Origin of the sequence: Pseudomonas cichorii (genome assembly GCF_019719005.1) — a bacterium.
In the GTDB taxonomy this organism is placed as follows: domain Bacteria; phylum Pseudomonadota; class Gammaproteobacteria; order Pseudomonadales; family Pseudomonadaceae; genus Aquipseudomonas; species Aquipseudomonas cichorii_E.
In genome coordinates this window covers 1-111,487 of record NZ_JAIGPJ010000012.1, presented here as the reverse complement: position 1 = coordinate 111,487, position 111,487 = coordinate 1, and the positions used below count along the sequence as shown (strand labels likewise).

The 111,487-nt window shown below is 57.4% G+C and carries 114 protein-coding genes, 1 tRNA gene, 1 pseudogene and 1 riboswitch (1 of these 117 cut by a window edge); of the genes and pseudogenes, 51 read left to right on the top strand and 65 right to left on the bottom strand.

Going from position 1 to position 111,487, the window contains the following annotated elements:
- From rfbB to K5D32_RS11910, 10 genes are all read right to left on the bottom strand, one after another.
- Positions 1–523 carry the beginning of a dTDP-glucose 4,6-dehydratase gene (gene rfbB / locus K5D32_RS11955; protein WP_221600418.1) on the bottom strand. 554 nt of this gene lie to the left of the window's left edge, so only the first 523 of its 1,077 coding nucleotides appear in the window; its start codon is at positions 521–523; the stop codon falls past the left edge of the window.
- Between the two features lie 99 nt (positions 524–622).
- On the bottom strand, positions 623–934 hold the full coding sequence (locus tag K5D32_RS11950) for a hypothetical protein (RefSeq protein WP_221600416.1): 312 nt from the start codon (positions 932–934) through the stop codon (positions 623–625).
- A 455-nt stretch (positions 935–1,389) separates the two neighbouring features.
- Positions 1,390–2,490, bottom strand: a complete 1,101-nt coding sequence (gene ychF, locus K5D32_RS11945) for a redox-regulated ATPase YchF (RefSeq protein ID WP_221578018.1) — start codon at positions 2,488–2,490, stop codon at positions 1,390–1,392.
- Positions 2,491–2,511: 21 nt separating this feature from the next.
- A complete protein-coding gene (pth, locus tag K5D32_RS11940; RefSeq protein ID WP_025258595.1) occupies positions 2,512–3,096 on the bottom strand; it encodes an aminoacyl-tRNA hydrolase in 585 nt (194 codons plus the stop codon).
- A gap of 164 nt (positions 3,097–3,260) precedes the next feature.
- Positions 3,261–3,866, bottom strand: coding sequence for a 50S ribosomal protein L25/general stress protein Ctc (locus K5D32_RS11935; RefSeq protein ID WP_025258596.1), 606 nt, complete (start codon positions 3,864–3,866; stop codon positions 3,261–3,263).
- 137 nt (positions 3,867–4,003) lie between these two features.
- Positions 4,004–4,945, bottom strand: coding sequence for a ribose-phosphate pyrophosphokinase (locus K5D32_RS11930; protein ID WP_025258597.1), 942 nt, complete (start codon positions 4,943–4,945; stop codon positions 4,004–4,006).
- 46 nt (positions 4,946–4,991) lie between these two features.
- Positions 4,992–5,066, bottom strand: a tRNA-Gln gene (locus K5D32_RS11925).
- Positions 5,067–5,106: 40 nt separating this feature from the next.
- A complete protein-coding gene (ispE, locus tag K5D32_RS11920) occupies positions 5,107–5,955 on the bottom strand; it encodes a 4-(cytidine 5'-diphospho)-2-C-methyl-D-erythritol kinase (RefSeq protein WP_221600414.1) in 849 nt (282 codons plus the stop codon).
- Positions 5,956–5,957: 2 nt separating this feature from the next.
- The gene (lolB, locus tag K5D32_RS11915) at positions 5,958–6,575 is read right to left on the bottom strand and encodes a lipoprotein insertase outer membrane protein LolB (protein WP_221600412.1); all 618 of its coding nucleotides are present in this window, start codon (positions 6,573–6,575) and stop codon (positions 5,958–5,960) included.
- Between the two features lie 4 nt (positions 6,576–6,579).
- Positions 6,580–8,307, bottom strand: a complete 1,728-nt coding sequence (locus K5D32_RS11910) for a tetratricopeptide repeat protein (RefSeq protein ID WP_221594266.1) — start codon at positions 8,305–8,307, stop codon at positions 6,580–6,582.
- 226 nt (positions 8,308–8,533) lie between these two features.
- Between K5D32_RS11910 and hemA the strand changes: the two genes are divergently transcribed.
- From hemA to K5D32_RS11880, 6 genes are all read left to right on the top strand, one after another.
- On the top strand, positions 8,534–9,811 hold the full coding sequence (gene hemA, locus K5D32_RS11905) for a glutamyl-tRNA reductase (protein WP_025258601.1): 1,278 nt from the start codon (positions 8,534–8,536) through the stop codon (positions 9,809–9,811).
- Positions 9,808–10,890: a peptide chain release factor 1 gene (prfA, locus tag K5D32_RS11900; RefSeq protein WP_025258602.1), complete on the top strand. Its 1,083-nt coding sequence runs from the start codon at positions 9,808–9,810 to the stop codon at positions 10,888–10,890. The genes hemA and prfA overlap by 4 nt, the downstream gene beginning before the upstream one ends.
- Positions 10,891–11,727: a peptide chain release factor N(5)-glutamine methyltransferase gene (prmC, locus tag K5D32_RS11895; protein WP_221594265.1), complete on the top strand. Its 837-nt coding sequence runs from the start codon at positions 10,891–10,893 to the stop codon at positions 11,725–11,727.
- Positions 11,721–12,473: a molybdopterin-synthase adenylyltransferase MoeB gene (locus K5D32_RS11890; RefSeq protein WP_221600410.1), complete on the top strand. Its 753-nt coding sequence runs from the start codon at positions 11,721–11,723 to the stop codon at positions 12,471–12,473. Before prmC ends, K5D32_RS11890 begins: the two co-directional genes overlap by 7 nt.
- Positions 12,470–13,285, top strand: coding sequence for a glutamate racemase (gene murI, locus K5D32_RS11885; protein WP_221600408.1), 816 nt, complete (start codon positions 12,470–12,472; stop codon positions 13,283–13,285). The genes K5D32_RS11890 and murI overlap by 4 nt, the downstream gene beginning before the upstream one ends.
- A gap of 116 nt (positions 13,286–13,401) precedes the next feature.
- Positions 13,402–13,920: an acyloxyacyl hydrolase gene (locus K5D32_RS11880; protein ID WP_221578012.1), complete on the top strand. Its 519-nt coding sequence runs from the start codon at positions 13,402–13,404 to the stop codon at positions 13,918–13,920.
- A 111-nt stretch (positions 13,921–14,031) separates the two neighbouring features.
- Here the strand turns inward: K5D32_RS11880 and K5D32_RS11875 are convergent, their stop codons facing one another.
- The 12 genes from K5D32_RS11875 to K5D32_RS11820 all read right to left on the bottom strand — a co-directional run bounded on the left by K5D32_RS11875 (position 14,032) and on the right by K5D32_RS11820 (position 24,012).
- The gene (locus tag K5D32_RS11875) at positions 14,032–14,346 is read right to left on the bottom strand and encodes a YkgJ family cysteine cluster protein (protein ID WP_374107932.1); all 315 of its coding nucleotides are present in this window, start codon (positions 14,344–14,346) and stop codon (positions 14,032–14,034) included.
- Positions 14,343–14,858, bottom strand: a complete 516-nt coding sequence (locus K5D32_RS11870) for a DUF2878 domain-containing protein (RefSeq protein WP_221600406.1) — start codon at positions 14,856–14,858, stop codon at positions 14,343–14,345. The genes K5D32_RS11875 and K5D32_RS11870 overlap by 4 nt, the downstream gene beginning before the upstream one ends.
- The gene (locus tag K5D32_RS11865) at positions 14,851–16,122 is read right to left on the bottom strand and encodes a cyclopropane-fatty-acyl-phospholipid synthase family protein (protein ID WP_221600404.1); all 1,272 of its coding nucleotides are present in this window, start codon (positions 16,120–16,122) and stop codon (positions 14,851–14,853) included. Before K5D32_RS11865 ends, K5D32_RS11870 begins: the two co-directional genes overlap by 8 nt.
- Entirely contained in the window at positions 16,103–16,909 is an 807-nt protein-coding gene (locus tag K5D32_RS11860) for a DUF1365 domain-containing protein (protein WP_221578009.1), read from the bottom strand. The genes K5D32_RS11865 and K5D32_RS11860 overlap by 20 nt, the downstream gene beginning before the upstream one ends.
- A complete protein-coding gene (locus tag K5D32_RS11855; RefSeq protein ID WP_221600402.1) occupies positions 16,906–18,153 on the bottom strand; it encodes an NAD(P)/FAD-dependent oxidoreductase in 1,248 nt (415 codons plus the stop codon). Before K5D32_RS11855 ends, K5D32_RS11860 begins: the two co-directional genes overlap by 4 nt.
- Positions 18,150–18,938, bottom strand: a complete 789-nt coding sequence (locus K5D32_RS11850; protein WP_221578007.1) for an SDR family oxidoreductase — start codon at positions 18,936–18,938, stop codon at positions 18,150–18,152. The genes K5D32_RS11855 and K5D32_RS11850 overlap by 4 nt, the downstream gene beginning before the upstream one ends.
- Entirely contained in the window at positions 18,935–19,357 is a 423-nt protein-coding gene (locus K5D32_RS11845; protein WP_221578006.1) for a nuclear transport factor 2 family protein, read from the bottom strand. Before K5D32_RS11845 ends, K5D32_RS11850 begins: the two co-directional genes overlap by 4 nt.
- Complete coding sequence (gene phrB, locus K5D32_RS11840) at positions 19,350–20,798, bottom strand: deoxyribodipyrimidine photo-lyase (RefSeq protein WP_221600400.1); 1,449 nt, start codon at positions 20,796–20,798, stop codon at positions 19,350–19,352. The genes K5D32_RS11845 and phrB overlap by 8 nt, the downstream gene beginning before the upstream one ends.
- A gap of 9 nt (positions 20,799–20,807) precedes the next feature.
- Entirely contained in the window at positions 20,808–21,716 is a 909-nt protein-coding gene (locus K5D32_RS11835) for a MerR family transcriptional regulator (RefSeq protein WP_221578004.1), read from the bottom strand.
- A gap of 3 nt (positions 21,717–21,719) precedes the next feature.
- The gene (locus K5D32_RS11830; protein WP_221578003.1) at positions 21,720–22,682 is read right to left on the bottom strand and encodes a DUF523 and DUF1722 domain-containing protein; all 963 of its coding nucleotides are present in this window, start codon (positions 22,680–22,682) and stop codon (positions 21,720–21,722) included.
- Positions 22,683–22,813: 131 nt separating this feature from the next.
- Entirely contained in the window at positions 22,814–23,029 is a 216-nt protein-coding gene (locus tag K5D32_RS11825) for a TIGR02450 family Trp-rich protein (protein ID WP_095067185.1), read from the bottom strand.
- The gene (locus K5D32_RS11820) at positions 23,026–24,012 is read right to left on the bottom strand and encodes an NAD(P)/FAD-dependent oxidoreductase (RefSeq protein WP_221578002.1); all 987 of its coding nucleotides are present in this window, start codon (positions 24,010–24,012) and stop codon (positions 23,026–23,028) included. The genes K5D32_RS11825 and K5D32_RS11820 overlap by 4 nt, the downstream gene beginning before the upstream one ends.
- Before the next feature lie 303 nt (positions 24,013–24,315).
- Here K5D32_RS11820 and K5D32_RS11815 point away from each other — a divergent pair, with 303 nt between their 5' ends.
- Both K5D32_RS11815 and hemH read left to right on the top strand, forming a co-directional pair.
- Positions 24,316–25,218, top strand: coding sequence for a TIGR01777 family oxidoreductase (locus K5D32_RS11815; protein WP_221600398.1), 903 nt, complete (start codon positions 24,316–24,318; stop codon positions 25,216–25,218).
- Positions 25,219–25,240: 22 nt separating this feature from the next.
- Positions 25,241–26,266 carry a ferrochelatase gene (hemH, locus tag K5D32_RS11810; protein ID WP_221578000.1) on the top strand — a complete coding sequence of 342 codons (1,026 nt, stop codon included), beginning with the start codon at positions 25,241–25,243 and terminating at the stop codon, positions 26,264–26,266.
- A gap of 51 nt (positions 26,267–26,317) precedes the next feature.
- Here the strand turns inward: hemH and K5D32_RS11805 are convergent, their stop codons facing one another.
- Positions 26,318–27,583: a uracil-xanthine permease family protein gene (locus K5D32_RS11805; protein ID WP_198726726.1), complete on the bottom strand. Its 1,266-nt coding sequence runs from the start codon at positions 27,581–27,583 to the stop codon at positions 26,318–26,320.
- Between the two features lie 4 nt (positions 27,584–27,587).
- Entirely contained in the window at positions 27,588–28,226 is a 639-nt protein-coding gene (upp, locus tag K5D32_RS11800) for a uracil phosphoribosyltransferase (RefSeq protein ID WP_122316360.1), read from the bottom strand.
- Positions 28,227–28,434: 208 nt separating this feature from the next.
- Here upp and K5D32_RS11795 point away from each other — a divergent pair, with 208 nt between their 5' ends.
- The 3 genes from K5D32_RS11795 to K5D32_RS11785 all read left to right on the top strand — a co-directional run bounded on the left by K5D32_RS11795 (position 28,435) and on the right by K5D32_RS11785 (position 29,923).
- The gene (locus tag K5D32_RS11795; protein ID WP_122321117.1) at positions 28,435–28,992 is read left to right on the top strand and encodes a hypoxanthine-guanine phosphoribosyltransferase; all 558 of its coding nucleotides are present in this window, start codon (positions 28,435–28,437) and stop codon (positions 28,990–28,992) included.
- Positions 28,993–29,077: 85 nt separating this feature from the next.
- Positions 29,078–29,569, top strand: coding sequence for a hypothetical protein (locus K5D32_RS11790; RefSeq protein ID WP_221594256.1), 492 nt, complete (start codon positions 29,078–29,080; stop codon positions 29,567–29,569).
- Between the two features lie 66 nt (positions 29,570–29,635).
- Positions 29,636–29,923, top strand: a complete 288-nt coding sequence (locus K5D32_RS11785; protein WP_025258625.1) for a PA4642 family protein — start codon at positions 29,636–29,638, stop codon at positions 29,921–29,923.
- 69 nt (positions 29,924–29,992) lie between these two features.
- On the opposite strand, the gene K5D32_RS11780 is transcribed toward K5D32_RS11785, so the two are convergent.
- Both K5D32_RS11780 and K5D32_RS11775 read right to left on the bottom strand, forming a co-directional pair.
- On the bottom strand, positions 29,993–30,823 hold the full coding sequence (locus K5D32_RS11780) for an amino acid ABC transporter permease (RefSeq protein ID WP_221600396.1): 831 nt from the start codon (positions 30,821–30,823) through the stop codon (positions 29,993–29,995).
- Complete coding sequence (locus tag K5D32_RS11775) at positions 30,820–31,641, bottom strand: ABC transporter substrate-binding protein (RefSeq protein WP_221577996.1); 822 nt, start codon at positions 31,639–31,641, stop codon at positions 30,820–30,822. Before K5D32_RS11775 ends, K5D32_RS11780 begins: the two co-directional genes overlap by 4 nt.
- A 110-nt stretch (positions 31,642–31,751) precedes the next feature.
- On the opposite strand from K5D32_RS11775, the gene K5D32_RS11770 reads away from it, so the two are divergent.
- On the top strand, positions 31,752–32,648 hold the full coding sequence (locus K5D32_RS11770; RefSeq protein WP_221577995.1) for a homocysteine S-methyltransferase family protein: 897 nt from the start codon (positions 31,752–31,754) through the stop codon (positions 32,646–32,648).
- Positions 32,649–32,718: 70 nt separating this feature from the next.
- Here K5D32_RS11770 and mqo read toward each other — a convergent pair whose 3' ends face one another.
- Positions 32,719–34,230, bottom strand: coding sequence for a malate dehydrogenase (quinone) (gene mqo / locus K5D32_RS11765; RefSeq protein WP_221600394.1), 1,512 nt, complete (start codon positions 34,228–34,230; stop codon positions 32,719–32,721).
- Positions 34,231–35,186: 956 nt separating this feature from the next.
- On the opposite strand from mqo, the gene K5D32_RS11760 reads away from it, so the two are divergent.
- Both K5D32_RS11760 and K5D32_RS25955 read left to right on the top strand, forming a co-directional pair.
- Entirely contained in the window at positions 35,187–36,350 is a 1,164-nt protein-coding gene (locus tag K5D32_RS11760; RefSeq protein ID WP_221600363.1) for a polymorphic toxin type 44 domain-containing protein, read from the top strand.
- The gene (locus K5D32_RS25955) at positions 36,331–36,741 is read left to right on the top strand and encodes a hypothetical protein (protein WP_260407356.1); all 411 of its coding nucleotides are present in this window, start codon (positions 36,331–36,333) and stop codon (positions 36,739–36,741) included. Before K5D32_RS11760 ends, K5D32_RS25955 begins: the two co-directional genes overlap by 20 nt.
- A gap of 400 nt (positions 36,742–37,141) precedes the next feature.
- On the opposite strand, the gene K5D32_RS11755 is transcribed toward K5D32_RS25955, so the two are convergent.
- Entirely contained in the window at positions 37,142–37,330 is a 189-nt protein-coding gene (locus K5D32_RS11755) for a hypothetical protein (protein ID WP_221600361.1), read from the bottom strand.
- Between the two features lie 90 nt (positions 37,331–37,420).
- On the opposite strand from K5D32_RS11755, the gene K5D32_RS11750 reads away from it, so the two are divergent.
- A complete protein-coding gene (locus K5D32_RS11750; RefSeq protein WP_221600359.1) occupies positions 37,421–38,758 on the top strand; it encodes a HEPN domain-containing protein in 1,338 nt (445 codons plus the stop codon).
- 362 nt (positions 38,759–39,120) lie between these two features.
- Here K5D32_RS11750 and K5D32_RS11745 read toward each other — a convergent pair whose 3' ends face one another.
- Positions 39,121–39,354, bottom strand: coding sequence for a hypothetical protein (locus K5D32_RS11745; protein WP_221600357.1), 234 nt, complete (start codon positions 39,352–39,354; stop codon positions 39,121–39,123).
- A 162-nt stretch (positions 39,355–39,516) separates the two neighbouring features.
- On the opposite strand from K5D32_RS11745, the gene K5D32_RS11740 reads away from it, so the two are divergent.
- Positions 39,517–40,101, top strand: coding sequence for a YajG family lipoprotein (locus tag K5D32_RS11740; protein WP_221600355.1), 585 nt, complete (start codon positions 39,517–39,519; stop codon positions 40,099–40,101).
- Between the two features lie 70 nt (positions 40,102–40,171).
- Here K5D32_RS11740 and K5D32_RS11735 read toward each other — a convergent pair whose 3' ends face one another.
- Positions 40,172–40,378, bottom strand: coding sequence for a hypothetical protein (locus K5D32_RS11735; RefSeq protein ID WP_025258633.1), 207 nt, complete (start codon positions 40,376–40,378; stop codon positions 40,172–40,174).
- Between the two features lie 122 nt (positions 40,379–40,500).
- Positions 40,501–41,667, bottom strand: coding sequence for a 1-acyl-sn-glycerol-3-phosphate acyltransferase (locus tag K5D32_RS11730; RefSeq protein ID WP_221600353.1), 1,167 nt, complete (start codon positions 41,665–41,667; stop codon positions 40,501–40,503).
- 102 nt (positions 41,668–41,769) lie between these two features.
- On the opposite strand from K5D32_RS11730, the gene K5D32_RS11725 reads away from it, so the two are divergent.
- From K5D32_RS11725 to K5D32_RS11710, 4 genes are all read left to right on the top strand, one after another.
- Positions 41,770–41,952, top strand: coding sequence for a CPXCG motif-containing cysteine-rich protein (locus tag K5D32_RS11725; protein WP_095067173.1), 183 nt, complete (start codon positions 41,770–41,772; stop codon positions 41,950–41,952).
- Entirely contained in the window at positions 41,952–42,212 is a 261-nt protein-coding gene (locus tag K5D32_RS11720; protein WP_025258636.1) for a putative signal transducing protein, read from the top strand. The genes K5D32_RS11725 and K5D32_RS11720 overlap by 1 nt, the downstream gene beginning before the upstream one ends.
- A 29-nt stretch (positions 42,213–42,241) precedes the next feature.
- Positions 42,242–42,868 carry an SOS response-associated peptidase gene (locus tag K5D32_RS11715; protein WP_221600351.1) on the top strand — a complete coding sequence of 209 codons (627 nt, stop codon included), beginning with the start codon at positions 42,242–42,244 and terminating at the stop codon, positions 42,866–42,868.
- A gap of 236 nt (positions 42,869–43,104) precedes the next feature.
- Entirely contained in the window at positions 43,105–43,923 is an 819-nt protein-coding gene (locus K5D32_RS11710; RefSeq protein WP_221577989.1) for a M48 family metallopeptidase, read from the top strand.
- A gap of 87 nt (positions 43,924–44,010) precedes the next feature.
- Here the strand turns inward: K5D32_RS11710 and K5D32_RS11705 are convergent, their stop codons facing one another.
- The 3 genes from K5D32_RS11705 to K5D32_RS11695 form a co-directional block, all read right to left on the bottom strand.
- Positions 44,011–44,595 carry a TMEM165/GDT1 family protein gene (locus K5D32_RS11705; protein WP_198726744.1) on the bottom strand — a complete coding sequence of 195 codons (585 nt, stop codon included), beginning with the start codon at positions 44,593–44,595 and terminating at the stop codon, positions 44,011–44,013.
- Positions 44,596–44,664: 69 nt separating this feature from the next.
- A riboswitch (yybP-ykoY riboswitch) is annotated at positions 44,665–44,802 on the bottom strand.
- A 40-nt stretch (positions 44,803–44,842) separates the two neighbouring features.
- A complete protein-coding gene (locus tag K5D32_RS11700; protein ID WP_221600349.1) occupies positions 44,843–45,841 on the bottom strand; it encodes a class I SAM-dependent methyltransferase in 999 nt (332 codons plus the stop codon).
- 28 nt (positions 45,842–45,869) lie between these two features.
- A complete protein-coding gene (locus K5D32_RS11695) occupies positions 45,870–46,835 on the bottom strand; it encodes a 2-hydroxyacid dehydrogenase (RefSeq protein ID WP_221600347.1) in 966 nt (321 codons plus the stop codon).
- A gap of 83 nt (positions 46,836–46,918) precedes the next feature.
- On the opposite strand from K5D32_RS11695, the gene K5D32_RS11690 reads away from it, so the two are divergent.
- The 6 genes from K5D32_RS11690 (at position 46,919) to K5D32_RS11665 (ending at position 56,972) form a co-directional block, all read left to right on the top strand.
- On the top strand, positions 46,919–47,548 hold the full coding sequence (locus tag K5D32_RS11690) for a LysE family translocator (RefSeq protein ID WP_221577986.1): 630 nt from the start codon (positions 46,919–46,921) through the stop codon (positions 47,546–47,548).
- 117 nt (positions 47,549–47,665) lie between these two features.
- Positions 47,666–49,348: a fatty acid--CoA ligase gene (locus K5D32_RS11685; protein WP_221594248.1), complete on the top strand. Its 1,683-nt coding sequence runs from the start codon at positions 47,666–47,668 to the stop codon at positions 49,346–49,348.
- Between the two features lie 367 nt (positions 49,349–49,715).
- Positions 49,716–51,647 carry a DUF1302 domain-containing protein gene (locus tag K5D32_RS11680; RefSeq protein ID WP_201006563.1) on the top strand — a complete coding sequence of 644 codons (1,932 nt, stop codon included), beginning with the start codon at positions 49,716–49,718 and terminating at the stop codon, positions 51,645–51,647.
- A 26-nt stretch (positions 51,648–51,673) separates the two neighbouring features.
- Positions 51,674–53,038 (top strand): DUF1329 domain-containing protein, encoded by a 1,365-nt coding sequence (locus K5D32_RS11675; RefSeq protein ID WP_221577984.1) that lies wholly within the window; start codon positions 51,674–51,676, stop codon positions 53,036–53,038.
- 274 nt (positions 53,039–53,312) lie between these two features.
- Complete coding sequence (locus K5D32_RS11670) at positions 53,313–56,045, top strand: LuxR C-terminal-related transcriptional regulator (RefSeq protein ID WP_221577983.1); 2,733 nt, start codon at positions 53,313–53,315, stop codon at positions 56,043–56,045.
- A gap of 219 nt (positions 56,046–56,264) precedes the next feature.
- Complete coding sequence (locus K5D32_RS11665) at positions 56,265–56,972, top strand: OmpA family protein (RefSeq protein ID WP_198726758.1); 708 nt, start codon at positions 56,265–56,267, stop codon at positions 56,970–56,972.
- Positions 56,973–57,029: 57 nt separating this feature from the next.
- On the opposite strand, the gene K5D32_RS11660 is transcribed toward K5D32_RS11665, so the two are convergent.
- The 3 genes from K5D32_RS11660 to K5D32_RS11650 all read right to left on the bottom strand — a co-directional run bounded on the left by K5D32_RS11660 (position 57,030) and on the right by K5D32_RS11650 (position 60,480).
- Positions 57,030–57,923, bottom strand: a complete 894-nt coding sequence (locus K5D32_RS11660) for an acyltransferase (RefSeq protein WP_025258648.1) — start codon at positions 57,921–57,923, stop codon at positions 57,030–57,032.
- 82 nt (positions 57,924–58,005) lie between these two features.
- On the bottom strand, positions 58,006–60,096 hold the full coding sequence (gene pta / locus K5D32_RS11655) for a phosphate acetyltransferase (protein ID WP_025258649.1): 2,091 nt from the start codon (positions 60,094–60,096) through the stop codon (positions 58,006–58,008).
- A 66-nt stretch (positions 60,097–60,162) separates the two neighbouring features.
- A complete protein-coding gene (locus K5D32_RS11650; protein ID WP_221578047.1) occupies positions 60,163–60,480 on the bottom strand; it encodes a DUF3565 domain-containing protein in 318 nt (105 codons plus the stop codon).
- 13 nt (positions 60,481–60,493) lie between these two features.
- On the opposite strand from K5D32_RS11650, the gene K5D32_RS11645 reads away from it, so the two are divergent.
- Together K5D32_RS11645 and K5D32_RS11640 are read left to right on the top strand one after the other, a co-directional pair.
- A complete protein-coding gene (locus K5D32_RS11645; RefSeq protein WP_221577982.1) occupies positions 60,494–60,979 on the top strand; it encodes a peptidylprolyl isomerase in 486 nt (161 codons plus the stop codon).
- Between the two features lie 125 nt (positions 60,980–61,104).
- On the top strand, positions 61,105–61,587 hold the full coding sequence (locus tag K5D32_RS11640; protein ID WP_025258651.1) for a glutathione peroxidase: 483 nt from the start codon (positions 61,105–61,107) through the stop codon (positions 61,585–61,587).
- Positions 61,588–61,623: 36 nt separating this feature from the next.
- On the opposite strand, the gene K5D32_RS11635 is transcribed toward K5D32_RS11640, so the two are convergent.
- The 4 genes from K5D32_RS11635 to cysZ all read right to left on the bottom strand — a co-directional run bounded on the left by K5D32_RS11635 (position 61,624) and on the right by cysZ (position 64,867).
- Positions 61,624–62,802, bottom strand: coding sequence for a glycosyltransferase family 1 protein (locus tag K5D32_RS11635; protein ID WP_221600345.1), 1,179 nt, complete (start codon positions 62,800–62,802; stop codon positions 61,624–61,626).
- Positions 62,803–63,017: 215 nt separating this feature from the next.
- Positions 63,018–63,509: a hypothetical protein gene (locus tag K5D32_RS25950; RefSeq protein WP_260407355.1), complete on the bottom strand. Its 492-nt coding sequence runs from the start codon at positions 63,507–63,509 to the stop codon at positions 63,018–63,020.
- Between the two features lie 18 nt (positions 63,510–63,527).
- Complete coding sequence (locus tag K5D32_RS11625; protein ID WP_221594244.1) at positions 63,528–63,851, bottom strand: hypothetical protein; 324 nt, start codon at positions 63,849–63,851, stop codon at positions 63,528–63,530.
- A 290-nt stretch (positions 63,852–64,141) separates the two neighbouring features.
- Positions 64,142–64,867, bottom strand: a complete 726-nt coding sequence (gene cysZ, locus K5D32_RS11620; RefSeq protein ID WP_221577979.1) for a sulfate transporter CysZ — start codon at positions 64,865–64,867, stop codon at positions 64,142–64,144.
- Positions 64,868–65,311: 444 nt separating this feature from the next.
- Here cysZ and trxB point away from each other — a divergent pair, with 444 nt between their 5' ends.
- Complete coding sequence (gene trxB, locus K5D32_RS11615; protein ID WP_025258655.1) at positions 65,312–66,274, top strand: thioredoxin-disulfide reductase; 963 nt, start codon at positions 65,312–65,314, stop codon at positions 66,272–66,274.
- Between the two features lie 70 nt (positions 66,275–66,344).
- On the opposite strand, the gene K5D32_RS11610 is transcribed toward trxB, so the two are convergent.
- The 5 genes from K5D32_RS11610 to K5D32_RS11590 form a co-directional block, all read right to left on the bottom strand.
- Positions 66,345–66,686: a HopJ type III effector protein gene (locus tag K5D32_RS11610; RefSeq protein ID WP_221600343.1), complete on the bottom strand. Its 342-nt coding sequence runs from the start codon at positions 66,684–66,686 to the stop codon at positions 66,345–66,347.
- Complete coding sequence (locus tag K5D32_RS11605) at positions 66,679–66,975, bottom strand: DUF1244 domain-containing protein (protein WP_025258657.1); 297 nt, start codon at positions 66,973–66,975, stop codon at positions 66,679–66,681. The genes K5D32_RS11610 and K5D32_RS11605 overlap by 8 nt, the downstream gene beginning before the upstream one ends.
- 40 nt (positions 66,976–67,015) lie before the next feature.
- A complete protein-coding gene (folM, locus tag K5D32_RS11600; protein ID WP_221577976.1) occupies positions 67,016–67,714 on the bottom strand; it encodes a dihydromonapterin reductase in 699 nt (232 codons plus the stop codon).
- 115 nt (positions 67,715–67,829) lie between these two features.
- The gene (locus K5D32_RS11595) at positions 67,830–68,399 is read right to left on the bottom strand and encodes an antibiotic biosynthesis monooxygenase (RefSeq protein ID WP_221577975.1); all 570 of its coding nucleotides are present in this window, start codon (positions 68,397–68,399) and stop codon (positions 67,830–67,832) included.
- A gap of 149 nt (positions 68,400–68,548) precedes the next feature.
- Positions 68,549–69,154: a hypothetical protein gene (locus K5D32_RS11590; RefSeq protein WP_221577974.1), complete on the bottom strand. Its 606-nt coding sequence runs from the start codon at positions 69,152–69,154 to the stop codon at positions 68,549–68,551.
- Positions 69,155–69,358: 204 nt separating this feature from the next.
- Here K5D32_RS11590 and K5D32_RS11585 point away from each other — a divergent pair, with 204 nt between their 5' ends.
- Together K5D32_RS11585 and K5D32_RS11580 are read left to right on the top strand one after the other, a co-directional pair.
- Positions 69,359–69,811 (top strand): flavodoxin, encoded by a 453-nt coding sequence (locus K5D32_RS11585; protein ID WP_221577973.1) that lies wholly within the window; start codon positions 69,359–69,361, stop codon positions 69,809–69,811.
- A 176-nt stretch (positions 69,812–69,987) separates the two neighbouring features.
- Positions 69,988–70,548, top strand: a complete 561-nt coding sequence (locus tag K5D32_RS11580; RefSeq protein WP_221577972.1) for a hypothetical protein — start codon at positions 69,988–69,990, stop codon at positions 70,546–70,548.
- Between the two features lie 18 nt (positions 70,549–70,566).
- Here K5D32_RS11580 and K5D32_RS11575 read toward each other — a convergent pair whose 3' ends face one another.
- Positions 70,567–71,370 (bottom strand): SirB1 family protein, encoded by an 804-nt coding sequence (locus tag K5D32_RS11575; RefSeq protein ID WP_221577971.1) that lies wholly within the window; start codon positions 71,368–71,370, stop codon positions 70,567–70,569.
- Between the two features lie 167 nt (positions 71,371–71,537).
- On the opposite strand from K5D32_RS11575, the gene K5D32_RS11570 reads away from it, so the two are divergent.
- The 4 genes from K5D32_RS11570 to K5D32_RS11555 all read left to right on the top strand — a co-directional run bounded on the left by K5D32_RS11570 (position 71,538) and on the right by K5D32_RS11555 (position 75,850).
- Positions 71,538–72,560, top strand: coding sequence for a Glu/Leu/Phe/Val dehydrogenase dimerization domain-containing protein (locus K5D32_RS11570; protein WP_221577970.1), 1,023 nt, complete (start codon positions 71,538–71,540; stop codon positions 72,558–72,560).
- Between the two features lie 94 nt (positions 72,561–72,654).
- Positions 72,655–73,752 carry a pyruvate dehydrogenase (acetyl-transferring) E1 component subunit alpha gene (pdhA, locus tag K5D32_RS11565; protein ID WP_221600341.1) on the top strand — a complete coding sequence of 366 codons (1,098 nt, stop codon included), beginning with the start codon at positions 72,655–72,657 and terminating at the stop codon, positions 73,750–73,752.
- Complete coding sequence (locus K5D32_RS11560; protein WP_025258666.1) at positions 73,742–74,728, top strand: alpha-ketoacid dehydrogenase subunit beta; 987 nt, start codon at positions 73,742–73,744, stop codon at positions 74,726–74,728. The genes pdhA and K5D32_RS11560 overlap by 11 nt, the downstream gene beginning before the upstream one ends.
- 18 nt (positions 74,729–74,746) lie before the next feature.
- The gene (locus K5D32_RS11555) at positions 74,747–75,850 is read left to right on the top strand and encodes a dihydrolipoamide acetyltransferase family protein (protein WP_221594237.1); all 1,104 of its coding nucleotides are present in this window, start codon (positions 74,747–74,749) and stop codon (positions 75,848–75,850) included.
- Positions 75,851–75,926: 76 nt separating this feature from the next.
- Here the strand turns inward: K5D32_RS11555 and K5D32_RS11550 are convergent, their stop codons facing one another.
- Positions 75,927–76,196, bottom strand: a complete 270-nt coding sequence (locus K5D32_RS11550) for a YebG family protein (RefSeq protein ID WP_025258668.1) — start codon at positions 76,194–76,196, stop codon at positions 75,927–75,929.
- 258 nt (positions 76,197–76,454) lie between these two features.
- Here K5D32_RS11550 and K5D32_RS11545 point away from each other — a divergent pair, with 258 nt between their 5' ends.
- Both K5D32_RS11545 and K5D32_RS11540 read left to right on the top strand, forming a co-directional pair.
- On the top strand, positions 76,455–76,943 hold the full coding sequence (locus K5D32_RS11545; RefSeq protein WP_221600338.1) for a phosphate-starvation-inducible protein PsiE: 489 nt from the start codon (positions 76,455–76,457) through the stop codon (positions 76,941–76,943).
- A gap of 227 nt (positions 76,944–77,170) precedes the next feature.
- Positions 77,171–77,644 carry a hypothetical protein gene (locus K5D32_RS11540; protein WP_221600336.1) on the top strand — a complete coding sequence of 158 codons (474 nt, stop codon included), beginning with the start codon at positions 77,171–77,173 and terminating at the stop codon, positions 77,642–77,644.
- Between the two features lie 292 nt (positions 77,645–77,936).
- On the opposite strand, the gene K5D32_RS11535 is transcribed toward K5D32_RS11540, so the two are convergent.
- Complete coding sequence (locus tag K5D32_RS11535) at positions 77,937–78,284, bottom strand: GIY-YIG nuclease family protein (RefSeq protein ID WP_221600334.1); 348 nt, start codon at positions 78,282–78,284, stop codon at positions 77,937–77,939.
- A gap of 455 nt (positions 78,285–78,739) precedes the next feature.
- On the opposite strand from K5D32_RS11535, the gene K5D32_RS11530 reads away from it, so the two are divergent.
- Positions 78,740–79,342: a hypothetical protein gene (locus K5D32_RS11530; RefSeq protein WP_221600332.1), complete on the top strand. Its 603-nt coding sequence runs from the start codon at positions 78,740–78,742 to the stop codon at positions 79,340–79,342.
- 495 nt (positions 79,343–79,837) lie between these two features.
- On the opposite strand, the gene K5D32_RS11525 is transcribed toward K5D32_RS11530, so the two are convergent.
- The 3 genes from K5D32_RS11525 to K5D32_RS11515 all read right to left on the bottom strand — a co-directional run bounded on the left by K5D32_RS11525 (position 79,838) and on the right by K5D32_RS11515 (position 81,434).
- Entirely contained in the window at positions 79,838–80,050 is a 213-nt protein-coding gene (locus K5D32_RS11525; RefSeq protein WP_095067161.1) for a DUF6124 family protein, read from the bottom strand.
- Positions 80,051–80,556: 506 nt separating this feature from the next.
- On the bottom strand, positions 80,557–80,769 hold the full coding sequence (locus K5D32_RS11520) for a DUF6124 family protein (RefSeq protein WP_221577965.1): 213 nt from the start codon (positions 80,767–80,769) through the stop codon (positions 80,557–80,559).
- 332 nt (positions 80,770–81,101) lie between these two features.
- Positions 81,102–81,434 (bottom strand): DUF3509 domain-containing protein, encoded by a 333-nt coding sequence (locus K5D32_RS11515; protein WP_198726818.1) that lies wholly within the window; start codon positions 81,432–81,434, stop codon positions 81,102–81,104.
- Between the two features lie 163 nt (positions 81,435–81,597).
- Here K5D32_RS11515 and K5D32_RS11510 point away from each other — a divergent pair, with 163 nt between their 5' ends.
- Positions 81,598–82,146, top strand: coding sequence for a sigma-70 family RNA polymerase sigma factor (locus K5D32_RS11510; RefSeq protein ID WP_221594233.1), 549 nt, complete (start codon positions 81,598–81,600; stop codon positions 82,144–82,146).
- A 26-nt stretch (positions 82,147–82,172) separates the two neighbouring features.
- On the top strand, positions 82,173–83,102 hold the full coding sequence (locus K5D32_RS11505) for a FecR family protein (RefSeq protein WP_260407361.1): 930 nt from the start codon (positions 82,173–82,175) through the stop codon (positions 83,100–83,102).
- Between the two features lie 67 nt (positions 83,103–83,169).
- On the opposite strand, the gene K5D32_RS11500 is transcribed toward K5D32_RS11505, so the two are convergent.
- From K5D32_RS11500 to K5D32_RS11485, 4 genes are all read right to left on the bottom strand, one after another.
- On the bottom strand, positions 83,170–83,598 hold the full coding sequence (locus K5D32_RS11500; RefSeq protein ID WP_025258680.1) for an HPF/RaiA family ribosome-associated protein: 429 nt from the start codon (positions 83,596–83,598) through the stop codon (positions 83,170–83,172).
- Positions 83,599–83,843: 245 nt separating this feature from the next.
- Positions 83,844–86,192 carry a TonB-dependent Fe(3+) dicitrate receptor FecA gene (fecA, locus tag K5D32_RS11495; RefSeq protein WP_221594805.1) on the bottom strand — a complete coding sequence of 783 codons (2,349 nt, stop codon included), beginning with the start codon at positions 86,190–86,192 and terminating at the stop codon, positions 83,844–83,846.
- 143 nt (positions 86,193–86,335) lie between these two features.
- Positions 86,336–87,313: a FecR domain-containing protein gene (locus K5D32_RS11490; RefSeq protein WP_221600327.1), complete on the bottom strand. Its 978-nt coding sequence runs from the start codon at positions 87,311–87,313 to the stop codon at positions 86,336–86,338.
- Positions 87,310–87,813: a sigma-70 family RNA polymerase sigma factor gene (locus K5D32_RS11485; protein ID WP_221600434.1), complete on the bottom strand. Its 504-nt coding sequence runs from the start codon at positions 87,811–87,813 to the stop codon at positions 87,310–87,312. Before K5D32_RS11485 ends, K5D32_RS11490 begins: the two co-directional genes overlap by 4 nt.
- Before the next feature lie 200 nt (positions 87,814–88,013).
- Here K5D32_RS11485 and K5D32_RS11480 point away from each other — a divergent pair, with 200 nt between their 5' ends.
- From K5D32_RS11480 to K5D32_RS11455, 6 genes are all read left to right on the top strand, one after another.
- On the top strand, positions 88,014–88,352 hold the full coding sequence (locus K5D32_RS11480) for a DUF3649 domain-containing protein (protein WP_221600325.1): 339 nt from the start codon (positions 88,014–88,016) through the stop codon (positions 88,350–88,352).
- A 20-nt stretch (positions 88,353–88,372) separates the two neighbouring features.
- Positions 88,373–89,929 (top strand): PepSY domain-containing protein, encoded by a 1,557-nt coding sequence (locus tag K5D32_RS11475; protein WP_221600432.1) that lies wholly within the window; start codon positions 88,373–88,375, stop codon positions 89,927–89,929.
- Positions 89,929–90,261, top strand: a complete 333-nt coding sequence (locus K5D32_RS11470) for a DUF3325 domain-containing protein (RefSeq protein WP_221600323.1) — start codon at positions 89,929–89,931, stop codon at positions 90,259–90,261. Before K5D32_RS11475 ends, K5D32_RS11470 begins: the two co-directional genes overlap by 1 nt.
- Positions 90,262–90,273: 12 nt before the next feature.
- Positions 90,274–90,867 carry an RNA polymerase sigma factor gene (locus tag K5D32_RS11465; RefSeq protein WP_260407360.1) on the top strand — a complete coding sequence of 198 codons (594 nt, stop codon included), beginning with the start codon at positions 90,274–90,276 and terminating at the stop codon, positions 90,865–90,867.
- Complete coding sequence (locus tag K5D32_RS11460) at positions 90,864–91,856, top strand: FecR family protein (protein ID WP_221600319.1); 993 nt, start codon at positions 90,864–90,866, stop codon at positions 91,854–91,856. Before K5D32_RS11465 ends, K5D32_RS11460 begins: the two co-directional genes overlap by 4 nt.
- Positions 91,857–91,928: 72 nt before the next feature.
- Positions 91,929–94,298, top strand: coding sequence for a TonB-dependent receptor (locus K5D32_RS11455; protein WP_260407354.1), 2,370 nt, complete (start codon positions 91,929–91,931; stop codon positions 94,296–94,298).
- A 43-nt stretch (positions 94,299–94,341) separates the two neighbouring features.
- Here K5D32_RS11455 and K5D32_RS11450 read toward each other — a convergent pair whose 3' ends face one another.
- Positions 94,342–95,226, bottom strand: coding sequence for an AraC family transcriptional regulator (locus tag K5D32_RS11450; protein ID WP_221600315.1), 885 nt, complete (start codon positions 95,224–95,226; stop codon positions 94,342–94,344).
- Positions 95,227–95,361: 135 nt separating this feature from the next.
- Between K5D32_RS11450 and K5D32_RS11445 the strand changes: the two genes are divergently transcribed.
- Complete coding sequence (locus K5D32_RS11445) at positions 95,362–96,342, top strand: DMT family transporter (RefSeq protein ID WP_221600313.1); 981 nt, start codon at positions 95,362–95,364, stop codon at positions 96,340–96,342.
- On the opposite strand, the gene K5D32_RS11440 is transcribed toward K5D32_RS11445, so the two are convergent.
- Together K5D32_RS11440 and K5D32_RS11435 are read right to left on the bottom strand one after the other, a co-directional pair.
- On the bottom strand, positions 96,317–97,291 hold the full coding sequence (locus tag K5D32_RS11440) for a D-glycerate dehydrogenase (RefSeq protein ID WP_221600311.1): 975 nt from the start codon (positions 97,289–97,291) through the stop codon (positions 96,317–96,319). The two genes, K5D32_RS11445 and K5D32_RS11440, sit on opposite strands and share 26 nt — an antisense overlap.
- Positions 97,292–97,378: 87 nt before the next feature.
- On the bottom strand, positions 97,379–98,326 hold the full coding sequence (locus tag K5D32_RS11435; RefSeq protein ID WP_025258693.1) for a LysR family transcriptional regulator: 948 nt from the start codon (positions 98,324–98,326) through the stop codon (positions 97,379–97,381).
- 175 nt (positions 98,327–98,501) lie between these two features.
- On the opposite strand from K5D32_RS11435, the gene K5D32_RS11430 reads away from it, so the two are divergent.
- From K5D32_RS11430 to K5D32_RS11415, 4 genes are all read left to right on the top strand, one after another.
- Positions 98,502–99,944, top strand: coding sequence for an efflux transporter outer membrane subunit (locus K5D32_RS11430; RefSeq protein ID WP_221600309.1), 1,443 nt, complete (start codon positions 98,502–98,504; stop codon positions 99,942–99,944).
- 61 nt (positions 99,945–100,005) lie between these two features.
- Entirely contained in the window at positions 100,006–102,168 is a 2,163-nt protein-coding gene (locus K5D32_RS11425) for an FUSC family protein (RefSeq protein WP_221600307.1), read from the top strand.
- Positions 102,158–102,358, top strand: coding sequence for a DUF1656 domain-containing protein (locus K5D32_RS11420; RefSeq protein WP_025258695.1), 201 nt, complete (start codon positions 102,158–102,160; stop codon positions 102,356–102,358). Before K5D32_RS11425 ends, K5D32_RS11420 begins: the two co-directional genes overlap by 11 nt.
- Positions 102,359–102,380: 22 nt before the next feature.
- Complete coding sequence (locus K5D32_RS11415; RefSeq protein WP_221600305.1) at positions 102,381–103,238, top strand: HlyD family secretion protein; 858 nt, start codon at positions 102,381–102,383, stop codon at positions 103,236–103,238.
- A 114-nt stretch (positions 103,239–103,352) separates the two neighbouring features.
- On the opposite strand, the gene K5D32_RS11410 is transcribed toward K5D32_RS11415, so the two are convergent.
- The 6 genes and pseudogenes from K5D32_RS11410 to K5D32_RS11385 form a co-directional block, all read right to left on the bottom strand.
- Entirely contained in the window at positions 103,353–104,447 is a 1,095-nt protein-coding gene (locus K5D32_RS11410) for a DUF6708 domain-containing protein (RefSeq protein ID WP_311775784.1), read from the bottom strand.
- A 112-nt stretch (positions 104,448–104,559) separates the two neighbouring features.
- On the bottom strand, positions 104,560–105,642 hold the full coding sequence (locus K5D32_RS11405; RefSeq protein WP_311775783.1) for a DUF6708 domain-containing protein: 1,083 nt from the start codon (positions 105,640–105,642) through the stop codon (positions 104,560–104,562).
- A 133-nt stretch (positions 105,643–105,775) separates the two neighbouring features.
- Positions 105,776–106,486: a DUF6708 domain-containing protein gene (locus K5D32_RS11400; RefSeq protein WP_311775782.1), complete on the bottom strand. Its 711-nt coding sequence runs from the start codon at positions 106,484–106,486 to the stop codon at positions 105,776–105,778.
- 420 nt (positions 106,487–106,906) lie between these two features.
- Positions 106,907–110,227 carry a toxin VasX gene (locus K5D32_RS11395; protein WP_221600303.1) on the bottom strand — a complete coding sequence of 1,107 codons (3,321 nt, stop codon included), beginning with the start codon at positions 110,225–110,227 and terminating at the stop codon, positions 106,907–106,909.
- A complete protein-coding gene (locus tag K5D32_RS11390; RefSeq protein ID WP_221600301.1) occupies positions 110,224–111,123 on the bottom strand; it encodes a DUF4123 domain-containing protein in 900 nt (299 codons plus the stop codon). The genes K5D32_RS11395 and K5D32_RS11390 overlap by 4 nt, the downstream gene beginning before the upstream one ends.
- A pseudogene (locus K5D32_RS11385) lies at positions 111,116–111,487 on the bottom strand (DUF2345 domain-containing protein); the annotation flags it as partial. The gene K5D32_RS11390 and the pseudogene K5D32_RS11385, both read right to left, overlap by 8 nt.

The following is a 111,487-nucleotide window of genomic DNA, read 5'->3' as shown; positions in this document are numbered from 1 at the left end:
GGCTCCAGGCGCGCACCAGATGGTCGGAACTGGCCTTGCTGGCCGAGTACGGCGAGCTTGGCTGATAAGGCGTGGTCTCGGTGAACAGGTCTTCCGGCCCTTCAAGGTCGCCATACACTTCATCGGTGGAAATGTGGTGGAAGCGGAACGCTGCCTTGCGCGTATCGTCCAGTCCATTCCAGTAACCGCGAGCGGCTTCCAGCAGCGCGTAAGTGCCGATGATGTTGGTCTGGATAAACTCCGAAGGCCCGCTGATGGAGCGGTCGACATGGGACTCGGCAGCCAGGTGCATCACCGCATCGGGCTGGTGATCGTGAAAGACCCGGTCGAGTTCTTCACGGTTGCAGATATCCACATGCTCGAATGCATAACGCTCGCTCTTGTCCGCCGACTGGAGGGATTCGAGATTGCCAGCGTAGGTCAGCTTGTCGACATTGACCACAGCGTCGGTCGTGTTGGCGATGATATGGCGAATGACCGCCGAGCCAATGAAGCCTGCACCACCTGTTACTAAGATCTTCACGAGAGTTTTTACCTTGGATTCTGACAAGACTTGAGTGCGCCAACTGGAGGTCGCGACTGTAAGGGACAAGCTGACCTGACGATAGTACAAGGCAGCATTTTACATGGAAAAATCGCTATCGCAGGCCTGAAGCAGCAATCGCTCGATCTGCGCCAGCTCCCAGGTGCTCAACAGGCTGACCGGATCTGTGCCGTAACGCTGGGTTTCCAGGCTCCACTCCCTGCCGCCCGGGTCAAGACAGCGTTGGCAATGATGCAGACGCCTGTCACTGAAGTCGAGGGTCAGGCACCAGCCTTCGAGAGTGATTTGCAGCAGCCCCGAGTCAAGGTGCTGCACAAATTGCAGGGAGTGAATGCCCTGAGCCGTGTCCCTCAATTGCTGATAAACCTCGCGTGCGCTCAAGGGGTGCATCTATTCCACTCCCTGCAAACGGTTTTCCTTGATCTTGCTGACGGCGTTGAAAAAAGGAATTTTCAAGGCCGTTGCCAGCCTGCGAGCAAAAGACGGTACCAGATCTGGATGCCCAAGCGATGGAACGCAACACACCCAGGCGGGACTCGGTATAGGTTGCCAGCGTTGGGTGATCATTTCCACCATCGCGTCTACCAGCTAATGCGATCAGTTAAGAGGCTGATTTCAAAAAACGGGTGGCTGGAATCAAAATCCGTGGGAGGGGCCTTAACTGATCGGCATTACCTCTACTAGCGCATCATCTAAGTGATTCTTTTGCTTACCCGTAGCTGCCAATTGCCCCCCCAACCGCTATGCATGGTTATGCCACCTGCATAAACACAAAACCCCCGAATCGCCAGGCAATTCGGGGGCTTTTAGGATTCATCAGCATCCGTGGCAACCCACGGCAGGCATCAGACGTTGAAGCGGAAGTGCATCACGTCGCCATCCTTGACGATGTATTCCTTGCCTTCCAGACGCCATTTACCGGCTTCCTTGGCGCCGGCCTCGCCCTTGAACTGGATGAAGTCTTCGTAGGCGATGACTTCGGCGCGGATGAAGCCTTTTTCGAAGTCGGTGTGGATCACGGCAGCGCCTTGTGGCGCGGTGGCGCCTACGCGGACGGTCCAGGCGCGGACTTCTTTCACGCCAGCGGTGAAGTAGGTCTGCAGGTTGAGCAGCTCGTAGCCAGCGCGGATCACGCGGTTCAGGCCTGGCTCTTCGAGGCCCAGGGCTTCGAGGAACATGTCTTTCTCTTCGCCTTCTTCAAGTTCGGCGATTTCGGCTTCGATCTTGTTGCAGACCGGTACCACGATCGCGCCTTCTTCTTCGGCGATGGCCATGACGACGTCCAGGAACGGATTGTTCTCGAAACCGTCTTCGGCCACGTTGGCGATGTACATCACAGGCTTGCTGGTCAGCAGGTGGAAGCCGCGGATAACCAGTTTCTCGTCGGCGCTCATGCCTTTCATCAGGCTGCGTGCAGGCTTGCCTTCGGTGAAGTGAGCGATGAGTTTTTCCAGTACGGCTTTCTGGGCCACTGCATCCTTGTCGCCGCCCTTGGCGTTGCGAGTGACTTTCTGCAGTTGCTTCTCGCAACTGTCGAGGTCGGCAAAGATCAGTTCGAGGTCGATGATTTCGATATCGCGTTTCGGGTCGACGCTGTTGGAGACGTGAATCACGTTCTCGTCTTCAAAGCAGCGGACCACGTGGGCGATGGCATCGGTTTCACGGATGTTGGCCAGGAACTTGTTGCCCAGGCCTTCACCTTTGGAGGCGCCAGCCACCAGACCGGCGATGTCGACGAACTCCATGGTGGTCGGCATGACGCGCTCGGGTTTTACGATGGCGGCCAGAGCGTCCAGACGTGGATCGGGCATCGGCACGATACCGGTGTTGGGTTCGATCGTGCAGAAGGGAAAGTTCTCTGCCGCAATGCCGGACTTGGTCAGGGCGTTGAACAGGGTGGACTTGCCGACGTTAGGCAGGCCGACGATTCCGCAGTTGAATCCCATGGTGTTTCCCCTCGAGTGATGTCAGGCCTTCTGGCTGTGCAGGTTTTTCATCGCCCGGTTCCATTCACCGGCGAAGATATCCGGCAGCACGCCGAGGGCAAAGTCGATACTGGCATCCAGTTTTTCCTGTTCGGCGCGTGGAGCTCGACCCAGGACAAAACCGGAGACCTTGCTGGCATCGCCTGGGTGGCCGATGCCAAGCCGCAAGCGATGGAAAGTGTTCTGGTTACCGAGCTGCGCGATGATGTCGCGCAGACCGTTGTGACCGCCATGCCCGCCGCCAACTTTCAGTTTGGCAACGCCGGGAGGCAGGTCGAGTTCGTCGTGCGCTACCAGAATGGAGTCGACCGAAATGCGGTAGAAGCCGGCGAGTGCCGCTACAGCCTGACCGCTGCGGTTCATGTAGGTAGTAGGAATCAGCAGACGAACATCCTGACCCTGATGCGTGAAGCGTCCGGTCAGGCCAAAGAATTTGCGCTCGGGAACGAGGTTGACTCGTTGCGCCGCAGCAATACGCTCAACGAAAAGAGCCCCTGCGTTATGCCGGGTCTGTTCGTATTCAGTGCCGGGGTTTCCCAGGCCAACGATCAGTTTTATGGCGGTCACGACAGGGGCTCTTCCTTGGAGTTGTGGATAACACCGCTTGCGAAAGCGGCAACTGTGGACGAAAAGTGCTCATTTACCATGATGTAAACTCCGCGATCCCGCCCGCTTTGCCTGCTATCGCTCGCGATGTTTCCTGAGCAACTCCGACGTTACCAAGTAATGAATTACTCGGCAGCGCCTTCTTCTTTGGTGTCTTCTGCAGCTACGCGTGGAGCGTGGACGTTGGCGATAGCCAGGTCGGTACCGTGCGCCAGTGCGACGAACTCAACGCCTTTTGGCGCTTTGAGGTCGGACAGGTGAACGTTGGAACCGATTTCCAGAGCGCCCAGATCCACTTCGATGAACTCAGGCAGATCTTTAGGCAGGCAGGAAACTTCCAGCTCGGTAGTGGTGTGCGAGATCTCGCCGCCTTTCTTGACCGGAGCTTCTTCGTTGATGAAGTGAACCGGAACGATGGCGGTCAGTTTCTGGCCGGCAACAACACGTACGAAGTCAGCGTGCAGTACGTGACCTTTTGCTGGGTGACGCTGCAGTGCCTTGATCAGGACGTTCTGCTTCTTGCCACCAACATTCAGCTCGATAACGTGGCTGAAAGCAGCTTCGTTTTCCAGCAGTTTGGCAACTTCTTTGGCCAGCATGCTGATGGACTCAGGGGCTTTGTCAGCACCGTAGACAACAGCTGGAACCAGGCTTGCGAGACGACGCAGGCGGCGGCTCGCACCTTTCCCCAGGTCGGAACGCACTTCAGCATTCAGAGTGAAATCATTCATTTTGTTTCTCCAAAATAACCACACTCGCTTTGGCGTTTGCGACCAGCGCCAATGCGATATGGGCAAAAAAGCCCCGCCCTGACCGGATGCCAGGGCGGGGCGCTTTTCGTCGACGAGATGAGCGCCAGGGAAAACCCTTAGCGGAACATCGCGCTGATCGATTCTTCGTTGCTGATACGGCGAACCGCTTCAGCGACTACCGGTGCGATATCCAGTTGACGGATACGGCTACAGGCTTGTGCAGCAGCGGACAACGGGATGGTGTTACTCACCACCAGTTCGTCCAGCACGGAATTTTCAATGTTTTCGATCGCCCGACCCGACAGCACAGGGTGTGTGCAGTAGGCAAAGACCTTGGCTGCGCCATGCTCTTTCAGGGCCTTTGCCGCATGGCACAGAGTGCCGGCGGTATCGACCATGTCGTCGACCAGAATACAGGTACGCCCTTCGACATCACCGATGATATGCATCACTTCGGAGTGATTGGCTTTCTCACGGCGTTTGTCGATGATCCCGAGATCGACGCCCAGGGATTTGGCAACAGCACGTGCACGCACGACGCCACCGATATCCGGGGAAACGATCATCAGGTTTTCAAAGCGCTGATCTTCGATGTCATCCACCAGAACAGGGGAGCCGTAGATGTTATCTACAGGAATATCGAAGAAACCTTGTATCTGGTCAGCATGAAGATCAACCGTGAGAACACGATCGATACCCACCACGGTCAGCATGTCAGCAACGACTTTCGCGCTGATGGCAACACGTGCGGAACGCGGACGGCGATCCTGACGGGCATAACCAAAGTAAGGAATCACAGCAGTGATTCGGGACGCTGAGGAGCGGCGGAAGGCATCAGCCATCACGACGAGTTCCATCAGGTTATCGTTGGTCGGAGCGCAAGTCGGCTGAATAATGAAGACATCTTTACCGCGGACGTTTTCATTGATCTCAGTGCTGATCTCGCCGTCGGAGAACTTACCGACAGAGACGTCACCGAGAGGGATATGCAGCTGACGTACTACACGCCGAGCCAGATCGGGGTTAGCGTTCCCCGTAAAGACCATCATCTTGGACACGCGCAGTACCTGGAGGCTGAGGGTATACCTGGATGAGTATAGAAAATGGCAGGGGCGGCTGGATTCGAACCAACGCATGGCAGGATCAAAACCTGCTGCCTTACCGCTTGGCGACGCCCCTGTATTGAATCAATCCGAGTGCCTGGCACTCGATTCCTTTTTCACAGAATCTGTAGCTTGCGATGCAACATCGAAACGTTGCTTCCTTTTGCTACGAACCCTGTAAGGGTCTCTGTAAGAAGGGCCGAGACTTTATCAGCTTCAGCTTTGTTTGGGAAGGCCCCAAACACACAACTTCCAGTTCCGGTTAATTTTGCTTCGGTAAAATTACCTAACAAATTCAAAGCGTTACGTACATCTGGATAACGCTTCTCTACAACCGCTCTACAGTCGTTTTGACTGTTTCCCTTGGGAACGGGGCGCACTTTAATGGGAGGAGTGTCACGTGTCAACAGTGGATCTGAAAAAATTTCTGCTGTACTTACAGATACTTGCGGCACAAGTACCAAATACCACGGTTCTTCGGGGTTTATAGGGGTGAGAATTTCTCCTACACCCTCTGCAAATGCAGCACGCCCACGCACGAAAACCGGGACGTCGGCCCCGAGAGTCAGGCCCAGAGCGGCCAGGCGATCTTCGTCCCAGCCAAGATGCCAGAGATGGTTCAGACCCAGCAGGGTGGTTGCCGCATCGGAACTGCCACCCCCGATGCCGCCGCCCATGGGCAGGCGTTTTTCCAGCCAGATATCCATGCCCAGCGTGCAGCCGGACTGTTTCTGCAATGCTCTGGCAGCCCTGACGATCAGATTGCTGTCGTGAGGAACGCCGGGAACATCGGTTTGCAGGCGTATTTCACCGTCCTCGCGAACGGCGAAGCCGAGTTCGTCGCCGTAATCGAGAAACTGAAAGATGGTTTCCAGCTGGTGATAGCCGTCAGGGCGACGGCCAAGAATGTGCAGCATCAGGTTCAGCTTGGCGGGAGCGGGCAGGGTCAGGCTTGGCGTGCTCATGCTTATTGCCCCAGTTTGCGGGGCTGCCAGTCCTTGATGACCAGCGTGACGTCCAGATCCTGTCCGTGCAGCTTGATGCGCTCAGGCAGCCAGTAACCGTTCTGCTCGGCATAGCTGAGGTATTCAACCTGCCAGCCATCCTGTTCGAGGTTGGCCAGACGGCTGTCGTCATCCAGGGTCAGGCGGCTCTTGCTGTCGGGAGCGGGAAGGCCGCGTACCCACCAGACGAGGTGCGAGACCGGAAGTTTCCAGCCCAGTTGATCCTGTAACAGGGTTTCCGGGCTGGCCGCTTCATAGCGACCCTGATTGGCCACTTCGAGAGTCACGCCGCCGGGACGACCGGTCAGGCGTGCCGCACCGCGTCCCAGAGGGCCGGAGAGGCGAATGTCGTAATAATCCTGGCGTTGCAGCCAGAACAGGGTCCCGCTGCCGGAGTCCCGGGGAGCACGAATGCCGACCTTGCCGTTGATCTGCCAGCCGTCGAGGCTGCTCAGTTGTTGCTTGTGTTCGCGCCACTGCGCGGGATCACCCTTGCCCTGAAGGGCTTCGCGGGAAGTCAGGCCGGCACAGCCGGTGAGCAGGGCAATGAGGCTGAATACGATTACACGGCGCAAAAACATAACGTCAAAGATTCTCTGATCCGGTCAGGCGCAGCACGGTGCTACGCAGAATAGGGCTGTCAGGTTGCTGTTCGAGGGCTTTAGCCCAGACTTTACGGGCTTCACGCTGTTCGCCCTTGGCCCAGAGCACTTCGCCCAGGTGAGCGGCGACTTCGTGGTCGGGGAAGCGTTCAAGCGCCATACGCAGCAGGCGTTCGGCTTCGTCCAGGTTGCCCATGCGGTAATTGACCCAGCCCAGGCTGTCGAGCACGGCCGGATCGTCCGGTGTCAGGGTGTGGGCCTTTTCAATCAGCTCCCTGGCTTCGGCGTAACGGGTCGTGCGATCCGAAAGGGTATAACCCAGGGCATTCAGGGCCATGGCGTTTTCCGGTTCGCGCTTGATGATTGCCCGCAGGTCCTTTTCCATCTGTGCCAGATCGTTGCGCTTTTCAGCCAGCATGGCGCGTGTATAAAGCAGGTTCACGTCGTCAGGGTACTGCTTGAGCGCCTGATTCAGCACTTGCCAGCCACGGTCGGGCTGATTGTTGCTGGTCAGGGTTTCTGCTTCGATCAGGTATAGCTGGATCGCGTAGTCCGGCTGCGAGTCGCGGGCTTCGGCGAGGCGCTTGGAGGCTTCGGCGGCATTGCCGTTGCTCATCAGAATGTCGCTCTGGCGAAGCTGGGCGGACAGGAAGTCACTGCCCGGTCCGACCTGTGCGTATTCGGCAAGGGCGCTTTGCGGGTCGTCGCGCTCTTCGTGGATACGGCCCAGGTTCAGGTGCGCGGAGTCGACATGTGCGCCTCGTTCCACCAGCTCTTCCAGATAAACGGCCGCTTCGTCCCAGGCCTTGGCTTCCAGGCAGACCAGCGCCAGGGAGAAACGCAGTTCGTCGTCATCCGGGTATTGCTTCAGAAGGCTGGAGAACTGCACCTTGGCGTCTTCCATGCGGTTCTGTTCGACCAGCATGCGGGCGTAGGTCAGGCGCAGACGTTTGTCTTCCGGGTATTTCTTGAGGCTTTTTTCCAGGATCGGCAGCCCTTCCTTGCCACGACCCATGCCTTGCAGCAGGCGGGTGCGCAACAGGATTGGCGCAATTTCGCCGTCCTTCGGCGGATTGTCTTCAAGCAGGCGCAAGGAGCGCTCGGAGTCGCCGTTCTGCTGGAGCAGCAGCGCCTTGCCGAAGATCAACTGGCCATTGTTCGGGTATTTACCCAGCAGCCGGTCGAAACTCTTGAGCAGACCATTGCGGGTATCGGTGTCGGTTTCCGCAGCAGAGAGCGCCAGGAAGTCGAAATGCGTATCGCCCTGACCCTGCAGAACCTTCTCCATGTACATCATGGAGTCGTCATAGCGTCCGGAGCGTGCCAGCTGAATCGCGGCGGCTCTTTGCGCTTCCAGGTTGCCCGGGTCGTTGCGTGCCCAGATCATGGCGGTATCCAGAGCGGCCTGATCGGCGCCCAGATACTCGGCGATGCGATAGGCCCGTTCGGAAACGGCCGGGTCCTGGGTCTTGACCGCCTGGGTGACGTAATTGTCGAGCGCAATGTCGAAACGGTTACGCTGGCCTGCCAGTTCGGCACTGAGCAGGCTGACCAGAGTGTCCTGAGTGAACGAGCCATAGACCAGCGGCTTTGTTTCAGGCACGGGAGGTGTGTCTTTCTGTGCAGTCACAGGTTGCTGTGAGACGGGAGCCATGGACTGGCAGCCGCCGAGAAAGACAAGGGCGAGGAACAACGCGGAGGATCTAGTCATATATAAGAAAGGCGGCTTACCTGCGGTTTGGAGCATCATGACACAAGGCTGTCGGCAAAACCCACCACCGGTGGAAAAACTACTGCAACAGCGGTTCTGCGGCGTCGCCACCCCAAAAAGGGGGCCTGCGACGAGCGATTCTAGTGGGACAATAATATGCAGTGGTTGTTCTGAGCTTATTGAAGTAGGACAATTGCGGGCTTCACGTCACCACCAGCGACCCTGAATGGCCTTCCTTGCACTTGGTATTAACCATAAGACTGCCTCGGTAGACGTTCGCGAGCGCGTGGCATTTACGCCAGAACAGCTGGTCGAGGCCTTGCAGCAGCTTTGCCGTCTTACCAGCAGTCGCGAAGCCGCGATCCTCTCGACGTGTAACCGTAGCGAGCTGTATATCGAGCACGACCAGCTCGCAGCCGACAGCATTCTGGCCTGGCTGGCGGACTATCATCACCTGAGCCTCGATGAACTGCGCGCCAGTGCCTACATTCATGAAGACGATGCTGCCGTGCGTCACATGATGCGCGTGGCTTCGGGCCTGGACTCTCTGGTACTCGGAGAGCCGCAGATTCTCGGGCAGATGAAATCCGCCTATGCCGTGGCCCGTGAGGCGGGAACCGTTGGTCCGTTGCTCGGGCGTCTGTTTCAGGCGACCTTCAGCGCCGCCAAGCAGGTGCGCACCGACACGGCCATTGGTGAGAACCCGGTATCGGTGGCGTTTGCCGCCGTCAGCCTGGCGAAACAGATTTTCAGCGATCTGCAGCGCAGTCAGGCGTTGCTGATCGGCGCGGGCGAAACCATCACTCTGGTTGCCCGGCACCTGCGTGATCTGGGTGTAAAGCGTATTGTGGTTGCCAACCGGACCCTGGAGCGTGCCAGTATTCTGGCTGCCGAGTTCGGCGCTCATGCGGTGCTGCTTTCGGATATTCCGGCAGAACTGGTGAACAGCGATATCGTGATCAGCTCCACCGCCAGCCAGTTGCCGATTCTGGGCAAGGGCGCGGTAGAAAGCGCCTTGAAGCTGCGCAAGCACAAGCCGATTTTCATGGTGGATATCGCTGTTCCTCGCGATATCGAGCCGGAAGTCGGAGAACTGGACGACGTTTACCTCTATAGCGTCGATGATCTGCATGAGGTGGTCGCCGAAAACCTCAAGAGTCGGCAGGGTGCTGCCCTGGCGGCCGAACAACTGGTCAGTATCGGCGCCGAGGACTTCATGTCCCGTTTGCGCGAACTGGCGGCCGTCGATGTATTGCGTGCCTATCGTCAGCAAAGCGAGCGACTGCGCGACGAAGAGCTGAGCAAGGCGCAGCGTATGCTGGCCAACGGTAGCAATGCCGAAGAGGTCTTGATTCAACTGGCCCGTGGCCTGACCAACAAACTGCTGCACGCTCCCAGCGTTCAGCTTAAAAAGCTGTCTGCCGAAGGCCGCGTCGATGCGCTGGCCATGGCTCAGGAACTTTTTGCCCTCGGTGAGGGCTCGACGGATAAACCTTCGCAATGAAAGCTTCACTGCTCAATAAGCTGGATGTGCTCAGCGACCGTTTTGAAGAATTGACCGCGCTGCTTGGCGATGCGGAAGTTATCAGCGACCAGACCAAGTTTCGCGCCTATTCCCGTGAATACGCCGAAGTCGAGCCGGTCATCGAGACTTACAGGCAGCGTATCAAGGTACTGGCCGATCTGGACGGTGCCCAGGCGCTGCTCAAGGACAACGATCCGGACATGCGGGAAATGGCGGTCGAGGAAGTCCGTGAAGCCAAGCAGCAGTTGCTGGAGCTGGAGGCGCAGTTGCAACGCATGCTGCTGCCCAAGGACCCCAACGACGGGCGCAACGTGTTCCTGGAAATCCGTGCCGGCACGGGCGGTGACGAGGCGGCGATCTTCTCTGGTGACCTGTTCCGCATGTACTCGCGCTATGCCGAGCGTCGTGGCTGGCGCGTGGAAATCCTTTCGGAAAACGAAGGCGAGCATGGCGGCTACAAAGAAGTCATTGCCCGTGTCGAAGGCGAAAACGTCTACGGCAAACTGAAATTCGAGTCCGGTGCCCACCGCGTACAGCGTGTGCCCGAAACCGAGTCGCAAGGTCGTATCCATACCTCGGCCTGTACCGTGGCGGTGTTACCCGAGCCTGACGAACAGCAGGCGATCGAAATCAATCCGGCAGACCTGCGCATCGATACCTATCGTTCCTCCGGTGCCGGTGGACAGCACGTCAACAAGACCGACTCGGCCATTCGCATTACCCACTTGCCATCGGGTATTGTCGTGGAGTGCCAGGAAGAACGTTCGCAACACAAGAACAGAGCCCGGGCAATGTCCTGGTTGTCTGCCAAACTGAATGATCAGCAGACCAGTGCCGCTGCCAATGCCATCGCCAGCGAGCGCAAGCTGCTGGTGGGGTCAGGTGATCGTTCGGAGCGTATTCGCACCTATAACTTCCCTCAAGGGCGAGTGACGGATCACCGCGTCAATCTGACGTTGTATTCACTGGACGAAGTTCTGGCCGGTGGCGTCGATGCAGTGATAGAGCCGCTACTCGCTGAATATCAGGCTGATCAACTTGCGGCACTGGGTGAGTAAATGACCATCATCGCCAGCTTGTTAAGAAGCGCTGAACTTCCCGACTCACCAACTGCGCGCCTGGACGCCGAGTTGCTGCTGGCCGCTGCCCTGGGCAAGCCGCGCAGCTTCCTGCATACCTGGCCCGAGCGCATTGTCAGCACCGAAGCGGCGCTGACGTTCGCCAGTTACCTGCAACGCAGGCGCACCGGTGAGCCCGTGGCTTATATTCTGGGTCAGCAGGGTTTCTGGAAACTCGATCTGGAAGTCGCGCCGCACACACTGATTCCACGTCCCGAAACCGAAATGCTGGTGGAGGCGGCGCTGGAACTGATACCGGCGTTTGCGCCTGCTCAGGTTCTGGATCTGGGCACCGGCAGCGGGGCGATTGCCCTGGCGCTGGCCAACGAGCGTCATCTGTGGAAAGTGACGGCCGTGGATCGGGTACTGGAAGCTGTGGCCCTGGCTGAGCGCAATCGGCAGCGTCTGCAACTGGACAACGCCGTGGTGCTCAACAGCCATTGGTTCAGCGCACTGGATCAGGAGAAGCAGTTCGACCTGATCATCAGCAATCCGCCTTATATCGCTGACGCCGATCCGCATCTGGCGGCCGGTGATGTTCGTTTCGAGCCGAGCAGCGCACTGGTTGCGGGCGCCGATGGCCTGGACGACCTGCGAGCCATTGTCCAGCAGGCTCCAGCGTATCTGCGCAGTGGCGGCTGGTTGTTGCTTGAACATGGCTATGACCAGGGCGCCGAAGTGCGCAACCTGCTGACTGCCAATGGTTTCGACCGGGTGCAGACCCGACGTGATCTGGGCGAGCACGAGCGCATCACTTTCGGATGCCTGCTGTGCTGAGTGATGAGGAACTGCTGCGTTACAGTCGGCAGATCCTGCTGCAACACGTCGATATCGACGGGCAGATACGGCTCAAGAGCAGCCGTGCGCTGATCGTCGGCCTGGGCGGCCTGGGTTCTCCGGTGGCGCTCTATCTTGCTGCTGCCGGAGTAGGCGAGTTGCATCTGGCCGACTTTGACAGCGTTGACCTGACCAACCTGCAGCGCCAGGTCATTCATGACAGCCACAGCGTCGGGCAGGCCAAGGTGGATTCCGCCATGGCCCGTCTGACGGCCATCAATCCCGAGGTGACACTGGTCGCCCATCGCGCTGCACTGGATGCCGACTCCCTGAGTGCTGCCGTGCAAGGCGTTGATCTGGTGCTCGATTGCTCGGACAACTTCTCGACCCGCGAGGCCGTGAATGCGGCTTGCGTCGCTGCCGGCAAGCCTCTGGTCAGCGGTGCGGCGATCCGCCTTGAAGGGCAGTTGTCGGTGTTCGACCCGCGCCGTGCCGAGAGTCCTTGCTATCACTGCCTGTACGGTCACGGCAGTGAAGCCGAACTGACGTGCAGTGAAGCTGGCGTCATCGGGCCTCTGGTGGGACTGGTGGGCAGCCTGCAGGCTCTGGAAGCCCTGAAGCTGCTGGCGGGTTTTGGCGAGCCGCTGGTAGGGCGTCTGTTGCTGATCGATGCCTTGAGCACCCGTTTTCGGGAATTGAAGGTCAAGCGCGATCCGGCGTGCAGTGTATGTGGTGCTGCTCAATGACCGGCACTTCCACGCCTTTTAGCCGTAATGCGCCAGTAGGGGTTTTCGACTCCGGTGTGGGCGGGCTTTCGGTACTCACCGAAATCCGTCAGTTGCTGCCCAATGAATCCCTGCTCTATGTCGCCGACGGCGGGAATATTCCCTACGGCGAAAAGCCCCCTGAATTCATCATCGAGCGTTGTCTCACGATTGCCGGTTTCTTCCGCGAGCAGGGCGCCAAGGCGCTGGTGCTGGCCTGCAATACGGCGACGGTGGCAGGCGTTGCGCATATACGCCAGTGTTATCCCGGCTGGCCTGTTGTCGGCATGGAGCCAGCGGTCAAGCCGGCCGCTGCGGCGACTCGCAGCGGAGTGGTGGGCGTTCTGGCCACAACCGGCACCCTGCAAAGCGCCAAATTCGCCGCTTTGCTCGACCGTTTCGCCAGCGATGTGCGGGTTATCACCCAGCCTTGTCCGGGGCTGGTGGAACTGATTGAAACCGGTGATCTGCTCAGCCCGACCATTCGCCAGTTGCTCTGGAGCTATGTGGAGCCGTTGCTGCTTGAAGGTTGCGACACCATCATTCTGGGTTGCACCCACTATCCGTTTATCAAGCCGCTGCTGCGTCAGATGATTCCTGATTCCATCAGCCTGATCGACACGGGCGCGGCCGTAGCCCGTCAACTCCAGCGTTTGCTGGCCCAATCCGATCTGTTGTCCACCGGTCCTGTGTGCGAAACATCCTACTGGACGAGTGGCAATCCAAATGATTTCAAAAAAATTCTTCCTGCCCTATGGCAAAGCGCCGGCAGTGTGCGAAGCTTAGGTTTGTAAAAAAATCGTGAAAAAGCTTTTTAGGCACTGAACCAACGCTTTGTTGCTGCTTTCTATAACTGCGTTTGCCAGGTTCCAGCACTTTCCAATAACTACCATATGAAATGGATGTTTCTATGAAGCGACTTTTTTGTGCGGCCGTGTTTTCGGCTGCTCTCGCAGGGCAAAGCTCGATGGTACTGGCCGATGGGGTTGAGTTTTCGGTAGGCCACACCAGCCAATCGACCATGACCTATCGCCTGGGCGTGCAGTTCGATTGGGATAAAAGCTGGTTGAAAAGCGATGTAGGCCGTCTGACCGGCTACTGGGATGGCGCCTACACCTACTGGGATGGCGATAAACGCTCCAGCAATAACAGCCTGTCGTTCTCGCCAGTACTGGTTTATGAGTTCGCAGGTCAGAGCGTAAAGCCTTACATCGAGGCGGGGATCGGGGTTTCGGTGTTCTCCAACACCCAGGTCGAAGACAACAAACTGGGCTCGGCCTTCAACTTTGAAGACCGTATCGGTTTTGGTCTGCGCTTCGCAGGCGGTCATGAAATCGGCATTCGTGCCACTCACTATTCCAACGCCGGTATCAAACAGCCGAACGACGGGATAGAAAGCTACGCCCTGCATTACAAGATGCCGTTCTGATAGTGAACGACCAGGTGGGGGAGGGTTTATTCGCGACAGGCCGCTACATTCGATACCTATCCATCGTTTGCCATGCCGTCTCGCGAATGAATTCGCTCCTATCCGTCGCCATCAAAGATAAGCCGTAGCAATCCCCAGCCGTTCATTCAGGCACTCTTCAGAACCTTCTTCGAATTCGCGGCAAATCAGCGGGCGTTTTTCGTAGATGGTGCACATCATGGTGTTGCGATCCAGCGCCGCGCACCAGCCGTCATCCAGGCGCAGCATGACTTCGCCGCCCCATTCATCGGTATCGATATAACGCGCGGGCACGCCTGTATCGGTGATGAGCATCACTTCCAGTTGGCAACAGCAGGCTGCGCAGGTCGAGCAGGTGACTTTCGGTTCACTTGGAATCTGGGTCAGGGCAATGAGCGGGGCTTTCAGTGGTTGGCTCCGGTGTGTCGGTTGATGAGTGGATGAGCAGCCAGTCCCTGAAGCAAAGGAAAGACGACGGCCCAGACTGCGCCCAGTATCAGAAGGCTTGGCCATAACCCCATTGGAAACTGGGCCTGCGCCAGTTGTGAGCCGGCATAGTAAGACATCGGACCGCCAATCGCGCCAAGCAGGCTGGCACGCCACCAGGGTTTGGCAGTCCAGGTCAGACAATGATTGAGCGTGGTTGCCAGCACTGCCCAGAGTAGTACCAGCCATACAGGAATCAGTGGGCCACTGGTGCCGAAATCGAATACCCCGAGCTTCATCAGGGCACTGTCCAGCAATGTCCCCAGCACGGTAACGGCCAGCAGCAATCTGCCCTCACGCGCCCAGGAACTTGTCCACAAAAGGTGTATGGCCAGTACACTGGCTGCAATCAGCAGCCAGTAACTGTTGCCGCCCAGCACACAGGTGAACCAGCCGATCTGGAACAGCACTGCATTGGCGACGGTTTTAAGCATCGAAGAGCCCCAGTACCGGAGCACGCAAGGCCTCGGGTTTGGCCAGCAGCAACTGCGCGGTGCCGATGGTCCGCTCCAGAAAGCCGCCTTCGCAATAGCACAGATAGAATTCCCACAGGCGCAGGAAGTATTCGTCGTAACCCAGGTCCAGCAAGGCGCTGTGGGCCTGTTTGAAGTTTTCGTGCCACAGGTGCAGGGTACGGGCGTAATGCAGGCCGAAGTCTTCCATGTGCAGCAGGTTCATGTCGGTGTCGCCGCCTACGATTTCCAGCATCTTGTGGACCGATGGCAAGGCACCGCCCGGGAAAATATAGCGCTGGATGAAGTCTACGTTCTTCCTGGCCTGCTCATAGCGCTGCTCGCGAATGGTGATGGCCTGCAAGAGCATCAGCCCGTTGCTCTTGAGCAGATGCGAACACTGCTTGAAGTAGGTTGGCAGAAACCTGTGGCCCACTGCTTCGATCATTTCGATGGACACCAGCTTGTCGTACTGGCCGGTGAGGTCGCGATAATCCTTGAGCAGCAGGGTCACGCGGTCTTGCAGGCCCAGTTGTACCAGCCGCTGCTCGGTGTAGGCGAACTGCTCTTTCGACAGCGTGGTCGTCGTGACACGGCAGCCGTAATGCTGCGCGGCATAAATCGCCATGCTGCCCCAGCCCGTACCGATTTCCAGCAGATGATCCTCGGGTTTGAGGGCCAGTTTCTGACAGATGCGCTCCAGCTTGTTCAACTGGGCCTGTTCGAGGCTGTCGTTCTCGTTCAGGAATTGAGCGGCGGAATACATCATCGTCGGATCGAGAAACTGCTCGAATAATTTATTGCCCAGGTCGTAATGGGCCGAGATGTTTTTCTGCGAACCTTTGCGGGTATTGCGGTTGAGCCAGTGCAGGCCCTGGACCATGGGCCGTGTCAGGCGTGCAATGCCGCCCTCCATGGCATCGAGTACATCAAGGTTGCTGACGAACACCCGCACCACTGCCGTCAGGTCCGGCGTGGTCCAGTAGCCATGGATAAAGGCTTCGCCCGCGCCAATGGAACCACCGCTGGCAACCAGGCCCCAGATCGCGGAGTCGCGGATATGGATTTCTGCCTGAATCAACGCACCGGCCTTGCCGAATACATGGCGCTCCGAGCCGTCATTGACTACCAGCTGGCCGTTGCGCAGTTTTGCAAGCTGGCGCAATACGCCACGGCGCAGGAAGTTGGTGGTCAGATTATGGGTACCCAGATTGGCAGAAAAACCACTACTGCTGATGTTTTTCATTATGTCGATCCTTGGGTTGCGGGGTGCCAGTACGGTATTCACCGTCAGCAGTCTGATGATTGAAAATCGGGATGCGCTTGAGAAGCAGGCGTACGGCCTGCCAATAGATCGCAAGACAGGTTTTGGCGGTCATCCATGGATAGGCAAGCAGATAACGATGCAGCGTCTGGCGGCTGAGAGGCTGGCGATTGAGGTTGAGCGTGGCATCGAACACCTTCAGGTCACCTTGCCAGTCAGCCATGTGCACGCCGATTCTTTCGGCGGGCTGGCTGAAGCTCATGCGGTATTCCAGGTCGCGTGGCAGAAACGGCGACACATGAAATGCCTTGGCCACGGCGAAGTGCTGATGGCCTTCGCCAGTGGCGGGCAGGACATAGTGATACCGCTCGCCCCAGGGTGTATTGGTGACTTCACACAGGATGGCGGCCAGTGTTCCGTCGACTTCATGGCAGTAGAAAAAACTCACCGGGTTGAACGACAAACCCCAACTACGGGCCTGGGTCAGCAGGCAGACCCGGCCCAGCGGCATATGACCCAGCGCTATCCCGACCCGCTCGCGTACCGCTTCGATCAGCGGCACGCCGCGCCCGGTCAGTTCCGGCAAATAGTCATGTTCCCGGAATGAAAACGGCGAAAAGCGCTTGCCCCCGGCCAGCGGTGACAAGTTGAGCACGGCATCCTGCTCGTCCAGATCCAGATAGAGCAGGCCAATTCGATAGTTGAATGCGTGTGCCCTGGGCGCAAAGCGCCGATGGGTGATCCAGCCGCTGTAAAGGGCGCTGTTCACAGTGACTCACCCAGAGCCTCGGCCACACGCAGGCCGCTGACAACACCGTCTTCATGGAAGCCGTTGGCCCAGTAAGCACCGCAGTACAAGGTGTTCTCGACGCCGCTGATTTCCTGCCAGCGCGCCTGGGCCGCAATGGCATCCAGGCTGTATTGCGGGTGGGAATAGCGATAGCGGCCGAGAATTTTCGCCGGGTCGATGGCTTCGGTCTGGTTCAGGCTGACGCAGAACGTGGTATCGCTCTGGATGCCTTGCAGAATGTTCATGTCGTAAGTGACCGCCGCCAGTTGCTGTTCGCCACCGCCAAGACGGTAGTTCCAGCTGGCCCAGGCCAGGGTGCGCTTGGGCAGTAGTCTGGTGTCGGTGTGCAGAACCACATCGTTCTCGGCATAACGCAGGGCGCCGAGGATGTCCTGTTCGGTTTGCGAAGGCTGGGCCAGCAGTTGCAAGGCCTGATCGCTGTGACAGGCGAAGATCACCTTATCGAAACGTTCGCTGCCCGCCACGCTGTGCAGCGTGACGCCCTCGCTGTCGCGTTCGACCCGATGCACAGGGCAGGACAGGCGAATACGGTCTTTGAACGATGCCGTCAGCGGCTCGACATAACTTCTGGAGCCGCCCTGGATCACGCACCATTGTGGGCGATGAGTGACAGAAAGCAGGCCGTGGTTCTTGAAGAAGCGCACGAAGAATTGCAGAGGGAAACCCAGCATGTCCGCCAGTGACATCGACCAGATGGCTGCGCCCATGGGCACGATGTAATGATCAATGAAACGCTGGCCGTAACGACCGTTTTTCAGGTACTCGCCCAGCGTCGTGTCTGCCGCGATGCGCTGGTTCTCCAGATCGGCCACTGACTGGCGATTGAAGCGCAGGATATCGCTCAGCATGCCCCAGAACTTTGGGGACAACAGGTTGCTGCGCTGGGCGAACAGGCTGTTGAGGTTGTTGCCGTTGTATTCGACGCCACTGCGCGGGTCATGCACCGAAAAACTCATTTCGGCCGGTTTGAATGACACGCCCAACTGGCCGAGCAACTTGATGAAGTTGGGATAGGTCCAGTCATTGAAGACGATAAAGCCGGTATCGATGGCGTAGGCACGTCCCGCGACTTGCACATCCACGGTATGGGTGTGGCCGCCGATCCAGTCGGATGCCTCGAACACGGTGATCTCATGGGAGCGGTTGAGCACGTAGGCGCTGGTCAGGCCCGAGATGCCGCTGCCAATGATGGCGATCTTCATTGAGCGTCCTTATTCGAGGTTGGGGTGCGAGCCATGCGTTTGCCAATCGCAAACCTTGCACGTGCTGGCAGCAGGGCCAGCAGGCGCAGGCTGAGAATGAACGGGCCGGGGAACGATATCTCCAGCGTGCGCCGGGGCCGCTCCATTTTTTTTGCGATGTAGCGGGCTGCCTTGTCCACCGGCCAGCGCATGGGCATCGGGAAATCGTTTTTGGCGGTCAGTGGCGTCTCGACAAAGCCCGGGCTGATCACGGTGACATCGATATCTTCACAGGCCAGGTCCAGGCGCAGCGATTCCAGCATGTAACGCATGCCGGCTTTCGAGGCGCCATAGGCTTCGGCTCGTGGCAGTGGCAGATAAGTCACTGCACTGGCCACGCCGGCCAGATGAGGTTTTATCCCTTTGCGCAACAAAGGCAGTGCTTCCTGAATACAGAAGCTGGTGGCCAGAAGGTTGGTACGAATCACCCGTTCAACCAGCGCGGCATCGAAATGTTGTGCGTCAAGGTACTCACAGGTCCCGGCATTGAGGATGGCACTGTCCAGAGCCCCCCATTCCTGTTCGATACGATCGCCCATGTTTTTGACTTGCGCGCCATCGGTGATATCGCCGATGAGCAGCAGGACCTGACCGGGATAACGGTTCGACAAATCCTGCAAGGGCGCTTCGGTTCTGGCAGTCAACGCCAGTTGGTGCTTCGCGTCGAGCAACTCTTTTGCCAGGGCGAGGCCAATACCGCTGCTGGCGCCAGTCAACCAGATGCGACGAGCATATGACGTGTTCATGCCAACCTCTTCTTCAGCCAGGCAATCAAGCCTCCCATGATGGGGAGGTGTTCATAGAGCAATGCGCCGGCATCGAAGTAATCCCGATGCCGATAAACCTTTTCGTGCCAATGCAGGTGCGAACAGCCTTCGACCTTGATGACCCGACCCTTTTTCAGGCGCGGGTGTGAATAACTCATGGTCCAGACCAGATAGCCTTCACCAGGCCTGACTTCATCGAAGTGATGGAAATCGAAATGCAGGTCACTGACATTGCTGTACAGCTGGGCGAAGTAGTCCTTCATGGCCGACAGGCCCTGGATGTGGTGCAGCGGGTCTGTGAACGACACGTTGTCGCTGTACAGGTCGGCCACCCGCTCAAGGTTGTCCTTGTTCAGGGCTGCGAAGTCATGGGCGAAGCGTTGCAGGAATTCACTCATGGAGCGCATCCGCAGCAGGCTGGCGATGGGGCAGGGCCTTGAACGCGGCCAGGGCTCGCTCGCGGCTTTTGCTCAGGTCGACAATCGGGGACGGATAGTTGGCGACACCGAACAGCCCGCCGACAAGCGCCGGGTTATGCACCTCTTTCTTGTTGAGGCTGGCCAGTTCAGGCAACCAGTGCTTGATGAAGCGACCTTCAGGATCGAATTTTTCCGATTGCGACAACGGGTTGAAGATACGGAAATAAGGGGCCGAGTCGGTGCCTGTGGATGAGCTCCACTGCCAGCCGCCGTTATTGGCTGCCAGATCCCCGTCGATCAGGTGGCGCATGAAAAAGCGCTCGCCCTCGCGCCAGTCGATCAGCAGGTTTTTGGTGAGGAACATTGCAACGACCATCCTTAGTCGGTTATGCATCCAGCCTGTTTCCAGCAACTGGCGCATGGCAGCATCGATGATCGGCAAACCGGTGCGGGCTTCCTGCCACGCGGCCAGTTCGGTTGGCGCGTTACGCCATTTGACGGCTTCGGTTTCCGGGCGGAATGCGCGATGCCTTGAAACACGAGGGTAGCCCACAAGAATGTGTTTGTAGAACTCCCGCCACAATAGTTCGTTGATCCAGGTCACTATCCCGGTGTTACCGGTCTCGAATTCTCCGTCATTGCTCATCAGTGCGGCGTGCAGGCATTGGCGGGGTGAAATCACACCGGCTGCGAGGTACGCCGATAACTGGCTGGTACCGGGCTTTGCAGGGAAATCCCGTTCGCTCTGGTAATAGCGGATCTGATCGTCGCTGAAGGTGGCCAGACGCTGGCGTGCTTCGTGTTCGCCAGCAGGCCAGAGTTCGCGCAGTGCTTTGGACGGGGTGGCAAAACCGTCGACTTGCTCGGGCACTGCATCGCTTTTGATCGAAAGCGGCTGCTGAGCGTTTGGCAGATTGATGAGGCGTGGCATCGCTTCGTGCAGGCGGGCATAGCAGACCTTGCGGAACTGGCTATAGACCTGAAAGTAGCCACCGGTCCTGGTCAGAATGCTGCCGGGCTTGAACAGCAGTTGATCCAGATAGCTATTGAAATGGACACCGGCTTTTTCCAGCGTCTGGCCTACCGCCTGATCGCGGTTGCTTTCATTGATGCCGTATTCTTCATTGGTGTGCACGCCTTCGACGGCATGCTCCGCGCAGAGCTTTGCCAGCACTTCAGGGGCTTTGTCCCAGGTGTCGGCCTTGCGGATCAGCAAGGGAACATTCAGTCCGGCCAGGGCTTTTTCCAGCTCGACCAGATTGCGCAGCCAGAAATCCACCTTGCAGGCGGCATCGTCATGGTTCTGCCATTGAGTGGGACTGACCAGATACACCGCAAGCGTCGGACCCCGCTCCATGGCAGCGGCCAGAGCAGTATTGTCGTGAACACGCAAATCGCTACGCAGCCAAAACAGTTGCATGTGAAATCCTTAAATGAGTCCGAGCCTGTTCAATTCGATCTGTGCACTGAGCGGATCTTGAGCAAGGGTCAATCCTGCGACCTCGTTCGCACATACGAGCAAATCGGCATAGTGGATCTGTACCGTTGATCCGCTCAGGACGATCGGGCAGGAAATGTTGCTCAATAACCTGGGCAATTGAGCAGGATTCAGCGATTTACTGGAATAAAGCAGCACGCCGCGTGGTTGCAGATATTCGGTGGCCAGCGCCAGTTCGCCTGCGGGCAGCGGCCAGTCGAAGACTTCCACCGGGCAGTCGGCGCTGCTGACCAGCCAGGCCACGAGCCACAAATGCGGCTCCAGCGGCAGGTCGGACTGGTTCACCAGCAGCAACGGCTTGCCATTAAGTTGCCGGTTATTGTGGTAAATGCGTGCGCCGAGCTTGCTGCGCAGCCACGAATAAAAGAACGCCCGCTCCATCTGCGCGCCGAACTTGCCCTGCCAGCGTTTCTCCAGCTCGGCCAGCAGCGGCAGCAACAATTGCTCACACAAAGTCCGGGGTGGATACAGCGACATCGCCTGATTGAACACATCGTCGACCCGGCGTTCGGCCAGTTCACCAATGGCTTGCAACAGGGTCTGGCGCAAGGCATCCCAGTCGTTGCCGGGAGTAAAACTCTCCGGTTGCTGCTCATCGATCAGGGCCTTGACCTGGCTCACGGATACCCCGCGGTTGAGCCAGGTCAGAATCGTCATCACCCGATGCACATGCTCCTGGGTGTACAGCCGATGCCCCTTGGCGGTGCGATGAGGGACGATCAAGCCATAACGTCGTTCCCAGGCTCGCAAGGTAACGGCGTTGACCCCGGTCTGGCGTGCTACCTCACGGATTGGCAGCCAGTCATCCGGCTGGTGCGCTTCTTGGTGTGTATCGTTCATGGTTCAGATCGCATTTCGCAGGCTCAGGTTTTCCGGATGCGGCTGCATGTAAACCTGCAGCGCAATATACGGATCGGGATGTTGGCGAAAGTGGTGCTTGAGCAGGGTCAGCGGCACGATCAAGGGCACGATGCCCTGATGGTACTGAGAGATAAGACGCTGAATTTCCTGCTTGTCCTCGGTATCGAGGTGATTCTTGAGGTAGCCACTGAGGTGTTGCAACACATTGGTATGGGTGCTGCGGGTAGCGCATTTTTTCAGTGCTGCCATCAGTTGGCTGAAATAGTGTGGGGCGATCTCGTTCGGATCGCTGCGGCCCATGCTGCCCAGCATATTGCCCAGCACCTTGTATTGCTGTGGATTGCTGGCCATGAGCTGATATTTGTAGCGCGAATGGAATTCGCTCAAGGCGCGACGGGTCACGCCGTCTTTCAGCAGCTTTTGCCAGGCAGCGTAGGCGAATACCCGGGTGACGAAGTTTTCCAGCAGAACGGCATCGTTGAGCCGGCCATCTTCCTCGACCGGCAGGTCGGGCTGGCTGGCGCAGAAGGTCTGGGCATAGATGCCGCGTCCACCGCCATCCACGGGCGCACCGTTCTCGCGATAGACCTTGACCCGCTCCAGGCCACAGGACGGTGATTTCTGCATGAAAATATAGCCGCAGATATCGTCCATCTCGCCGGCCATGTGCAGCCCGTAATCAGCCAACGCCCGGGTGACATTCAGCTCTCTGTTGACGGTGCCGACTGCCTGAGGATTTACGGGGTCACCCACCAGCCGGATCGGCTCACGTGGAATGCCCATGCCGATGGCGACTTCCGGGCAGGCCGGCACGAAATCGAAATACTCACTCAGCGCCTGGGTACACAGACGCGACTCTTTATGGCCGCCATTGAAGCGTACCTCTGCACCCAGCAGGCAGGCGCTGATTCCCAGTTTTGGCTTATCGATCACAGGCGCTGACATCACAAACCTCTACACAAGACTTGTACAGATCAATAAGTCTGTACAACTTGTCTCATCATAGGTTTGTAGCTGTACAAGTCAAATTCTTTGTACAAGAATTTCAGGCGTGTTTATTCAGGAAGCGGGCACGCTCACTTCCAGCCCATGCGCCAGGCCTCGGAGTTCTGCAGGACCTGCCACGGCAAGCGTTCGCTGCGGTGAGTCATGACGGCTTGCAATTCAATCTCCAGGACCGTGCCTTCCTCGTCCTTGAACAGCTCGGTCACCAGAAAGTGTTTTTCGCGGTTGAGCGGTACTGCTGCGGTCCATTTCGACAGCAGCAGTTTGCGGGGATTGATGGTATTCACTTGAGGTGTTCGAGCAGACGGCGTGCGGCTTCCTGGCCGCTGAGCCATGCGCCTTCGACGCGGCCCGACAGGCACCAGTCGCCACAGACGTAGATGCCCAGGTCGGCATCGGAAAGTGCGCCCCATTCGTGAAAGCCGGCCGGTCGTGCATACAGCCAGCGGTGTGCCTGGCTGAAGACCGGAGCAGGCATCGGGCAGTCGATCAGCTCTGCAAATGCACCATGCAGATGTTCGATGACTTGCTCTTTGGGCATGTCCAGATGCTGCCTGCTCCAACTGCTGGAGGCATGCAGAACCCAGGTGTCCAGAGTGTCGTCACGTTGGGGTTTGCTGCGATTGCGGGCCAGCCAGTCCAGCGGGCTGTCCTGTACGAAACAGCCTTGCATCGGGGTTTGCAGCGGTGTGGAGAAGGCCAGGGCAACGGCCCAGGTCGGGTCCATTTTCACACCGGTGACCACGCTTGCCAGCTTCGGTGCCGCTGCCAGCAGCGTCGCTGCCTGAGGCGCGGGTATGGCGATGACAACATGGCTGAAAGGACCGTGGTTTTTGCCATCGGCATCTTGCAGGTTCCAGTGCTCTTCACCGCGAAAGACCTCGGTGATGCGGCACGAGAATGTCACGGGCAAATCGTCCAGAAGGGCACGGGTAATGGCGCTCATGCCCGGTGTGCCGACCCAGCGTACCTGCTCGTCCGGCGACGGGCTGAGTCTGCCGCCATGGAAGTTGTACAGCGAGGGTGTCCATTCGGCCACGTGACCTTTGGCTTGCCACTGGTTGACGGCCGCCACGAAGCGTCGATCACGGGCAGTGAAGTATTGCGCGCCCATGTCCAGAGAGCCTGCCTCACTTCGCTTGCTCGACATTCTTCCGCCGCTGCCGCGGCTTTTGTCGAAAAGATGTACGTCGTGCCCGGCAGCCTTGAGCGCCTGAGCAGCAGAGAGTCCGGCGATACCGGTACCGATGATTGCGATAGGTACAGTCATAGGGGCCTCGTTACCTTGTCTGCACAGACTACGCCGTAGTTAAAACCTGTACAATCTCCGTTTTTGGTATAACTTGCAGTCGTTCTCGATTTTACTGCTTTCAAGCCAACTGCAACCCTTGTGAGCCAGGACGGTCAGTCTGTTGCTTGAGACAATGGGCCAACTGCCCGGGCTGGGCAGTAAAGCTCCAATTCATTCAGGTGTGGCCTATTGTTCAGCAAAAGGTTTTGCTTTTGTGGATAAGCCAGACCCGTAAAAAATAGACTACTCAATTGCCACGAACGCCACGCGAGGTAACCTGCCATGCACATATTGCTGACCGGCGGTACAGGTTTGATCGGACGAGCGCTCTGCCGACTCTGGTCTGCGCAAGGTCATCAATTGACGGTCTGGAGTCGTCGGCCCGCTGAAGTGGCTGAGCTCTGTGGCCCGTTGGTGCGTGGCATCGCCCGTCTGGAAGAACTGAACGAGCAATCCATCGATGCCGTCATCAACCTCGCGGGTGCTCCGATAGCCGACCGTCCCTGGACGCGCAAGCGCCGGTTGCTGCTGTGGAGCAGCCGCATTGGACTGACCGAGCAACTGCTGGCCTGGCTGGAAGGTCGGCAGCAAAAGCCTGAAGTGCTGATTTCCGGCTCTGCGGTCGGCTGGTATGGCGATTCGGGTGAACACGAGCTTGATGAAAGCTCACGACCGATCAAGGAAGACTTTGCCAGCCAGCTTTGCAGCGCCTGGGAAGAAACCGCTCAGCGTGCCGAAGCCTTGGGCATTCGTGTGGTGCTGCTGCGTACGGGCCTTGTTGTGTCGGATCAGGGCGGTTTTGTGACGCGCTTGCTGCTGCCTTTCAAACTGGGCCTGGGTGGCCCGATTGGCAACGGTCGGCAATGGATGCCCTGGATTCATATCGAAGATCAAATCGCGGCGATTGATTTTCTGTTGAACCGTCGCGATGCCCGAGGTCCTTATAATCTGTGCGCGCCAACACCGGTGCGTAATCGTGAGTTTGGCAAAACGCTGGCGGGTGTCCTGGGGCGGCCCGCTTTCATGCCTTTGCCGGGGCTGGTGTTGCGTGTGGCGCTGGGTGAGTTGTCCGTGTTGCTGCTGGGTGGCCAGCGTGCCCGACCGGCGCGTTTGCTGGAGGCAGGTTTTACCTTCCGATTTACTGATCTGCGCGCTGCCCTGAGTGAATTCTCGGGTCGCCACTGAAGCCATTGAAATAGGATGTTGCATGACCGATCACGCGCTCTTGCTGGTCAATCTGGGTTCGCCTGCTTCCACAGCAGTGCCGGACGTACGCCGGTATCTCAATCAGTTCCTGATGGATCCTTATGTCATCGACTTGCCGTGGCCGGTTCGCAGGCTGCTGGTCTCGCTGATCCTGATCAAGCGTCCCGAGCAGTCGGCGCATGCATATGCGTCCATCTGGTGGGATGACGGTTCGCCGCTGGTTGTGCTGAGCAAGCGCTTGCAGGAGGCCATGAAAAAGGAATGGACCCAAGGACCGGTCGAGCTGGCGATGCGTTATGGCGAGCCCTCCATCGAAACAGTGCTCACGCGCCTGTCCGGGCAGGGCATCAGGAAAGTGACGCTTGCCCCGCTTTATCCACAGTTCGCCGACAGCACCGTCACGACGGTGATTGAAGAGGCCAGACGTGTCGTGAAGGCCAAGTCGCTGGCAATGGAGTTTTCACTGCTCAAGCCTTTTTTCGATCAGGACGAATACATCGATGCCCTGGTGGAAAACGTTCGCCCGCACTTGCAACAGCCTCACGATCACCTGCTGCTGAGCTTTCACGGCCTGCCGGAAAGGCACCTGACCAAGCTCGACCCTACCGGCAACCACTGCCTCAAGAATGAAAACTGTTGCATGACCGCTCCGCCGGAAGTGGTCGCTACCTGTTATCGCGCGCAATGCATACGCTCTGCAGCAGCCTTTGCCGAGCGCATGGGGATTCCTGATGGCAAATGGTCGGTGTCGTTCCAGTCGCGTCTTGGGCGCGCCAAGTGGATCGAACCCTACACCGAAGCGCGTCTTGATGAACTGGCTGCCCAAGGCGTCAAGAAGCTGCTGGTGATGTGTCCGGCATTCGTGGCTGACTGCATCGAGACACTGGAAGAGATCGGTGATCGCGGCGCGGAGCAGTTCAAGGAAGCGGGCGGCGAAGAGCTGGTGCTGGTGCCTTGCCTGAATGACGACCCGAACTGGGCAAAGGCCTTGAACCGGCTATGTGAAAAAGCACCACTGATGTCGTAGGAGCGAATTCATTCGCGAATAGCATCGCGAATGAATTCGCTCCTACGCGGGTCATGGCAGCTGCTTGTTCTTCCAGCTGTCATTGCCCGGCAGGATCAGGTTCAGGGCGATGGCAGTAATGGCGCACAGGGCGATGCCCTTGAGGCCGAAGTCATCGGGGCCGTTGCCGGTTCCGATCAGCACGCCGCCAATACCGAACACCAGGGTCACCGAGACAATCACCAGGTTGCGCGCTTCGGCCAGATCCACCTTGTGCCGAATCAGTGTGTTCATCCCCACAGCAGCAATCGAACCGAACAGCAGGCACAGAATCCCGCCCATGACCGGCACAGGAATGCTTTGCAGCAGCGCACCGAACTTGCCGATAAAGGCCAGGACAATCGCGAAGACCGAAGCCCAGGTCATGATGGCCGGGTTGTAGTTCTTGGTCAGCATCACCGCGCCAGTCACTTCGGCATAGGTGGTGTTGGGTGGGCCGCCGAACAGGCCGGCTGCCGTGGTCGCGATACCGTCGCCAAACAGGGTGCGATGCAGGCCCGGTTTTTTCAGGTAGTCGCGTCCTGTCACGCTGCCCACCGCGATCACGCCGCCGATGTGCTCGATGGCCGGAGCCAGTGCCACCGGGACAATGAACAGGATGGCCTGCCAGTTGAACTCCGGTGCCGTGAAGTGCGGCAGGGCCAGCCAGGGCGCTGCGGCAATCTTCGCGGTGTCCACTACGCCAAAGTAGAACGACAGCGCAAAGCCCACCAGCACGCCGGAAATGATCGGCACCAGACGGAAAATACCTTTGCCGAACACCGCCACGATCAGCGTGGTCAGCAGGGCTGGCATCGAGATCAGCATGGCAGTCTTGTAGGGGATCAGCTCGGCGCCGTCACCCGACTTGCCCATCGCCATATTGGCGGCAATCGGTGCCATGGCCAGACCGATGGAGATGATCACCGGACCGATAACGACCGGTGGCAGCAGGCGGTCGATAAAGCCCGTGCCCTTGATCTTCACGGCCAGGCCCAGAAAGGTGTAGACGAAACCCGCGGCCATTACGCCGCCCATGGTCGCGGCCAGGCCGAACTGGCCCTTGGCGAGAATGATCGGGGTAATGAAGGCAAAGCTCGATGCCAGGAATACCGGCACCTGACGGCCCGTCACCATCTGGAACAGCAGCGTGCCCAGGCCCGCTGTGAACAGCGCCACATTGGGATCGAGGCCGGTAATGAGCGGCATCAGCACCAGGGCGCCAAAGGCCACGAACAGCATTTGGGCGCCGGAAAGTACCGTGCGCCACATTGGATCGTTGAATTCGGACTGCTTCATCGAATTACGCGTCCTTTTGCTTGGTGCCGAAGATCTTGTCACCCGCATCACCCAGACCCGGAATGATGTAGCCATGCTCGTTCAGGTGCTGGTCGATGGACGCTGTGTAGATGATCACATCCGGGTGAGATTTCTCCACGGCAGCGATGCCCTCGGGCGCAGCAACCAGCACCATGGCGCGGATCTCCTTGCAGCCCGCTTTCTTGAGCAGGTCGATGGTCGCGATCATCGAACCGCCGGTGGCCAGCATCGGATCGATGATCATCGCCAGGCGCTCGTCGATTTCCGGGACCAGCTTTTCCAGGTAGGTGTGGGCTTCCAGGGTTTCTTCGTTGCGGGCCAGTCCCACGGCGCTGACCTTGGCGCCCGGAATCAGGCTGAGCACGCCGTCGAGCATGCCGATACCGGCGCGCAGGATCGGCACGACGGTGATTTTCTTGCCGGCGATCTTCTCGACCTGTACGGTTCCGCACCAGCCTTCGATGTCGTAGCTTTCCAGCGGCAGATCCGCCGTGGCTTCATAAGTAAGCAGCGCGCCGACTTCCTGTGCCAGCTCACGGAAATTCTTGGTGCTGATGTCAGCGCGGCGCATCAGGCCGAGCTTGTGGCGGATCAGCGGATGACGGATTTCACGAATGGGCATAAGAAAAGGCTCCAGCAGGGGGCAAAAAAACGGCCTAGATTAATCTATTCAGCTGTGACTGTCTTAAAGCGCATGCAGTATCGTGACGCAAGGTATGAATCCTTGCCCTTGGGCACCACTCGCAACGTTAGTCCATAATCGCTTGCCCTGAATGAACGGGATGCGTACCTTTGCCCGCTTTTCTCAAACTGCCCATCTGGAGAGCTTCATGTCCGCTGATCTCGAGCATATCCGTCAAATCATGCGCGAGGCCGATTGCCTCTACACCGAGGCTGAAGTCGATGCTGCCATCGCTCGCGTCGGAGCGCAGATCAACGCTGAACTGGCCGACCGTAATCCTGTTGTTTTCTGTGTGATGAATGGCGGCCTGATCTTCTCGGGCAAACTGCTGACGCATCTGAACTTCCCGCTGGAAGCGTCTTACCTGCACGCCACCCGCTATCGCAACGAAACCACCGGTGGCGACCTGTTCTGGAAAGCCAAGCCGGAAGTCTCGTTCATTGATCGTGACGTGCTGATCATCGACGACATTCTCGACGAAGGTCACACCCTGGGCGCCATCATCGACTTCTGCCGCCATGCCGGCGCTCGTGCGGTACACACGGCGGTATTGATCGACAAGGACCACGACCGCAAGGCCCGTCCTGACCTGAAAGCCGATTTCGTTGGCCTGCCATGCGTGGACCGTTATATCTTCGGCTACGGCATGGACTACAAAGGTTACTGGCGCAATGCTGCCGGTATCTATGCGGTCAAGGGCATGTAATTGATCGTCGCGCCAGGAATGCCCCCAAGGGGTATTCCTGCGCTGTGGCACAGGAATGATTGCGGGTTTCTCAGGGAAGTTCTGAATGAAATTATCGATTTCCGGCGCCATGGCGCTTGCGGTGTTCTGCGGTCTGGCATCGGTTGCACCGGCTTACGCTGAACCCATGCATGGCCAGTACCTGCCTCCCGATGATCTGAACCTGCGCGCAGGTGTGCCCGAACAGCAGCAGTTGCTGCAGATAACCGAGTATTCAGTGGTGATTGGCAATCAGCGCCAGTCCAGCCAGCAGCCGATCCCCATTACGTCACCGACGCTGCTGCGCCTCAAGGGCAAGCCGCTGAACAAGGGCGCGACCATTTCCGAAGTGATCATTCACTTCGATGCCGAAAGCAAGAGCCTGAAAAAGCCGACCTACGATGAGCCGTCCCGCACCCTGACGCTCTATTATCCGGTCAACCAGTACCGTGCCGTGGTGGACTTGCTGCGCACTGAAAAGGTGTATTGCCAGTTTCTTGTCTATGCCAACGGCCATGTCTGGGCCGATCTGCATACTGCGGTGCTACGCACGCGTTGAGCCGCGCACGCGCACAAGGGTAAACTGCCCGCCCGTGAAAGTGTATGCGACCAGTTGGAGCCCGCAATGCGTAAAGATAAGAAGCAGTTGATTGGGGACGAGATCGGCGACGAGCAGATCAAACTGTTCCTCGACTTCGAGCCGTACGATGCCACCTCGCCGTCGCTGCACAAATTGATCAAGGCCTACCGTGGCCTGCGGATCGATGACTTCGAGCGTTTTCTGGTGTTCTTCAAGGAAGCCGGTTACGACCTGGATGGCAAGGATGAGCAAGGCAACGATTTCGTCGCTCTGATCAAGGACCAGCGCAATGCTGAAGACTATATCGAGCTGATCGCCCAGGCCCGCGGCTGATCCCCGTTCGCGAATGAATTCGCCCCCACACACATTATGGTGGGAGCGAATTCATTCGCGAAAGATCATCTACTTTCTGGCTTGATAAGCCTTTCCATAGTGGCGCTCCAGCCGCGCCTGCAACAACTCCAGTCCGATGGACATGATCCAGTAAAGCACCGCCGCCGTGGTCAGCATCTCGATATAGCGATAGCTGGAGCGGCCATAGGACTGAGCCAGGAACATCACTTCCCAGACACCCATCACCGAAATCAGGGATGAATCCTTGAGCATCGAGATGAACTGGTTGGTGGTGGGCGGGATGATGGTGCGCATGGCCTGGGGCAGGGTGACGCGCCAGAAGATCTGTGCAGGTCGCAAGGCCAGCGCCAGTGCCGCTTCACGCTGACCGGCTGCGACACCGATGATGCCGGCCCGGAATATCTCGCTCAGGTAGGCGCCATAGTTCAGGGACAACGCGATGATGCCCGCCACGATTGCACCGGGCACGATGCCCACCTGAGGCAGGCCCAGGTAAATCAGCATGATCTGGATCAGCAGCGGTGTGCCGCGGAAGAACGAGGCATAGAAGCTCGCAATACCGAAGGCCACTGCGCTTTTGGACAGCCGCGCCAGCGCCACGACAAACCCCAGCAGCACCGAGACGAAAATCGAGCACACGCACACGAACAAGGTCAGCGCTGCGCCCTGCAGAAAACCGTTGGGCGACAGACTCAGGCCCACCAGATTCGGCAGCTTGTCGAGAATGATCGAGAACTTCAGGTCGAAGCTCAGGAAGAACCCGGCAAACAGGGCGAACATCGCCGCCCAGGTCAGATAGAGCCTTGTGCGGAAACCGAGGACGCGCTTGAGCAGGCTTTGGGCCTGCTCGGGTGGGCGTTGAGGCTGGAAGGAAGTCATTTGCTGATGTCAGCGCCGATCCACTTCTGCGACAGCTTGGTCAGAGTGCCGTCCTGCTTGAGTTCGGCAAAGATCTGACGAATCTTGGCGTCCCATTCGGCATCGCCTTTCTCGATGGCGACGAAGTTGGGCTCTTCGTACAGCGAGGCGCCCGCGAGCTTGAAGCGTTTGTCCTGGTCCAGGCGCGGCTGAGCCGTGACCAGATTGGTGAGGATGGCATCCAGGCGCACTCCGGCACCCAGGCCCAGGTCCTGGAACGCAACGTTATCGTTGTCGTAAGGGGCGATTTGCACGTTCTCGAACGGGTATTCCAAAGGCTTGTCTTCAGCGCCTTCGATCACCAGGTTCTTGTTCAGGTAGCTTTCGTAGCTGGAAGCGCTGGTGAGGCCGACCTTCTTGTTGCTCAGATCCTTGGCCGAATGGATGCGATCATCCTTGGCGTTGACCACGATCACCGCAGGCGAGGCGTAGTACTCGACAGGGAAATTGAAGACCTCAGCGCGGGACTTGCTCGGGGTCATGGAGCAGACGCAGATGTCATAGCGACCACTCCAGCGGCCGGCGGCGATCACGTCCCATGAAGGCGTTTCAAGACGCAGCTTGACGCCCAGCTTGTCTGCGACAGCCTTTGCGACGTCGACATCGAAGCCGTCCAGCTGGTTTTTATCATTCAGGAAAGAGAAGGGCGGGTAACTTTCCATCAGGACGTTTACCAGTTCCTTGTTCTTCTGTACGCGGTCCAGTGTGGCACCGGCGAGGGTCTGAGTCGATACAGCCAGAGTGACCAGGCCAATGCCCAGCAGAGCGCTAAGTTTCAAAGCTATCCCCTGAAAAAATGATTGTAGTTTGGATAAAGCGCTGTATTAAATACGTTATACCAAGCTCATTTCTAATGAGTTTTTTTCATAAAGATATAAGTAGATGGCATATGACTCAGCGCTCGACAGTAATTCTTGACGGCGGCATGGGCCGCGAACTTCAGCGCCGTGGCGCTCCTTTCCGTCAGCCTGAATGGTCGGCCCTTGCCCTGAGCGAGGCACCGGAAGCCGTTCGTGCCGTGCACACCGCTTACATCGACAGTGGCGCGCAGGTTATCACCAGCAATAGCTACGCGGTCGTGCCTTTTCATATTGGTGAAGAGCGTTTCGCTCGCGAAGGTCAGGCACTGGCGGATCTGGCTGGAAAACTGGCTCGCGAGTCGGCGGATGCTTCGGGCGGACGAGCCAAGGTCGCCGGTTCCCTGCCTCCGCTGTTCGGCTCTTATCGCCCTGATCTCTACAAGCCAGAGCTGGCTGCTGAAGTCTTGAAGCCGCTGGTGGCTGGCCTGGCCCCGCATGTGGACCTGTGGCTGGCCGAGACTCAAAGCTGCATCATCGAAGCGCAGACCATTCGTGCCGGCTTGCCTGCCGATGGCAAACCGTTCTGGCTGTCGTTCACGCTTCAGGATGAAGACACGGACGAAGTGGCGCGTCTGCGCTCCGGCGAACCGGTTGCCGATGCGGCCCGCGCCGCTGCCGAACTGGGCGCTGCTGCGCTGCTGTTCAACTGCAGCCAGCCTGAGGTGATCGGTGCAGCCATCGATGCCGCTCGCGAAGTATTCAAGTCATTGAACGTCGATATCGCCATCGGCGCTTATGCCAATGCCTTCCCGCCACAACCCAAGGATGCCAAGGCCAACGATGGTCTGGATGAACTGCGCGCAGACCTTGACCCTCAAGGCTATCAGCAGTGGGCGGCGGACTGGGTCAAGCGTGGTGCCACCCATATCGGTGGTTGCTGTGGCATTGGCCCTGAGCACATTGCGGTTCTGGCCAAGAGCCTTTAAATACTGAGCTGCTCTTAAAAAGAAAAAACCCGTGGCTGCAAGGCTCACGGGTTTTTTATGCCTCAGGCAATCAGGCGATGCTGCTTTGTTCCTGGCTTGTCTGCTCGACCAGTTCTAGGCTCTCGTCGCTCTGGCGGCTCACGCGCTGGTACAACTGCGCATCGTTTTCCAGGGCCTTTTCCCGAGCCGGGAATATTTCGTTGAGCTTGGTAGCCCACTCGTTGCGAGCCTTGTCCGGGAAGCAGCGCTCGATGAGTTCCAGCATGATCGACACCGTAACCGACGCACCCGGCGACGCACCAAGCAGAGCGGCCAGGGAGCCATCCTGTGCAGATACCAGCTCGGTACCGAACTGCAGAATGCCGCCTTTCTTGGCGTCTTTCTTGATGATCTGCACGCGCTGGCCTGCGATTTCCAGACGCCAGTCTTCTGCCTTGGCCTCAGGGTAGAAGCGGCGCAGGGATTCAAGACGTTGCTCCATCGACTGCATCACTTCGCTGACCAGGTACTTGGTCAGGTCCATGTTGTCGCGAGCGACGGCCAGCATCGGCTTGATGTTGGCAAGGCGTACCGACAACGGCAGGTCAAGGAACGAGCCGTGCTTGAGGAACTTGGTGGTGAAGCCGGCGTATGGCCCGAACAGCAGGGATTTCTTGCCATCGACCACGCGGGTATCCAGGTGAGGAACCGACATGGGTGGCGAACCCACGGCGGCCTGGCTGTAGACCTTGGCCTGATGGTGCTTGACCACTTCAGGGTTGTCGCAACGCAGCCACTGGCCACTGACCGGGAAGCCGCCGAAGCCTTTGCTCTCTTCGATGCCCGACATCTGCAGCAGCGGCAATGCCGCGCCACCCGCGCCGAGGAATACGAATTTTGCGTCGATCTGGCGAGTGCTGCCGCTGTTCACGTCCTTGATGGTGACGGTCCAGCCGTTGTCATTACGGGTCAGGTCGGTGACGCGCTTGCAATATTTGACCTGAGCGTCGGGAGCGCTGCCCAGGTGAGTGAGCAACTGGTTGGTCAGCGCGCCGAAGTTGACGTCCGTACCGTTCATTACCCGCGTGGCGGCGATAGGTTCGTCGGCCGGACGGCCTGGCATCATCAGCGGCATCCACTCAGCCAGCTTTGCCTTGTCTTCGGTGTATTCCATCGAAGAGAAAGCGTGATGCTTGTGCATCGCTTCAAAACGGGTCTTGAGGAAGGAAATGCCGCTCTCGCCCTGAACGAAGCTCAGGTGCGGAACCGAGTTGATGAAGGATTTCGACGAGCCGAAGGTGCCTTTGCGAGCCAGATAGGCCCAGAACTGCTTCGATACCTCGAACTGGGCGTTGATGTGCACCGCTTTCTTGATATCGATGGAGCCATCGGCCGCGGGCGGCGTGTAGTTCAGCTCGCAGAGGCCAGCATGACCGGTCCCCGCGTTGTTCCAGGGGTTGGAACTCTCCGCAGCGCCGGAATCCATGAGCTCAACGACTTCCAGCTTGAGGCCGGGGTCGAGCTCCTTGAGCAGCACGGCCAGGGTGGCACTCATGATGCCCGCTCCGACCAACACTACGTCGACTGCTTCGTTATGCGCCATTAACGCGTCTCCAAAATCTGCAGCACCAAATTGACGGCATACGTTCCTGAGGCTAGATGCCAAGGGGATGGGGCGTGGGTAAAAGTTGTGCCCCATGTGTCCTGGCCAGGATCGCCTGTCCGATTCTTCGCAATTTTTCGCATCTAAAGCGCAGGTCCCGGTCAGGCTGAACAAGAGTCTTCATCAAGGATGCATGAACTCATTTTTCAACCCGTTCGGCCATTCGACCATCGTCAAGGCATCGCATGCCCGGACGACAGGCGTCAGGCTCCGGTGATGGAGGCGCAGTCGCGGTCAGTCCTGTTCAAAGGGGCCGGTTCAGACGCTGATGGTGCATTTACAAACGCGTACCTATTCATTTTGCTCGCCACACTCTTGTGAAGTAGTGAAACCCGTTTTTTCACGCTCTTTTGGAAACGTGAACCAAACCTCAAAAAGGGCTGCGATGGCAGCTCTGGCAGGTCAGGTGCATACAGATTGAGGCGTTGTCAGGGGCAAAAGGTTCGATATCAATCGAACGATTGCGCACCGTTCATCGAGCACAACTGTGTGCAAATGACCTGTGTGGGCGGCTCTCTGTGGGCATTACGGAGGAGCTAATACGACGATTAGCGATGCTGCGAGGCCCGATCAGGAGACGTCCTTATAATCGGGGGGAGATTATGAGCGGTGGGGCTGGAAGCCGCAACATATAACCATGGCAGGCGCAGTGTCCGGCACTTTGTCACAGCTTTGAGACACCGTTGTTACAGCGTCAAAGAGCCTCATCCTGAGGTACGCACGCTTGCGTAGTGAAGTGGTCATTCAGATTTTTCTGTCAGATTCTCAAGGATCTTTAAGCTGCCTGGTGTTGTCTGTTTTTACCTTCAGACCCATCCATAAGTCTCCGGTAGCCTCCCGAGCGCCGCAATGAGTCTGGCTTAATGTAAATGGACGAAACACAAGGATGATGCTCGATGCTTGCTTCTGCTCGACTGGGTGATAAACACGTATGCCCAAAAACCGGCCACGGTACTACCCCTATTGCCAGTGCATCGGCTGATGTGAACATCAGCTTTGCCGGTGCTGCTCGTGTTGGAGATACCTGCGGATGCGGGGCCGTCATCACCACGGGGTTTCCTTCCATTCTGGTTAACAACCGTCCCCTGGCTCATTTAGGAAGCCCTACCAGTCATGGTGGGACAATTATCACGGGCTCAAGTGATACCTTTGGTGGTTTTGTCATGGGGGGAGCTCCTGATGCCGCAATCGTTAATTTTGCAGCGCTGGGGGTATTCCGCCCGGATGGCTCTATAGATGATGAAAAGATGGCAACCTTGTTGGCCGACCCGAGGTTGATTGAGAAGGCAACCGCTGCAAAGGCTGTGGTTAATTCGGATGAAGGCGTTACTGAGCCTGAAAAGGGGCCTGCATCAGAAGCAGAACCAGCCGTTTGCACGCACCCAGACATGATGGAAGTGCTGGCGGGCTATATTGCTGACGAAATGAACCGTAATATCCGACACCCCTCGGTCTTGAAGATGAAAGAGTTACTCAGTTACGACGTCGTGGAGGAGACCCGCAAGAAAATGGCTTTACCTTGGTACTACCAAATAGGCACTACCAATCCACAAGCTATAGGGGCCTCCAATACTGTGGCTGCTATGGCGCTATGGACTGAAAGAGTTGGCCAGAACCGCCCGTGGGATCACAAACCAAAGATTCACATGAAGTTTGGTGGATATCGCCATAAACAAGGTAAATATGACTATTTCTACGACATTTGGTCGAACATCCACTATGGCTACGTAGGCATGGCTGGAGGGCTTACTGAAGGCCTCCTTCTGGATGGCGCAGGGCTCGAACAGATTGTTTCGGATAAATTACGACAGTGGGAAGAGGTGTTTTTTGTTCCAAAGGACCAGCGAAAGCTCAGAGGGCCTCATGCCACAGAGGGTGTGGAAGGATTAAGAGCATGGGATGATGCCCCTGATCGTATTTCAGTCAGTATCGGTATACAGCTTTACAGCGAGAATCCTAGTGGGAGTATCACAGCCAAAATGATCATGGAAAAAGTACTTGCGATAACACCAACTGAATGGGGCGATGGCATCCGTGTTCATGAATGCGAAAAACATTAAAGCGAGATATGTTATTGGGGCGCTCGTAATCCTTCCGTTGCTGTTTTGGTATGTTGCTACCCCAGTAGTGCGTGTTCATTACTCCGAAAAGGGCACAGACGAGCTTCGGCTAATCTGGAATACACAACACAGTATTCATAAGGAAGGGATGCTTCCAGGACAAGCTACATTCGATACAGGGCATGTTTTTCCCAATAGTGAATTCTTCATGGTTTTTGATTGGTGGAGCAAAAAAGGTCTTCAGAGGTGTATAGACATTACACCGAAATGGGGAGGCACTATAGATATCTATCTCGATGAGAGCGCCAAGATAGACACCGCTCGAACGTCTCCTGACGTTCTTGCTCGTTTGAAACAGTGTGAGGGTGAACGTGACCCCTTTCGCCCCTAAATTTTCATGAAGCACAGAAGGTTACTCAGCGCAGCCACCAGTAACACGCAAACCATATCCCCAAAGCTTGTGATGAAGTACCACCTTGGCTGATTCCAAAAGCGACAAGGAGTCAACCAAGAGTGTGGTAGGTTGCACGGTGAGTAGTTAGTGCGGAGTCTATTACTACACAGGTCTTTCTCTGGGTAGTCATCTCTAAGTCCTGCTTTATGTGAGGTGGCTATTGGTTCTTGATATTCATCGCCTGAGAAGGCGATATTAAAAGCGCTGAACAGTATGGATAACTTTAAGTTATCTCAGCTTAGAGTTGGTTTTTTTTGCGCTGGAGCTGAACATGACCGGATATTCTTGTTCAGTTACACTTTTCCAGTCCATAAAGTTGGTCGTAGTTCCACCAGCTTCAAAAGCTCAGCATCACGTCGATCATGAACATGTGATTGTGATCGTCAAAGCTCGCTGACGGTTCTTCCATCTGATCCATCAAGAAGCCCTCAAGCATCTCCGAGGTTCCTACCTCAGAATCCTGCTCAAGATATTCAGGGAAGAACTGCACGCCGATTGCCAGCGCATCAAGGCGGTCGTCAGTCAATATCTCCAAGCTTGTTTAAAAGCCCCATTCCCTCTACGATTTATGGTCATGAGTCCAGCACCTGTTGGAGTTTATTGCGAGGGATTGTGCTTGAAAATCGAGTTTTTGATACTTATCTCGGGTGATGAGACATTTTGTAATAGCAAGAGGTCGCTTCTCGATTTCTTGAAAGTAGACTCTCTTTTAACAGTGGCGAACAGCCGTATAGGTCTCAAAAAAACACCAAGAGGAAAGGAAGAGGTTTCGGCAAAAATCCATATCGAGACGAGTGAAGTAAAGTCGAGTAATGAAAGGTATTTTTTAGTGGCCATAGAGTGCGAAAATACCGAGTTGATCGACCAGTTTTCCGAGCTTGGGGAAAGGCTGAAAACTAATGCAAGGCGTATTTCTCCCGGTGCTACTATGGTAAATATGTTATGGGATGGCGTTGGTAGTTACTATGCTGAAATGTCATATCCGATCATTAATGAGGTTGAGAACCTCATGCGTCGCCTCATAGCTAAGTTTATGCTAATCACTGTAGGTATGAATTGGTCGAAAGATTCTATCCATCCTGATCTTTTTAAAAAAATAGAGCAATTTGATGACGGTGATCCTTATCTGAATGAGTTGCATAAGCTGGACTTTATCCATCTGAGTCAAGTGCTTTTTGAAAAGAAGAGGGATATTGGTGTTGAAGAGCTTGATCGGATACTATCTGCGACTAAATTTGAGGAAGGCGACAGGGAGAAAATATTAAAATATATTCCTCGCTCTAACTGGGATAAATATTTTTCGACGCTGATTGATGAGAAAGATCATAGTCTTGAGCGCAAGTGGGCGATGTTGTATAAGCTTAGAAATAAAGTGGCGCACAATAGGGTTGTAACGCGAGAGGAATACGAGACGGTTCAAGGGCTTGCGAGTAAGATAAAATCTATTATTGAAAGGGCGATACTAAAATTGGGTGAGATAAGTATCGAGGAGGATGAACGCGAGTCCATTGTGTTGTCATATAAATCTGAGTCTTTCGCTGCTCGTCAGTTTCAATTAGAAAGAGCTGTTGCGATGCATTATTCAGCTATCGGGTATGAGTATGATACCAACCCTCTCAGGCACCTTGACTCTGGTTTCGATCTGACAATCACTATGCCTGGGGAGACTATTGCGGTAGAAATAAAAATACTTTCTCCCAGAACTGTATATCACTTGCTTAGAGCTATTGTGGGCAAAGTGTCTCAAAAATGGAACGAGTTGAAAGAAGTAAGCGATTATACAGGTGTGCACATTGTGATTGTCTTTAAGGATTACGGGGTTTCATTGGATTTAGGAGTCGAAAAACTGAAAAGTAGGGTCCGAGTTGTTCGGAGTAAGCTGGAGCAAGATATGAAAATTTATTTTGGAGCACTTGATGAGGATGGTGTATTTCAGTATTTGGACGATATCTGAATGTAGCGTCTGCCGAAGTTACCGTGCATGACTCAGGCAGGTGCCGACTCCCTACGTCTTTAGAAAGTCAATGACAATAGGTCGGTCTGAGGTTCGTAGGGATATCGTGAGGTGCTGTTTGGTTTGGCCCCTTGGATGAATGCTCAGGTAGTAGCGCCCATTACGTCTGAAGTGCCATGGCTTGGCGCTTGGCGAAGGTGGCTTGTAACAGCTTTGTGGTGTGCTTAGCGCAGAGGGTATCGGTTACGAGCTGAAACCCTTGAATTTATTGGGGTTCAGACTCGCCGATTTAAACGGGTGGAGATTATAGCGATGAAACGACAGGAATTGATCGGGTTTGTGTGACTTTTATCAGGTATTCGTCATGCCGTGATCAACTGACGTGGCGTTGAACCTGCGCAGTGCTGTGTAACCCGTGCGCTGGAGGGCAATGGCTGGTTCAGCCAGGTGGCACGTTGTTCGTTGACTTCGACCCAGTCGCTGCTCAATGGACGCTCGGTGCAGTGCTTGAGTGCGCGGCAAGTGCCGGTCTTGTCCACGAGTGCGTAGTGGCGCAATGGGCGACGCAGGTTGAACAAGGATTGGAAAAGACTCATGACGTAGCTCCTGTCGAGTTGATGGGGGCTATCCTGACTTCCCGGCGTTACACCCCGATTACATTCCTGTGGCTGAACCATTGCGATGGTTCAGCGGTCCCATTTTTCGCTGGCATCGCTATACTGCGGCACATTTAGTGTCTGGCCTCTGGAGAGATGAGCATGTTGCGTCGCCTTTTGTTCGGTTTGCTTGCTGTAAGCAGTTTGACGCTGGTCGGGTGTGCCCACAGCCCGCAGCAACTGAGTCCTCAACCCAAGCTCAACGCGCAGTTCGCGCCGGTGGGTCAGGGGCAGCAGGTTGTCGTGCGTGTCGTGGACGGTCGTTCAAGCCCTACATTGGGAACCCGTGGCGGTCTGTATCCTGAAACCAGCGCAATCAGCGTGAATGGTGCCGATCTGCTGCCAAAGCTGCAGGCACAGGCTGAAGCGGCCGTTCGCCTGCTGGGCTTTACCCCGGTTTCGGGTGGCGGTAATGGTGCGCAACTGACCCTGACCCTGGCCGATCTGAAATATCAATCGCCCAAGGAAGGTCTGTACGTGACCGAGGCAACCATCAGCTCCACGTTCCGTGCTGACGTGCGCAACAATGGCCGCAACTACGGTGGCCGTTATTCCGCCTCGCTGGATCAGCGTTTCGGTATGGCGCCCAATCAGGACACCAACACCAAGCTGGTGAGCGACGTGCTGAGCGATGCGCTGACCCGCGTGTTCCAGGACCCGTCTATGGGTGGCACCCTGCCGCAATAACCCTTGCCCAAATGAAAAGCCCGGCCCTTTTTGCAGGGGGCCGTGCTTTTTTGTATTCGGTGTGCCAGGGTCAGGCGGCTTGCTGATAGAGATTCAGAAAGCTCAGGCCTGTTTCCAGGTCCATGTCCGGAAGATCATGATGCTGATGCCCGCCCAGGGCGCAGTAGACCAGCCAGTGGCGGTCCTGGACGTTGAAGGCCAGTGCGTCCACCAGCTCTTGTTGTTCATCGCTCTGGGCGATCAGATACAGGCGATCCTGGTTGTTTGCATGCAACATGAACAGCTCCAAAAAAGGGTCGGTCATTCCTTGAGGAGCCATACAGTGCACGAGCTGTGTGACGTTCAGGTGACACCATCAAAAACGGCACCCCAAAGGTGCCGTTTCTTTGAAGCGTCGTATCAGAGAGGCAAGCCTGCCTTGACCCGATACTGATTGCGCACCGGCGTCGCATATTGCTGGATCAGGTAAGGGCGATGTTCGGCAGGAGCCTCGGCCAGCCTGCTTCCCCATTCTTCCCTGGCGCGCGCCAGTTCGTCGGCCGGGAACACGTCTGCCGCCAGCGGTACATCAAGTGCCGGATCGGCATCGGCCCATTGTGCATAAGCCAGGTAATGCACCGGGAACAGTCGGTAACCGCCGAGAATCTGCCGGTCCATTTCGGCGGCCAGCAGCTTGGTGTCCTCGAAGGATTCGGTGATCGGTGGTGCGAAGTTCACATGCACACGGCCTTTATAGCCCGTGATACCCAGCGCAATGCTGACATCGTCCTCGCCCGGTGTCTTGGTGTAGCTGCCGGTGGTGGCGCGGATGTACAACTCCCGTGCCTTGGCGTGGTCACAAGGATCGTATTCGTAGCTGATCGACACCGGAATGAGATTCAGCGAACGGATCACCTCGCTGAAAGGCTCGTCCTTGCGGCTCATGTGGAACATCTTGAGGATGGCTGACTCGGTACGGTCATCACCGTCCTTGGCGCGACCTTCGGCCTGGGCGATCCAGATCGACTGGCCATCGCGGGTAATCGAATGATTGATGTACGCCGAAAGCAGTTGATACGCCGCCATCTTCTCGCGTCGCCCGATAATCGAGCGATGCACGATGAAGCTCTTGTTCAGGCGCATCAGGTCGCTGACGAAAGGCTTTTGCAGCAGGTTGTCGCCAATGGCAATGCGCGGCGTAGGCAGGCCTGCGTGATAAACGGCGTAGTTGACGAAGGCCGGGTCCATCACGATATCGCGGTGGTTGGCCAGAAACAGATAAGCCGTGCCGGACTTGAGCAATTCCACGCCGGTGTAGGTCACACCGTCTGTAGCCCGCTCGATGGTGTGGTCGACGTAGTACTCGACCTTGTCCTGCAGGGTAGCGACCGAGTCGATCCCGGCGAATTCACGGCGCAGTTTACGGGCGAGGGTAGGCTGCAGGAACCAGCCGAATGCACCCGCCAGACGCGGAAAGCGGAATTTGGTCAGGATCGCGAGAAAGGCTTTATCGCTCAGCAGACGTGCCAGTACGGCGGGGACTTCTGCATCGTTGTAAGGTCGGATGGCATCGAATTCGCCCATCATGCTCTCTTGTTGGAAACGGATAGGGTAAAAAGAAGGCGGGTTGCTCTGGCAGCCTTCAAAAGAATGGAGCAATTATACGCATAACTGACAGCGGAGGCCGCGATGCAGGAATTACAGGGTTACGACTGCCCGTACTGCGGGGAGCCCGTGGAGGCTGTACTGGACTTGTCCGGCGGCGATCAGCAGTACATAGAGGACTGCCCGGTCTGTTGTCGGCCGATCATATTCGACCTGAGGACCGATGGTGAAGACTGGAGTCTGGACGTTCGCAGTGAGAACGAATGATGCAGAGAATCTACGAGCCTGAAAATCTGATGGAAGGCGAGTTGCTGCAAGGCATGCTTGCCAGTGAAGGGGTCGAAGCGCATCTGGTCGGGCGAGACTTGCTGGGTGGTATGGGCGAGTTGCCGGGACTGGGCCTGCTGGGCATCTCGGTGGATGACGATCAGGTCGAGCGCGCGCGGGCCTTGATCACTGCGTACAATGCTGCCCTGCCGTTGTCCGGTGACGAGCCGGACAGTTTTCCCGATGTACTGGTGTGTTGAACACCTTCGAATAGAGTTGCCTTAACCTCATGTGTGGACGTTATGCCCTGTTTCGCTGGAACCCTGCCTTTGCGGCCTTGCCCGGTTTTCCGGCAGACCAGCAGCCGCAATGGAATATTTCTCCGGCCGACACGGTGCTGATCATGCGTGCGGCCCAGGCCGAAGGCGAACTGGAGCTGGCACGTGCCCGCTGGGGGCTGACGCCAGCGTGGCTGACCGATCTTTCCCGCACGCCCGCCCATGCGCGTGCGGAAACCCTGGCCGAGCAGCCGATGTTCCGTGAAGCCTTTCGCCAGCGTCGCTGCCTGTTGCCGGCCAACGGTTTCTACGAATGGCGCGGCACCGCCCGTAAACGCCCCTTCTGGCTGACGCCGGGCGAGGGCTCGGCCTTGTTCTTTGCCGCAGTCTGGGAAGCCTATCCGGTGCAGGGTCATACGTACCTGAGCGTGGCTGTGGTCACTCAGGCAGCGTCCAGCCAGCGCCGCCCTCTGATTCTCGATGCTCAAGGCCAGAAAGACTGGCTGGCAGCCGATACGCCGCTGCACACCTTGCAGGCACTGCTTGCCTCCGTACAGATGCCCCTGCGCGAGAGGCCGCTGGCCAATCTGGTGAACGATCCAAAGCTCAATGCGCCGGAATGCCTGACGCCCTTGTGAGGTGTTTCGTAGGAGCGAATTCATTCGCGAGACGGCATTGAAAACGACATATCTCCGCCGGATATTCACTGGCCCTTCGCGACTGAAGTCGCTTCTACCGTTTTGCAGTGCTGCACATTTATGCTCTTGCAGGAACCAACCTGTTACAACGCTGACAAACATGGCTGTTTGCCGCTATCTGGTGCCGAGCCTCTTGTCCGCCTAGGATGACCGTCTCGCTAATAAGGAGAAACATCATGCGTCAGTCATTGGCCCTGTGTGTGTTGGGGGGCGGTTTATTGCTTGGCGGCTGTCAGGCTGTAAACACAACCACCGGTGATTCGGTGGGGGTCGAGCGCAAGCAGTACATGTTCAGCATGCTCTCGACAGATGAAGTCAACAAAATGTACGCCCAGTCCTACAAGGAAACTGTAGGGGAGGCGAGTGGCAAAGGGATACTGGATACCACCAGCACCAACGCCAAGCGGGTCAATGCGATTGCCGACCGCTTGATTGCACAGGCGCCGAAGCTACGTCCTGACGCGGCCCAGTGGCAATGGGAAGTGAACCTGATCAAGAGCGATGAGCTCAATGCCAACTGCGGACCTGGTGGCAAGATCATTTTCTATACCGGCCTGATCGAAAAGCTGAAGCTGACCGACGATGAAATCGCGGCGGTAATGGGCCATGAAATCGCCCATGCCCTGCGTGAGCACGGGCGCGAAGCGATGTCCAAGGCCTACGGTGTGGCCATCGCCAAACAGGGCGCGGGTGCATTGCTGGGCATGGGTGAAACCGGCATGGCGCTGACCGATACGGTTGTGAACTACAGCCTCACGCTGCCCAACAGCCGCAGCAACGAAAACGAGGCTGATCTGCTTGGACTGGAGCTGGCGGCGCGAGCGGGTTACAACCCCAACGCCGCCGTGACCCTCTGGCAGAAGATGACCCAGAACGCCGGTGGTTCGCAGCCGGAGTTCATGAGTACTCACCCGGCCTCGGCCAATCGCATTGCCTCCCTGGAAGCCGCGATTCCCAAGGTGATGCCGCTTTACCAGCAAGCCAGCAAATCCTGACGGGTCCTTCGCGACTGAAGTCGCTCCTACGGTTTGAAGTGCGTAGGAGCGAATTTATTCGCGAGACGGCTGATGGCAGCATAGCCGTCAGACCCAGCCGCTGACTTGCATGGCCTTGTAGACCGCGACCAGGGCCAGTACAAAAAAGGCGCTGGCGGCCAGGCGGCGGATCAGGGTCAGGGGCAACTTCTCGGCGGCAAAGTTGCCTGCCAGTACCACCGGAACGTTGGCGATCAGCATGCCCACGGTGGTGCCGATGATGACCAGCCACAGGTAGGAATACTGCGCAGCCAGCATCACGGTCGCGATCTGCGTCTTGTCGCCTATTTCCGCGATGAAGAAGGTGATCAGGGTCGTCATGAACGGGCCGAACTTGCGTGCCGTGCTCGCTTCGTCGTCGTCCATCTTGTCGGGAACCAGTGTCCACAGGGCCGTGGCCGTGAAGCTGGCGGCGAGAATCCAGTGCAGGACCGCGTCGGAGAAGAAGCTGCTGAACCATGCGCCGACTGCGCCCGCTGCCGCGTGGTTGGCCAGGGTCGCGGCAACGATGCCGGCGATGATGGGCCAGGGCTTGCGGAAGCGTGCAGCAAGAATGAGTGCGAGCAATTGCGTTTTGTCGCCGATCTCGGCAAGCGCAACGACTGCAGTAGGGATTAACAGGGATTCCAGCATCAGGGTTCCTAAGGGGCGGGTCGACACGGCTATGACACGTACAGCCTTCCCGCCCCGGGTAAGGTGTTCGTGTCATAGGTCTTGTCAAACCACCGATCCGTCTGAGCGGATTCTGGGTCGCACGCACCATGGTCTGAGGACCAAGTATGTTGATGCGTGCCGGACGAGCATGTTGCTCGTGGGAGACTACTCCCCTAGGACGGAGCGGATTCTGCCTTCGCAAAATCCATTCGGCAAGCTCTTATTTTCAAGAACGTTTCGCGCTGTAGATCCGGAAGCCATTTCCCTGAGCCCGGATTTCACAGGCCCCGACATGCTCTTCGATCAGCGGCTGATAGCGCAGGAAGCTATTGGCAACCAGGCGTAGTTCGCCACCGGATTTCAGATGTTGGCGTGCTTTTCTCAGCAGGGTTTCAGTGGCCAGATAGTCGGTATGCACCCCGACATGGAAGGGTGGATTGCTCAGAATCGTGTTCAGACCCATGGGGGCTGCATCGATGCCATCGCCGGTCAGAATCTGTGCTTCAAGGCCGTTGGCAGCCAGGGTCAGGGCGGCACTGGCCGTGGCGAAGGCATCCACATCGAGCATCACGACGTCGTTGTGCGGATAGCGACGTTTTACCGCAGCACCCAGCACGCCCGCACCGCATCCGAAGTCCAGCAAGTGGCCGCTGGGGAGCTTGTCGAGGTTTTCCAGCAGCAGGGCCGAGCCGCGATCCAGGCGGCCATGGCTGAATACGCCCGGCAGGCTGATGACCGTGAGCGGGCCGTCTTCGAGTTCGATCTGGTAAGGCTTGGCCAGGCTTTGCAGCTCGACCGCCTGTGGCGCGTTTTCCACCGTGACTTGCCAGAGCTGGCAATGACGGGCGCTGTCGAGCTTGCGGGCCCGGCCCAATGGGCTCAACTGTTTGGCAGCGGCTTCGATGCCCCCACGTTTTTCGCCCACCAGAAACAGCTCGCGTCCTGCCAGCCGGGAGGAAAGAGCATTGAACATGTACTCGGTCAGGTCGCGTGCCTTGGGCAGAAACAGCACGGCGGCCTCGAAAGGCTCCTGTGGTGCCTCTACACCGAAATGTGTGCGCCCGGCGAAACGGGCGTCCAGTGCAGCCTGGTCGCCTGCATGCCAGCACCATCCGCGAGCGTTCGGCAGCTTCCCCAGCAAGTCGTCGGCTGGCAAACCGGCCAGCAGCAACGAGCCTTGAAAGAGTTCAGCCTGGCGAAGTAACACTTCACTGCGCGGGTCCATGTTTTCGCTCCTGAAAAAGGGGCGAATTCTAGCTGACTACCCGCTTCGGCGCCCCTGCAAAAAACGCCTGGGCGTTCTCGATGAGCTGGCTGACGATGCGCTGGCGAGCTTCCCGGGCGCCCCAGGCGCTGTGCGGCGTGATGATCAGGCGTGGAATATCATCGGCCAGCAGCGGGTTGCCAGCGACGGGTGGTTCCACGCTCAGCACGTCCGACGCTGCGCCGCCCAGATGTCCACTGCGCAAGGCATCGGCCAGGGCCTGTTCATCGATCAGGCCGCCGCGAGCGGTGTTGACCACCAAGGCCTGGGGTTTGAGCAACTGGAGTTCCCGGGCGCCGATCATGTTGTGGGTGTGTTCGTTGAGCGGGCAATGCAGTGTCAGGGCGTCGATTTGCGGCAGCAGTTCTTCAAGGGGCAAACGATCCGGGCGAGCAGGGCGGCCGGGGATCTGTCCCAGCAGGACGCGCATGCCAAAGGCTTCTGCCAATCTGGCTACCGCCCCGCCCAGTTCGCCATGCCCCAGCAAGCCGAGGGTCTTGCCTTCAAGCTCGACAATCGGGAAATCCAGCAGGCAGAACTGGGAAGACTTTTGCCACAGACCTTGCTGCACGGCCTTCTGGTAATCGGGCAGGCGTGTGGCGAGTGCCAGTAACAACAGCAAGGTATGTTGCGCCACTGACGGGGTTCCATAGCCTTGGCAATTGCAGACCGTGACGCCATGTTCGCGGGCCGCGGCCAGGTCCACATTATTGGTGCCGGTCGCGGTGACCAGGACCAGTTTCAAGTCAGGGCATGCCGCGAACGTGTTGGCATCAAGCACGATCTTGTTGCTGATCGCCACCTGCGCTCCCTTGAGGCGGTCGATGACCTGATCCGGAGAAGTACTGTCGTGCAGCACCAGTTCGCCGAAGCTTTCACGCAACGCGCCGAGATCCAGATCCCCCAGATCAAGGGACGTGTGATCGAGGAAAACTGCTCTGCCCGGATTGCTCATTAGCTGTACCTTTTTTGTAATAAATTGAAAGAGTAGTGTTGCGAGCCTATCAGCAAACGTTCATCAATATTTCTGGAGGCCCCATGTACTGGGCAGAATTTCTCACTGTCGCCTTGATCCATCTGCTGGCTGTTGCCAGCCCAGGTCCTGATTTTGCGGTCGTGGTTCGTGAAAGTGTCACTCACGGTCGCAAGGCGGGCATCTGGTCTGCGCTGGGTGTGGGCTCAGCGATTTTCCTCCATGTGGGGTATTCGCTGCTGGGTATCGGCATCATCGTTTCCCAGTCCATCGTGCTGTTCAATGCCCTCAAATGGGCGGCAGCCGCTTACCTCTTGTACATCGGTATCAAGGCCCTGCGTGCCAAGCCAGCGGCTTTGGGGGACGATCCGCTCAAGTCGCCTGTCGGTGAAAGAACTGCTCGTGGTGCCTATGTCAGCGGCTTTGTGACCAATGGCCTGAACCCCAAGGCGACGCTGTTTTTCCTGTCGCTGTTCACCGTGGTCATCAACCCGCACACGCCTTTGCTGGTTCAGGGCGGCTATGGCGTTTACCTGGCCGTTGCGACAGCGATCTGGTTCTGTCTGGTGGCCTGCCTGTTCAGCCAGGCTCGGGTGCGCGCCGGCTTTGCCCGCATGGGCCACTGGTTTGATCGGGTCATGGGCGGCGTGCTGGTGGCGCTGGGTCTGAAACTGGCATTGACCGAGGTTCGTTGAGTGCTTGCGACACGCTAGCTTGTCGGCAAATCGCCCCTTTGGCTGATTTGGGTGGCGGACTAGAGCGCTAGAGTCCATATTTCAAGCTTCGCCTGTGAACTTTGAAAAGGGACTCATATGTTACAGACTCGCGTTCTTCCGCCAGCCGATGGCGCTTACCAGTACCCTCTGTTGATAAAGGGGCTGCTGTTGTCCGGTAGCCGCTACGAAAAAACGCGTGAAATTGTTTATCGCGATACTGTCCGCTTCACCTATCCCACCCTCAACGAACGTGTTCGCCGCCTGGCCAATGTGCTGACAGCGGCAGGCGTGAAGGCGGGCGATACAGTGGCCGTCATGGATTGGGACAGCCATCGTTATCTGGAATGCATGTTTGCGATCCCCATGATCGGTGCAGTGGTGCATACCATCAACGTGCGGCTCTCGCCCGAGCAGATCGTCTACACCATGAACCACGCCGAAGACCGGCTGGTGCTGGTCAACAGTGAATTCGTCGGCCTGTATCAGGGCATTGCCGGGCATCTGACTACTGTGGACAAGACCCTGCTGCTCACGGACTTGCCGGAAAAGACCGCCGATCTGCCGAATCTGGTCGGGGAGTACGAAGAGCTGCTGGCAGCGGCGAGCCCTGATTACGACTTCGAGGACTTCGACGAAAACTCGGTCGCCACGACCTTCTACACCACCGGTACAACGGGCAATCCCAAGGGCGTGTATTTCACCCATCGCCAACTGGTGCTGCACACCATGGGCGTGGCGACGATCATGGGCAGTGTCGAGCATGAGCGCCTGCTGGGCTCCAGCGATGTGTACATGCCAATAACCCCCATGTTTCACGTGCATGCCTGGGGTATGCCTTATGCGGCAACCATGCTGGGCTTGAAACAGGTTTATCCCGGCCGTTATGACCCGGAGTTTCTGGTGGAACTGTGGCGCAAGGAGAAGGTGACGTTCTCCCATTGCGTACCGACCATCATGCAGATGTTGCTGCACTCCAAGGCTGCCAAAGATGTGGATTTCGGCGGCTGGAAAATCATCATTGGTGGCAGCTCGCTGACGCGCAGCCTGTATCTGGCCGCCAAGGCCAAGGGCATTCAGCTCACCGCCGCCTATGGCATGTCCGAAACCGGGCCGCTGATTTCCGTTGCCCACATGAACGAAGAGTTGAGAGAAGGGCCTGAGGACGATCGCATCACCTACCGCATCAAGGCGGGTGTGCCGGGTATGCTGGTGGACGCGGCCATCGTTGACGAAAACGGAAACTTCCTGCCTGCCGATGGCGAAACCCAGGGCGAACTGGTACTGCGCGCACCCTGGCTGACGGAGAGCTATTTCCGCGAGCCGCAAAAAGGGGCCGAGCTGTGGGCGGGTGGCTGGCTGCACACCGGCGATGTGGCGACCCTGGACGACATGGGGTTCATCGATATCCGCGACCGCATCAAGGACGTGATCAAGACGGGCGGCGAGTGGATATCGTCGCTGGAGCTCGAAGACCTGTGCAGCCGGCATGCCGCCGTGCGCGAAGTCGCGGTAGTAGGGGTCGCCGACCCGCAATGGGGTGAGCGGCCTTTTGCATTGCTGGTGGTCCACGAAGGGCAGAGCATCGACGCCCGGATTTTGAAGGAACACCTCAATCCGTTTGTCGAGCAGGGCCATATCAACAAGTGGGCCATACCCAGTCAGATCGCGGTTGTTACTGAAATTCCCAAGACCAGCGTCGGCAAACTCGACAAAAAACGCATGCGCCTGGATATCGTCGAATGGCAAAGCAGTAACAGTGCCCTTCTGTCGACGCTTTGAACCCGCCGGATAACTCCCGTCCAGACTGACCGCATGCTGTGCTCATCGAGCACGGCATGCGTCTGCGTCGGCCGTGAAACGATGTTTGCCAAATGTTCGAATTGCTCCATCCTGCGCACCGGTCTGTTACTCAACCTTGTCGTAACAGGCATTCCAGAGGCTTTGATACGTGCAAATCACACTTTAGAGGGATCAAGCAGCAGGGCGCGCTGGATATAGTCGGGACAGGGGACTTGGCAAGAGCGTAAAGATGCATTTTGTATGGCGGCCCTCAGGGGGGCCGGTGAGTGTTGACAGCCAATCCATGGCTGATTCGTTTCTGGAAGTTCCCACTGCCATAAAAATAAAAGCACATGGAGTCGCATCGATGACAACAGCAATCCCTTTCTGGCGCCGGGCGAAACTTCCTCTGGCAGTCAGTCTCGCTTCCTCGCTCGCCAGTCCCGCGTTCGGCGTTACCTTCAATGTCGGTGAAATCGAAGGCAGCTTCGACTCATCCCTCTCGGTGGGTGCCAGTTGGTCTACCGCAAGTCCCAACAAGAACCTCATCGGCGCCAACAACGGCGGACGCGGTCTTTCCCAGACCTCCGATGACGGTCACTTGAATTTCAAGAAGGGAGAAACCTTCTCCAAGATATTCAAGGGGATTCATGACCTTGAGCTGAAGTACGGCGATACCGGCGTATTCGTGCGTGGCAAGTACTGGTATGACTTCGAACTCAAGGATGAAAGCCGCGAGTTCAAAGACATCAGCGACTCCAACCGCAAGGAAGGTGCGAAGTCCTCCGGCGGGCAATTGCTCGATGCATTCGTTTATCACAACTACGCCATTGGCGATCAGCCGGGCACCGTGCGTCTCGGCAAACAGGTCATCAGCTGGGGTGAGAGTACCTTCATCCAGGGCGGTATCAACAGCGTCAACCCGGTCGATGTGTCGGCGTTTCGTCGTCCAGGGGCCGAGATCAAGGAAGGCCTGATTCCGGTCAACATGTTCTACCTGTCGCAAAGTCTGACCGACAACCTGTCTGCGCAAGGTTTCTACCAGCTTGAGTGGGACCAGACAGTTGTGGATAACTGCGGCACCTTCTTCTCGCAGCCCGACGTGATCGCCGATGGTTGCGACAGTAATCTGGCGGTATTGCGCAGTCGCAGCAGGATCAACACTGCCCTGGCAGCATTGCCGGCTGGCACTCGGGGGGCGGTTTTCAACTCCCTGGCGCAGCAAGGCGTTAACTTCGGCTCCCCCGACGAGGGCGCGATCGTGCGTCGCGGTCCGGACCGGGATGCCCGTGATGGCGGCCAGTTTGGTTTTGCCGTGCATTACAACTTCGAGCCGCTGGACACCGAGTTCGGCGCCTACATGATGAACTACCACAGCCGTCTGCCGATCTTCAGTGGTCGTGGTGGGTCAGCGGCTTCGTTCCTCCCTGCCAATCTGGCCGGCTCGCTTGTGAGCAACGGTGTTCCGGTATCAGCGGTGGCTGGGCTTACGCAGAGCTTGCTGTCATCTGTGGTGGCAGGTAACTCCAGCTATTATGTCGAATACCCTGAAGACATTCGCCTGTACGGGTTGAGCTTCTCCACCACGCTGCCTACCGGCACGGCGTGGAGCGGTGAAATCAGCTACCGCCCTAATGCCCCGGTGCAGATCAACACCACCGACATTCTCTATTCGGGTATTTCTCCGTTGAACCCGAACGTGTCGCTGCTCAGTGGCCGTCCAAATACCGATCAGCCGGGTTATCGCCGCAAGGAAATCACTCAGTTGCAAACCTCCCTCGTCCAGTTCTTCGATCAGGTGATGGGCGCCGAGCGTCTAACCTTGGTGGGTGAAGTGGGGTGGACCCACGTCGGCGGCCTGGAAAGCACTTCGAAAATCCGCTATGGCCGCGACCCGGTCTACGGCCCAGGCCCGTTGCCAGGCGGCCAGTGTGCGACCTTGAACCGCGAAACCCTGAGCGGATCCGATCAGAACAACCTGACCCGTTATTGCGAAGACGACGGTTTCACCACCGCCAACTCCTGGGGTTATCGCGCACGTGCCATCTGGGACTACAACAACGTATTCGCCGGTGTGAACCTCAAGCCAAGCGTGGCCTGGTCCCATGACGTCAAGGGTTACTCGCCTGGCCCGGGCGCCAACTTCGAGGAAGGTCGCAAGGCCGTCAGCCTCGGACTGGATGCCGAATACCAGAACACCTACACCGCCAACCTTTCCTACACCAACTTCTTCGACGGGAAGTACACCACGGTCGATGACCGGGATTTCGTGGCACTCAGCTTTGGCATGAACTTCTAAGAATACGGTTTGGGATAACTATGAAAATGAAAATAACAAAGGGTCTGTTGCAAGCGGGTGCGCTGGGATTGTCCTTGATGGCGTCCGGCGTCATGGCTGCGGTGTCTGAATCCGAAGCGGCGAAACTGGGGACCAGCCTGACCCCGATGGGTGCCGAGAAGGCCGGTAACGCCGCTAACACCATTCCGGCCTGGAGCCCCATGCCCAAGAACGCCGGTGCCGTGGACAGCAAAGGCTTCCTGGCCAACCCGTATGCCAGTGAAAAACCGCTGTTCATCATCACGGCGCAAAACGTCGAGCAGTACAAGGACAAACTGGCACCGGGCCAATACGCGCTGTTCAAGCGTTACCCGGAAAGCTACAAGATCCCGGTTTACCCGACCCATCGCGGCGCCACCGTGCCTGATGACGTGTTTGCCGCCATCAAGAGAAACGCTACCAACACCAAGCTGGTGGGCGGTGGCAATGGCCTGGAAAACTTTGAAACCGCGATTCCCTTCCCGATTCCGTCCAGCGGTGTCGAGGTGATCTGGAACCACATCACCCGTTATCGCGGCGGCAGCGTGAAGCGCTTCGTGACCCAGGCTACGCCGCAACCCAATGGCTCCTACAGCCTAGTGTACTTCTCTGACCAGTTCGTGTTCCGCGACAAGATGAAGGACTTCGATCCGAAGAACCCGGGCAACATCCTGTTCTACTTCAAGCAGGAAGTGACCGCGCCGGCGCGTCTGGCCGGTGGTGTGCTGCTGGTGCATGAAACTCTCGACCAAGTGAAGGAGCCGCGTTCTGCCTGGCTCTACAACGCCGGTCAGCGTCGTGTGCGCCGTGCTCCGCAAGTGTCCTATGACGGTCCGGGTACTGCGTCGGACGGCCTGCGGACTTCCGATAACCTGGACATGTACAACGGCGCGCCGGATCGCTATGACTGGAAACTGATCGGCAAGCAGGAAATGTACATTGCGTCCAACAGCCACAAGCTGGACGACACCACCCTCAAATACGCCGACATCGTCAAGGCTGGTCATATCAATCAGGACCTGACCCGTTATGAGCTGCGCCGTGTCTGGCATGTAACGGCAACCCTGAAGGAAGGCCAGCGCCACATCTATGCCAAGCGTGACTTCTTCATCGACGAAGACACCTGGCAAGCTGCTGTCATCGACCACTACGACGGTCGTGGTCAGCTGTGGCGCGTCGCCGAGGCTCACTCCGAGAACTACTACGACAAGCAGGTTCCGTGGTATGCCATTGAAACCCTGTACGACCTGCAGTCGGGCCGCTACGTGGCGCTGGGCATGAAAAACGAAGAGAAGAGTGCGTATGTCTTCGGTTTCACCGCCGGTACCAGCGACTTCACACCTAATGCGTTGCGTCAGGAAGGCGTACGTTGATCACACAAACCGGATGAACTGTGATGACGTGCAGGCAGGGCTCTTTTGACGCTGCCTGCACGTAAACAGACCGATAAAAGTGTAAACAACAGAACAGTTTCAACGGCTTATAGCCAAAGCCCCTTGATTGGGGCTTTTTTATGCGCAGGTATTCGGCTCACAAATTGTAGGAATTTTGTTACGGACTTTTCGGTCATTGCCTTCAAAAGGACGGTTTTACCCGCTAGTCTCCGGACAGCTGCTGTGGCGAAACAATACTCCTGAAGAACTGGCCATGACTGATCTGTCACGTATGCAAGGCATCGCAGATAGCGCAACCTCCGCTCTGGAAGGACGATTCTTTCGGCCTCCACTGCCCGATGGTTATCTTCCCCGTACCCGTTTGTGCGAGCGTCTGGCCGAAGGTTTGTCCGGGCGTCTGTTGCTGATCTGCGCGCCTGCCGGGTTCGGCAAGAGTTCGCTGGCCGTGGAGTTTTGCCAGAACCTGCCTGCCCAATGGCAGAGCATATGGCTGGGCTTGAACCCGCGTGAAAGTGACCCGGGTCGTTTCCTTGAGCGGTTGCTGGCCGGGTTGCAGCAATTCTTTCCGCAACTGGGCGAGCAGGCCATGGGCTTGCTGAAGATGCGCCAACGCAATCAGCCCTTTGCCTTCGAGGAGTGGCTCGACGGCTTGCTGGATGAGCTGGCCATGCACCTGATGCTGAGCAAACCCTTGCTGCTGGTACTGGATGATTACCATCTGGTGCAGGGTTCGGTGCTGGATCGTTGCGTACAGTTTTTCCTCAACCACTTGCCCACCGGGCTGGTGGTCATGGTCACCAGTCGGCAGCGTCCGAACTGGCATCTGGCGCGCCTGCGCCTGTCCCGGCAATTGCTTGAACTCAACGAAAGCGACTTGCGACTGACCGACGCCGAATCCCTGGCGGTGCTCGACCGGCATAGCTGCTCACTGGACAGCGATGCCCAGCGCAGCCTGATACGGCGCAGCGAAGGCTGGGTTGCAGGCTTGCGCTTCTGGCTGCTGGCGGCGTCTGAAGCCGGCGATGGTCCTGCTGTGTCGCAAGCCCTGCGCGATGGCGAGATTTTGATCGGTGAGTATCTGCTTGAGGAAGTCATCGACTGCCTTCCTGCCGATGTTCAGGCCTTCCTTTATGAAACCGCCTGCCTTGAACGCTTTTGCAGCGAATTGTGCGATGCCTCCCGGGAAACCCATGACAGCGCTGAAATGCTCCGCTATCTGCAGGCGCATCAGGTGTTTCTGGTCCCGCTGGATGAGCAGGGGCGCTGGTTTCGTTATCACCATCTGTTCTCCGATCTTTTGCGAGCCCGTCAGGGTGCAGGCCCGCAACAGAATCGCCTGCACCTGAATGCCTGTCGCTGGTTCAACGAACAAGGCCTGCTGGACGAAGCCATCGAGCAGGCATTACGCGCCGGTCATCTGGATGTTGCCGCCAACCTGGTACAGAACCTTTCCGAAGAGCAACTGCTGGCCGAGCAGAATGTCGGCATGCTGCTGCGCTGGAGAATGGATTTGCCGGACAGCTTGCTGACCAGCACGCCGCGCCTGATTGTCCTCTATGCCTGGGCGCTGGCGCTGGCCTGTCAACTGGATGCAGCCGAAGAGCTGGCGGAAAATCTCAGCCGCTTTCTGCCTGCGCCGTCTGCCACTGCGCAAAAGTCCATGCTCGCCCAGTGGCTGGCGCTGAGCGGCATCATTGCCCGTGGTCGCGGTGACAGCGAAAAGACCGAGCGTTATTGCAACGAAGCACTGCACAGCCTGCCGGAAAAACGCTATGGCCAGCGGCTGATGTGTCTGTCCACCCTGGCCAATCTGGCGATAGCCAACAGCGACCTGCTGCGCGCCCGGGCCTTGAACCGCGATGCCCTGGAACTTGCGCAACGGGTGGCCAATCCTTTATTCGAGGCGCTGGCGCATTACGACCGCGCCAGAGTGTTGCAGGCCCGTGGTGAAATACTTCGTGCGCTGGACGAAGTCCGTCAGGGGCAGCAACGTCTCAAGGGTTTACCGACATCGCGCCTGTATGCCGTGCGGGCACGCCTGACGATTTACGAAGGTTATCTGCTGACCCTTCGGATGCAGGCCGATGCCGGGCGTGCGAAATTGCTCGCCGGTCTTGTCGAAGCGCGAGCCTGCCGGGATATCAGTGTGCTGATCGGGCATTGCGTGATTGCCGGTCTGGAAGGGCGTGAAGGGCGCTTTGCCGAAGCCTTCGCCGAGCTTGGCGAAGCCGAGCGGTTGATGCACATCTGGGATGTGCCGCCGATCTACTATCTGGCAATGATCACCCTGGTCAAATGCGAGCTGTGGCTGGTGCAAGGGCGCATCGACCTGGCCGAAGCCTGGTTGCTGCGTCTGACCCAGACTTACAGCGGCGGGCTGGCGACGGCGGCTCCGGAGTGTTATCCACAACTGCCGCAACAGGTCGAATTGTTGCGCGCAACCCTGGAACGGATTCGCGGTGACGCCTGTGCCTCTGGGCAACGTTTGCAGGAACTGGATCAGCACGCCCAAGCCATGGGCGCGCAATTGCTGAGCCTCAATGCAATCAATCAGCATATCCGCCTGCTGCTGGACAATGCCCGGCAGCATGAGGCGTGCGAGCTATTGGGCCGCAGTCGGCGTGCGGCGCAAGGCGGTGCGCTGCTGCCTTTCTATGAGCTGATCGACGGCCACCCGCTGTGGCTGCGCGAGCAACTGCTGCAACGAGCTCCCTGTTCTGTGCGCGATGCACTGCTGGAAAAACTCCCATCATGCCTCGCGCCGCCCGCTGTCGAGCTGTCTCATGGCAGCGACAGCCTGAGCGTACGAGAACTGGGCGTGCTTCAACTCATCGCCCAAGGCTGTTCGAATCAGGAAATCAGCGAGCAGTTATTCATTTCCCTGCACACCGTCAAAACCCACGCCAGCCATATCAACAGCAAGCTCGGCGTCGAGCGCCGCACTCAGGCAGTGGCGAGGGCGAAAGTTCTTGGGCTGTTGGGATGATCGTCTCTCAAGGCTCGAGTGATGTCGTCAGTCTCTACAGACAGAAGAGTGCGTGAGGGGCGCGCAATATCGAGTTAAACATTTTTTGGGCGATTAACCCTGCACCACCCACCTGCATGGCCCTCTGGCCGGAAACGGTTCAGGTGGCGTTAAGGAATTTTTGACGGGTGTCATGCTCTAATCCGGTCATTAGCGTTCGTTAAATCAGGAGTTTCATCAATGTCTAGCTCGCGCCATTTGATTCTTGCTGCTCTTGCCGTGGCCATGCTTTCCGGATGTGCATCGCCCAACCCCTACGACAGCAATCAAGGGCAGGCACAAAGCTCGGGCGGGATGAACAAGACCGCCAAGTATGGTGGCCTTGGAGCATTGGCAGGTGCCCTGGCGGGCGCGGCAATCGACCACAACAACCGTGGCAAAGGCGCATTGATCGGCGCAGCAGTGGTCGGCGCCGCCTCGGCAGGCTACGGCTATTACGCCGACAAACAGGAAGCCGCTCTGCGGGCGAGCATGGCCAATACCGGTGTGGAAGTTCAGCGTCAGGGTGACCAGATCAAACTGATCATGCCGGGCAACATCACCTTCGCCACCGACTCTTCTTCCATCGCCAGCAGTTTCTACTCGCCGCTCAATAACCTGGCGGGCTCGCTCAAGCAGTACAGCCAGAGCAACATCGAGATCGTGGGTTATACCGACAGCACCGGCAGCCGCCAGCACAACATGGATCTGTCGTTGCAACGTGCCCAGAGCGTCAGTACTTACCTGACTTCCCAGGGTGTGGATGCTGGTCGTCTGTCAGTGCGGGGCGCAGGTCCTGACCAGCCGATTGCCAGCAACGCCGATGTCAACGGCCGCGCCCAGAACCGTCGTGTCGAGGTCAACCTCAAGCCGATTCCGGGGCAGCAGTACGAGCAGTATCAGCAGTAATCTTTGTTCGCGAATGAATTCGCTCCGGGCGTAGGAGCGAATTCATTCGCGATGAAATCAGCTCAAGCCCTTGAGCCGATCCAGCAAACGATCCTTCTCTTCCCACAACCCGTTGATCCACTGCTGGAACTCCAGCCGGTAGGCTTGATCCTGATCGTAGTTCTTGCCGATGAACTGCGGCGGGATCTGTATCTCTTCAAAGTGCGCCACCACCTCTTTCACGTTGCCACACAGCAGGTCCCAATAGCCTGGTTGCCCGCCTGGATAATGAATGGTGACGTTGACGATCGACTCAAGCTGTTCGCCCATGGCATCCAGTACGAATGCGAGCCCGCCGGCCTTGGGCTTGAGCAGGTTGCGAAATGGTGAGTTCTGTTCGGCGTGCTTGGCTTTGGTAAAGCGTGTGCCTTCGGCAAAGTTGAAAATGCCCACCGGGTTATGACGGAATCTGGCGCAGGTGCGGCGAGTGGTTTCCAGGTCCTTGCCTTTCTTCTCCGGGTGTTTGGCCAGATAGGCTTTGGAATAGCGCTTCATGAACGGAAAGCCTAACGCCCACCAGGCCAGACCAATCAGCGGCACCCAGATCAGCTCCTGTTTGAGAAAGAACTTCAGCGGGCGGATACGTCGGTTGAGTACGTACTGCAAAACCATGATGTCGACCCAGCTCTGATGATTGCTGGTGATCAGGTAAGAGTGCTCGTAATCCAGCCCTTCAAGGCCGCTCAACTGCCAGCGCGTGCGGCCCAGCAGTCTGATCCAGGCATTGTTGCAACTGATCCAGGTTTCCTGGATGTGAATCATCAGCCAGTCGGTCAGGCGCTGGGCAGGCTTGAAGGGCAGGCAGATCTTGAAGACGGTGACCACGAACAGCACTGCGCAGCAGGCAATGGTGTTGAGCGCCAACAACAGCGAGGCGATGACGCCGCGCAATGGGGCAGGCAGGGAATCCATGACGGATAGTGACTCCAGATGATAATGGGATGCGGTGCAGACTGCACAACGGCAGTCTGCACAGATGGCACCGTGATGTGTATCAGGAAAGTGTGTCTGCTTGAATCGCGGTCAGAGCGATGGTGTAGACGATGTCGTCGACCTGGGCGCCGCGAGGCAGGTCGTTCACCGGTTTGCGCAGGCCTTGCAGCATCGGGCCGAGACTCACGCAGTCGGCGCTGCGCTGCACCGCCTTGTACGTGGTGTTGCCAGTATTCAGGTCCGGGAACACGAATACCGTTGCGCGTCCGGCCACCGGGCTGTCCGGTGCCAACTGGCGAGCCACGTCCTCGTTGGCGGCGGCATCATACTGCAAAGGGCCGTCGATCAGCAGGCTGCGCTGGGTTTCACGAGCCAGTTGGGTGGCTTCGCGAACCTTTTCCACTTCCTCGCCACTGGCCGAATTGCCACTGGAATAACTGATCATCGCCACCCGTGGCGCAATGCCGAATGCCACGGCAGAGTCGGCACTCTGCAGGGCGATTTCTGCCAGTTCGCCAGCACTTGGATGCGGGTTCATGATGCAGTCGCCGTATACCAGCACCTGCTCGGGGAACAGCATGAAGAACACTGATGAAACCAGCGTGCAGCCGGGTGCGGTCTTGATCAGTTGCAGGGCTGGGCGAATGGTATTGGCAGTGGAGTGAACGACGCCCGACACCAGGCCGTCCACTTCATCCAGCGCCAGCATCACAGTGCCGATCACCACCGGATCCTCCAGTTGCTGCTCGGCCATGGGCGCGTTGAGGCTTTTGTTCTTGCGCAACTCCACCATCGGCGCGACGTAACGCTCGCGAATCAGGTCCGGGTCCAGAATCTCCAGCCCCGGCGGCAATTCGATGCCATGCGCCTGGGCAACCGCCTGGACTTCTTCAGGCTTGGCCAGCAGGACACAGCGGGCAATACCGCGCGCCTGACAGATCGCTGCTGCCTGAATGGTCAGTGGCTCGTTGCCTTCAGGCAGTACGATGCGCTTGTTGGCGGCCTGGGCGCGCTGGATCAACTGATAGCGGAACACCGCAGGCGAAAGACGCAACTCCCGCGGCGTGCCGCAGCGTTGATGCAGCCAGGCGGCATCCAGATGGCTGGCAACGAAATCGGTGATTATTTCCGCACGCTCGCGGTCATCGATGGGGATTTCCTTGTTCAACTGGTTCAGGCGTGTGGCCGTGTCGTACGAGCCGCTGCTCACCGACAGCACCGGCAAGCCGGCCTGTAATGCACCTCGGCACAGCTCCATGATGCGTGGGTCGGGCACGGTGTCGCTGGTCAGCAACAGACCGGCCAGCGGCACGCCATTCATGGCCGCCAGACTGACGGCCAGAATGATGTCGTCGCGGTCGCCTGGTGTGACCACCAGAACGCCGGGCTTGAGCAAAGGCACGGTGTTGAGCACGGTTCGGGCGCAGATGATGATTTTCGACATGCGCCGTTGTTCGTAGTCCCCGGCGTTGAGCACCTGGGCGCCGAGCAACTCCGCCACGTCACGGGTGCGCGGAGCATTGAGTTCGGCCTGGAACGGAATACAGCCCAGCAGCCGGAAATCGCCACTGCGCAGCAGCGGGGAGTGTTCTTTCAGGCGCGCGGCGAAGACCTCCATGCTTTCTTCGGTGCGCACCTTATTGAGGATCACGCCCAGCACTTTCGGGTCTTTCGGCCCGCCGAACAGTTGAGCCTGCAATTCGACCCGGCCCGAAAGCTCGGTGAGCACTTCGTTTTCCGGTGCGGACACCAGAATCACTTCGGCATCCAGGCTCTTGGCCAGGTGCAGGTTGACCCGTGCTGCATAACTGGCGCTACGGGTGGGCACCATGCCCTCGACAATCAGCACATCCTTGCCGATCGCTGCCTGCTGATAAAGGCTGATGATTTCTTCCAGCAACTCATCCAGCTGGCCATCGCCCAGCATGCGTTCCACATGCGCCAGCCCCAAAGGCTTGGGCGGCTTGAGGCCGTGGGTGCGGGCCACCAGTTCGGTGGAGCGTTCAGGGCCGAGATCGCCCGGATGGGGCTGTGCGATCGGCTTGAAAAAACCGACTTTCAGGCCCGCGCGTTCAAGGGTGCGAACCAGGCCAAGGCTGATGGAGGTCAAACCCACGCCAAAATCCGTGGGGGAGATGAAAAAAGTCTGCATACCGGCTTCTCGATTGAGCAGTGCAATGGTCGCGGCGAAATGGACAACCCTTCGACCAGAAAAAAATCAGGAAGTCGTCTGGCGCGACTCCTCGGCGCCAAGACTATCGTTATCTGACGACTTCGCACACCAGCCACAGTGAAAGCCCTGACCTATTTTTTGTTGGCGCTGCTCCGCGTCCAGTACCCAGGCACGGGATTGCCATGGAGGCTGATGGCGAAGGTGTTGTGTGTGCCCGCAGGACAACACCACGATCCAGTGACCGTCTTCATCCTGCCGAAAATCAATAACCGTTGAGTTTTCCAATCGGGGCCGTCTGTCAGAGTTGCGTTCGCTTTCGAGCGATGGCTTGGTTAAACTTGCGCGTTCTTCAATCTTAAGCAAAAGGTCCTGCCCCATGCCGATCGCCGCCAACAAGGCTGTCTCTATTGACTATACCCTGACCAACGACGCTGGTGAGGTCATCGACAGTTCTGCCGGCGGTGCTCCGCTGGTCTACCTGCATGGCGCCGGCAACATCATCCCGGGCCTGGAAAAGGCACTGGTCGGCAAAGACGTCGGTGACGAACTGAAAGTCGCCATCGAGCCTGAAGATGCCTACGGTGAATACTCCGCCGAGCTGGTCAGCACCCTGAACCGCAGCATGTTCGAAGGTGTCGACGAACTGGAAGTCGGCATGCAGTTCCACGCTTCCGGCCCGGACGGCAGCATGCAGATCGTGACCATTCGCGACCTGGATGGCGACGATGTCACCGTCGACGGCAATCACCCACTGGCGGGTCAGCGCCTGAACTTCGAAGTCAAGATCGTGAACATTCGCGATGCCAGCCAAGAAGAACTGGCTCATGGCCACATTCATGGTGAAGGCGGTCATCAGCACTGATTTGTGCTGCTAAGCTCAGGTAACTGACAAAGGCGCTCTGGCTGTTCTGCGATGACGACTTTCGTTACGCAGGTCTGCCACGGCGCCTTTTTGGTTCGCTCGGGCTTCAAGGGGGAGAGGATTTCATGAGTGCTTTTCACGACATCACATTGAAGGCGCTGAACGGGCAGGAACTGCCTCTGGCGCCTTTGAAGAACACAGTGGTCCTGGTCGTCAACGTGGCCTCCAAATGCGGACTCACGCCACAATATGCCGCGCTTGAAAGCCTTTATCAGCAGTACAAGGACAAGGGCTTCAGTGTTCTGGGTCTGCCGTGCAATCAGTTTGCCGGACAGGAGCCTGGTTCCGAGCAGGAAATCCAGGAGTTCTGCAAACTCAATTATGGCGTGACCTTCGCACTGGGCGAAAAGCTCGAGGTCAACGGAGCGCAACGCCATCCGCTGTATCGTCTGCTGGCCGGAGAGGGCGCCGAGTTTCCCGGCGATATCACCTGGAACTTCGAGAAGTTTCTGGTCGGTCGCAACGGTGCCGTGATTGCCCGATTCTCGCCACGCATGGCTCCGGATGATCCTGTGGTTATCCAGGCCATCGAAAAGGCCCTGGCCTGACGCCGTCTGCCGGGTGGCCTTGCGCTTGCCCGGCAATCAGCCTGAAACGGGTTTGACGATCCGGTCCTTGGCCTCGCTGTCGTTGACGCTCAACAACTGCTGCTCGAACTGATCGATAATCGTCGTCCAGCCCTGACGACTGGCATGTTTGCGGGCATTGAGTCTTACCCTGCGCAGGGCTTCACTGTCTTCCACCAGCCAGCGTGCAGCATCAATGAATGCCTCTTCGTCACCGGGCATGGCCAGCGCGCCATTATGACCGTGACGAATATGCTGCCCGGCAGCCGCTTCATCATAGGCCACCACGCCAAGCCCTGAGGCCAGCGCCTCAAGGACGACATTACCGAACGTCTCGGTCAGGCTCGGAAAGAGAAACAGATCGCCGGATGCGTAATGCGCAGCCAGCGCCTCGCCGCGTTGCGTGCCACAGAAAATTGCATCGGGTATCTGCTGCTCTAAAGCAGCCCGCTGCGGCCCGTCTCCCACCACAATCAGCTTCAGGTTGCGCCGTGGATGGCTCTCTTTCAACGCCTCGAAGCAGGTTTTGAGCAGTCCCAGGTTTTTTTCCGGTGCCAGCCTGCCTACATGCAGAAGTGCGGTATCGCCCACCTGCAATCCCCAGCTTTCGCGCAGTGCCTGGGAGCGTCTGGAAGGGTGAAACAACTGGCTGTCCACACCACGAGACAACAACTCGATCCGCTCGAAACCACGCCGCTCCAGCTCCACCTTCTGGCTGATACTGGGCACAAGCGTCATGCGCGAGCGATTGTGGAACCAGCGCAGATAATGGGTCAGCAAGCGAGTGATGAACCCCATGCCGTATTGCTGGGTGTACTGCGGGAAGTTGGTATGGAAACCACTGATCACCGCAATCCCCAGTCGCCGGGCCGCCCGCAACGCAGAAAGCCCCAACGGCCCTTCGGTGGCGATATACAACACATCCGGACGCCGCCGCTGCCAACGACGCAACAGCTTGTGCATCGAAGACTGGCCCCATTGCAAACCTGGATAACCCGGTATCGGCCATCCCCGACACAGCATCAAGTCGTCGGCCGCAGTGAAACCTGCATCCTCACCCTGACGCGGCCGAATCAACTCGACCCGATGCCCGCGCAAACGCAACCCGTCACAAAGCCGCCCCAACGTATTGGCGACGCCATTGATCTCGGGAGTGAAGGTTTCAGTGATAAGGGTGACATGCAGGATTTTGCTCATGAGAGCAGTCTCGGCTTGTTGCATGTCGGTTATGTGGCTTTTGGGTGATGGATTTGTGACGGGGGAGAACGCAAAAAATGGATCAGTATGTAGGACCGGATTTATCCGGGAAGAGGCCTGTACATTCATTACATCTTTCTTTGTAGACATAACGCCTTCCCGGATAAATCCGGTCCTACATGATTCGCGTTTTATATAGTTCTATAGAGTGAAAACTACCAATGGGCCATGTCTTTGAACTTCTGAGGAAGGCTGTCATTGAAATCCAGGATTTTCGCAGGTGGTGTACCTTTAAAAAGCTCTGTTTCGTAGAGTTCTCCGCGAAGCTTTTGCACCGAAGACATCGTTTTTGCAAAATACAATCTTGTTTCGTCAGTGACTATCTGGCCGGTTGTGGTATACCGGATGATTGGGTAGTCAGTAACATCAAATAATTCAAATACCAACGAGTTATAAGCGTACTCATATGCCATTTTTGCTGCTTGAGTCGGGTCCTTGTCGGCCTCGTCAAGGAGTTCAGACCGGAATGTTGATCCCCTGGGAAACGTGTCTCTTTTTCCTTGACTGACTATCGAACCCTCGCTCTGAGTCGCATCCCACACTTGCTTGAATGACATCCCTTCTTCAGTTTGCGCACTAGCCGTGGCTTTTGATCGAGGGCCCAGATTGGTGGCATTGGGAAATGGCAAATCCGTATGAGTTTGCATTTTTCGACTCCGCTCAGGTCAAACAGCATCGTGCTTGAGTTGACGACTCTGCTGGCTTGCCACTCTTTCCAGAGCCGCAGGCCTGGGCTCGAAGTCTTTGTCATTGACGGCGGACTTCCTTTGTTCCGGGCTCATGTTCTGCAGGAAGTAAGTGGATCGTGGTTGCACCAGACGGGTCAGCGTTGCGGCTGAGGGAATGATTGCTGTCCCGGGGCCTTGTGCCGTTTTTTTAACGTCGCTGAAAATCTGGGCAAAACGGCTTGAGCGCGGTTCTGGCATTTTTTCCAGCGCGGCAGGTTTGTAAGCGGTTTGCGGTGCGGCAGTTTTTGTTTTGACTTCCATGGTGTTGCCTCCTGTGGGTTTATTGCAGGAGAGCAAAGAGGGTGCCAGTTTTTATAATTTGTTTTTGACGGTGGGCGATGCTTAATGTTTAAAGGGTTTTAATAAATATCCTACATAAAGATCCTACAACTTGTTTCATATTGATATCACGGCAAGGTTTTTCCTATGGCGGTAATGTATTGCCAGTGCTTTTTTAGTTGTTTTATAGGGAGGTTAAAGCGTGTTCTTTTCATTGCGTAGGATATTTCTTTTTATAGGTTTCAGAAGCGCGTCCATGCGCTTCTGCATAATCAACGTTCTCTCACCCAGAACAACGTCGCCCCGGCCACTGCCGCCGGCATCATCAGGATATTGAGCATCGGCACCAGCAACGCCAGATAAACGATGCCGCCGAAGCTCAGGCTTTGCCAGCGTTTGCTTTTCAGCCAGTCGAGCATTTCGTTCCAGCCCAGTTTGTGGTTGTCCGCCGGGTAGTCGATGTACTGGATAGCCATCATCCATATCCCGAACAGCAGCCAGAGCGGTGCGGCAATGAGGTTGACCACCGGGATAAAGGACAGAATGAACAGCCCGAGCATGCGCGGCAGCATATAGCCCAGCTTGCGGGCTTCGCGTGCCAGGGTGCGGGGGATCATGGCCGCCAGCTCGGACCAGCTGAAGTCGGGCGATTCATCTTTGCCCCGAATCACGGCTTCGACTTTCTCGGACAGAAAGCCATTGAAGGGCGCCGCAATGATATTGGCCAGCATGGTGAAGGTGAAAAACACCATCAGCAGCACCAGCGCCACGAACAGGGGCCAGAGAATGTAGTTCAAAAAGCTCAGCCAGTGCGGCAAGGTCGGCATGAACGCATCGACCCAGATGCCGAATTGATGAATGGCCAGATAGATCAGGCCACAGAACAGCACCAGGTTGATGCTCAGCGGCAGCAGGACAAACAGGCGCAGGCCAGGGCTGAGGACCAGTTTCAGGCCTTCTTTCAGGTATTGCGGGCCTGTCAGGGCAGGGGCGGGCATGGCAGCCTCCGAAAAATGGAAAACGCCCGACCTTACCGACTTTGCCGGATGCTTGAAAGGGCTCTCAGCGGCTCATTGCGTGGGATCGTCATGGTCGTTGTGCATAGAAGTGGACTATGAGGTGGATTGTGAATCGATATTTCCTTACCCTTCTTCACCCCGATAGGCTCTGCATCACTTTCTCGACCTATCCTTTGCAGCTCTTGATGGAGTCATCAATGAGGGTGCTGGTAAAAAAGGCATGACGGCTGGCCCTCAGGGCGTTGCCGATTACCAGACCTCGTCGACTGTCGAGAGCGCGTAATGTGTTGCTGCGGCAGGGGCTCGCAGTTTCAGAACTTTCAGGATTGCCGAGCTACAGAGCACTTCCCCAAGTGTATCGGCAGTCCTTTTTTATCCAGCCGTTCCGACCGCGGCAAACCGGTCGGTCGATAGGAGTGTGTCATGTCCGACGTACGTCATTCCCGAGTGATTATTCTCGGCTCCGGCCCTGCCGGTTACAGCGCTGCGGTGTATGCCGCACGCGCCAACCTCAAGCCTTTGCTGATCACCGGCATGCAGGCTGGCGGTCAATTGACCACCACTACCGAAGTCGATAACTGGCCGGGCGACCCCCATGGCCTGACGGGTCCTGCGCTGATGGAGCGTATGCGCGAGCATGCCGAGCGTTTTGAAACCGAAATCGTGTTCGACCACATCAACTCCGTGGATCTGGCCGGCAAGCCATTCAGCCTCACCGGCGACAGCGCCGTTTACACCTGTGATGCCCTGATCATTGCCACAGGTGCCAGCGCGCGTTACCTGGGTCTGCCGTCGGAAGAAGCATTCATGGGCAAGGGCGTTTCCGCTTGTGCCACCTGTGATGGTTTCTTCTATCGCAACCGTGAAGTGGCTGTGGTCGGTGGTGGCAACACCGCTGTGGAAGAGGCGCTGTATCTGGCTAATATCGCCAGCAAGGTGACTCTGGTTCACCGCCGCGAGACGTTCCGCGCCGAGAAGATCCTGATCGACAAACTGCACGCCCGTGTGGCCGAAGGCAAGATCGAACTCAAGCTGAACGCGACTCTGGATGAAGTGCTGGGCGACGACATGGGCGTCACCGGTGCTCGCCTGAAGAACAACGACGGCACCAGTGACGAACTGAAAGTCGACGGTGTGTTCATCGCGATCGGCCATACCCCGAACACTTCGCTGTTTGAAGGTCAACTGGCTTTGAAGGACGGTTACATGGTTGTGCACGGTGGCCGTGAAGGCAATGCCACTGCCACCAGCGTGGAAGGTGTGTTTGCAGCGGGCGATGTGGCTGACCACGTTTACCGTCAGGCCATCACCTCTGCCGGTGCGGGCTGCATGGCTGCACTGGATGTCGAGCGTTACCTGGACGGTCTGGCGAACGCTTCGTTCTGACCTGACCTCCCGTAGGAGCGAATTCATTCGCGAAGATTTTTCGCGAATGAATTCGCTCCTACGGATTGTTTCAGCCCTTGCGTTTCAACGGCTCACCTTCAAACTTCACACCGGCCAGGCCATGGGCAATCAGTGCCCGGATATTGCCGTGGTCGTTGCTTTCTGGCGTGGCTTGTACCGAGCGGTAGTGCTCGCCGAAAGCCAGCAGGGTTTCTTCGTCACTCAAGCCTTCCAGCAACGCCAGGCCCAGCGTCTTGCACGAGCCTTCGTTCTGGCCGGCTGCGTTTTCGACGCTGCCGTTCTTGAACGCCTGAGGCTGATAGTCATAGCCCTCAGCAATGAATGCCAGGGTATCGGCAAAGGCGTGTTCGCCGCTCTTGAGGCTGGTACGCAGGGTGTTCAGATCAGTCATGCTTGGTTTCCTTGGCGAACGCCGCTTTCTGTTCGGCGCTGGCTTCTTTCTGGTATTGGGCTTTCCACTCGTTGTACGGCATGCCGTAAACCACTTCGCGTGCCTCGTCGAGGCTGACATCGATCTGCTTCTCGTCGGCTGCGGCCTTGTACCACTTGGACAGGCAATTGCGGCAGAAGCCTGAGAGGTTCATCAGGTCGATGTTCTGGACGTCCTTGCGGCTGTCCAGGTGCGCGACCAGGCGGCGGAAGGCGGCGGCTTCAAGTTCGAGGCGTTGTTGCTCGGTCATGATGGGCTCTGTTGGCTAGGGATGGAGGGGAGGCAATGAATCATTCACCGGATCTCCCTTTCTTCAGGTGTCGACCACCATTGATGACGACACTGCTTCCTGTGGTGTAGCGGGCTTCCAGCAAATAGAAGACGGCTTCGATCAAGGGCTCTGCGCCTGGCTCGAATTGCAGCAGCGCTTTTTTCAGCGTCTGGCGGCGATAGTCTTCGTCGCTGTCCGGCTTGAGGATCAGCAGCCCCGGCAGGATCGCGTTGACGCGAATGTCGGGCGCGTATTTCTCGGCGAACGACAGCACCATGTTCTGCAGGGCGGCCTTGGTGGCGGCATAGGCAATATGGCTTTTGCTGCCGCGAGACGAGGTGTCATCGCAGATATGAATGATGTCGGTTTTTTCCGGCCCGGCCAGCAGTTCACCCAGTGCCAGATTCAAATGGTAAGGCGCTTCGACATGGAGCCTGAACATGATGTTCAGGTTTTCCAGGCTGTCGTCCAGCCACAACGAAGCGTTGTGGATGATTGCGCGCAAGCCATCGTAGTTGGAGGAAATGTAGTCGATCAGCGCCAGGCGATCCTGCTCCACGCCCAGATCAGCCTGAAATTGCACGATATTGGGGTGAGGCGAATTCTCTAGCAGGGTGCGGCTGACACTGATGACGTTATAGCCTGCCTGTGCCAACTGGATGGCCAGTTCCAGGCCGACTCGCTGGCTGGCGCCGGTTACAAGGATTGTCTTATTCATTCGGTGCAGTTGGCTTCAAGGTTTTTCGAGCATGAGACCTGCCCGACTCAAAGGCTCCAGCATAACTGAAGTTGTGCCGGGAGTGCGGGCAAGCTCTTGAAACCGTTGTTTTACATCAATTGCCGCCAACCGATTTACCTGCTGCTTCAGGCTCGCACGGCAACTTGTTCAACCAGTCGGCCAGCAGGTAGGTGGACAGCGGAATGAACCAGTAAACCATCAGCGGCGTGAGAATCAGGGTGCTGATCATGATACGTGGTGCCAGTTCCAGATGGCTGAGCAGCGGCCCCAGCAGGAAATTGAATACCAACGAGACAGGAAAGAACGCCAGCCAGATGGCCACAGCCTGTTTCCAGCGAGGCGGGCGTTGATTGGCCGCTCCAAACCAGCCATCGATGCCGCTGACCCGGCGCTCCTGTGGCTGGGCAAAAAGTCCGCTGCCGCGCACCAACCATGAGCGTCGAGAGGCCGAATGCTCCCAGGCGTGCATGGTTTCAGAATCGGCGAAGCGAAAAATGATCTGGAATTCATCATCTCCCGGCGGAGGCGCCAGGACACCGGAGCCCAGATATCCGGGAAAATCGGTAGCAAGTTGTTCGCCTTCGTGCAGCCAGGTCATGAGTTCCTGGTAACGGCCATGGGCAACGCGGCGTGCAACCATCAAGGTGACGGGAGGGGTAGACATTGTGTATCTCCGATAGACGAGTGAGATTCCCGGATAGGGAAGTCACATGACACGGCTCCGGGGTGGTGGGGCTGTGTCAGCTTCGATTTGAAACAAGCAAGGATTGTTCCTGAAAACGCGGCGGGAAGCTATCGGTGCAGTGCGAGGTGTTAACGGTGCATGGCGGGGTGCAGGCGTTGATGCTGTTTGTGCAGGTAGCGCAGCAAGCGTTCTGAGTCTTCCTTGCTGTCCTGATTCAATCGATAAGCGCCAAAGCCATTGGTGGTCATGCGCACCAGTGTTCCTTTCAGGGGGATCGGGGTGTTGCCTGACGGGCTGAACCAGGCGCTGAATTGCCTGGGCGGTTTTTTCGGTTTGCGGTATTCGAGCAGGACACCCTTGGACGAAACCTCATGAACCCAGAGCGAGGTCAGTGCGCCTTTTTCGGTCTCCAGCGCAATGGGCTCGGGCAGGGTCAGGCGCCAGGGCCGAACCTGCGGGCCTTCTTCGAAAATGGTCGGGGTGCCCAGTTCCAGATGCAGGGCATGAAATTCATCCTCGACCAGATGCAGAGGGAAGTTCATCTGCTGATCTTCGAACTGGGCGTGGAGCGTCACCTGTTCATGGGCCGCCAGGCGAGTCAGCAGGTTCTGTATCTGCACGCCACCATTCACAATCAGGCTGCGCGTGCTGTCACGCACGTTGAGCCTGGGGTTGTGCTGCATGCTCTGGATGAAATCCAGCTCAGCCTGGGTGAGGATGGAGTCGGGTTGCATGATGAACTCGAACGGAACAGTGGACGATAAGAAAAAAGACCGTAAATTCCTTTTTCTGTTCTGACCGTTCGTCAGTCTCTTCAGAATCTCGCCCGAAAATTTTGCAGGAGGCCTGGGGATAGACTATCGCTGCAAAATGCAAAGTCAGGCGCAGGATCGATAAGGCATAATGTCCGACTCTTTTACTCTGCCACAGGATTTGTCATGAGAGTCGCCATTATTTCCGGCTCGGTCTATGGATCGGCCGAAGAGGTTGCCCGTCATGCAGGCGCGATTCTGCGCGATGCGGGCCACGAACCCTTGTACAACTCGCGCATCACACTGGCCGAGTTGCAGGCTTTCGAGCCACAGGCCCTGCTGGTCGTGACCTCGACCACTGGCATGGGTGAGTTGCCTGACAACCTCCTGCCTCTTTATTCACAGCTTCGCGATGTCCTGCCGGCTTTCCTGAGAGGCTTGCCCGCCGGTGTGATTGGCCTGGGTGATGCCAGTTATGGCGATACCTTCTGTGGTGGTGGCGAGCAGATCCGTGAATTGTTCACTGAGCTGGGCGCGGTTGAGGTGCAGGAAATGCTGCGTCTGGATGCGAGCGAAAGCGTCACGCCGGAAAGCGATGCCGAGCCCTGGCTGGCGGAGTTCATCAAGCATCTGGGATAAAACATTGTGTGGATGAGGCACTGCAATATTCATGTATTTCGGTGCCTTTTCTTTCTGAGCTGTAAGGTATTTGTATTCAATAAGTAGGACGCGGCTGGATTTTTATCCCGCTATTCACTGATTCCCACCCGCTCCGATATTCAAAGAGTGCCCACTCAATGAATAAGGAGTATCAAATGCCAAAGTCTATTGTTGGCAACCTGCCACAGCTTTCTATAAAAGCGCCTCCCAAGAAAGAAGCCGCCAGGATAAACGCGCCCCAGATCAGCCAGATACTGCAAGAGGTCAGCAGCACGAACTTTGGTGCCATCAGCCTGCTGATGATGGAAAAAAGAAGCATGAAGCCGCTCTTCAAGGGCTTCAATCCTGAGCAGATCACGCCCAAGGAGCTGACCCGGGCGGGCATGCGGCTTTATAACGGCGGGTTTATCGATAATCACACGGCAGAACTCTTGAGCCGTACCGGAGACGAGTTCGACAAACAGGGCAAAGCTGTAAATCCGGACAAGCAAATAAATGCCCTGGAGTTTTTTGCCGAGCGAATTGCCGAGATGAAAAGCAAGGCCTTGATGGGCGACCCTTATGCACAGATCCTGCTGCCCGATTACGTCAAGGCCATCCATGTCATGCAGAACCTGTACACCTTTGCTACCACCGGCACCAGCATGGAGATGATGAAAATCAAGGAAGCAGAGAAACTCGGAAGGCCTCCCTTGATTCCGAGGCCTGACAAATAAAAATATCAGGCCCTGCCGTCAATGAAATGCGCTGTTGGGCGGCAACTGATTCAGCCTCTCCACCACCTTGAGGCGTTGTACAGGATCGTTACTCAGCAGCAGTGCATGTTCCAGATCGAAGCGTTCGGCCTGCGGGCATTCCAGTGCCTGGTACAGGCCGGCGCGGGCCAGATGATCGTGGCTGGTGGCCTGGCCCAGTTCGACGATCCGGTCGGCATCCTTGAGCGATGCCATGAAGTCGTCATTGACCAGATGCAGATGCCGCAGGTTGCGTGACATGCGCTGCAACATACCCAGTGGCGTGGCCTTTGCCATGTGCTCGACCTGCAATTGCATGTCCGGCCCGAATTGGCGCACCAGCAGTTCGCGGCAATCCTTGGGGTACAGCCGGCGTCCACTGCAAGGGTCCAGCAGGTGATCGGCGCCCGGTACGCGCAGCAGGAAGTGTCCGGGGAAGTTGACGCCTTCCAGTGTGATGCCCAGGCGCCGGGCCAGCTCCATGGCGATCAATGCAATGCCCAGCGGCTGACCCTGGCGACGTTGCAGGATCCTGTGCAGCAAGGCAGATTCCGGTTTGGGAGGGTTCCAGTCGTCCTGCTGGAAACCCAGGCTGTTGAGTTGACGCAGCAATGGCTGAGCCAGCTCACTGGCAGGCAAGACCGGCAGCGCCGTATTGAGTTGGCGCTGCAACTGATCGACCTCTTCTGCAACCAGATGAGGCTGAAACTGCGATTCATGTTCGGCCGAAATCCATAACGCGGCCTCGAACACTGAGGGCGGTGTACGCTGCAGGCACGCCAGGCAGTTCTGTCGTGGAGTCATTGGCCACTCCGTGTGGGCTCGTTCGTCTGAAACACTCACAACCATGCTTCTTTTAAACCTGGCTGCGGGTTTCGTCCAGCGTCACTTGCATATGCCTGAATGGTCAGTTGCTTTCCCCGGTAGCGCCTATACTCGCTTCATTAACAAGAACCGGGGAGCACCATTCAATGTTTGCTCTCATGCAGCGGTCACGTACCGAAGCACTTCATCTGGTCAGCGACCCGCAAACGGGTCTCAAGGCCGTCATCGCCATTCATAACAGCCGCATGGGACCGGCTCTGGGAGGTTGTCGTTATCTGACCTATCCAGATGAAGAGAGCGCTATCGAAGACGCTATCCAATTGGCAAGAAGCATGAGCTACAAGGCGGTTCTCGCAGGCTTACCGCTGGGTGGCGGCAAGGCGGTGATCATGCGGCCTTCGCACATTTACAGCCGTGCAGCCATTTTTGAGTCCTTTGGCCGTTTTATTGAAACCCTGGACGGTCGCTACATCACGGCAGTGGATAGCGGTACTTCCAGCGAAGACATGGATTGCGTGGCCATGCACACCCGGCATGTCACCAGCACCAGCGAATCCGGAGATCCATCACCCTATACCGCCATGGGCGTTTTCGCCGGTATTCGCACCACGGCCATGGCGCGTCTGGGCAGCGACAATCTTGAAGGCCTGCGCGTGGCGATTCAGGGCTTGGGCCATGTGGGTTACGCGCTGGCTGAAATGCTGCATGCGGCAGGTGCCGATCTGCTGGTCAGCGATATGGACAGCGGCAAGGTGCAACTGGCGATGCAACAGTTCGGTGCCCATCCCATCGCGTGCGAGGCCTTGATGAGCACGCCTTGCGACATCCTGGCGCCTTGCGCCCTGGGCAGTGCCTTGAACTGCCAGAGTGTGCCGCAACTGCGCTGCGCGGCAGTCGCTGGTGCCGCCAATAACCAATTGAGCAGCTTGCAGGTCGCCGAGCAGCTTGAAGCGCGCGGCATTCTTTATGCGCCGGACTATGTCATCAACTCCGGCGGCCTCATTTATGTAGCCCTCAAACATAAAGGAGAAAATCAGAACGCTATCACCGCGCATCTTTTACGAATCGGGCTACGATTGACGGAGGTGTATGCCCATTCACAGGCCGAAAAACGCTCACCCGCGTGTATCGCCGATGCGTTGGCAGAACGCCTGCTAAATGTCGAATGATGGCCCACCATCCCGGAGCCGTTCGACCTGATCTTCGCCGCCAAAAGCAGCGATTCATGATCACCACGCATACCCCGCGTGACTGGAGTAGCGAATGTCTAACAAGATCAAGCTTGCGTATACCCGTTACCTGGCCCCCGACGGTCGCTTGACCGAAGAGCTTCCCCCTTGGGCCGATGACTTCAACCTGCTGACACGCCTTTATCGGCAAATGGTCCTTACCCGTCTGTTCGACCAGAAAGCCGTCGCCCTGCAACGTACCGGCCGCATCGGCACCTACGCGCCGACCCTTGGCCAGGAAGCCATCGGTGTCGCCATCGGCAGCCTGATGCATCCCGAAGACGTACTGGTTCCCTATTACCGTGACACTGCCGTGCAACTGATGCGTGGCGTGCGCATGGAAGAAATCCTTCTTTACTGGGGCGGAGACGAGCGAGGCAGTGCCTATGCCGAGCCTGCCGTGGCCCAGGACTTTCCCCTGTGCGTGCCGATTGCGACCCAGGCCCTGCATGCCTGTGGCGTGGCCAGTGCCTTCAAGATCCGAGGCGAACATCGCGTGGCTGTCACCACCTGCGGTGACGGCGCGACCAGCAAGGGCGACTTCCTCGAAGCCCTCAATGTGGCGGGCGCCTGGCAATTGCCGGTGGTGTTTGTCGTCAACAACAACCAATGGGCGATTTCCGTTCCCCGGCGCATCCAGTGCGGCGCGCCGACCCTGGCTCAGAAGGCCATCGGAGCGGGCTTCCATGGCGAACAAGTCGACGGCAACGACATCGTCGCTGTCTACGACCGTATGCAGATTGCCCTCGAGCGGGCGCGCAAAGGCAAAGGGCCGGTGTTGCTCGAATGCCTGAGCTACCGACTGGGCGACCACACCACCGCCGACGATGCTACTCGTTACCGTTCCGGCGAAGAGGTCAAACAGGCCTGGCTGGAAGAGCCCGTCAAACGGCTGCAATCCTATATGGTCAGCCAGGGTGTGTGGGATGAAGGGCGCGAGCAGACGCTGATCAGCGAGTGTCAGGGCCTGGTGCAAATGGCGGTGGACGTGTTCGAAAGCACCGGTACCCAGTCTCCCGAGTCTGTCATGCAACATGTCTACGCCAGATGGCCTGACGCGCTGGCGGAGCAGCATGAGTGGTTCATGGAGCGTGCTGCACGTCGTGCCGGAGGTGATCATCATGGCCAATGAAAAAGTCAGTCTGCTGGAAGCCGTGAACCTGGCGATGCACCGGGCTATGGCCGAAGACGAAAACGTCGTGGTGCTGGGCGAGGACGTCGGCGTGAATGGCGGCGTGTTCCGTGCTACTCAAGGCTTGCGTGACAGCTTCGGTTTCAAGCGCGTGATCGATTCGCCACTGGCGGAAACCATGCTCGGCGGCCTGGTGGTCGGCATGGCGGCGCAGGGGTTGAAACCCGTGGTGGAAATCCAGTTCATGGGCTTCATCTATGCCGCCATGGAGCATCTGGTTTCCCATGCCAGCCGCATTCGTAATCGCACCCGTGGGCGTCTTTCCTGCCCTATGGTGCTGCGCACGCCCATGGGCGCGGGGATTCGTGCTCCCGAACATCACAGCGAAAGCACCGAGGCCATGTTCGCTCACGTGCCAGGCCTGCGAGTGGTCATCCCGTCGTCACCTGCCCGCGCCTATGGATTGTTGCTGGCGGCCATCGACGATCCCGATCCGGTGATCTTCCTGGAGCCAACCCGGCTCTATCGCATGAACCCGCAACCCCTTATCGATGACGGCAAACGCCTGCCGCTGGACAGCTGTTTCACCTTGCGTGAAGGCAGCGATATCACCCTGATCAGTTGGGGCGCCAGCGTGCATGAAACCTTGCAGGCGGCCAGTGCGCTGGCCGAGCGAGGTGTTTCGGCAGAAGTCATCGATGTGGCCTGCGTCAAACCCCTGGACCTCGACACACTTGAAGCCTCGGTGCGCAAGACCGGGCGTTGCGTGATCATCCACGAAGCGCCGCGTTCATGTGCCGTCGGTTCTGAAATCGCCGCCAGCCTTTATGAGCGGGCCTTCATGGATCTGCAGGCACCCATCCAGCGTGTCACTGCCCCGGATATTCCACCGCCGTTGTACCGGCTGGAACAGCTTTATATCCCGGCAGTTGAAGACATTCTGCATGCCTGCGACACCGTGCTCGATTTCGCCTGACGCCCAAGGAGGCTTGCGATGAAATATTTCAAACTGCCCGATCTGGGCGAAGGTCTGCAAGAAGCGGAAGTGGTCCAGTGGCACGTCAAGGAAGGCGACACCGTGCGTGCCGATCAACTGGTGGTTTCGGTGGAAACCGCCAAGGCCATCGTCGATATCCCCGCGCCTTATGACGGCGTGGTCGCCAAACTGTTTGGCGGCGACGGCGATGTCCTGCATGTGGGTGAACCCCTGATGGCCTTTGAAGGCGAGGGCGATGCCGGCACCGTGGTCGGGCGTCTTGAAGGAGGCGGCAGCCAGGACGATCAGTTCTGTGTCGGCGCAGCGCCTTCGACCCGTGAACACCTGTCCGTAAAAGCCACGCCCGCCGTGCGCCAACTGGCCCGGCAACTGGGTGTGGAGTTGAACGCCTTGGCCGGCTCAGGCAATAACGGCCTGATCACCCGAGCCGATGTCGAGCGCGCAGCCCAGATCGAACGCGACCGCTTTGGCGGCCAGCGCTTGCGCGGAGTGCGGCGCAGCATGGCGCTCAACATGGCCAAGTCCCATGCCGAAGTGGTGCCGGTGACCATCTTCGGTGATGCCGACCTGCATCGTTGGGCGCAGGCCCGTGATCCATTGATCCGCCTGGGCAAGGCCATGGCCGAAGCCTGCAAGGTGGAGCCGGTGCTCAATAGCTGGTTCGACGGCAAATCCCTGTCGATCAAGCAGCATGAAACCCTCAACCTGGGTATCGCCGTGGACACGCCCGATGGCTTGTTCGTACCGGTGCTGCGCGATGTGGGCAACCGAACAGCGGCTGACCTGAAAGAAGGCATGAGCCGCTTGCGCGCCGACGTCAAAGCCCGCTCCATCCCGCCACAGGAAATGATGGGTGCAACCATCACCCTGTCCAACTTCGGCACCCTGTTCGGGCGTTACGCCAACCCGATTGTCGTACCGCCGCAAGTGGCGATCATTGGTGCAGGAGGGATTCGTGAAGAGCCTGTGGCCATGAACGGAGAGGTGGTTATTCACCCGATCCTGCCGCTGTCACTGACCTTCGATCATCGGGCCGTAACGGGAGGGGAAGCAGCGCGGTTCTTCAAGGCGCTGGTGGATGAACTGGAGAAGCCGGAGTGATGGAGGAGTAACAGGTTGCATCTTTCGCGAATGAATTCGCTCCCACACGGATCGAATTCATTCGCGAACCCCCGACTCACTCGGTTTCAGCTTCGGTTTCGCTCAGCAATTCATTCAAGGCATCCGGCTGGCTCTTGAAGGCGCGGGCGAAGATGTCGCGGTTTTTCGCCATGTAAATCCCGGCTTCTTCAACCTGGGCTTCCGTCAGCGACGGCACGGCCTTGTTCAACACTGTTGCCAGCAACTCAGCGAGTTCAAGCATCTTGTCATGACGATCAGCTTCGGCTTTATCCATGAACAAACGCTCCAGATCTCGGCTGCTGCGGTATACCACTTCGACGGCCATTCACTACCTCACATGCCCTTGCGATAAATTTAATGAATACTGTATTTTTGTACAGTGTTTAGCATAAGCCAATCCGCTTCCCTTGAATAGTGGCCTTAAAACACATTTTTTGTCTGCCCGGTGTGCCTTGCGACAACCCGTCGCGCTCTCAACCATAGCCTATGGCCCTGTTCCTGCTTTAAAAAGCAGCAGTGCAGAGTGTCATGTGCATACAGCATCATCCGGTTGGTAAAAATTCAGGTTCAGAGGTAGAGCGTCATGGGAAACAAATGGGCAGAAAAGATGCGGCAAAAAGTGCATTCGCAAGCCGAATCGCTGGGGAATCTCTGTGTGGAGAGCTTCCACTTCCTGGCACTGTTCGCCATCGGCGCCATCACTGCCTGGGCATCGGTCGTCGCCTTTCTGGGGATGGTCGAGAAGGGCAACATCACGGTCGATGACATCCTGCTGCTCTTCATCTACCTGGAACTGGGTGCGATGACGGGGATTTACTTCAAGACCAACCACATGCCCGTCCGCTTCCTGATCTACGTCGCCATCACGGCACTGACCCGGTTGCTGATCTCGGACGTCTCCCACCACAACCCGCCAAGTATGGGGATCATCTACCTGTGCGGCGGTATCCTCCTGCTGGCGATTTCGATTCTGGTGGTGCGTTATGCGTCGTACAAATACCCGTCGGCGAAGATTCCGGACCCGTTCAGTAATGTGAAAGGGGCGGTGACGGAGGAGAAGGGAGAGGTTTGATGGTTTGGGGCCGGAGCCGTGCTCCGGTTTTACTGGGCCTGGTGTGTTTCAGCTTTTGGTCGATTACTGGCCTTTGCGAGAGTTAGAAATCGGCCATAAGCTGACTTTCAGGTGTCTCCAAGGGGAGGCTATTCTAGATGTGTTACAGTCGTTTGAAAAATAAGATATTGCCTCGGGTTGTCAGAGAATTATTTATTATGAGCAGCTTTAAGAATAAGGAATTGGTTATGTTTCGCGGGTTAATTTTTATGCTGTTTATAGGGCTCTCAGGCTGTATGAGTAAGTTTCATCAACAGCCATACCTTACATATGCCGATGAAGCGCATTCGCTTTCTGATACAGCTGTGTTTTCTACTGCTGGCTTCGTCGGTAATACATTAGGACAAATTATCGCTGTGAATGGAAAGGAAACAAGTTGCTGGGAAGTTGGCTGCCCAATTTGGGTGCGAGTATTGCCTGGCGATAATGTCTTCACTTTACGATTTTCTGTTTATGATAACGGTATTTCATCATATAAACAGGGGCAGGCTGAACTTAAAGTGTCTGGTATGAAAGCCAAACATTTATATGAGGTTGTATTTTCGAATGACAGCAATGGATTCAGCATAACGCCTAAAGACCTCGGAGAGAACCCCACTTATAGCGTAGTGCTTGGCCTAAAAGGGTTCAATCAAAAGGCTTTCCCAGTTCGATTTGAATAGAATCGGGTTTCATTATTGGACACAAAGTGCACGCTTTATGTTTGTTCCAAATCTTTTGAGCCGCTACTGTCTGTCGTGACCTTCATTAATCAGCCAGAAGCGGACAGTTTCACTGGGACTGGGCTGGCGCGCTGAAAACGCGTCCCGGCGAGCGTGCTTGAATGCCTTGATATGTACTCCTTCGCCGAGTAAGCGGAAAGACAAATGGCTTTTCTTGAGTTAAATTTATTTCGTTTAGCTTGTATTTAAATCTAATATCACTACAACTAAATCGTCGAATCAGATCTTTTACTTAAATGTTGCTTAGTTCGTAACTCCAAGTCTTAATTATAGATCCACCTCTAACTTTATCGAAACCATACTTTTGCCCCAAGGCTACGGTGATAGTATTTTCAATCTCTGTGACCCAGAAATAATCGCCAATTGATCTAAAGGCTGCATGTAAATGAGTTGCTTTTCTCTTCCCGGTGAGGCCTTTTTCCATATATTTGAAAGCGCCCTTTTTCTTTAATGTAGAGTAAGGGCTTTTCTTGCCATGGCTTCGCAGCCTTGATCTCAACCCCTTAGCTGTGCCGACATACCATGAGTTCAGCTCAAGCTTCAAAATATAGATATACCAATTTCTAATTTCTTCACTCATTTTCCGTAATCAAATTGTGCATGATGATTAAGCTAATTCCTCTGAGACACAACTCGATTTGCACTGAGCGTGTCTATTGCAAGTGGGTTACGCCGCACGGCAGGAATAGGTCTGCTGAGGTCGAGGCGTCTCATGCAGGTGTCTACCGGAGCGAGGGGTAGCCCAATAACGTCCGCTCTTGGCCGAAAGCAGCCGGTGAGGAAAGTCAAATTTCGACTCAAAGGAGACTTTGATTGCCCCGGCGGCGCCTCTAAGGTCTGTACGAAATGTATTCCAGTGAAGGCCAGGCAAGGCGAAAACAAGCGAGGAAGCGGCGTTGACTGGTTGTCAATGAGCATTCCGAGCCTGTTTTCAACGCAGCGTGGGCGAGCTGGGATGCATTTCGTATAGAGCCTAGGTACTATTCCTCGTATATGAACTGCCAAATTTTGAACATCAATAGAGGTAGAGGAAGGATGGAGGACGAGGCATTCAGCATCTTGACGCCGTACGAAGCGTTTTACATTCAGTCGATGCTCTTCAATACGACCTCTGCCTTCCAGTCGTGCAGCATTGCAGAAAAGATCATGCAGAAGATCTCAACTGGGGAGATTGATCCGCAAGAGAAAAAGGACATACTACTGGACTGCTTGCAGAACGTCGTCAACCAGTCTGGAGCTATATCGCGATACTTTTTCCCGTCGCGTGATGGAGTGAAGGGAACGGACAGGAAAACCATTCACAGGGATCGCGGACAGTATCTGTCAAGGGTATTTGGTGTAAAGGACGACAGCCCCCTGATGAATAGGGCGTTAAGGAATTCGATTGAACACTTTGACGAGCGGCTTGATCTTTATCTTCAAGAGGGGATAGTCGGATACATTTTTCCTAGCCTCATTCTTCCTGAGCCTGAAGAGTCGGATGTGCCTCATCACATCTTCAGGGCTTACTACTTGAAGGAAGGCATTTATCAAGTGCTAGGTGAGCGATACGAGATCCAGCCAATTGTTGATGAGGTAGCCAGAATTCACGATCTATTAGTTAAGTTTGACGGCAATGGCGGAGTCTTCCGCTCGTAAAAAGGGCTTTACGCTCCTTTTTTATTGTACTGACGCATAGATATGATCCAAGGAGAAGTTTGCCAAATTGGCGATCTCTTAGAACGCTGGCGAATGTCTACTTCTGGCCGATTCTGTTGAAAAAGTCCTGCCGCGATTTTTTCCCATGCAAGAGCGTCAACGACGTTGAAATCTGGTGCGTTCAGAAGACAGAGCTGTCTTGGTTTTTACGTAGCAACGCCGAAATCGAGCATTTTTTGAACCTCCGAAAAGCAGCTCTCTCAGAAACCGACTTTTTCAACAGAATCGGCCGATTTCAGCCGGTCACAACTACCAAAGTGTCAGCCAAATGCTCTCGCAAATAGCCGATCAAGCAACTGCAGTCACACTGCAAGAGAAAAGGAAAATTGATTGTTCCGTGAGACCGGATAGAAGCCCGTATATCCGCAGCATTATGTCGTCGGACCGGATAATGCAGAGCACCACCCCATCCGGTCCCACACAGTTTCAACAGCCTTACCGTGGCTCAACCCGCTCCAACGACCGATCCAGTTCGGTCCTTGCAATGCCGATCAGATGAACAACAGAAAAAGCCAAATCCCGTTTCGGGCCGTTGAGGCTGTCGCCGGATTCGTAGGCGGTGGCGGCTGCGCAGCGCAGCAGGTCGGAGACGTATAGCAGGGATTCTTCGAGAGAAGACGGCGGTGGATCGGGCGTTACTTTTTTCATGGCTAAGTCCTCGTAAGGCCACCTGCAAATCGCTGCTAAACGATTGAGGGTGGCGACTTTGACGCGGGTTAGCAGACCGGGAACTTAGCCAAAACCGGCGCACCCGAAGGTGCCCCACGCAAAGCCGCCATAGGCGATACTTTTTGCGTGACTAAGCTCTCAGGCTGCTAAACCCGATCACTGATGAGCAGTGACCGGCACAGCCTAGAGAGCCAAAAAGGGCCACGCAAGGGGATAGGATTTTCTAGGAAACTTCGTGCAGATGATAGAGACAGGTCCGTAAGAAACGACCTGCAAACGAGGCATTTCGTTAGCTTAAGTTACATCGCACCCCTCATCTTGCGTAGACAGGGACTACCTGTCGCTCTCAGACGTTGGTCGCGGGCAAGCGCTCATTAACCTTAATATTTGGAGCGAATTCATTCGCGAGAGGCCTGTACATTCGAAGAAAATCTATCGTCTTCAATGACGTATCGCGGATGAATCCGCTCCCACAAGTGGCAGGCCTAGCGTACTTCCACACGCTCCAGCGAGCGGTCCAGTTCGGTTTGGGCCATGCTGATCAGGTGTACGACTGAGAAGGCCAGGTCGCGTTTCGTGCCGTTGAGACAGTCTCCGGACTCATAGGCGGTGGCCGCAGCGCAGCGTAGCAGTTCGGAGATGTGTTGCAGGGATTCTTCGAGAGAAGGTGTGGGATCGGCGGGCGTTATTGTTTTCATAACCGGTTTCCTCATGGGGGCACCGTACAATCGCTGCTAACAATTGAGGGTGGTGACTTTGGCGCAGGCTAGCAGACCGGGAAACTAGTCAAAACCGGCGCACCCGAAGGAGCCCCCTGCAAACCGCCATGAGGGCATTTTTTGCGTGGCTAGTCATTCTCGGGCTGCTGAACAATATCACTGCTGTGATTCAGCATAGCCCAGAGAGCCAATAAGGCCACGCAAGGGAATTGGATTTTCTAAGAAGCCCACGCAGATGAAAGAGATAAGTCTGTAAAAAATGCCCTGTATTCAGGGCATTTTCGTTAGATCAAGTAACACCGACACTCTTTTCAGAGGCCCGCCGTCCGCTCATGGCGGTCTGGTCGCCAGTGACCGCCGGTAAGGACCGGCAACTGGCTGAGGGTGACGCCATCGGTCATGGCTGTGAGGATTTTCAGGGCGCTGTCGCCTCGCTCGATGGCGATGCCGAATTGCACGCTTTCGATGAGGCGGCGCAGGCGTTCGGGGTCGTTGCGTTGGGCGGCGCTGATCAGGCGCTTGGCGACTACGCCCTTTTCGTTCGACAGTGTCAGCATGATGCTGCCATCCAGTCCCTGGATGCTCAGATTCACCCGGTAATCGGGATGAAAGGTATCGGTGATCATCTGAAAAGGATTATCCATATCGTCTACCTGTCTATGTGAACTGCATAAGTTGACCGGGTATTAGTCCCTTTAGTTCTCAGTGGCTGACCATCGGCAAGCTTTTCTAGTGCTTGCTGATGGCAGGTTTTGCTGTCATCTTTCGCGTTAATGATAATTTTTCGTGTTTGAGAAGCATTGACGCATGCGCGACTTTTCCGCAGCTGATGACGACCTTGTGCCTGATCGTCGGCAGCAAATGACCGAGCTCTACAGCGACCACCATCTGTGGCTGCAAAACTGGCTGCGAAAAAAGATTGGGTGCTCGCAACGTGCTGCGGATCTGGCCCAGGACGCTTTCGTACGTATCCTGATGCTGGCCGAACCGCTCAATCTCAAGGAGCCTCGGGCGTTTCTTGCCACCACTGCGACGCGCTTGCTGATCGATGGTGCGCGGCGTCGCAAGATCGAGCGCGCCTACCTGGATGCGCTGGCGCTGCATGCCGACGAGGCTTGTACGCCGAATCCCGAAGCCATTCATGTCGCGCTGCAGATGCTGGAGCGAATCGCTCAAATGCTTGACGGCTTGCCTCCCAGGCCGCGTCAGGCATTTTTGCTTCACCGCCTTGAGGGGATGACTTACAGCGAAATAGCCATTCAATTGGGTGTGTCCTCCAGCATGGTCAAACAATACATGGCCAGCGTGATGGTGCATTGCTACAAGACACTGCACGGTTCGGGCCATCTCTCGTGACTGATGCGCACGAACCCGGCGAGCGGATGATCAGCGAAGCGGCCTCCTGGCTTGCATTGATGAATGACGATGCGGTGAGCGCGGCTGATCGTGAGGCCTTTGACAGGTGGCGCGAGGCGGACCCGCGACACGCTCTGGCGCTGTCACGCATGCAGTCCTTGTGGGGCAGTTTTGATGAATTACCGGGCAAGCCGGCGCGTGTCGCATTGCGTCAGGCATTCCCGCATTCGGGGGTGAAACCCTCTTTTCGAGGGTTGCAGGTCATCGCTCTTTTAGGCATTTTGCTGGGCGGCTGGATGAGTGTCGAGCACCTGCCGATCTGGATGGCCGATCAGCACACGGCCATTGGTGAGCGCCGCGAATTTCTGCTGTCCGATGGCAGCGAAGTGCAGCTCAACAGCAATTCGGCGCTGGATATAAAATTCGACGGACGGCAACGTGAGGTGGAATTGTTGCGCGGCGAATTGTGGGTTCAGGTTGCAAAGGATGCACAGCGCCCATTTGTGGTGCGCACCGATCAGGGCACCATCACAGCATTGGGGACGCGATTCCTTGTGCGCCGCGGCCCGCAAGGGACCACGGTCAGCGTGCTGGAGTCTGCCATTGCGGCCAAGGCCGATAGCGCGGATGTTGTGAAAGTTGCAACCGGCCAGCAGGCCTTGCTCAAGGACGGTCTGGTTCAGATGCCGAAGCCGATAGGCAACGGCGACCCATCGGCATGGACCCGTGGCGTGCTCAAGGTCGATGACCGGCCTCTCGGCGAAGTGCTGCAAACACTGGCCGATTATCGACATGGCTTGTTGCGTTTCGATTCCAGGGCTCTGGAAGGGATACGGGTTTCGGGGCTGTTCCGCCTTGATGACACCGACGCTGCGCTTGCAGCCTTGAGCGATAACCTGCCTATCCGCGTCGAGCGCTTTACTGACCTGCTGATCGTGGTCAAACCGCTGCCCTGAAAACAGGAAGGGCGGCTCTTTTCAGGGCCGCCCTCGGTTACGCGATCAATGTGTCAGAGAGTGGAAATCAGCCCAGTCGAGCGACTTCCTTTTCCAGTTCTTTCTCAAGAAATTCTTCCTCCAGCAGGGCGTCCGGACTGACCGAATCTTCATCCTGATCTTGGGGCAGTGGTGCGCCGCCACGTTTGCTGCGCAGTTTGCCCAACAGGTGCTCAAGGGCGTGATCGAGTTTTGCGGCTGCGCCATCAACGGCCTGGTCGACGGTATCGGCCTTTTGAGTGACGGAAATCGGTTGATGGCCTTTTGGACGTGCCTCTATCTGGCAGCGGATGTCATGTGGACCCGGCTTTTCGCCGTTTTCATCACTGAGGTGAACTTCGACGCGGGTTACATATTCGTCGTAGCGTTCGAGCGTGCTTTCAATGGTGGTACGAACCCACTCCTCCAGTCGGATACTGCTTTCGATGTGATTATCGCTATTGACCTGGATTTGCATAGTTAATCCTTATTAGGGCTTGCTCGTGTGAGGCTCATTGATCGATTTCTTGCGGAGCTCGATTTCGTTTGCGCTCAAGCACAGTGTTGGCGCCAATGAGCCAACAATTCAACCCCTAAATGGAAGAAATATTTCGCAGCAAAAATATTGTTTGAATGCGATGGGTTCTCATCCATTGTCTTCGCGACTGAAGTCGCTCCCACATACGCTGTAGGAGCGAATTCATTCGCGAATGCATCAGTCCCTTAAAACGCCACAGACGTCTGCACATACACCGTGCGCGGTTCACCCACGTACTTGCCGCGGTTGTTGTCGTCGAACGAGCGGGTGAAGTATTCGCGGTTGAAGATGTTCTTCACGCCCACCGCCACGTTCAGGTCCGACAGTTTCGGGCCGAAGTCATAGGCGGCGCGGGTGCTGAACAGCATGTAACCGGGGATTTTGCCGTTGTTGCCGCTGGCGCTTTCTGCCACGGTGTTGGCGTTGTCGGCGAACTGGTCGCTCTGGAACGAGCTGTCCAGGTTCAGCTTCCATGGGCCTTCGGTGTATCGCACGCCCAGGGTGCCTTTGTGTCTGGACGAGAAGGGCACACGATTGCCTTTGTTCGGGCCATCTTCGCGGATGGTTGCATCCACAAACGCATAGCTGGCGTAGACCTCGTAGGCATCCAGCGCCGGGTTCAGGTCGCTCAAGGCATAGTTGATGCTGCTCTCGATCCCCTGATGGCGGGTTTCGCCGCGCGCGATGATGCGGTTGTCGGTCTGGTTGGTGTCGTACTGGTTATCGAAGTTGATCAGGAATGCGCCGAGCTCTGCGCGCAGCACGCCGTTGTCATAGCGGGTGCCCAGTTCCCAGGTACGCGCCTTTTCCGGCTGGACTTCACCGCCGTTGACGCGGTTAGGCATCTGGCTGTACTGCACGCTGCCGAACGAACCTTCGGTGTTGGCGTACAGGTTCCAGGTGTCCGTGACGTGGTAGAGCACGTTCAAGGCCGGCAGCGCCGTGTTGTAGTCGCCCTGGTATTTGACGTTGGTCTGGTTGTTGGACTGCGCCGTGTCGATCATCTCGTAGCGAATGCCGGGCGTGATGGTCCACTTGCCGATGTCGATGCGGTCATCGATGTAGAACGCCTTGGCATCGGTGTAGCCACGGGTATCGCGGTCTTGCGTGCTCGACGTGCTGGGCATGATTTGCGAAGCAGTGGTTTCGTTGTAGCGCACTTCGTGGCCGGATTCGTTGATGTAGCGATAACCGACACCCACTTCATGCCAGCTCTCGCCCAGTGCGAAGCCTTGGGAGAAACGGGTTTCGAAACCGCGAACCCAGTATTCGCGCGGTGACAGGGTGACGATGTTGCCCTGTTCCAGATAACCGCTGCGCAGGGTCTTGGTGAAGAAAGTGTTGGCGGTGAAAACCCGGGCGTCCTGCTCGTAGCGATAGCCGAAGTTGGCCAGGGTGCGACGGCCCCAGAACTTGTCTTTCAGGCGCGTCGATTGGTACGGGTCGGCATCATAATCCGCGACACTCAGGCCGCCAGGCATCTCGGCTTCACCTTCATAATACTGCGCCATGGCGTTGAGGCTGTTGGCGTCGTCGATCTGGTATTTGCCCTTGAGGATCAGGTCGTCGATCTGTGTATTGCTGTGTTCGCGCCAGTCACTGCCGCGCACGCCGGAATACAGAATCGCGCCGCCCAGGCCATTTTCCGCCGTGCCGCCCAGCAGCAGGTTGCCGGTTTTCTTGAAACCGTCCTGAGTGGAAGACGGGCTGATTTCGGTCTGCACGGAGCCCTTCATGGTGGGTTCATCCGGGATGGCGCGGGTCACGAAGTTGACGATACCGCCGACGTTCTGTGGGCCATAACGCACGGCACCGCCGCCACGCACCACGTCCACGGCATCCATGTTGCCCAGGCTGATCGGCGCAAGAGACAACTGAGGCTGGCCGTAAGGCGCGAATGGCACCGGGATGCCATCCATCAAGACTGTGGAGCGCGACGCCAGGCGCGGGTTGAGGCCACGAATGCCGAAGTTCAGCGCCATGTCGTGGCTGCCGGTGCCGTTGTTGTCCGGGGCGTTGACGCCGGGAATGCGGTTGAGCACTTCGCGGGCGTTGGTTGAGCCATTACGCTCGAACTCTTCACGACGAATCACGTCACGGGCACCGGGATGCTCGAAGACGTTGGTCTGCTGAGCCTCACCCAGCCAGTCGCCGACAATGGTCGATGCGCCCAGCTCCACAGGCCCGCTGCCTGCCGTGCTGATCGGTTGCAGGGTAAACCCGTTATTGCCATCGGCCTGGGCTTGCAGGCCTGTGCCTTCCAGCAATGCCGCCAAGCCTTGCTCAGGCGTGTATTGACCTTCCAGACCCCGGCTTTTCAGGCCGCTGGTGACTTGCGAGCCATAGGAAATCAGCACGCCGGCTTCGCGACCAAACTGGTTCAGCGCTGTTTCGAGTTCGCTTGGGGCAATGTGATAAGCCTTGGCTTCTTCGGCATGCGCCAGCGACAGACTGCCCAACGACAGGCTCGCGCCGAAAATGATATGCCGCAGGGTGCGAACCAGAGGTGACAGTTGGGGCGATCGGGTCGACATGCAGGGAGTCCTTTGATCTGGAGGATTAGAGTTGCTTTCCCTGTCTGTCACGCGAGCTGTTGAAAACGGCTCACCGGATTTGAAAAAATTTTCGTGGCGGGTTCAACAGATTTCGTAGGAGCGAATTCATTCGCGAAAACAGCTCACACCCGCGCCTGAACACTCACCCAATACCGGGTAAACCGCTGCACCCGAACGGGCAGGGCGACTTCCAGCATGTCGAGGATGCGTTCGCTGTCGGCCAGCGGGTAACTGCCGGAAATCAGCAGGTTGGCGACTTTGGCATCGCAGTTGAGCCGCCCGCGACGGTAGCGGCCCAGTTCGGCCAGAAAATCCGTCAGCTTCATGTGCGAAGCCACCAGCATGCCTTCGGCCCAGGCTCCGGTGCTGGCGTCTGTGGGGCGTACCGGGTCCCAGGCGTCGCGGCTGAAGGTCACTTGTTGCCTGGTCTGCAAGCGCAACGCCGGGCCGACATGGCCGCTGGGGCTGACTTCAAGTGAGCCGTCCAGTACGGCCAGTTGCGTGCGACCCTCCAGTTGCCGCAGGTTGAAACGGCTTGTAGTGGTCGAGGCTTGTACCGTGCCTTGGGCGGTCAGCAGGTTCAGTGGACGTGAGTCGGCAGCCGCCGTCATTAGAATTTCGCCTTGCAGCAGCTTGATGAACCGCTGCCCTGCATCGAAACGTACATCCAGGGCGCTGGCGGTATTGAGCTGCACTTGTGTGCCGTCGCTCAGGATTTCTTTTCGTTGTTCGCCCACGCCACTGTGCAGGTCGGCCAGCAAAGGTTGCAGCGTGATCTGGTCACGCAATCCCCAGCCCGCCGCTGAACCTGCACCCAGCAGAAGCAAGAGCTTCAAAGCCTGGCGGCGACCGCTGGAGGAAGGTGCATTGAGCGCTGCATGGGTCAGGGGCGAGGACAACCCGCTCAAGCGCTGATTGACCCGCTGGATATGTGCCCAGGCACGCTGGTGTTCGCTATTGCCATTGAGCCACTGCTGCCAGGCGTGCTGGCGACGGGAATCCAGGCCGCCTTCCTGCATTTCGATCATCCAGCTCACGGCCTGCCTGGCCACGGCTGGGGAAATGTCTGACTTGTTCAGGGATTCTGCATTCAGGTTCATAGGGCGAAGTAGCAGCGCAGCGCGGCCTTGTTCAGGTGACGCTTGACTGTCGCGATGGAGATGCCCAGTTGTGAGGCGATTTCGCCATGGCTCAGGCCATCGACCTGAGAAAGCAGGAAGGCGCGTTTGACCGCAGTCGGCAGGCCGCCCAGCAATTGGTCCAGTTCCACCAGGGTCTGCAGAATGATCGCCCGGTCTTCCTCGGAAGGTGCCACGCACTCCGGCAGCTCGGCCAGGGCCTGATAATAGGCGCGCTCCAGATCCTGACGTCTGTAGTGATTGCACAGCACCCGCTTGGCGATGGTGGTCAGGAAGGCGCGAGGCTCGATGATCTGCGCCGTATCGCGGGCCAGTATCACTTTCACGAAAGTGTCCTGAGCCAGATCCGCCGCACTGTGCGGGCAGCCGAGTCTGCGTCGTAGCCAGGTCGTGAGCCAGGAATGGTGATCCTGATACAGACCTTCGACGGTATGACGGAGAGCGGGCTGGGCGGTGTGCATCACGTAGAAAAATCCACGGGGACTCATTGAGGGCGTCGATTCTGTCAGACTCTTTTGCATATGAGAATATTTATCATTAATATTGCGCTTTATTCTCGTGCCTGGGTGCGAACTTTCTGCCCGGCGGTCTGGTGACAAGGTCCTTGTCATGCCAGCCCACGCTTTTTCATTGCCTTTCAAGATCGGCTAAAGGTTCTCGGATGCACGGTTCAGCCCTCAATAGCCCAGCGGTCAACAAACGTCCTGCGAAAAATACCGGTGTCTCGGTTTCCTACCGGCTGGCGGTCACTTCCCGCGCGCTGGCGGCGATCTTTGCAGGCTACCTGCTGGCTTCCGTGACCAGCATCTGTGTCGCCCAGTGGCTGCCGGTCCCTCGGGCCGAAGCCGTTATCACTGGCATGATGCTTTCGTTTCTGGTGTATCTGGTGGCCGTGCTCTGGTGCTTTGCCTGCCGCACGGCAGTGCAGGCGTGGGTTGGCGTGTTATTGCCCTGTGCAATTCTGGGTGCTGCCTATGCCTGTGGCCGGTGGTTGCTATGAAGGACGGCTTCCGTCAGGCGATGGCCTGGCTGCACACCTGGGTCGGGCTGCTGTTTGGCTGGCTGCTGTTCGCGATTTTCCTGACCGGGACGCTTTCCTATTTCAAGGATGAGATCACCCAATGGATGCAGCCAGAGATTGCTGCCCGGCCTGTGGATGCCGAGGCCAATATCCGTCTGGCGCAAAGCTACCTGCAACAACACGCGGCGGGTGCCACGCGCTGGTTTATCAATATGCCCGACGAGCGTTCGCCGGGCCTGATGGTGGGCTGGCTGCCCGAAGGCAAACCCGGTCAGCGCAACAACTTTGTGCGCAAGGTACTGGACACCCAGACCGGTGCCGAGGTGCAGGCGCGGGAGACTCGCGGCGGCGACTTCTTCTACCGCTTCCATTACCAGTTGCAGATGCCGCACCCATGGGGCCGCTGGCTGGCGACCATTGCGGCGATGGTGATGTTCGTGACGCTGGTGACTGGCATCATCGTACACAAGAAAATCTTCAAGGAATTCTTCACCTTCCGCCCGCGCAAGGGCCAGCGCTCGTGGCTGGACGGCCATAACGCTCTGGGCGTGCTGGTGCTGCCGTTTCACCTGATGATTACCTATAGCAGTCTGGTGATCTTCATGTCGATGGTCATGCCGGCCAGCATTCTCACCAGCTACGGCACTGTGCAGGCCTTCTACAACGAAGTGTTCCCCGGCTCGAACATGCCCAAGCCTGAGGGCAAACCTGCTGCGTTGCTGCCGCTTGCTCCGCTTCTGGCCTCGGCCAGCGAGCGCTGGAATGGCGATCAGGTGGGGCGCGTGGTGGTCAACAATCCCGGCGACAGCAATGCCTCGGTGCTGCTGACCCGTGACGACAAAGGCAGCATCACGCCGGATCGCGGTGGCGCGCTGACCTTCAATGGCGTAAGCGGTGCCTTGCAGAACGAAACCCCGTCACGGCCCGTGCCGATGCTGATCTCCAGCGGCATGTATGGCCTGCACGTCGGTCACTTTGCCGGGCCGACCCTGCGCTGGCTGTACTTCATTTTTGGCGTGGCCGGGACCGCGATGATCGGCACCGGGCTGGTCATGTGGCTGGGCAAGCGCCGCCTCAAACATGCCAAGACCGGCGTGCTGCCTTTCGAGTTGCGTCTGGTGGAGGTGTTGAACATCGCCAGCATGTCGGGCCTGATGCTCGCGGTGGCTGCGTTCTTCTGGGCCAATCGCCTTCTGCCGGTCGGGTTGGCCGGGCGTGCAGGCTGGGAAGTGAATGTGTTCTTCATCCTATGGAGCCTGTCGGTGCTGCATGCCGTGCTGCGCAGCGGCCAGAGCGCCTGGCGTGAGCAACTGGGGCTGGGTGCGTTTTTGTTCATCGGCCTGCCGGTGCTCGATCTGCTGACCGACGGTCATTACCTGATGGGCGCGTTGCAACAGGGAAGCTGGGTGTTGCCGGCCTTTGACCTGACGGCGCTGGGTACCGGCCTGTTTCTCGGCTGGGCCGCACTGAAGTTCAGGGCCGAGCGTGCCGATAAGCCGGTGCGCAAGAGCGCTGGCGCTTCGGCCCTTGCGGTCAGTCGTCAGGAGGCCAGTTGATGTTGCTGGCGGCGGTGTTCTGCTACATCGGTTTCACGGCCTTGTGCCTGTCCATGTCCCGGCATTACGGCGAGTTGCTGAGCGGTCCTCTGACCCCTCGGCGCAGTCTGTTACTCAAGCTTGCGGGCTGGCTGCTTCTGGCCGTTTCTTCAGCCGTTGCAGTCAATGACGCCGGTTGGGGGGTAGGCTTGGCACAGTGGTTTGCAGTATTGATGGGCAGCGCGGTGCTGCTGGTTTTTCTGATGCCTTTCAAGCCTCGCTGGGTCGTGAAGCTGGCCGGTTTCGGGCTGGTGCTTTGCCCCTTTGCTGCTTTTGACCTGTTGCCCGTTTAAGTGATCGTGATGATGCCTCCTGAACCCGACCTGCCCGATACAGGCCCTGACGCCGAGCCCTTGGCGGCGAAGGGTGGGCGTGCGCATTTTCTGCAGGTGTTTTTGTCCCAGCGTCCCCAGATGGAAGCGCTGGTCAGCCGTCGCGTGGGTTGCCGGGCAACAGCTGCGGATCTGGTGCAAGACCTGTTCGTGCGTTTCTGGCGTCGTCCTCTGGTGCAGGTCGAAGAGCTGAGCACTTATCTGCTGCGCTGTGCGGGCAATATCGCCATCGACCATCTGCGCAGCGAAGGCGTGCGTAGCCGCATCAGCGAAAGCCTTGAAACCGGGCAGGACGAAAGCAGCAACGACCCTCGCGCCGCGCTGGAGGCGAACAACGATTTGCGCCACGTCGAGGCTGCCTTGCGCGGCTTGCCCGAGCGGACTCGACAGATTTTCCTTCTCAACCGCATTCACGGTCGCAAGTACGCAGAGATCGCCAAAGCCATGGAGCTTTCCCAAAGCGCTGTGGAAAAACATATGATGCGCGCTTTGCAAGCCTGCAAGGCGAGCCTGGAACAGGACTCGGCAGGCTCCGCCCGAACGAAGCCTGGAGACGCTCGTCGATGAAAGCGCCGCCCGCCGTGCAGAATGCCACGACCCCGGAAGAAGCCGCACTGGCCTGGTTGAGTGTGCTGCACGATCAGCCTGATTACGCCGACCAACTGGCGTTCAGCCAATGGCTGCAAGCCGACCCGGCCCATGTGCAAGCCTATGGCAAGGCCCAGGTGTTGTGGGAGTTGAGCGAAGCGCCGGCGGCCCGGCTTGCCAGTGAAGACGCCGTTGCGCTGTACGCCTTGTTGCGGGCGATGGATGCACCGCCGCCACGTCGCCACCTGCAACGCTGGTCGGTGGGGCTGGCGATGGCCGCTTGCCTGACGTTGATGATTGCCATGGGCGCGGGCTGGCAGCCGCAGCGCTGGGCCGATGATTTCGGCGCGGATTACGTGTCGGCTCCCGGCCAGGTCCGCACCGTGACGCTGGCCGATAATTCCCAGGTCACGCTGGATGCCGACAGTGCCATTGCCGTGAATTTCAGCCGTGGCGAACGTCATGTGCAGCTACGACGCGGCGCTGCTTTTTTCAAGGTGACTCACACCGGCGAGCCGTTCGTGGTCGATGCCCATTCCGGCGAAACCCGCGTGCTGGGCACCCAGTTTGAAGTCCGGCTGGAACCGGAAGGCGCGCAGGTGACGGTGTTGTCCGGGCGTGTCGGAGTCAAGGCGGCAGGTGGGCTTGAGCAGCGGATTCTGGAAGCGGGTCAGCAAGTGGCCTACGACCAGACGACCACCTCGGCCCCCAAAGGCATCGACAGTGAAAGCCTGCTGGCGTGGCGACAAGGCTGGCTGAATTACTACCGTACGCCCTTGGCCGACGTCATCGACGACCTGAGCCGTTATTACCCCGGCCGCATTGTGCTGCTCAACGATCAACTGGCCGCCAGGCGCATCAGCGGCAGCTTCCCCAGCAAGGACCCGCAGGCTGTCCTGAACGCCTTGCAGTCGGTGGTGGGGTTCGAGACTTACAGCATGCTGGACCGGGTCATTGTTCTGCGCTGAGTCGATGGCAGGCAGGCGATCCTCCATGGAGCGAATTTCATGGCGGCGAGGCGCACGGCAATGAGCGGCTGGATGGGTAGAACGCTGTTCGTGTTGGTGGGCGTCTGTGTGCAAAGCGCAGTCTGTGCCGCGCAACAGACTTTCGATTTCTCTATCCCGGCCAAGCCCTTGCCGCAGGCCTTGAGCGAGTTCAGTCGCGTCACCGGCCTGAGCGTGATCTACACCCAGGATGCGCCTTACCGCCTCGACGCCCCGGCACTTCGCGGACGCTTCAGCGCCGAACAGGCATTGGGCACTTTGCTGCGCGATTCCGGCCTGGCCTGGCGCCGGGCCAGCGAGCAGACGTTTACCCTGAAAACCCTGAAGCCCGAAGCGGGCACCCTCAGCCTGGCGGCCACCCACATCGATTCCCGGCTGGCGGAGCGCGGTCTTTATCAGCCGCCCTCCAGCAGCTCGGTGCTGCGCTCGTCGGCCCTTTTGCTGGAGACACCCCAGAGCATCGACATCGTCCCTCAGCAGGTGCTGCGCGATCAGGCGCCGCGCAACCTTGATGATGCCTTGAGCGCCATCAGCGGCGTTACCCAGGGCAACACACTGGGCAGCACTCAGGACACGCTGATGAAGCGCGGTTTTGGCGACAACCGCGACGGTTCGATCATGCGCAACAGCATGCCGGTGGTGCAGGGCCGTAACCTGAACGCTACCGCTGAACGTGTAGAAATCCTCAAGGGCCCGGCGAGCCTGCTCTACGGAATCCAGGACCCCGGCGGCGTCATCAACGTGGTCAGCAAACAGCCGCAATTACAGGCCGCCAATAGCCTGACAGCTCGTGGCTCCAGCTATGGCTCGGGCAAAAACGGCAGTGGCGTGACGCTGGACAGTACCGGCCCCGTGGGTGATTCGGCGCTGGCCTGGCGGATGATTGTCGATCATCAGGACGAAGATTACTGGCGCAACTTTGGGGTTCATCGCGAATCGCTGGTCGCGCCGTCACTGGCCTGGTACGGCGAAGACACTCAATGGGTGGCGGCTTATGAACATCGGGAATTTCTCTATCCATTCGATCGCGGTACTGCCATCGACCCGCTGACCAATCATCCTCTGGACATTCCGGCCACGCGCCGTCTCGACGAGCCGTTCAACAACATGGAAGGGCGCTCGGACCTTTATCGCTTCGAGGCGGATCATGATTTCAACGAGCGCTGGAAAGGACACCTCGGCTACAGCTACAACCGCGAAACCTACGATGCCAGCCAGGTGCGGGTCACGGCAGTCAATGCCGCCAATGGCACCCTGACTCGCTCCATGGACGGCACCTCCGGTGCGCTGGCCACCGACCGCTACACCGTCCTGACCCTCGCGGGCAATGTGCAGTGGGCGGGCCTGCGCCATGAACTGCTCATGGGCCTGGATGACGAGTACCGCAAGTTCTACCGCTCGGATCTGATCCGCCAGCGCAGCCTGACCACGTTCAGTTACCTCAACCCGGTTTACGGGCAGGAAGTTGAAGGCACTGCGGTCAGTGAACCGGACAGTGCCCAGAGCGATATTCTGCGCAGCAACTCACTGTTTCTTCAGGACTCGATCCACTTGAACGAGCAGTGGATTCTGGTGGCTGGCGCACGCTTCATGACCTTTGATCAGGTGGCGGGCAGAGGCCGGCCTTTCAGCGTCAACACCGACACCAACGGCAGCCAGTGGATACCTCGCGCCGGTCTGGTCTATCGCTACACCGATCAGTTGTCGCTTTATGGCAGCTACAGCGAATCCTTCAAACCCAACTCCAGCATCGCGCCGCTGACCGGTGGCTACGTGCTGGATTCCGGGACCTTGCCCGAGCAGGCCAAAGCCTGGGAGCTGGGTGCCAAATGGGATGTACCGGGCGCCTTCAGCGCAACCGTGGCGCTCTACGACATCCAGAAGCGCAATGTGCTGGTGGCCAACTACGATGCGGTCACTGCCAGCACCGTGTACAGCTCGGCGGGTGAAGTCCGTTCGCGTGGGCTGGAGCTGGACCTCAGCGGCCAGTTGAACGAGCGCTGGAGCCTGATCGGCGGCTATGCCTTTACCGATGCCCAAGTCATGGAAGACCCGTTGCTCAAAGGTAAACACTTGCAGAATGTCGCCCGCCACAGCGGCTCGCTGTCGGCGGTTTATGACATGGGCAGCGTACTGGGCGGCGACCGTTTGCGGCTGGGGGCCGGTGCGCATTATGTGGGGGAAAGGGCGGGCAACCCGCTCAACGACTTCAACCTGCCGGCCTACACCGTCGCTGATGCCTTCGCGACCTACGATACGCGGCTGGACGGGCAGAAAGTCAGGTTCCAGCTCAACGTCAAAAACCTGTTCGATCGTACTTACTACACCTCAAGTGTGAACCGCTTTTTCGTCTCGATGGGGGATTCGCGGCAGATGCAGATATCCACAACGCTGGAGTTTTAAGCTTTCGCGAATGAATTCGCTCCCACACCCGGTAGGAGCGAATTTATTCGCGAAGGCTGGTCAGGGCCTGTCGATATTCCCCGGGTGTTGCCCCGATGGCCTGGCGAAAGCGGTTGCTGAAATGGCTGGCGCTGGCAAAGCCGCAGGCCAGGGCAATGTCGCTCAGTGGCTGTGCGGTATGGCGCAGAAGGTGACGGGCATGGGACAAGCGGCGGGCCAGCAGGTATTGATGCGGCGGCAGGCCAAAGCTCTCCCGGAACATGCGGGCGAAATGGTATTCGGACAGCGCACAGAGCCCGGCCAGTTGCCCGAGGCTCAGCGGGTCGGACAGGTGCATCTCGATGAAATCCACCAACTGACGACGCAAGTGCGGGGCCAGCCCACCCTTGAGACGTAAACCGTCACGCAATCCCACCTGATTGAGCAGCGCATGGCTGAGCATTTCATGGGCCAGGCTGCTGGTAAGCAAACGCTCGGCAGGTTCAGCCCAGTTCATCCGGATCAGCCTCTGAAAACGACCGGCCTGTTCGGCATCTTCGACAAAGGTGCTTTCCTGTAACTGCATCTCCCGAGGTTCGCGATCCAGCAGGGCGACGCAACCCAGCGCGAACTGCTCCGGGCTGACATACAAATGCGCCAGACGGATTTCGCCATTGATGACCCAGGCCGACTCATGACCGGCTGGCAGTGTGCAGAGTTTGCCGGGCGCGCCCTTTTCGCCTGGGCGATCACGCCGAAAAGTGCCCGTGCCATCGGCGATGTAACACGACAGCGTGTGGTGGGTGGGGGCGTGATATTCCTGCGAGTCATGCCGGTTTTGCCACAGCGCAGCCGTCAACCCATCGCCCAGCACCGCGCTTTGCTCCAGGCGAGCATGTGGCGAGCTGTTCAAGGCCTGAAAGACCTGGATGGATTCAATGGGCGGCATTAACGACTCCTCTAGGCCTTGCATCCTACTCGCGCGCGATATGGTTGCCATCACCTGCACGATCAAATGCGCAAGATTGTGCAAGCGACGTTGATGGCCCGGCAGCAGACTCAAGGCTCATTGAGGAGCTGTGCCATGAACATCTCGCTGTATCTGCTGACTGTCCTGATCTGGGGCACGACCTGGATTGCCCTGAAACTGCAATTGGGCGAGGTCGCGATCCCGGTGTCGATTCTCTATCGCTTCGCACTGGCGGCCTTGATCCTGTTCGTGCTGCTCCTGCTCAGCGGGAAGCTGCAACCGGTCAACCGTCGCGGACAGTTGATCTGTCTGGCGCAGGGCTTGTGCCTGTTCTGTGTCAATTTCATGTGTTTCTACACGGCCAGCCAATGGATCCCCAGCGGCCTGATCGCTGTGGTGTTCTCGACCGCGACCCTATGGAATGCGCTGAATGCGCGGATTTTCTTCAAGCAGAAAGTGGCGCGTAACGTACTGGCGGGCGGTGCAATGGGGTTGACGGGGCTTGCGTGCCTGTTCTGGCCTGAGTTGTCGAGCCACGATGCCAGTCGCGAAACCTTCATCGGTCTTGGTCTGGCGCTACTGGGAACCCTGTGTTTCTCGGCGGGCAACATGCTGTCGAGCCTGCAACAGAAAGCCGGGCTGCGGCCGTTGACCACCAATGCCTGGGGGATGTTCTACGGTGCGACGATGCTGGGTGTGTATTGCCTGCTCATCGGTGCGCCGCTTGCCTTTGAATGGAACGCGCGCTACATCGGCTCGCTGCTGTATCTGGTCATACCCGGCTCGGTCATCGGTTTCACGGCCTACCTGACCCTGGTCGGACGCATGGGGCCTGAGCGTGCGGCGTATTGCACCGTACTGTTCCCGGTGGTGGCGTTGAATATCTCGGCGTGGGTCGAAGGCTACCAATGGACCTTGCCCGCATTGTTCGGGCTGGCATTGGTCATGTTGGGGAATGTGCTGGTGTTCAGAAAGCCGAAAGAGCTTTTGCAAAAGAATTCATTCGGGCATACCGCTTCGCGAATAAATTCGCTCCTACACGGTAGGAGCGACTTCAGTCGCGAACAGATCAACCCCTCCAGACCTGCGGATTAACCAGATCCTGCGGACGCTCACCCAGCAGCGCGCTACGCAGGTTGTTGTAAGCACGATCGGCCATGGCCTGACGGGTTTCATGGGTTGCCGAGCCGATATGCGGCAAGGTCACGGCATTGCTCAGGCTGAACAGCGGCGATTCGCTCAGCGGCTCCTTCTCGTACACATCCAGACCGGCGCCGCGAATGGTGCCGTTTTGCAGGGCTTCGATCAGCGCCGGCTCATCGACAACCGGGCCGCGTGCGATGTTGATGAGGATTGCACCTGGCTTCATCAGCGACAGTTCGCGACGACCGATCAGGTGCCGGGTCTTTTCGCTCAACGGCACCACCAGACAGACGAAATCCGCCTCGGCCAACAATTGATCCAGCGTGCGGAATTGCGCGCCCAGTTCCTGCTCGACCTGGCTCTTGCGGCTGTTGCCGCTGTACAGGATCGGCATGTTGAAACCCAGGCGACCGCGACGGGCAATGGCCGCGCCGATATTGCCCATGCCGACGATACCCAGCGTCTTGCCATGCACATCGGTGCCGAAGTGAGGCGCTTCGATGCTGCGCTTCCAGTTGCCGGCCTTGGTCCAGGCATCCAGCTCCGCGACGCGGCGGGCGCTGCTCATGATCAACGAAAAGCCCAGGTCCGCCGTGCTTTCGGTCAGCACGTCCGGGGTGTTGGTGAGCAGGATGCCGCGCTCGCTCAGGTAGCCGACATCGTAGTTGTCGTAGCCCACCGAAATACTCGATACCACTTCCAGCTTCGTCGCCCCTTCAAGCTGCTCGCGCCCCAGCTTGCGGCCTGCGCCGATCATGCCGTGGGACTCTGGCAATGCTTCGTTGAACTGGGTATTGAGGTCGCCCAGTTTCGGGTCGGGCACGATCACATTGAAGTCTTGCGACAGGCGTTCGGCCATTTCAGGGGAGACACGGCTAAAGGCGAGTACGGTTTTTTTCATTGTGGGAGTCACTCTTGAGCGGTTGAATGAGTAGCACGCTAACATTCTTGCCCGTCCTTGGGCAGCCGGTTTTGCAAGCGCGGGCCGTCAGGCCAATGATTTCATCGAATGAATATGCAGGTCGGCTTCGTCGGCGGCGAGGATTTCAGGCAGTGAACCACGCAGGTATTCGACCCAGGTCTTGATCTTCGCATCCAGATACTGACGCGACGGATAGATGGCGTAGAGGTTCAGCTCCTGGGAGCGGTAGTCGGGCAGGACCCGCATCAAGGTGCCGTTGCGCAGCCCGTCGATGGCCGAATAGATCGGCAGGATGCCGATGCCCATGCCACTGGAAATCGCGGTCTGCATGGCATCGGCGGAATTGACCAGCAATGGCGAGCTGTTGATGGTGACCGTTTCCTGGCCCTGGGGGCCGTCGAATGCCCATTTCTCCAGCGGGAACACCGGGCTGACCAGGCGCAGGCAAGCGTGGTTCAGCAAGTCGGCTGGGGTGTAGGCCATGCCGAAGTTCTTGATGTAGGCCGGCGAGGCGCAAACGATGCTGTAAGTGATGCCCAGGCGCTGGGACACAAACCCTGAGTCCGGCAGTTCGCTGGCCAGCACGATGGACACGTCGTAGCCGTCTTCAAGCAGGTCCGGCACGCGGCTGGTCAGGGTCAGGTCGAAGGACACATCCGGATGGCTCTGGCGATAGCGGGCGATGGCATCAATCACGTAATGCTGGCCGACACCGGGCATCGAATGCATCTTGAGCTGGCCGGTAGGCCGGGCATGGGCGTCGCTGGCCTCGGCTTCCGCTTCTTCCACGGACGCCAGAATCTGTTCGCAGCGCAGCAGGTAGCGTTTGCCGGCTTCGGTCAGGGCGATGCGCCGGGTCGTGCGGTTGAGCAGGCGTGTCTGCAGATGCGCTTCAAGGTTCGAGACGGCCCGCGAAACGTTGGCGGTGGTGGTGTCCAGTTGTGCTGCGGCCGCCGTAAAGCTGCCCGCTTGCGCCACACAACAGAAGGCGCGCATGTTTTGCAGAGTATCCATGGGCAGTTCTCGGAAGACATGGCAAATTGTGACATGAAGTTACTAGCACATGGCAAGGGATTATCCTCGTTTCTGTAATAAAGAATCACACTTTAGCCAGCTTATCGCCGTCACGGCTGCCCCCTAGAATCGCGCCACTCAATAGCGCTTCATTTCCAGTCGGGAACTCGCAGCTGTGCCGCGTCGCATCATTTGGGGCTTCAGGCTCCTCAGTGTCTGGGCTGTATCGTCAATCATCAGCGGCTGTATCGGAACCGACGGAATCACTTCACAAGGCAGCGTTTTGCCCCTCGAAAGTCTGGCCACCGATCAGGTGATTCAGAACGCCGAGCGCGACGCCCACTGGCCCGAAGCCCGGTGGTGGAATGCCTATGGCGACCCGCAACTCAATCGCTGGATCGAGCTGGCCACCTTCGGCAGCCCGAGTCTGGCGATGGCTGCCGCTCGCGTGCGTCAGGCGAAGGCGCTGGCCGCAAGTGCCCAATCCTCTGAAAGCCTGCATGTCGACAGCAGCGCCAGTCTGGCTCGTCACGACTGGCCGACCGATCAATTCTATGGCCCTGGCGAACTGGCCAATACTCGCACCTGGGACAACAATGCGTCTTTGGGCCTGAGCTACGGGCTGGATCTTTGGGGCCGCGAGAGCAACGCCAGCGAACAGGCGCTTGACTTGGCGCACATGAGCGTGGCTGAGCAACGCCAGGCGCAACTCGAACTGCAGGAAAACATCGTCCGGGCCTATATCCAGCTGGCTCTGGACTACGCCCGGCTGGATATCGTCGAAGCCACGCTGGCCCAGCAGAAGCAGATTCTCGATCTGGCCCAGCGTCGCTTGAAAGGCGGCATCGGTACCCATTTCGAGGTCAGCCAGGCCGAGACGCCGCTGCCGGAAACCCATCGGCAAATCGATGAGCTGGAAGAGGCCATTGCGCTGGAGCGTAATCAACTGGCCGTACTGGCGGGCAAGGGGCCGGGGGAGGGCGCGAGCCTGCAACGCCCGAGCCTGTCGCTGCATACCGCGCTCAAACTGCCCTCGGCATTGCCCGCGCAACTGCTGGGCCAGCGCCCGGATGTGGTAGCCAGCCGCTGGCGTGTCGAGGCCCAGGCGCGTGGAGTCGATGTGGCCCACGCCGGTTTCTATCCCAATGTCGATCTGGTCGGCAGCCTCGGCTACATGGCCACGGGCGGCGGGATGCTTGAGTTTCTGACCGGCAGCAAGCTCAGCTACAAAGCCGGCCCGGCCATCAGCCTGCCGATTTTCGATGGCGGACGCCTGCGAGCGGAACTGGGCCAGGCGGTGGCGGGGTATGACCTGGCCGTGGCTCATTACAACCAGACACTGGTGCTGGCCCTCAAAGACATCTCCGATCAGTTGATCCGGCGCGCCTCTGTGGGCAAGCAACAAGTGTTTGCCGCCGAGTCCGTCGCGGCGGCGCAGAAAACCTACGACATTGCCCTGATCGCCTATCAGCGCGGCCTGACCGATTACCTGAACGTGCTCAACGCCCAGACGCTGCTGTTTCGTCAGCAACAAATCCAGCAACAGATCGAAGCCGCTCGCCTGAGCGTGCATGCCGGGCTGGTGGTGGCGCTGGGCGGTGGGCTTCCCAATGAATAAAGCCTCACCCCGTAGCGAATTCATTCGCGAAGAGGTCGTGCCTGACAATGAGCCTTCGCGAATGAATTCGCTCCTACGGGAGGTGGTGCGAGAGCTCAATAGTTGGGCGCGCAGTGACGGTGTCACCTGGGTCTACATCTTCAAGGTGCTGATTGCCGCGTTTCTCACTTATTGGCTGGCCTTGCGCCTGGAATTGCCGCAACCGCGCACGGCCATGATCACCGTATTTATCGTCATGCAACCGCAGAGCGGGCATGTGTTTGCCAAGAGCTTCTATCGCCTGCTCGGGACCTTGGCCGGGTCGGCGATGATGGTCTTGCTGATGGCCCTGTTCGCCCAGAACTCGGTGCCGTTTCTGGGTTGCCTGGCGTTGTGGGTCGGGATCTGTTCGGCAGGCGCGGCCCGTTATCGCAACTTTCGGGCATACGGTTTTGTGCTGGCGGGTTACACGGCAGCGATGGTCGGCCTGCCTGCGCTGGCTCACCCGGAAGGCTCGTTCATGGCGGCGGTCTGGCGGGTGCTGGAAATCTCGCTGGGCATTGTCTGCTCCACTGCCGTGACGGCGGCGATCCTGCCGCAGAGTTCCGCCGCTGCCATGCGCAACGCGCTGTATCAGCGCTTCGGTGTGTTCGCCCGTTTTGTTGTGGATGGCCTGCGCGGCGTCAACGAACGGGATGCCTTTGAAACCGGCAACGTGCGTTTTGTCGCCGAAGCCATCGGCCTGGAAGGGCTGCGCAGCGTGACGGTATTCGAGGACCCGCACATGCGGCGGCGCAACGGACGACTCAATCGCCTGAACAGCGAGTTCATGGCCATCACCACGCGCTTCAATGCTCTGCATCAATTGTTGGCGCGGTTGCGAGCCAGTCAGGTGAATTCGGTCATGAACCGGGTCGATCCCGGCCTCAATGCCTTGGCCCAATTACTCGATACCTTTGCCGACCGGTCCCTGACCATTGGCGATGCGGCGGTGCTGGTACAACGTCTGGAAGTCTTCAAAACCGAGCTGCCCGACCTGGTGCGCAGCCTGCGTGCCGAGCTTGAGCAAAGCGGACCGGATGAAGCCGGGCTGTTGGATTTTCACACGGCTTTCGAGTTGCTGTATCGACTGGTCAACGATCTGCACGACTACGCCCAGACCCACGCCTCGCTGGCCGATCACAACCATGTGCGCGAGCAGTGGGAAGCGTCGTTTGTGCCACGCACTAGCTGGCTGACCGCCCTGGCCGCCGGTGTACGAGCGAGCACCGTCGTAGCATTGTTGAGCGCGTACTGGGTGCTGACGGCTTGGCCCAGCGGCGCGATCATGACCCTGGCGTCAGCTGCGACCGTTGCCTTGTCATCCACCACCAACAACCCGCGGCGCATGTCGTTCCAGATGGCATGCGGCACCTTGCTGGGCGCGATTCTGGGCTTTACCGAAACCTTCTTCATCTTCCCGCACATCGATGGCTTTCCATTGCTGTGCGTGGTTCTGGCACCGGTATTTGTAGTGGGCGCGTTTCTGGCTTCGCGTCCCCAGTGGGCCGGTTATGGGCTGGGGTTGCTGATCTTTTTCAGCATCGGCTCGGTGCCGGACAACCTCACGCTCTACAACCCCTACACCTTTATCAACGACTACATCGCCATGGTCATCGGCATGCTGCTGTGCGCCGCTGCGGGTGCAATCATCCTGCCGCCCAACAGCCGCTGGATGTGGGAACGCCTCGAAGACGCCTTGCGTCGGCAAGTCGTGTTCGCCATCAGCGCACCCATGCAGCGTCTGGGCTCCAGCTTTGAAAGCCAGACCCGCGACCTGATGCATCAGGCCTATGGTCTGGCAATTGGCAGGCCCGAGGTTCAGCGTGAGCTGCTGCACTGGATGTTCACGGTGCTGGAAATCGGCCACGCGATTATCGAGCTGCGCCGGGAGCAAGCCATCCTGCCGATCCATCCCAGCTACGCCGAGTATCAGGCCTGGCGCATTGCGATCCGGGTCATGGGACGGTCGCTGATCCGCCTGTTCATCCAGCCCGATGTCAGCAATCTGGAGCGCTGTCTGGTGGCGGTCGATCACGCCATCAGTTGCGTGCAAATGACCGACGAGCCCTTTGCCTCGCACTTCGACACGTCGGTGCTGCGCCGGGTCAAAAGCTACCTGCACTTCATCCGCACCTCGCTGCTGGACCCGCAATCGCCACTGGCCGTGCATGGCCGCCCACAAGGATTCGCCCATGCCTCGTGAAATCGCGTTCCACGGCCTGTACATGCCGACCATCACCCTGATGTTCCTGATTGCGCTGGTCCTGGCCTGGGCACTGGACCGACTGTTGGCGGGGTTCGACCTGTACCGACATTTCTGGCACCCGGCGCTGCTGCGCCTGAGCCTGTTCACCTGCATTTTCGGCGCTCTGGCGCTGCCCTTTTATCGTTGATATCCGGTTCGAGAACCTCTGGATGAAAAAGCTCTTCAGTCTGATCGCCACCTTGCTGGTCCTGGCTCTTGCCATCTTCATCGGCAGGACCTTGTGGGTGCACTACATGGAAACACCCTGGACCCGCGATGGCCGGGTGCGGGCCGATATCATCAACGTCGCGGCGGAAGTGGCCGGCACTGTGATTGATGTGCCGGTACGCGATAATCAGCAGGTGAAAAAGGGCGACCTGCTGATGCAGATCGACCCCGAGCATTACCGGATTGCGGTCAAGGAAGCTCAAGCCTTACTGGCCTCGCGCAAGGCCACCTGGGAAATGCGCAAACTCAACGCCAAACGCCGTGCCGACATGGACAACCTGGTGGTATCCACCGAAAACCGCGACGACGCCAGCAACATCGCCACCTCGGCCCTGGCCGACTACCAGTTGGCCCAGGCGCGTCTGGAAGCAGCCGAACTCAACCTGTCACGCACCCGCGTGCTGGCGTCCGTGGACGGTTACGTCACTAACCTCAACGTCCATCGCGGCGACTATGCCCGTGCGGGCGAAGCGAAAATGGCCGTGGTCGACATGAACTCGTTCTGGGTCTACGGCTTCTTCGAAGAAACCAAATTGCCCCATGTTCATGTGGGTGACCCCGCCGAGATGCAATTGATGAGCGGCGAACTGCTCAAGGGCCATGTCGAAAGCATCGCCCGCGGCATCTACGACCGCGACAACCCCGAAAGCCGCGAACTCATCGCCGACGTCAACCCGACCTTCAACTGGGTCCGCCTCGCCCAGCGCGTACCGGTGCGCATTCACCTGGATCAGGTGCCTGATGGGTTGCTGTTGGCGGCGGGGATGACGTGTACGGTGATCGTGACACCCGAAAAGTAGGAGCGAATTTATTCGCGAAGTGATGCGGGAAGCCCTCATTTGCACATTTTCTGTGGGAGGGGGCTTGCCCGCGACAGGGCCGTGAATATTTATCCACAGTCCTGGCGTTATTACTCAGGCATTCTGTGATTCTTCTGCCTTTGCCTCACTCAGGCTCGCTTTGAAATACGTCATGAAGTCCTGCCCTTGGGCAAAGGCTTTTTCGATGTCGGCGCTTTGTTGTTTGAGGGCCGGGCTTGGTGTGGCCCATTGTTCAGGGGGCAGTGGTTTTGACCAGTCGGCAATGGAGTCTGGCATGGATTTCATGCTGTAGCGTTGGTCCCATGCTGCGACCCAGTACGGGAAACGCCACCATGTGACGACATGACTCAAGTACCACCAGCCAACGCCCAGTGCGGAGCGTTCTTTGTGCTGGTATTCCTCGCGCATGTCTTCGCGTTCCTTGTCGAAGGTATGAGAGCCTTCGTGCGTAGCCTTACCGGGGCAGAAGTCCGGGCCTTTTTCCATATACACGCGAATGGCTTCCCACTTGGCCAGCCCATGCAGGGGTGTGGGGACGCCTTGCCTCAGAAAGTGCACCTTGTCACCCACCGGATCGTCGATGGCCATGCCGAAGGTATAAGTACTCATGACACCCACCCCGGTAAAACCGGTGCTGACTGAAACCCATGCTACGGTGTCTTCCCAGGGTTGAATGACCGGCTTATCGGATCCGTCCGGAAAATAACAGACTTCCCGGCGCTGACGGTTGAAGCGTATCGGTCGAGTACGGGCTTTAGCGAGTGTGGTGCTGACGACGGCGTATGTACCAATGAGTGCTGCTGCACCTCCTGTCCAAAGTGAACACCATAATCCGAATACAAAGAAATCACTGAAGTAATACCAGAACGTCCTCCCAAACGGATTAAAAAATGTTCCGAAACCTGCTAAAACAGGAGCCACAATAAGGCATACGATAATCATAAACATAGGCATCATTACACACAGTCGAGCCTGATAAGACTTACCTTGATTGCTACTTCCCATGTCTAAGTAAACGTCATTGACCTCAAGAAAACTTCCCCCGAGATCCATTGGGGGTTGTCCGGTAGGCACGGGGAGTGGTGAAAGAAACACACTTTCGCCGGTGGCAAAGCGACGTATTTCACCCGCCTTGGGGCGATTGTTTTTGAGGTCCAGTTCGTCGTGCGGTTTGGGTTTGGAGGACATAGGTTTCAACCAAAATGTGCAGGCACCGTAGGAGCGAATTTATTCGCGAAGAGGCCGGGGAACCGGCCCATCATCTGCGTCTGGTACAGAGTATTCGCGACTGAAGTCGCTCCTACGCGGTTGTGGTGTTATTGCTCAGGTCGGCCTTGAAATACGTCATGAAATCCTGCCCCTGCGCAAAGGCTTTTTCAAGGTCGGCGCTTTGTTGTTTGAGGGCCGGGCTTGGTGTGGCCAATTGTTCAGGAGGCAGAGGTTTTGACCACTCGGCAATCGAGTCGGGCAGGGCTTTCATGGTGTAGCGCTGGTCCCATGCGGCGATCCAGTAGGGCACGCGCCACAGGGTAACGATATGAGTTAAATACCACCAGCCAACGCCTAACGCGGAGCGTTCTTTATGTTGGTATTCCTCGCGCATATCTTCGCGTTCTTTATCGAAGGTATGTGCTCCTTCGTGCGTAGCCTTACCGGGGCAGAAGTCCGGGCCTTTTTCCATGTAGACGCGAATGGCTTCCCACTTGGCCAGCCCATGCAGAGGTGTAGGGACGCCTTGCCTCAGAAAGTGCACCTTGTCACCCACCGGATCGTCGATGGCCATGCCGAAGGTATAAGTACTCATGACACCCACCCCGGTAAAACCGGTGCTGACCGAAACCCAGGCTACGGTGTCTTCCCAGGGTTGAATGACCGGTTTGTCCGAGCCGTCCGGGAAGTAACAGACTTCCCGGCGTTGACGATTGAAGCGTATCGGGCGAGTACGGGCTTTGGTTCGGGTTGTGCTGATGACGGCGTAGAGGCCGATGAGGGCACCTAAGCCTCCCGTCCCTAGTGACATCCACAATCCAAATACAAATAAATCACTGAAGTAATACCAGAAAGTCCTTCCAAATGGATTAAAGAATGTTCCTAATCCTCCAAGAGTAGGTGCTATAACGACGCATACGATAATTGCTGCCATCGGCAACGATACAGCCAGTCGAGCCTGATAAGATTTGCCCTGATTACTACTCCCAACGTCCAGATAGACATCGTTGACCTCAAGGAAACTTCCCCCGAGATCCATTGGGGTTTGCCCGGTAGAAATGGGCAGTGGTGACAAAAACAGACTTTCGCCGGTGGCAAAGCGACGAATTTCACCCGCCTTGGGGCGGTTGTGCTTCAGGTCTATTTCGTCATGCTGTGTTTGGGATGAAGACATAGAAATCAACCAAAATATGCAGGCATGGTAGGAGCGAATTTATTCGCGAAGTGCCGGTGAGGTACGAAGAAAATCTGTCGCCTTCAATGACGTCTCGCGAATAAATTCGCTCCTACAGTTTTTGCGTTAGTGCTCAGGCATTCTGTGATTCTTCTGCCTTTGCCTCGCTCAGGTTGGCCTTGAAATACGTCATGAAGTCCTGCCCTTGAGCAAAGGCTTTTTCGAGGTCGGCGCTTTGTTGTTTGAGGGCCGGGCTTGGTGTGGCCTGTTGTTCAGGGGGCAGCGGTTTTGACCAGTCGGCAATCGAGACGGGTAGGGCTTTCATGGTGTAGCGCTGGTCCCAAGCGGCAATCCAGTAGGGTAAACGCCACAGGGTGATGAAGTGGCTCAAGTACCACCAGCCAACGCCCAGTGCGGAGCGTTCCTTGTGTTGGTATTCCTCACGCATGTCCTGACGTTCTTTATCGAAGGTATGCGGCCCTTCGTGGGTGGCCTCGCCGGGGCAGAAGTCCGGGCCTTTTTCCATGTAGACGCGAATGGCTTCCCACTTGGCCAATCCATGCAGAGGCGTGGGAACGCCCTGCCTCAGAAAGTGCACCTTGTCACCCACCGGATCGTCGATGGCCATGCCGAAGGTATAAGTACTCATGACACCCACCCCGGTAAAACCGGTGCTGACCGAAACCCAGGCTACGGTGTCTTCCCAGGGTTGAATGACCGGTTTGTCCGAGCCGTCCGGGAAGTAACAGACTTCCCGGCGTTGACGGTTGAAGCGTATCGGGCGAGTACGGGCTTTGGTTCGGGTTGTGCTGACGACGGCGTAGAGGCCGATGAGGGCACCCATGCCTCCACCCAAAAGTGAAAGCCATAATCCGTATGCAAAGAGCTTGCTGAAGTAATACCAGAAATTTCTTCCGAATGGATTAAAGAACTCTCCCAAAATCCCTATTGAAACGGGTAGTAGGACAAGGCATACGATAATTGCCAACATCGGTAGCATCACAGCTATTCGAGCTTGAAACGACTTGCCCTGATTGCTACTGCCTATATCCAGATAGACGTCATTAACCTCCAGAAAACTCCCCCCCAGATCCATAGGCATTTGTCCGGTAGGCACGGGGAGGGGGGATAAAAAGAGACTTTCGCCCGTGGCAAAGCGACGTATCTCACCGGCCTTGGGGCGGTTATGCTTCAGATCTATTTCGTCATGCTGTGTTTGGGGTGAGGACATAGTAATCAACCAAAAATTAGACGAATTTGACCGCTATAGAACATCACGGGTCACCAATAGCCAAGGGGCATTGCTGGTACGTGCCCTCAATACGGAAACTTCTGAAAGGGGGTTGCCACTCTGTACATTCAAGGTGGTGGTTTCAAAGCGTTTTTCCCGGAAGGCTTTATCGCCTGCCACGGGGTGATACCTCAACACGATTGCCAAGCCGTGTTGTGCATTGGTTTCGTTTTGAAAGATTTCCAGACCGAGCTTGAGAGGCGCATCTGGAGGACTCAGTAGGTCGAGCTGGTAGAGAAGGGGTTCACTCCAGGCTTCCCAGTCATTGCGTTGATGGTTTTGCAGCCAGTAAGCACTGAGGCCGACATTGACGTCATTGAGTTCACTCGCCGTTATCCCCGGAAAACTCAATACAGCCATGGGTTTGCTGTTTACTTGGTTTAATGCCACCTGAGGGGAGGAAGTAATATCCGCCAGCAAGAGGCGTTCTTCGGCCAGGCTTCGATTTTTAGTCTGTTTACCCCAAGGACCTTCCATCAACCATTTATCAAGCTCGGTTTTGTTATTGCGGTTGTATAGCCATTCCCCACCAAGTTGAAGTCCAGTGAGAGCCAGCCCAATCAGGTTTGCACGTGCGGCGATGCTAAGCAGTTTTCCTCCTGCTGTGACCCATGCAAGAGCGCGGGCCTCGCTAACAGTAGTCATTGCCTGATAGGTGTATTGAGCGGATCGTGCTGTAGCCCAACCATTAACAACCAACTGCCCTGAATCTCCAGCCAAGGTCATGCTAGCGCCTGCCAATTTTGCACCATTGCCTGACCGTAAAGCTTCTGTCCATCGAGCGCTAGAGCCCTTTTCTCCCGATAGACTAGTAATTGCAGCGAATGCACTGAAAAAATAGGCTGCGGTGCCTAAAGCTCCTGTGATTTTCCCTAATTTTGCTGCCATTTTTATTTTTCCAGCAGCGCTTGCGTAATTTCCAATCGCGACAGAAAGCCCTGTAATTACGATGCCTTGTGCAGCAGCGAAAGTCCCGCCAATCATTGAAAAAGTAGCATTTGCAAGTGAAAGTATATCGCTAGCTTCTACATCTTTTTTGTTAATGAACTCTCTGGTCACAGTCGCAAAATTAACAATCTGCAAAACCGCCGCCGCCGAAGCAAATAAATCTCCACCCGCAGAAGTAAAAACAGCGCTGTTAATCCCTTTGAAAGGACGGTTGAGTCTGTAGTCGTCCGCCATCCTCTCGAACTCAAGCAACTGGGCGTTATTCAGCCCTGCAATCTTGAAAGCGGATTTGCCAGGGCCATCGCCAATCGGGCTCATTGCTTGCGCGACTCGGCCTTCAATGGGGGCGACGGTTTGCTGGATAGCTTTGCGTTGAGCCACCAGAGTTTTATAACCGCCCTTGGGAGCTTGCCCTTTACGTTCTCTGGCCAGGGCCTGTTTGATCTGGTTTTTGAGCGATTTCATTTGCTGACGCAGATCTGTCAGCTTTTCAATATCACCCTTGAAAGCATCTATTTGCCGTGCAGAAGCAAACTCCAGAGTGATGCCATTCTTGCTGAAGGCCCGCAGGACATTGATCCAGGCGGATCCCGGAATGTCCCGTAATACTTTTGCCGGATCCAGAGGCTGGCCACTGCGCAAGGCTTGCATCGCATTATCGAGCGCACCCGCCAGGCGCAATTGTTTTGCAGGCTCGTACGCGGTGTCGCGTAACTGACCAAGAACGATTCCGTTCTCGTTGAGTTGCATCGCGGCTGACAGGTTTTGAGTCAGCAGGTTTCCAAACTTGCCGCTGAGCTCCTGAGTACCTGCATAGTCATTCTTGACCATGAGGGTGTCACGCAAGGACTTAATGGACGACATGATTTTTGCGTGCAAGTCTTTCTGGTCGGCCAGGCTCAATGTGAAAAACGAAGAGACTGAGAACCCGGGTTGTTCTTCGATCAGTTTTGCAAGTTTTTCAGTGGCATCGTCGGTCCGGCAGATATCTTTTATGCAGGCATATTCAGTCGCCAGTGAGGTGTTCACTTGCTCTTCGCGTTTCGAGTCGAAATACCATGCCGAGCGATGAAATCTTTTTTCACTCACCAGCTTGGTACGGTCCTGGGTGATCAAGTCCAGGCGTTTGTTCCAGCGACTCAACTGTTCTTGTTGGTGCTTGATGAACGCCTCCATCGCCGGGCGATCGATCAAGTCATTGATGCCTTCCTGCCCCATCTTTGCACCTTCGAGTGCATCATCGGCATTGTCATCAATGGTTTCGATCAGATCCTCGTACTTGGGATAGAGCGCCCCCAGGCTTTCTCGCATCCGTATCTTTGCTCTGGCAACGCTTACCGGTGTTGACCATAAATTGGCAAACTTCTGTTGGTTTTTATGGTTGACGTAATCAGCGATGGTTTGTCGTTGCTCTTCGCTTGTTTCTTCTTTGAGTTTGACAAAGCGCGGGTCACCTTTAGCGGCATTCAGAATGGTGTCGCCTGTCACGGTGTACAGCGACTGGATATAGCAACCAAATGAATACTTCTTCTGCGTTGCTTCTGCATCGCTCCAGTCACTGATCCAGCCCGCGACCAGATCCTGATGTTCGGCAAGATCGCGCAGCACGCCAATGTCATCTTCCAGAACCAGATACAAGTGGTCCTGCTCATATTCGGCCTTGACCTGCTTTTTCAGTACACCGAGTTGAGTCTTTTTGAATTGAGTTGCCTGTTCCCAGAGGTAGTCTTTGCTTTCCTCGGGTTTGGCACCTGCAACCGCGGGTGTCTTGCTTGGCTGTTCTGCAATCTCCGCTACCCACTTTTCTGCCTGCTTGGGTGTCAGCAGGTTGGCCGCACCTTTCTCCGGGTCGGCCTTGGCAAGACTGACCTTCTGCATGAAGTGCTCACGCTCGGATTTGTGCTTGATGACCTGCGAGCATTTGGCGGCAGTCCATTGCACTTCGGAGTAGTTGACATAGAGAGTGTCCGAGCGCGGGAAAACCAGCGCGGCTTCGCCTACGTTGTTTGTGCGTTTATCGGCGCTGACTTCGCTTTTGTCCCACAGCAGTTGTGTCACGATGCCGTTTTCAACGCGGTATTCATGAAGGATGACTTGAGGCTTCTTATCGACGATGACGTAGAGCCAGCCGTCGCGGATCAGGCGAATGCCCAATGGACGTGAAGTGGTCTTATACGGCATCGCCAGTTCGCTGGACGGGTCGAGTCGCTCGACCAGACCATAGCGCAGAGGGATGAGCTGAATCTTGGCTTTCATCAGGGGGCAGCCGCCCATGGCGGATTTGCCATCGTCTCGGCTCTTTGCAACGGCGTTCGGGCTTTTGCCGGCCGACGTGGGCGTGGTCATCCTTGGCTCCTGTTGAAGGCTTCAGCCCGTTCCTGTGCAATATCAGCGACCCGTTCGAGTCGCTGAGCGGGCGTTTGTTCCGATGGGGTCTTGAGAATTGCATCGAGGTCTGGATGATCTTCCAGCGCTCGTTCACCAAGAAACCCGTGAATATTGGCGTAAAGGGTAATGTCGAGTTCGGTGTTGAAGCCTCGGTCATAAGAGGTCGACGCAAGGGTATGCAGATGTTCCCAACGTTGCAGGGGTGTGGCATGCGCCTGATAGGACGGGAAGTATTCGTGCATGTGTTCATCGAGCCGAAGGACAAGGCTGCGGAAATTCACTTCGTTTAGCTGGCTGAGTTGCTCGTCGCTCAACCGGTAGAGCTGCTTGTGGTCAGGCTCCTGTGCCTTGCCCGGTCGTTGATCCACATGCCAGCACCCCAACGCTGCATCGGCAGTGATGATCTGTGTACAAGGACCGAACAGGGTCGCGTCCTTGATGCTGTTTGCATGAGCGAGCAGGGCATGGGTCACGGCGGGGTCGGCGATACGCAATAAAACTTCTTCACCTTGCGGATGCATCACACTGGTGAGCCAGCGAAAATGCGCGACCATGCGATCCCATGGCTGGTCGCTGAAAACAAGGTAGCCCCACTCCTGGGGGGCCGCGTTCAGGAATTGCATCAGGATCGGATTGTTCTGTGCTTTGACCCGGACAAGGCAGGGAGAAATATCACCCAGCTCGGCCCACCGCGTACCCAGGTAAAGCGGCTCGAACTCCGGATTATCCGACCACTGATAGAGGTGCCGTTGTAGCTGCTCGACACTCACCCCATCGAGCAGCAAACCTGCCGTGCCGTTCCAAGGCAGACCTTTCGGGAGACCATTTTCCAGCGCCCACTCTGACTTAAGCATCCTGCGCCTCCTGCTTGGCAGCTTCGCAGATCGCACAAATCGGCTTCTTCTGCATCAGCGCCTGACGCTGTGCCGGGATAAGCAGTTTCCCGGCCTTATCCGCATCCGCCTGCTTCAACGGCCCCGGCAACAACGGCGCTGCCCCCGTTCCGCTGCCTGGGCTGCCACCGGCATTGACGTTGACCATTGGCCCGCTCAGGGTCACGCCGCTGGCGTCGATCTTGATGAAGGTGCCGCCGGTTTTGAGGGTTATTTCGCTGCCGGCTTCGATCACGAGTTTCATGCCGCTGCTCAGGTGAATCTCCTGCCCGGCCTCAATGAACTGCCCCGTCCCGATCTTGACGTGCTGGTTGGTCGCAACAGT

Excerpts from the sequence above, each read along its gene's own strand:
- K5D32_RS11730 (WP_221600353.1), bottom strand. The coding sequence starts at position 41,667 with ATGATGGGCGAATTCGATGCCATCCGACCTTACAACGATGCAGAAGTC.
- trxB (WP_025258655.1), top strand. The coding sequence starts at position 65,312 with ATGTCCGACGTACGTCATTCCCGAGTGATTATTCTCGGCTCCGGCCCT.
- K5D32_RS11950 (WP_221600416.1), bottom strand. The coding sequence starts at position 934 with ATGCACCCCTTGAGCGCACGCGAGGTTTATCAGCAATTGAGGGACACG.
- upp (WP_122316360.1), bottom strand. The coding sequence starts at position 28,226 with ATGCCCATTCGTGAAATCCGTCATCCGCTGATCCGCCACAAGCTCGGC.
- K5D32_RS11935 (WP_025258596.1), bottom strand. The coding sequence starts at position 3,866 with ATGAATGATTTCACTCTGAATGCTGAAGTGCGTTCCGACCTGGGGAAA.
- mqo (WP_221600394.1), bottom strand. The coding sequence starts at position 34,230 with ATGGCGCATAACGAAGCAGTCGACGTAGTGTTGGTCGGAGCGGGCATC.
- pta (WP_025258649.1), bottom strand. The coding sequence starts at position 60,096 with ATGCAGACTTTTTTCATCTCCCCCACGGATTTTGGCGTGGGTTTGACC.
- K5D32_RS11590 (WP_221577974.1), bottom strand. The coding sequence starts at position 69,154 with ATGCAACCCGACTCCATCCTCACCCAGGCTGAGCTGGATTTCATCCAG.
- K5D32_RS11470 (WP_221600323.1), top strand. The coding sequence starts at position 89,929 with ATGTTGCTGGCGGCGGTGTTCTGCTACATCGGTTTCACGGCCTTGTGC.
- K5D32_RS11820 (WP_221578002.1), bottom strand. The coding sequence starts at position 24,012 with ATGACTGTACCTATCGCAATCATCGGTACCGGTATCGCCGGACTCTCT.
- K5D32_RS11790 (WP_221594256.1), top strand. The coding sequence starts at position 29,078 with ATGAAATTATCGATTTCCGGCGCCATGGCGCTTGCGGTGTTCTGCGGT.
- K5D32_RS25955 (WP_260407356.1), top strand. The coding sequence starts at position 36,331 with ATGAATGCGAAAAACATTAAAGCGAGATATGTTATTGGGGCGCTCGTA.
- prmC (WP_221594265.1), top strand. The coding sequence starts at position 10,891 with ATGACCATCATCGCCAGCTTGTTAAGAAGCGCTGAACTTCCCGACTCA.
- K5D32_RS11605 (WP_025258657.1), bottom strand. The coding sequence starts at position 66,975 with ATGACCGAGCAACAACGCCTCGAACTTGAAGCCGCCGCCTTCCGCCGC.
- K5D32_RS11690 (WP_221577986.1), top strand. The coding sequence starts at position 46,919 with ATGTACTGGGCAGAATTTCTCACTGTCGCCTTGATCCATCTGCTGGCT.
- K5D32_RS11425 (WP_221600307.1), top strand. The coding sequence starts at position 100,006 with ATGAATTCGCTCCTACGGGAGGTGGTGCGAGAGCTCAATAGTTGGGCG.
- ispE (WP_221600414.1), bottom strand. The coding sequence starts at position 5,955 with ATGAGCACGCCAAGCCTGACCCTGCCCGCTCCCGCCAAGCTGAACCTG.
- K5D32_RS11880 (WP_221578012.1), top strand. The coding sequence starts at position 13,402 with ATGAAGCGACTTTTTTGTGCGGCCGTGTTTTCGGCTGCTCTCGCAGGG.
- K5D32_RS11700 (WP_221600349.1), bottom strand. The coding sequence starts at position 45,841 with ATGGACCCGCGCAGTGAAGTGTTACTTCGCCAGGCTGAACTCTTTCAA.
- K5D32_RS11420 (WP_025258695.1), top strand. The coding sequence starts at position 102,158 with ATGCCTCGTGAAATCGCGTTCCACGGCCTGTACATGCCGACCATCACC.
- hemA (WP_025258601.1), top strand. The coding sequence starts at position 8,534 with ATGGCCTTCCTTGCACTTGGTATTAACCATAAGACTGCCTCGGTAGAC.
- cysZ (WP_221577979.1), bottom strand. The coding sequence starts at position 64,867 with ATGCCCGCCCCTGCCCTGACAGGCCCGCAATACCTGAAAGAAGGCCTG.
- K5D32_RS11480 (WP_221600325.1), top strand. The coding sequence starts at position 88,014 with ATGCACGGTTCAGCCCTCAATAGCCCAGCGGTCAACAAACGTCCTGCG.
- K5D32_RS11830 (WP_221578003.1), bottom strand. The coding sequence starts at position 22,682 with ATGTCAGCGCCTGTGATCGATAAGCCAAAACTGGGAATCAGCGCCTGC.
- K5D32_RS11770 (WP_221577995.1), top strand. The coding sequence starts at position 31,752 with ATGACTCAGCGCTCGACAGTAATTCTTGACGGCGGCATGGGCCGCGAA.
- K5D32_RS11785 (WP_025258625.1), top strand. The coding sequence starts at position 29,636 with ATGCGTAAAGATAAGAAGCAGTTGATTGGGGACGAGATCGGCGACGAG.
- K5D32_RS11835 (WP_221578004.1), bottom strand. The coding sequence starts at position 21,716 with ATGAACGATACACACCAAGAAGCGCACCAGCCGGATGACTGGCTGCCA.
- K5D32_RS11850 (WP_221578007.1), bottom strand. The coding sequence starts at position 18,938 with ATGAACACGTCATATGCTCGTCGCATCTGGTTGACTGGCGCCAGCAGC.
- K5D32_RS11560 (WP_025258666.1), top strand. The coding sequence starts at position 73,742 with ATGGCCAATGAAAAAGTCAGTCTGCTGGAAGCCGTGAACCTGGCGATG.
- K5D32_RS11735 (WP_025258633.1), bottom strand. The coding sequence starts at position 40,378 with ATGTTGCATGCAAACAACCAGGATCGCCTGTATCTGATCGCCCAGAGC.
- K5D32_RS11680 (WP_201006563.1), top strand. The coding sequence starts at position 49,716 with ATGACAACAGCAATCCCTTTCTGGCGCCGGGCGAAACTTCCTCTGGCA.
- K5D32_RS11815 (WP_221600398.1), top strand. The coding sequence starts at position 24,316 with ATGCACATATTGCTGACCGGCGGTACAGGTTTGATCGGACGAGCGCTC.
- K5D32_RS11475 (WP_221600432.1), top strand. The coding sequence starts at position 88,373 with ATGGCCTGGCTGCACACCTGGGTCGGGCTGCTGTTTGGCTGGCTGCTG.
- K5D32_RS11520 (WP_221577965.1), bottom strand. The coding sequence starts at position 80,769 with ATGAAAACAATAACGCCCGCCGATCCCACACCTTCTCTCGAAGAATCC.
- pdhA (WP_221600341.1), top strand. The coding sequence starts at position 72,655 with ATGTCTAACAAGATCAAGCTTGCGTATACCCGTTACCTGGCCCCCGAC.
- prfA (WP_025258602.1), top strand. The coding sequence starts at position 9,808 with ATGAAAGCTTCACTGCTCAATAAGCTGGATGTGCTCAGCGACCGTTTT.
- K5D32_RS11435 (WP_025258693.1), bottom strand. The coding sequence starts at position 98,326 with ATGGATACTCTGCAAAACATGCGCGCCTTCTGTTGTGTGGCGCAAGCG.
- murI (WP_221600408.1), top strand. The coding sequence starts at position 12,470 with ATGACCGGCACTTCCACGCCTTTTAGCCGTAATGCGCCAGTAGGGGTT.
- K5D32_RS25950 (WP_260407355.1), bottom strand. The coding sequence starts at position 63,509 with ATGCAAACTCATACGGATTTGCCATTTCCCAATGCCACCAATCTGGGC.
- fecA (WP_221594805.1), bottom strand. The coding sequence starts at position 86,192 with ATGTCGACCCGATCGCCCCAACTGTCACCTCTGGTTCGCACCCTGCGG.
- K5D32_RS11505 (WP_260407361.1), top strand. The coding sequence starts at position 82,173 with ATGATCAGCGAAGCGGCCTCCTGGCTTGCATTGATGAATGACGATGCG.
- K5D32_RS11740 (WP_221600355.1), top strand. The coding sequence starts at position 39,517 with ATGTTGCGTCGCCTTTTGTTCGGTTTGCTTGCTGTAAGCAGTTTGACG.
- K5D32_RS11465 (WP_260407360.1), top strand. The coding sequence starts at position 90,274 with ATGCCTCCTGAACCCGACCTGCCCGATACAGGCCCTGACGCCGAGCCC.
- K5D32_RS11555 (WP_221594237.1), top strand. The coding sequence starts at position 74,747 with ATGAAATATTTCAAACTGCCCGATCTGGGCGAAGGTCTGCAAGAAGCG.
- K5D32_RS11715 (WP_221600351.1), top strand. The coding sequence starts at position 42,242 with ATGTGTGGACGTTATGCCCTGTTTCGCTGGAACCCTGCCTTTGCGGCC.
- K5D32_RS11635 (WP_221600345.1), bottom strand. The coding sequence starts at position 62,802 with ATGAGCAAAATCCTGCATGTCACCCTTATCACTGAAACCTTCACTCCC.
- K5D32_RS11855 (WP_221600402.1), bottom strand. The coding sequence starts at position 18,153 with ATGAAGATCGCCATCATTGGCAGCGGCATCTCGGGCCTGACCAGCGCC.
- K5D32_RS11410 (WP_311775784.1), bottom strand. The coding sequence starts at position 104,447 with ATGTCCTCCAAACCCAAACCGCACGACGAACTGGACCTCAAAAACAAT.
- K5D32_RS11805 (WP_198726726.1), bottom strand. The coding sequence starts at position 27,583 with ATGAAGCAGTCCGAATTCAACGATCCAATGTGGCGCACGGTACTTTCC.
- K5D32_RS11460 (WP_221600319.1), top strand. The coding sequence starts at position 90,864 with ATGAAAGCGCCGCCCGCCGTGCAGAATGCCACGACCCCGGAAGAAGCC.
- K5D32_RS11415 (WP_221600305.1), top strand. The coding sequence starts at position 102,381 with ATGAAAAAGCTCTTCAGTCTGATCGCCACCTTGCTGGTCCTGGCTCTT.
- K5D32_RS11720 (WP_025258636.1), top strand. The coding sequence starts at position 41,952 with ATGCAGAGAATCTACGAGCCTGAAAATCTGATGGAAGGCGAGTTGCTG.
- K5D32_RS11760 (WP_221600363.1), top strand. The coding sequence starts at position 35,187 with ATGCTTGCTTCTGCTCGACTGGGTGATAAACACGTATGCCCAAAAACC.
- lolB (WP_221600412.1), bottom strand. The coding sequence starts at position 6,575 with ATGTTTTTGCGCCGTGTAATCGTATTCAGCCTCATTGCCCTGCTCACC.
- K5D32_RS11545 (WP_221600338.1), top strand. The coding sequence starts at position 76,455 with ATGGGAAACAAATGGGCAGAAAAGATGCGGCAAAAAGTGCATTCGCAA.
- K5D32_RS11710 (WP_221577989.1), top strand. The coding sequence starts at position 43,105 with ATGCGTCAGTCATTGGCCCTGTGTGTGTTGGGGGGCGGTTTATTGCTT.
- K5D32_RS11640 (WP_025258651.1), top strand. The coding sequence starts at position 61,105 with ATGAGTGCTTTTCACGACATCACATTGAAGGCGCTGAACGGGCAGGAA.
- K5D32_RS11610 (WP_221600343.1), bottom strand. The coding sequence starts at position 66,686 with ATGACTGATCTGAACACCCTGCGTACCAGCCTCAAGAGCGGCGAACAC.
- K5D32_RS11530 (WP_221600332.1), top strand. The coding sequence starts at position 78,740 with ATGGAGGACGAGGCATTCAGCATCTTGACGCCGTACGAAGCGTTTTAC.
- K5D32_RS11575 (WP_221577971.1), bottom strand. The coding sequence starts at position 71,370 with ATGACTCCACGACAGAACTGCCTGGCGTGCCTGCAGCGTACACCGCCC.
- K5D32_RS11580 (WP_221577972.1), top strand. The coding sequence starts at position 69,988 with ATGCCAAAGTCTATTGTTGGCAACCTGCCACAGCTTTCTATAAAAGCG.
- K5D32_RS11405 (WP_311775783.1), bottom strand. The coding sequence starts at position 105,642 with ATGTCTTCATCCCAAACACAGCATGACGAAATAGACCTGAAGCACAAC.
- K5D32_RS11865 (WP_221600404.1), bottom strand. The coding sequence starts at position 16,122 with ATGAAAAACATCAGCAGTAGTGGTTTTTCTGCCAATCTGGGTACCCAT.
- folM (WP_221577976.1), bottom strand. The coding sequence starts at position 67,714 with ATGAATAAGACAATCCTTGTAACCGGCGCCAGCCAGCGAGTCGGCCTG.
- K5D32_RS11540 (WP_221600336.1), top strand. The coding sequence starts at position 77,171 with ATGTTTCGCGGGTTAATTTTTATGCTGTTTATAGGGCTCTCAGGCTGT.
- K5D32_RS11845 (WP_221578006.1), bottom strand. The coding sequence starts at position 19,357 with ATGAGTGAATTCCTGCAACGCTTCGCCCATGACTTCGCAGCCCTGAAC.
- K5D32_RS11450 (WP_221600315.1), bottom strand. The coding sequence starts at position 95,226 with ATGCCGCCCATTGAATCCATCCAGGTCTTTCAGGCCTTGAACAGCTCG.
- K5D32_RS11870 (WP_221600406.1), bottom strand. The coding sequence starts at position 14,858 with ATGCTTAAAACCGTCGCCAATGCAGTGCTGTTCCAGATCGGCTGGTTC.
- K5D32_RS11685 (WP_221594248.1), top strand. The coding sequence starts at position 47,666 with ATGTTACAGACTCGCGTTCTTCCGCCAGCCGATGGCGCTTACCAGTAC.
- K5D32_RS11490 (WP_221600327.1), bottom strand. The coding sequence starts at position 87,313 with ATGAACCTGAATGCAGAATCCCTGAACAAGTCAGACATTTCCCCAGCC.
- K5D32_RS11670 (WP_221577983.1), top strand. The coding sequence starts at position 53,313 with ATGACTGATCTGTCACGTATGCAAGGCATCGCAGATAGCGCAACCTCC.
- K5D32_RS11550 (WP_025258668.1), bottom strand. The coding sequence starts at position 76,196 with ATGGCCGTCGAAGTGGTATACCGCAGCAGCCGAGATCTGGAGCGTTTG.
- K5D32_RS11390 (WP_221600301.1), bottom strand. The coding sequence starts at position 111,123 with ATGCTTAAGTCAGAGTGGGCGCTGGAAAATGGTCTCCCGAAAGGTCTG.
- K5D32_RS11665 (WP_198726758.1), top strand. The coding sequence starts at position 56,265 with ATGTCTAGCTCGCGCCATTTGATTCTTGCTGCTCTTGCCGTGGCCATG.
- K5D32_RS11910 (WP_221594266.1), bottom strand. The coding sequence starts at position 8,307 with ATGACTAGATCCTCCGCGTTGTTCCTCGCCCTTGTCTTTCTCGGCGGC.
- K5D32_RS11445 (WP_221600313.1), top strand. The coding sequence starts at position 95,362 with ATGAACATCTCGCTGTATCTGCTGACTGTCCTGATCTGGGGCACGACC.
- K5D32_RS11725 (WP_095067173.1), top strand. The coding sequence starts at position 41,770 with ATGCAGGAATTACAGGGTTACGACTGCCCGTACTGCGGGGAGCCCGTG.
- K5D32_RS11675 (WP_221577984.1), top strand. The coding sequence starts at position 51,674 with ATGAAAATAACAAAGGGTCTGTTGCAAGCGGGTGCGCTGGGATTGTCC.
- K5D32_RS11455 (WP_260407354.1), top strand. The coding sequence starts at position 91,929 with ATGGGTAGAACGCTGTTCGTGTTGGTGGGCGTCTGTGTGCAAAGCGCA.
- K5D32_RS11585 (WP_221577973.1), top strand. The coding sequence starts at position 69,359 with ATGAGAGTCGCCATTATTTCCGGCTCGGTCTATGGATCGGCCGAAGAG.
- K5D32_RS11515 (WP_198726818.1), bottom strand. The coding sequence starts at position 81,434 with ATGGATAATCCTTTTCAGATGATCACCGATACCTTTCATCCCGATTAC.
- K5D32_RS11510 (WP_221594233.1), top strand. The coding sequence starts at position 81,598 with ATGCGCGACTTTTCCGCAGCTGATGACGACCTTGTGCCTGATCGTCGG.
- K5D32_RS11395 (WP_221600303.1), bottom strand. The coding sequence starts at position 110,227 with ATGACCACGCCCACGTCGGCCGGCAAAAGCCCGAACGCCGTTGCAAAG.
- K5D32_RS11795 (WP_122321117.1), top strand. The coding sequence starts at position 28,435 with ATGTCCGCTGATCTCGAGCATATCCGTCAAATCATGCGCGAGGCCGAT.
- K5D32_RS11745 (WP_221600357.1), bottom strand. The coding sequence starts at position 39,354 with ATGAGTCTTTTCCAATCCTTGTTCAACCTGCGTCGCCCATTGCGCCAC.
- K5D32_RS11485 (WP_221600434.1), bottom strand. The coding sequence starts at position 87,813 with ATGCACACCGCCCAGCCCGCTCTCCGTCATACCGTCGAAGGTCTGTAT.
- hemH (WP_221578000.1), top strand. The coding sequence starts at position 25,241 with ATGACCGATCACGCGCTCTTGCTGGTCAATCTGGGTTCGCCTGCTTCC.
- K5D32_RS11535 (WP_221600334.1), bottom strand. The coding sequence starts at position 78,284 with ATGAGTGAAGAAATTAGAAATTGGTATATCTATATTTTGAAGCTTGAG.
- K5D32_RS11660 (WP_025258648.1), bottom strand. The coding sequence starts at position 57,923 with ATGGATTCCCTGCCTGCCCCATTGCGCGGCGTCATCGCCTCGCTGTTG.
- ychF (WP_221578018.1), bottom strand. The coding sequence starts at position 2,490 with ATGGGATTCAACTGCGGAATCGTCGGCCTGCCTAACGTCGGCAAGTCC.
- phrB (WP_221600400.1), bottom strand. The coding sequence starts at position 20,798 with ATGCAACTGTTTTGGCTGCGTAGCGATTTGCGTGTTCACGACAATACT.
- K5D32_RS11625 (WP_221594244.1), bottom strand. The coding sequence starts at position 63,851 with ATGGAAGTCAAAACAAAAACTGCCGCACCGCAAACCGCTTACAAACCT.
- K5D32_RS11705 (WP_198726744.1), bottom strand. The coding sequence starts at position 44,595 with ATGCTGGAATCCCTGTTAATCCCTACTGCAGTCGTTGCGCTTGCCGAG.
- K5D32_RS11570 (WP_221577970.1), top strand. The coding sequence starts at position 71,538 with ATGTTTGCTCTCATGCAGCGGTCACGTACCGAAGCACTTCATCTGGTC.
- K5D32_RS11780 (WP_221600396.1), bottom strand. The coding sequence starts at position 30,823 with ATGACTTCCTTCCAGCCTCAACGCCCACCCGAGCAGGCCCAAAGCCTG.
- K5D32_RS11525 (WP_095067161.1), bottom strand. The coding sequence starts at position 80,050 with ATGAAAAAAGTAACGCCCGATCCACCGCCGTCTTCTCTCGAAGAATCC.
- K5D32_RS11400 (WP_311775782.1), bottom strand. The coding sequence starts at position 106,486 with ATGGGTGCCCTCATCGGCCTCTACGCCGTCGTCAGCACAACCCGAACC.
- K5D32_RS11695 (WP_221600347.1), bottom strand. The coding sequence starts at position 46,835 with ATGAGCAATCCGGGCAGAGCAGTTTTCCTCGATCACACGTCCCTTGAT.
- K5D32_RS11645 (WP_221577982.1), top strand. The coding sequence starts at position 60,494 with ATGCCGATCGCCGCCAACAAGGCTGTCTCTATTGACTATACCCTGACC.
- K5D32_RS11500 (WP_025258680.1), bottom strand. The coding sequence starts at position 83,598 with ATGCAAATCCAGGTCAATAGCGATAATCACATCGAAAGCAGTATCCGA.
- K5D32_RS11595 (WP_221577975.1), bottom strand. The coding sequence starts at position 68,399 with ATGTCTACCCCTCCCGTCACCTTGATGGTTGCACGCCGCGTTGCCCAT.
- K5D32_RS11440 (WP_221600311.1), bottom strand. The coding sequence starts at position 97,291 with ATGAAAAAAACCGTACTCGCCTTTAGCCGTGTCTCCCCTGAAATGGCC.